Source organism: Uliginosibacterium sangjuense (assembly GCF_059132465.1).
In genome coordinates this window covers 3455991-3566612 of sequence record NZ_CP101132.1, presented here as the reverse complement: position 1 = coordinate 3566612, position 110622 = coordinate 3455991, and the positions used below count along the sequence as shown (strand labels likewise).

Annotated in this window: 115 protein-coding genes, 1 pseudogene and 1 riboswitch (2 of these 117 running past the window's edge); of the genes and pseudogenes, 51 read left to right on the top strand and 65 right to left on the bottom strand. The window is 66.0% G+C overall.

Annotated features, from left to right (window positions below):
• Positions 1-842: the 3' portion of an HlyD family secretion protein gene (locus NMB43_RS16375; protein WP_494349231.1), read on the top strand. The gene continues 196 nt to the left of window position 1, outside the view; 842 of the gene's 1038 nt are visible here — the last part of the coding sequence; its start codon lies off the left edge, out of view; it ends in the stop codon at positions 840-842.
• Positions 843-1006: 164 nt separating this feature from the next.
• Here the strand turns inward: NMB43_RS16375 and NMB43_RS16370 are convergent, their stop codons facing one another.
• Positions 1007-1444: an RrF2 family transcriptional regulator gene (locus tag NMB43_RS16370; RefSeq protein ID WP_494349230.1), complete on the bottom strand. Its 438-nt coding sequence runs from the start codon at positions 1442-1444 to the stop codon at positions 1007-1009.
• A 74-nt stretch (positions 1445-1518) separates the two neighbouring features.
• Here NMB43_RS16370 and NMB43_RS16365 point away from each other — a divergent pair, with 74 nt between their 5' ends.
• The 5 genes from NMB43_RS16365 (at position 1519) to NMB43_RS16345 (ending at position 5308) form a co-directional block, all read left to right on the top strand.
• Positions 1519-1839, top strand: a complete 321-nt coding sequence (locus NMB43_RS16365; RefSeq protein ID WP_494349229.1) for a metal-sulfur cluster assembly factor — start codon at positions 1519-1521, stop codon at positions 1837-1839.
• Positions 1840-1846: 7 nt separating this feature from the next.
• Positions 1847-2947 (top strand): DUF8744 domain-containing protein, encoded by a 1101-nt coding sequence (locus NMB43_RS16360; RefSeq protein ID WP_494349228.1) that lies wholly within the window; start codon positions 1847-1849, stop codon positions 2945-2947.
• Complete coding sequence (locus NMB43_RS16355) at positions 2931-3731, top strand: ferredoxin--NADP reductase (protein WP_494349227.1); 801 nt, start codon at positions 2931-2933, stop codon at positions 3729-3731. Before NMB43_RS16360 ends, NMB43_RS16355 begins: the two co-directional genes overlap by 17 nt.
• 7 nt (positions 3732-3738) lie before the next feature.
• On the top strand, positions 3739-4116 hold the full coding sequence (locus NMB43_RS16350; RefSeq protein WP_494349226.1) for a hemerythrin domain-containing protein: 378 nt from the start codon (positions 3739-3741) through the stop codon (positions 4114-4116).
• Positions 4117-4267: 151 nt separating this feature from the next.
• Positions 4268-5308, top strand: a complete 1041-nt coding sequence (locus NMB43_RS16345) for an IS110 family RNA-guided transposase (protein ID WP_494348248.1) — start codon at positions 4268-4270, stop codon at positions 5306-5308.
• Between the two features lie 498 nt (positions 5309-5806).
• On the opposite strand, the gene curA is transcribed toward NMB43_RS16345, so the two are convergent.
• Positions 5807-6853 (bottom strand): NADPH-dependent curcumin/dihydrocurcumin reductase, encoded by a 1047-nt coding sequence (gene curA, locus NMB43_RS16340; protein WP_494349225.1) that lies wholly within the window; start codon positions 6851-6853, stop codon positions 5807-5809.
• A complete protein-coding gene (locus tag NMB43_RS16335; RefSeq protein ID WP_494349224.1) occupies positions 6840-8102 on the bottom strand; it encodes an MFS transporter in 1263 nt (420 codons plus the stop codon). The genes curA and NMB43_RS16335 overlap by 14 nt, the downstream gene beginning before the upstream one ends.
• Before the next feature lie 79 nt (positions 8103-8181).
• Here NMB43_RS16335 and NMB43_RS16330 point away from each other — a divergent pair, with 79 nt between their 5' ends.
• Both NMB43_RS16330 and NMB43_RS16325 read left to right on the top strand, forming a co-directional pair.
• On the top strand, positions 8182-9171 hold the full coding sequence (locus NMB43_RS16330) for an AraC family transcriptional regulator (protein WP_494349223.1): 990 nt from the start codon (positions 8182-8184) through the stop codon (positions 9169-9171).
• A 427-nt stretch (positions 9172-9598) separates the two neighbouring features.
• On the top strand, positions 9599-11683 hold the full coding sequence (locus NMB43_RS16325) for a [FeFe] hydrogenase, group A (protein ID WP_494349222.1): 2085 nt from the start codon (positions 9599-9601) through the stop codon (positions 11681-11683).
• A 224-nt stretch (positions 11684-11907) separates the two neighbouring features.
• Here the strand turns inward: NMB43_RS16325 and NMB43_RS16320 are convergent, their stop codons facing one another.
• A complete protein-coding gene (locus NMB43_RS16320) occupies positions 11908-14181 on the bottom strand; it encodes a nitric-oxide reductase large subunit (RefSeq protein WP_494349221.1) in 2274 nt (757 codons plus the stop codon).
• Positions 14182-14347: 166 nt separating this feature from the next.
• On the opposite strand from NMB43_RS16320, the gene NMB43_RS16315 reads away from it, so the two are divergent.
• Both NMB43_RS16315 and NMB43_RS16310 read left to right on the top strand, forming a co-directional pair.
• The gene (locus tag NMB43_RS16315; protein WP_494349220.1) at positions 14348-15070 is read left to right on the top strand and encodes a DNA alkylation repair protein; all 723 of its coding nucleotides are present in this window, start codon (positions 14348-14350) and stop codon (positions 15068-15070) included.
• A gap of 304 nt (positions 15071-15374) precedes the next feature.
• The gene (locus NMB43_RS16310; RefSeq protein ID WP_494349219.1) at positions 15375-16142 is read left to right on the top strand and encodes a class II glutamine amidotransferase; all 768 of its coding nucleotides are present in this window, start codon (positions 15375-15377) and stop codon (positions 16140-16142) included.
• Between the two features lie 100 nt (positions 16143-16242).
• Here the strand turns inward: NMB43_RS16310 and NMB43_RS16305 are convergent, their stop codons facing one another.
• From NMB43_RS16305 to NMB43_RS16285, 5 genes are read right to left on the bottom strand one after another with little or no spacing between them, the layout of a single operon-like run.
• The gene (locus tag NMB43_RS16305) at positions 16243-17391 is read right to left on the bottom strand and encodes a methionine aminotransferase (protein WP_494349218.1); all 1149 of its coding nucleotides are present in this window, start codon (positions 17389-17391) and stop codon (positions 16243-16245) included.
• Between the two features lie 48 nt (positions 17392-17439).
• Positions 17440-18243: a sulfite exporter TauE/SafE family protein gene (locus NMB43_RS16300; RefSeq protein WP_494349217.1), complete on the bottom strand. Its 804-nt coding sequence runs from the start codon at positions 18241-18243 to the stop codon at positions 17440-17442.
• The gene (locus NMB43_RS16295; protein ID WP_494349216.1) at positions 18237-18890 is read right to left on the bottom strand and encodes an SAM-dependent methyltransferase; all 654 of its coding nucleotides are present in this window, start codon (positions 18888-18890) and stop codon (positions 18237-18239) included. Before NMB43_RS16295 ends, NMB43_RS16300 begins: the two co-directional genes overlap by 7 nt.
• A 19-nt stretch (positions 18891-18909) precedes the next feature.
• On the bottom strand, positions 18910-19740 hold the full coding sequence (locus NMB43_RS16290) for a hypothetical protein (RefSeq protein WP_494349215.1): 831 nt from the start codon (positions 19738-19740) through the stop codon (positions 18910-18912).
• Between the two features lie 20 nt (positions 19741-19760).
• On the bottom strand, positions 19761-20114 hold the full coding sequence (locus NMB43_RS16285) for an ArsR/SmtB family transcription factor (RefSeq protein WP_494349214.1): 354 nt from the start codon (positions 20112-20114) through the stop codon (positions 19761-19763).
• Positions 20115-20260: 146 nt separating this feature from the next.
• Here NMB43_RS16285 and NMB43_RS16280 point away from each other — a divergent pair, with 146 nt between their 5' ends.
• The 5 genes from NMB43_RS16280 (at position 20261) to NMB43_RS16260 (ending at position 27509) form a co-directional block, all read left to right on the top strand.
• Positions 20261-21265, top strand: a complete 1005-nt coding sequence (locus NMB43_RS16280; RefSeq protein ID WP_494349213.1) for an efflux RND transporter periplasmic adaptor subunit — start codon at positions 20261-20263, stop codon at positions 21263-21265.
• A gap of 10 nt (positions 21266-21275) precedes the next feature.
• The gene (locus NMB43_RS16275) at positions 21276-24521 is read left to right on the top strand and encodes an efflux RND transporter permease subunit (RefSeq protein WP_494349212.1); all 3246 of its coding nucleotides are present in this window, start codon (positions 21276-21278) and stop codon (positions 24519-24521) included.
• A gap of 13 nt (positions 24522-24534) precedes the next feature.
• Entirely contained in the window at positions 24535-24744 is a 210-nt protein-coding gene (locus NMB43_RS16270; protein ID WP_494349211.1) for a YgaP family membrane protein, read from the top strand.
• Between the two features lie 13 nt (positions 24745-24757).
• Positions 24758-26128, top strand: coding sequence for a TolC family outer membrane protein (locus NMB43_RS16265; protein ID WP_494349210.1), 1371 nt, complete (start codon positions 24758-24760; stop codon positions 26126-26128).
• A gap of 109 nt (positions 26129-26237) precedes the next feature.
• Entirely contained in the window at positions 26238-27509 is a 1272-nt protein-coding gene (locus NMB43_RS16260; RefSeq protein ID WP_494349209.1) for an NAD(P)/FAD-dependent oxidoreductase, read from the top strand.
• Between the two features lie 30 nt (positions 27510-27539).
• Here the strand turns inward: NMB43_RS16260 and dksA are convergent, their stop codons facing one another.
• Positions 27540-27899 carry an RNA polymerase-binding protein DksA gene (gene dksA, locus NMB43_RS16255; RefSeq protein ID WP_494352160.1) on the bottom strand — a complete coding sequence of 120 codons (360 nt, stop codon included), beginning with the start codon at positions 27897-27899 and terminating at the stop codon, positions 27540-27542.
• A gap of 366 nt (positions 27900-28265) precedes the next feature.
• Between dksA and NMB43_RS16250 the strand changes: the two genes are divergently transcribed.
• On the top strand, positions 28266-28409 hold the full coding sequence (locus NMB43_RS16250; protein ID WP_494349208.1) for a DUF3149 domain-containing protein: 144 nt from the start codon (positions 28266-28268) through the stop codon (positions 28407-28409).
• Positions 28410-28462: 53 nt separating this feature from the next.
• Here the strand turns inward: NMB43_RS16250 and NMB43_RS16245 are convergent, their stop codons facing one another.
• The 4 genes from NMB43_RS16245 to trxC all read right to left on the bottom strand — a co-directional run bounded on the left by NMB43_RS16245 (position 28463) and on the right by trxC (position 32751).
• Positions 28463-29665, bottom strand: coding sequence for a 4Fe-4S binding protein (locus tag NMB43_RS16245; RefSeq protein ID WP_494349207.1), 1203 nt, complete (start codon positions 29663-29665; stop codon positions 28463-28465).
• A gap of 84 nt (positions 29666-29749) precedes the next feature.
• Entirely contained in the window at positions 29750-30337 is a 588-nt protein-coding gene (locus NMB43_RS16240; RefSeq protein WP_494349206.1) for an EF-hand domain-containing protein, read from the bottom strand.
• Between the two features lie 282 nt (positions 30338-30619).
• On the bottom strand, positions 30620-32287 hold the full coding sequence (locus NMB43_RS16235) for an FAD-dependent oxidoreductase (protein WP_494349205.1): 1668 nt from the start codon (positions 32285-32287) through the stop codon (positions 30620-30622).
• 38 nt (positions 32288-32325) lie between these two features.
• The gene (trxC, locus tag NMB43_RS16230) at positions 32326-32751 is read right to left on the bottom strand and encodes a thioredoxin TrxC (protein ID WP_494349204.1); all 426 of its coding nucleotides are present in this window, start codon (positions 32749-32751) and stop codon (positions 32326-32328) included.
• Between the two features lie 540 nt (positions 32752-33291).
• On the opposite strand from trxC, the gene NMB43_RS16225 reads away from it, so the two are divergent.
• Complete coding sequence (locus NMB43_RS16225; protein WP_494349203.1) at positions 33292-34218, top strand: DedA family protein/thiosulfate sulfurtransferase GlpE; 927 nt, start codon at positions 33292-33294, stop codon at positions 34216-34218.
• Between the two features lie 16 nt (positions 34219-34234).
• On the opposite strand, the gene asd is transcribed toward NMB43_RS16225, so the two are convergent.
• Complete coding sequence (gene asd, locus NMB43_RS16220) at positions 34235-35086, bottom strand: archaetidylserine decarboxylase (protein WP_494349202.1); 852 nt, start codon at positions 35084-35086, stop codon at positions 34235-34237.
• A gap of 210 nt (positions 35087-35296) precedes the next feature.
• Positions 35297-35590, bottom strand: a complete 294-nt coding sequence (locus tag NMB43_RS16215; protein WP_494349201.1) for an addiction module antidote protein — start codon at positions 35588-35590, stop codon at positions 35297-35299.
• Between the two features lie 47 nt (positions 35591-35637).
• On the opposite strand from NMB43_RS16215, the gene NMB43_RS16210 reads away from it, so the two are divergent.
• Positions 35638-35766, top strand: coding sequence for a hypothetical protein (locus NMB43_RS16210; protein ID WP_494349200.1), 129 nt, complete (start codon positions 35638-35640; stop codon positions 35764-35766).
• A 54-nt stretch (positions 35767-35820) separates the two neighbouring features.
• On the opposite strand, the gene NMB43_RS16205 is transcribed toward NMB43_RS16210, so the two are convergent.
• Positions 35821-37092, bottom strand: a complete 1272-nt coding sequence (locus NMB43_RS16205) for a Glu/Leu/Phe/Val family dehydrogenase (protein ID WP_494349199.1) — start codon at positions 37090-37092, stop codon at positions 35821-35823.
• Between the two features lie 321 nt (positions 37093-37413).
• The gene (locus tag NMB43_RS16200; RefSeq protein ID WP_494349198.1) at positions 37414-40383 is read right to left on the bottom strand and encodes an L-glutamate gamma-semialdehyde dehydrogenase; all 2970 of its coding nucleotides are present in this window, start codon (positions 40381-40383) and stop codon (positions 37414-37416) included.
• Between the two features lie 357 nt (positions 40384-40740).
• Here NMB43_RS16200 and NMB43_RS16195 point away from each other — a divergent pair, with 357 nt between their 5' ends.
• The 8 genes from NMB43_RS16195 (at position 40741) to NMB43_RS16160 (ending at position 51242) form a co-directional block, all read left to right on the top strand.
• A complete protein-coding gene (locus NMB43_RS16195) occupies positions 40741-43062 on the top strand; it encodes a TonB-dependent hemoglobin/transferrin/lactoferrin family receptor (protein ID WP_494349197.1) in 2322 nt (773 codons plus the stop codon).
• A gap of 145 nt (positions 43063-43207) precedes the next feature.
• Entirely contained in the window at positions 43208-47224 is a 4017-nt protein-coding gene (cobN, locus tag NMB43_RS16190) for a cobaltochelatase subunit CobN (protein WP_494349196.1), read from the top strand.
• Positions 47225-47540: 316 nt separating this feature from the next.
• Entirely contained in the window at positions 47541-48038 is a 498-nt protein-coding gene (locus NMB43_RS16185) for a MotA/TolQ/ExbB proton channel family protein (RefSeq protein WP_494349195.1), read from the top strand.
• Positions 48035-48442: a DUF2149 domain-containing protein gene (locus NMB43_RS16180; protein ID WP_494349194.1), complete on the top strand. Its 408-nt coding sequence runs from the start codon at positions 48035-48037 to the stop codon at positions 48440-48442. The genes NMB43_RS16185 and NMB43_RS16180 overlap by 4 nt, the downstream gene beginning before the upstream one ends.
• 2 nt (positions 48443-48444) lie before the next feature.
• Positions 48445-48732, top strand: coding sequence for a hypothetical protein (locus tag NMB43_RS16175; protein ID WP_494349193.1), 288 nt, complete (start codon positions 48445-48447; stop codon positions 48730-48732).
• Between the two features lie 41 nt (positions 48733-48773).
• Entirely contained in the window at positions 48774-48971 is a 198-nt protein-coding gene (hemP, locus tag NMB43_RS16170) for a hemin uptake protein HemP (RefSeq protein ID WP_494349192.1), read from the top strand.
• A gap of 131 nt (positions 48972-49102) precedes the next feature.
• Positions 49103-49714: a 30S ribosomal protein S4 gene (gene rpsD / locus NMB43_RS16165; protein WP_494349191.1), complete on the top strand. Its 612-nt coding sequence runs from the start codon at positions 49103-49105 to the stop codon at positions 49712-49714.
• A gap of 274 nt (positions 49715-49988) precedes the next feature.
• Complete coding sequence (locus NMB43_RS16160; protein WP_494349190.1) at positions 49989-51242, top strand: DUF2325 domain-containing protein; 1254 nt, start codon at positions 49989-49991, stop codon at positions 51240-51242.
• 56 nt (positions 51243-51298) lie between these two features.
• Here the strand turns inward: NMB43_RS16160 and NMB43_RS16155 are convergent, their stop codons facing one another.
• The 4 genes from NMB43_RS16155 to NMB43_RS16140 form a co-directional block, all read right to left on the bottom strand.
• Complete coding sequence (locus tag NMB43_RS16155) at positions 51299-51733, bottom strand: hypothetical protein (protein WP_494349189.1); 435 nt, start codon at positions 51731-51733, stop codon at positions 51299-51301.
• A 148-nt stretch (positions 51734-51881) separates the two neighbouring features.
• Positions 51882-52679, bottom strand: coding sequence for an HNH endonuclease signature motif containing protein (locus tag NMB43_RS16150; RefSeq protein WP_494349188.1), 798 nt, complete (start codon positions 52677-52679; stop codon positions 51882-51884).
• Positions 52680-52785: 106 nt separating this feature from the next.
• Positions 52786-53553, bottom strand: a complete 768-nt coding sequence (locus NMB43_RS16145) for a hypothetical protein (RefSeq protein WP_494349187.1) — start codon at positions 53551-53553, stop codon at positions 52786-52788.
• Between the two features lie 322 nt (positions 53554-53875).
• Positions 53876-54163, bottom strand: a complete 288-nt coding sequence (locus NMB43_RS16140) for a LysR substrate-binding domain-containing protein (RefSeq protein ID WP_494349186.1) — start codon at positions 54161-54163, stop codon at positions 53876-53878.
• Between the two features lie 74 nt (positions 54164-54237).
• On the opposite strand from NMB43_RS16140, the gene NMB43_RS16135 reads away from it, so the two are divergent.
• From NMB43_RS16135 to NMB43_RS16115, 5 genes are all read left to right on the top strand, one after another.
• On the top strand, positions 54238-54480 hold the full coding sequence (locus NMB43_RS16135; protein WP_494349185.1) for a hypothetical protein: 243 nt from the start codon (positions 54238-54240) through the stop codon (positions 54478-54480).
• A 38-nt stretch (positions 54481-54518) separates the two neighbouring features.
• On the top strand, positions 54519-54965 hold the full coding sequence (locus NMB43_RS16130; protein ID WP_494349184.1) for a YbaN family protein: 447 nt from the start codon (positions 54519-54521) through the stop codon (positions 54963-54965).
• Between the two features lie 218 nt (positions 54966-55183).
• Positions 55184-55870: a PA4824 family protein gene (locus tag NMB43_RS16125; RefSeq protein WP_494349183.1), complete on the top strand. Its 687-nt coding sequence runs from the start codon at positions 55184-55186 to the stop codon at positions 55868-55870.
• 285 nt (positions 55871-56155) lie between these two features.
• Positions 56156-56253, top strand: a riboswitch (ZMP/ZTP riboswitch).
• Between the two features lie 51 nt (positions 56254-56304).
• Positions 56305-56673, top strand: a complete 369-nt coding sequence (locus NMB43_RS16120; RefSeq protein ID WP_494349182.1) for a dihydroneopterin aldolase — start codon at positions 56305-56307, stop codon at positions 56671-56673.
• A gap of 48 nt (positions 56674-56721) precedes the next feature.
• Positions 56722-57612 carry a DMT family transporter gene (locus NMB43_RS16115; RefSeq protein WP_494349181.1) on the top strand — a complete coding sequence of 297 codons (891 nt, stop codon included), beginning with the start codon at positions 56722-56724 and terminating at the stop codon, positions 57610-57612.
• Between the two features lie 5 nt (positions 57613-57617).
• Here NMB43_RS16115 and NMB43_RS16110 read toward each other — a convergent pair whose 3' ends face one another.
• The 4 genes from NMB43_RS16110 to hemW form a co-directional block, all read right to left on the bottom strand.
• Positions 57618-57806 carry a DUF3079 domain-containing protein gene (locus NMB43_RS16110; protein WP_494349180.1) on the bottom strand — a complete coding sequence of 63 codons (189 nt, stop codon included), beginning with the start codon at positions 57804-57806 and terminating at the stop codon, positions 57618-57620.
• A gap of 65 nt (positions 57807-57871) precedes the next feature.
• A complete protein-coding gene (pgeF, locus tag NMB43_RS16105; protein ID WP_494349179.1) occupies positions 57872-58612 on the bottom strand; it encodes a peptidoglycan editing factor PgeF in 741 nt (246 codons plus the stop codon).
• Positions 58613-58630: 18 nt separating this feature from the next.
• The gene (locus tag NMB43_RS16100) at positions 58631-59149 is read right to left on the bottom strand and encodes a GNAT family N-acetyltransferase (RefSeq protein ID WP_494349178.1); all 519 of its coding nucleotides are present in this window, start codon (positions 59147-59149) and stop codon (positions 58631-58633) included.
• Between the two features lie 7 nt (positions 59150-59156).
• Positions 59157-60389: a radical SAM family heme chaperone HemW gene (gene hemW, locus NMB43_RS16095; RefSeq protein WP_494349177.1), complete on the bottom strand. Its 1233-nt coding sequence runs from the start codon at positions 60387-60389 to the stop codon at positions 59157-59159.
• A 126-nt stretch (positions 60390-60515) separates the two neighbouring features.
• On the opposite strand from hemW, the gene NMB43_RS16090 reads away from it, so the two are divergent.
• Positions 60516-62510 (top strand): DUF4914 family protein, encoded by a 1995-nt coding sequence (locus NMB43_RS16090; protein ID WP_494349176.1) that lies wholly within the window; start codon positions 60516-60518, stop codon positions 62508-62510.
• Between the two features lie 248 nt (positions 62511-62758).
• Here NMB43_RS16090 and NMB43_RS16085 read toward each other — a convergent pair whose 3' ends face one another.
• Positions 62759-63049 (bottom strand): hypothetical protein, encoded by a 291-nt coding sequence (locus NMB43_RS16085; protein ID WP_494349175.1) that lies wholly within the window; start codon positions 63047-63049, stop codon positions 62759-62761.
• 178 nt (positions 63050-63227) lie between these two features.
• Here NMB43_RS16085 and NMB43_RS16080 point away from each other — a divergent pair, with 178 nt between their 5' ends.
• Positions 63228-64937, top strand: coding sequence for a diphosphate--fructose-6-phosphate 1-phosphotransferase (locus NMB43_RS16080; RefSeq protein ID WP_494349174.1), 1710 nt, complete (start codon positions 63228-63230; stop codon positions 64935-64937).
• Positions 64938-64968: 31 nt separating this feature from the next.
• Here NMB43_RS16080 and NMB43_RS16075 read toward each other — a convergent pair whose 3' ends face one another.
• Complete coding sequence (locus NMB43_RS16075) at positions 64969-65145, bottom strand: hypothetical protein (protein ID WP_494349173.1); 177 nt, start codon at positions 65143-65145, stop codon at positions 64969-64971.
• Positions 65146-65166: 21 nt separating this feature from the next.
• Positions 65167-65376 (bottom strand): hypothetical protein, encoded by a 210-nt coding sequence (locus NMB43_RS16070; protein ID WP_494349172.1) that lies wholly within the window; start codon positions 65374-65376, stop codon positions 65167-65169.
• Between the two features lie 67 nt (positions 65377-65443).
• Between NMB43_RS16070 and NMB43_RS16065 the strand changes: the two genes are divergently transcribed.
• The 4 genes from NMB43_RS16065 to NMB43_RS16050 all read left to right on the top strand — a co-directional run bounded on the left by NMB43_RS16065 (position 65444) and on the right by NMB43_RS16050 (position 68813).
• Positions 65444-66355: a recombination-associated protein RdgC gene (locus tag NMB43_RS16065; RefSeq protein WP_494349171.1), complete on the top strand. Its 912-nt coding sequence runs from the start codon at positions 65444-65446 to the stop codon at positions 66353-66355.
• Complete coding sequence (locus NMB43_RS16060; RefSeq protein ID WP_494349170.1) at positions 66355-66852, top strand: nucleoside 2-deoxyribosyltransferase; 498 nt, start codon at positions 66355-66357, stop codon at positions 66850-66852. Before NMB43_RS16065 ends, NMB43_RS16060 begins: the two co-directional genes overlap by 1 nt.
• Complete coding sequence (locus NMB43_RS16055; RefSeq protein WP_494349169.1) at positions 66849-67421, top strand: hypoxanthine-guanine phosphoribosyltransferase; 573 nt, start codon at positions 66849-66851, stop codon at positions 67419-67421. Before NMB43_RS16060 ends, NMB43_RS16055 begins: the two co-directional genes overlap by 4 nt.
• Before the next feature lie 351 nt (positions 67422-67772).
• Positions 67773-68813, top strand: coding sequence for an IS110 family RNA-guided transposase (locus tag NMB43_RS16050; protein ID WP_494349168.1), 1041 nt, complete (start codon positions 67773-67775; stop codon positions 68811-68813).
• A 388-nt stretch (positions 68814-69201) separates the two neighbouring features.
• Here NMB43_RS16050 and NMB43_RS16045 read toward each other — a convergent pair whose 3' ends face one another.
• Positions 69202-69399 carry a hypothetical protein gene (locus tag NMB43_RS16045; protein WP_494349167.1) on the bottom strand — a complete coding sequence of 66 codons (198 nt, stop codon included), beginning with the start codon at positions 69397-69399 and terminating at the stop codon, positions 69202-69204.
• 90 nt (positions 69400-69489) lie between these two features.
• Between NMB43_RS16045 and NMB43_RS16040 the strand changes: the two genes are divergently transcribed.
• Positions 69490-69942 carry a hypothetical protein gene (locus NMB43_RS16040; RefSeq protein WP_494349166.1) on the top strand — a complete coding sequence of 151 codons (453 nt, stop codon included), beginning with the start codon at positions 69490-69492 and terminating at the stop codon, positions 69940-69942.
• 13 nt (positions 69943-69955) lie between these two features.
• Here the strand turns inward: NMB43_RS16040 and corA are convergent, their stop codons facing one another.
• Positions 69956-70921, bottom strand: a complete 966-nt coding sequence (gene corA / locus NMB43_RS16035) for a magnesium/cobalt transporter CorA (RefSeq protein WP_494349165.1) — start codon at positions 70919-70921, stop codon at positions 69956-69958.
• Between the two features lie 381 nt (positions 70922-71302).
• Between corA and thrH the strand changes: the two genes are divergently transcribed.
• From thrH to NMB43_RS16015, 4 genes are read left to right on the top strand one after another with little or no spacing between them, the layout of a single operon-like run.
• Positions 71303-71917, top strand: coding sequence for a bifunctional phosphoserine phosphatase/homoserine phosphotransferase ThrH (gene thrH, locus NMB43_RS16030; RefSeq protein WP_494349164.1), 615 nt, complete (start codon positions 71303-71305; stop codon positions 71915-71917).
• Between the two features lie 14 nt (positions 71918-71931).
• Positions 71932-72300, top strand: a complete 369-nt coding sequence (locus NMB43_RS16025; RefSeq protein WP_494349163.1) for a 5-carboxymethyl-2-hydroxymuconate Delta-isomerase — start codon at positions 71932-71934, stop codon at positions 72298-72300.
• 3 nt (positions 72301-72303) lie between these two features.
• Complete coding sequence (gene purU, locus NMB43_RS16020) at positions 72304-73164, top strand: formyltetrahydrofolate deformylase (protein ID WP_494349162.1); 861 nt, start codon at positions 72304-72306, stop codon at positions 73162-73164.
• Between the two features lie 57 nt (positions 73165-73221).
• Positions 73222-73809 carry a YqhA family protein gene (locus NMB43_RS16015; RefSeq protein ID WP_494349161.1) on the top strand — a complete coding sequence of 196 codons (588 nt, stop codon included), beginning with the start codon at positions 73222-73224 and terminating at the stop codon, positions 73807-73809.
• 400 nt (positions 73810-74209) lie between these two features.
• Here NMB43_RS16015 and NMB43_RS16010 read toward each other — a convergent pair whose 3' ends face one another.
• Positions 74210-75343 (bottom strand): PilT/PilU family type 4a pilus ATPase, encoded by a 1134-nt coding sequence (locus tag NMB43_RS16010; protein WP_494349160.1) that lies wholly within the window; start codon positions 75341-75343, stop codon positions 74210-74212.
• A gap of 103 nt (positions 75344-75446) precedes the next feature.
• Positions 75447-76493 carry a type IV pilus twitching motility protein PilT gene (locus tag NMB43_RS16005; protein ID WP_494349159.1) on the bottom strand — a complete coding sequence of 349 codons (1047 nt, stop codon included), beginning with the start codon at positions 76491-76493 and terminating at the stop codon, positions 75447-75449.
• A gap of 128 nt (positions 76494-76621) precedes the next feature.
• Between NMB43_RS16005 and NMB43_RS16000 the strand changes: the two genes are divergently transcribed.
• The 4 genes and pseudogenes from NMB43_RS16000 to NMB43_RS15985 all read left to right on the top strand — a co-directional run.
• Entirely contained in the window at positions 76622-77314 is a 693-nt protein-coding gene (locus tag NMB43_RS16000) for a YggS family pyridoxal phosphate-dependent enzyme (RefSeq protein WP_494349158.1), read from the top strand.
• A 91-nt stretch (positions 77315-77405) separates the two neighbouring features.
• On the top strand, positions 77406-78218 hold the full coding sequence (gene proC, locus NMB43_RS15995; RefSeq protein ID WP_494352159.1) for a pyrroline-5-carboxylate reductase: 813 nt from the start codon (positions 77406-77408) through the stop codon (positions 78216-78218).
• 38 nt (positions 78219-78256) lie between these two features.
• The gene (locus NMB43_RS15990; RefSeq protein ID WP_494349157.1) at positions 78257-78832 is read left to right on the top strand and encodes a YggT family protein; all 576 of its coding nucleotides are present in this window, start codon (positions 78257-78259) and stop codon (positions 78830-78832) included.
• Positions 78829-78984 (top strand): annotated as a pseudogene (locus NMB43_RS15985) (DUF167 domain-containing protein); the annotation flags it as partial. The gene NMB43_RS15990 and the pseudogene NMB43_RS15985, both read left to right, overlap by 4 nt.
• An 85-nt stretch (positions 78985-79069) precedes the next feature.
• Here the strand turns inward: NMB43_RS15985 and NMB43_RS15980 are convergent.
• From NMB43_RS15980 to NMB43_RS15830, 31 genes are all read right to left on the bottom strand, one after another.
• Positions 79070-79852 (bottom strand): DNA adenine methylase, encoded by a 783-nt coding sequence (locus NMB43_RS15980; protein ID WP_494349156.1) that lies wholly within the window; start codon positions 79850-79852, stop codon positions 79070-79072.
• A gap of 173 nt (positions 79853-80025) precedes the next feature.
• On the bottom strand, positions 80026-80598 hold the full coding sequence (locus NMB43_RS15975; RefSeq protein ID WP_494349155.1) for a hypothetical protein: 573 nt from the start codon (positions 80596-80598) through the stop codon (positions 80026-80028).
• 2 nt (positions 80599-80600) lie between these two features.
• Entirely contained in the window at positions 80601-81056 is a 456-nt protein-coding gene (locus tag NMB43_RS15970; protein WP_494349154.1) for a hypothetical protein, read from the bottom strand.
• Positions 81053-81589 (bottom strand): hypothetical protein, encoded by a 537-nt coding sequence (locus NMB43_RS15965; protein ID WP_494349153.1) that lies wholly within the window; start codon positions 81587-81589, stop codon positions 81053-81055. The genes NMB43_RS15970 and NMB43_RS15965 overlap by 4 nt, the downstream gene beginning before the upstream one ends.
• Before the next feature lie 349 nt (positions 81590-81938).
• Positions 81939-83468, bottom strand: coding sequence for a hypothetical protein (locus NMB43_RS15960; protein ID WP_494349152.1), 1530 nt, complete (start codon positions 83466-83468; stop codon positions 81939-81941).
• Positions 83465-87532 (bottom strand): phage tail length tape measure family protein, encoded by a 4068-nt coding sequence (locus tag NMB43_RS15955; protein WP_494349151.1) that lies wholly within the window; start codon positions 87530-87532, stop codon positions 83465-83467. Before NMB43_RS15955 ends, NMB43_RS15960 begins: the two co-directional genes overlap by 4 nt.
• An 11-nt stretch (positions 87533-87543) precedes the next feature.
• Positions 87544-87873 carry a DUF1799 domain-containing protein gene (locus tag NMB43_RS15950; RefSeq protein ID WP_494349150.1) on the bottom strand — a complete coding sequence of 110 codons (330 nt, stop codon included), beginning with the start codon at positions 87871-87873 and terminating at the stop codon, positions 87544-87546.
• A gap of 23 nt (positions 87874-87896) precedes the next feature.
• Entirely contained in the window at positions 87897-88283 is a 387-nt protein-coding gene (locus NMB43_RS15945; RefSeq protein WP_494349149.1) for a hypothetical protein, read from the bottom strand.
• An 86-nt stretch (positions 88284-88369) separates the two neighbouring features.
• Positions 88370-89515 (bottom strand): hypothetical protein, encoded by a 1146-nt coding sequence (locus NMB43_RS15940; protein WP_494349148.1) that lies wholly within the window; start codon positions 89513-89515, stop codon positions 88370-88372.
• Between the two features lie 35 nt (positions 89516-89550).
• Complete coding sequence (locus tag NMB43_RS15935; protein ID WP_494349147.1) at positions 89551-89718, bottom strand: hypothetical protein; 168 nt, start codon at positions 89716-89718, stop codon at positions 89551-89553.
• Between the two features lie 129 nt (positions 89719-89847).
• Complete coding sequence (locus tag NMB43_RS15930; protein ID WP_494349146.1) at positions 89848-90321, bottom strand: hypothetical protein; 474 nt, start codon at positions 90319-90321, stop codon at positions 89848-89850.
• On the bottom strand, positions 90318-90842 hold the full coding sequence (locus NMB43_RS15925; RefSeq protein WP_494349145.1) for a hypothetical protein: 525 nt from the start codon (positions 90840-90842) through the stop codon (positions 90318-90320). Before NMB43_RS15925 ends, NMB43_RS15930 begins: the two co-directional genes overlap by 4 nt.
• The gene (locus NMB43_RS15920) at positions 90839-92284 is read right to left on the bottom strand and encodes a hypothetical protein (protein WP_494349144.1); all 1446 of its coding nucleotides are present in this window, start codon (positions 92282-92284) and stop codon (positions 90839-90841) included. Before NMB43_RS15920 ends, NMB43_RS15925 begins: the two co-directional genes overlap by 4 nt.
• On the bottom strand, positions 92284-93393 hold the full coding sequence (locus NMB43_RS15915) for a hypothetical protein (protein ID WP_494349143.1): 1110 nt from the start codon (positions 93391-93393) through the stop codon (positions 92284-92286). Before NMB43_RS15915 ends, NMB43_RS15920 begins: the two co-directional genes overlap by 1 nt.
• Positions 93393-94739: a hypothetical protein gene (locus tag NMB43_RS15910; protein WP_494349142.1), complete on the bottom strand. Its 1347-nt coding sequence runs from the start codon at positions 94737-94739 to the stop codon at positions 93393-93395. The genes NMB43_RS15915 and NMB43_RS15910 overlap by 1 nt, the downstream gene beginning before the upstream one ends.
• 13 nt (positions 94740-94752) lie before the next feature.
• Complete coding sequence (locus tag NMB43_RS15905) at positions 94753-95250, bottom strand: phage tail fiber protein (RefSeq protein ID WP_494349141.1); 498 nt, start codon at positions 95248-95250, stop codon at positions 94753-94755.
• Positions 95251-95347: 97 nt separating this feature from the next.
• Positions 95348-97663, bottom strand: coding sequence for a phage major capsid protein (locus tag NMB43_RS15900; protein ID WP_494349140.1), 2316 nt, complete (start codon positions 97661-97663; stop codon positions 95348-95350).
• A gap of 11 nt (positions 97664-97674) precedes the next feature.
• A complete protein-coding gene (locus NMB43_RS15895; protein WP_494349139.1) occupies positions 97675-97914 on the bottom strand; it encodes a hypothetical protein in 240 nt (79 codons plus the stop codon).
• A 134-nt stretch (positions 97915-98048) separates the two neighbouring features.
• Positions 98049-98912 (bottom strand): putative phage head morphogenesis protein, encoded by an 864-nt coding sequence (locus NMB43_RS15890; protein ID WP_494349138.1) that lies wholly within the window; start codon positions 98910-98912, stop codon positions 98049-98051.
• Positions 98913-98914: 2 nt separating this feature from the next.
• The gene (locus tag NMB43_RS15885) at positions 98915-100468 is read right to left on the bottom strand and encodes a hypothetical protein (RefSeq protein WP_494349137.1); all 1554 of its coding nucleotides are present in this window, start codon (positions 100466-100468) and stop codon (positions 98915-98917) included.
• Positions 100469-100628: 160 nt separating this feature from the next.
• The gene (locus NMB43_RS15880) at positions 100629-102275 is read right to left on the bottom strand and encodes a hypothetical protein (protein WP_494349136.1); all 1647 of its coding nucleotides are present in this window, start codon (positions 102273-102275) and stop codon (positions 100629-100631) included.
• An 82-nt stretch (positions 102276-102357) separates the two neighbouring features.
• A complete protein-coding gene (locus tag NMB43_RS15875; RefSeq protein ID WP_494349135.1) occupies positions 102358-102909 on the bottom strand; it encodes a DUF3486 family protein in 552 nt (183 codons plus the stop codon).
• Positions 102910-103079: 170 nt separating this feature from the next.
• Positions 103080-103379 carry a VpaChn25_0724 family phage protein gene (locus NMB43_RS15870; RefSeq protein ID WP_494349134.1) on the bottom strand — a complete coding sequence of 100 codons (300 nt, stop codon included), beginning with the start codon at positions 103377-103379 and terminating at the stop codon, positions 103080-103082.
• Positions 103376-103708, bottom strand: a complete 333-nt coding sequence (locus tag NMB43_RS15865) for a DUF2730 family protein (RefSeq protein WP_494349133.1) — start codon at positions 103706-103708, stop codon at positions 103376-103378. Before NMB43_RS15865 ends, NMB43_RS15870 begins: the two co-directional genes overlap by 4 nt.
• A complete protein-coding gene (locus tag NMB43_RS15860) occupies positions 103701-103886 on the bottom strand; it encodes a TraR/DksA C4-type zinc finger protein (protein ID WP_494349132.1) in 186 nt (61 codons plus the stop codon). Before NMB43_RS15860 ends, NMB43_RS15865 begins: the two co-directional genes overlap by 8 nt.
• Positions 103883-104197 carry a hypothetical protein gene (locus NMB43_RS15855; RefSeq protein ID WP_494349131.1) on the bottom strand — a complete coding sequence of 105 codons (315 nt, stop codon included), beginning with the start codon at positions 104195-104197 and terminating at the stop codon, positions 103883-103885. Before NMB43_RS15855 ends, NMB43_RS15860 begins: the two co-directional genes overlap by 4 nt.
• An 8-nt stretch (positions 104198-104205) precedes the next feature.
• Entirely contained in the window at positions 104206-104736 is a 531-nt protein-coding gene (locus tag NMB43_RS15850; RefSeq protein WP_494349130.1) for a hypothetical protein, read from the bottom strand.
• Positions 104736-105248, bottom strand: a complete 513-nt coding sequence (locus NMB43_RS15845; protein WP_494349129.1) for an N-acetylmuramoyl-L-alanine amidase — start codon at positions 105246-105248, stop codon at positions 104736-104738. Before NMB43_RS15845 ends, NMB43_RS15850 begins: the two co-directional genes overlap by 1 nt.
• A gap of 116 nt (positions 105249-105364) precedes the next feature.
• Positions 105365-105847 carry a carboxypeptidase-like regulatory domain-containing protein gene (locus NMB43_RS15840; RefSeq protein WP_494349128.1) on the bottom strand — a complete coding sequence of 161 codons (483 nt, stop codon included), beginning with the start codon at positions 105845-105847 and terminating at the stop codon, positions 105365-105367.
• A gap of 10 nt (positions 105848-105857) precedes the next feature.
• The gene (locus NMB43_RS15835; protein ID WP_494349127.1) at positions 105858-106076 is read right to left on the bottom strand and encodes a hypothetical protein; all 219 of its coding nucleotides are present in this window, start codon (positions 106074-106076) and stop codon (positions 105858-105860) included.
• Between the two features lie 330 nt (positions 106077-106406).
• Positions 106407-106688 carry a hypothetical protein gene (locus tag NMB43_RS15830; RefSeq protein WP_494349126.1) on the bottom strand — a complete coding sequence of 94 codons (282 nt, stop codon included), beginning with the start codon at positions 106686-106688 and terminating at the stop codon, positions 106407-106409.
• Positions 106689-106888: 200 nt separating this feature from the next.
• Here NMB43_RS15830 and NMB43_RS15825 point away from each other — a divergent pair, with 200 nt between their 5' ends.
• Entirely contained in the window at positions 106889-107173 is a 285-nt protein-coding gene (locus NMB43_RS15825; RefSeq protein ID WP_494349125.1) for a helix-turn-helix domain-containing protein, read from the top strand.
• Positions 107174-107222: 49 nt separating this feature from the next.
• Here NMB43_RS15825 and NMB43_RS15820 read toward each other — a convergent pair whose 3' ends face one another.
• Positions 107223-107435, bottom strand: coding sequence for a hypothetical protein (locus NMB43_RS15820; protein WP_494349124.1), 213 nt, complete (start codon positions 107433-107435; stop codon positions 107223-107225).
• A gap of 90 nt (positions 107436-107525) precedes the next feature.
• Between NMB43_RS15820 and NMB43_RS15815 the strand changes: the two genes are divergently transcribed.
• The 4 genes in view from NMB43_RS15815 to NMB43_RS15800 are tightly spaced (at most 26 nt apart) and all read left to right on the top strand, a layout consistent with a single transcriptional unit that may run on beyond the window.
• Entirely contained in the window at positions 107526-108014 is a 489-nt protein-coding gene (locus tag NMB43_RS15815) for a MerR family transcriptional regulator (RefSeq protein ID WP_494349123.1), read from the top strand.
• Positions 108011-108307, top strand: a complete 297-nt coding sequence (locus NMB43_RS15810) for a helix-turn-helix domain-containing protein (protein WP_494349122.1) — start codon at positions 108011-108013, stop codon at positions 108305-108307. The genes NMB43_RS15815 and NMB43_RS15810 overlap by 4 nt, the downstream gene beginning before the upstream one ends.
• Before the next feature lie 26 nt (positions 108308-108333).
• Positions 108334-109221 carry a hypothetical protein gene (locus tag NMB43_RS15805; RefSeq protein ID WP_494349121.1) on the top strand — a complete coding sequence of 296 codons (888 nt, stop codon included), beginning with the start codon at positions 108334-108336 and terminating at the stop codon, positions 109219-109221.
• A 1-nt stretch (position 109222) separates the two neighbouring features.
• Positions 109223-110622 carry the 5' portion of a hypothetical protein gene (locus NMB43_RS15800; protein WP_494349120.1) on the top strand. 367 nt of this gene lie beyond the right edge of the window, so 1400 of the gene's 1767 nt are visible here — the first part of the coding sequence; it begins with the start codon at positions 109223-109225; its stop codon lies off the right edge, out of view.

Sequence of the window (110622 nt, the reverse complement as noted above, 5' to 3'; positions counted from 1 at the left end):
TGGTCTTCGAGGAGGTGGCGATCCATGCGCCGCAGGCCGGCGTGGTGGCCGGCCTCAAGGTGGGCAATGGCAGCCAGGTCGCGCAGGGCGCGGCCTTGCTGCAGTTGGAAGACGAAGCCTTGCGGGCGGAGTACCAGGCTTTGCGCGCCGCCCTGGGCGTGGCGCCACCGCCGGCCCCCACCCAGCCGGAGCAGATGCTGGCGGCGGACCGTCAGGAGCTGGTCGCGTTGCGCCAACGTCAGGTCGCCTTGCGCGAGCGCAGCGCGACCCTGCGTGAGCTGGCGGCGCGCGGCGCGGCCACGCGCGGTGAAGTCCTCGCGGTGGAGGGCGAGGAGCTGGCGGTGAATGCGAGCATCCAGGCGGTGCAGGCGCGCAATCTGCGCAACGCGGCGGTGCTACCGCTGGCGACCGGCCCCAGCGCCGAGCAGCGCGCCCGCCTGGCCACGCTGGAAGCACGCCTGCGCGGGCTGGACCTGCGTGCGCCGGTCGACGGCACGGTCGACAACCTCGTGGTGCGCAATGGTCAGCGCGTCGCGGAAGCCGAGCCGATGATGGTGCTGCGCCATGGCAAGCCGCAGGTCGTGGTGTTCATGCAGGGGCGCGACCTGCGCCTGACCCACAGCGGCGAGACGGTGCGCATCGTGCTGCCCAATCGCGTGACCGTGAGCGGCCGCCTGCTGGGGCCGGCGCCCTCCACGCGCCGCCTGCCGGAAGAGCTGGCCGGCTCGCTCGACCCGCGCAACCCGCGCCTGCAGGTGCTGATCGAGCCCGCGGCCCTGCCGCCGGAGGCCCTGATCCATCGCCTGCCGGTGACGATCCGCAGCTTCCGCTTCGCGGGTTAGCGCAAGCCTCGGCGAATCCCCCGGGTTCCAGTTGTGATGGCGCAGTACGGAGGATGGGGGTGGCTTCGTAGACCCCGTCATTCCCGCGAAAGCGGGAATCCACCAGCGTTCGACAAGTCACTGGATTCCCGCTTTCGCGGGAATGACGATGATGGGAAGGCCGCTTAGGCCCGCACCACCTGCAACATGCGCATCAAGGGCTGTGGCCGGGCCACCAGGTCGGCCAGGGTGTACTGGTCCAGCGTGGTGTAGAGCGCCGCGAAGGCTTCGCTCAGCACACCGGCCAGCTTGCAGTTGGGCGTGATGCGGCAGGTGTCGTGGTCGCTGAAGCACTCCACGATGGGGCCCTCGCCCTCGGCTTCGCGTACCACGCGACCGATCCTGATCTCATCCGCCGGCAGCGCCAGGCGGATGCCACCGCCCTTGCCGCGCAGCGATTCCACCACGCCGCTCTTGGCCAGGTGATGCACCACCTTCATCAGGTGACTCTCGGAGATACCGTAGGCCTCGGCGATGCCCTGGATGGTGGACAGGCGATCCGGGTTCAGCGCCAGGTACATCAGTACGCGCAGGGTGTAGTCGGTGAAGCCGGTCAGTTTCATAAGATGTATTTCTGCTGTTGCTTTTGAAAGGAAGCCGCACTACATTAAAGATACATTTTAAATGTAGCTTAAAAATGAGTCTGCATACCAGTGAAGTTTTCCCCGCGCTGCTCGACGCCCTGCGCCGGGTGTATGACCCCGAGGTGGGCGTCAACATCGTCGACCTCGGCCTGATCTACCGCCTGGAGCAGGTCGGGCAGAGCATCCAGGTCGATATGACGATGACCTCGCCGGCCTGCCCGATGGGCGAGAGCATCGCCTGCGAGGTGGAAGAAACTTTGCTCGCACGCGTGCCCGAGGATTGCAGCGTCGAGTTGCAGGTAGTGTGGGAGCCGCCCTGGACGCCCGCCTGCATGAGCGACAAGGCGCGCGCCAACCTGGGTTGGGAAGGCTGAGCCGGAGATGAGTCCGCGCCTGCGCATCCTGCTCGTGCTGCCTGCGGTGATGGCCTTGCTGGCGGGCGTGTTGTCCGGCCTGGGGCGGCTGGGCTGGGCGGTGCCCGTGCATTTCCTCGGCTTGATCGGCGTGCATGGCGCGCTGATGGTGGGTGGCTTCTTCGGCAGCCTGATCGGCCTGGAGCGCGCGGTCGCGCTGGGGCGTGGCTGGCCCTATCTGGCACCGCTGTGCTCCGGGTTGGGCGCGCTGGCCCTGATCTTCTGGCCGGCCTCTTCGCTGGGCGCGCTGGGCTTGAGTCTGGCCGCGCTCACGATGTGCCTGGCCTGCCTCGACGTGTGGTGGCGTCAGCCGGCGGCGCATCACCTGACGCTCGCGGCCGGCGCGCTGGCCTGGCTGCTGGGCAATCTGGCCTGGCTCGGCGGCGCGAGCCTGCTTGCCGTGGTGCCGCTGTGGGCGGCCTTCCTGATCCTCACCATCGCCGGCGAGCGCCTGGAGCTGTCGCGCTTCGTTCCCACGCCGGCGCATGCGCGCCGCCTGTTCGCCGGCATTGTCGCCTTGCTCCTGCTGGCCGCGTGTGCGGCGCTGTGGTGGGAGCGGGCGCTGCATGCTTACGCCCTGGCCTTGCTGTTGCTGACCGGCTGGCTGTTGCGCTACGACATCGCGCGCCGCACCGTGCGCAGCCAGGGGCTCACCCGCTACATGGCCGTGTGCCTGCTGTCCGGCTACCTGTGGCTGGGGCTGGCCGCCGTGCTGGGTCTGGTCGGCGGGCTGGCGGGTGGCAGCGTGCTGCGTGACGCGGCGCTGCATGCGCTGTTGCTGGGCTTTGTCTTCGCGATGGTGTTCGGCCATGCACCGGTCATTGTGCCGGCGCTCACGCGCCTACGCATGCGCTGGCATGCCGGCTTCTACCTGCCGCTCGCGCTGCTGCACGGCGGCCTGCTGCTGCGCGTGGCGAGCCTGTGGCCCGGCGACTTCGCGTGGCGCCAGTGGGGCGCGCTGGCCAATGCGCTGGTGATCCTGGTGTTCGTACTGATGTTGCTGGAGAGCCTGTATGCCGGTCGGCGCGGCCGGCTGGGCGGGGAGGGTGGGCATGGTCATGCAATCTGAGCCGACGCAACGGCGCTTCACCGTCGAACGCATCGAACACCTGCACTGCTGGTCGCCCAGTCTGTGGTCGCTGCGCATCACGCGACCCGCAGGCTTCCACTTCCAGCCGGGTCATTACGCGCGCCTCGGGCTGCCGGTGCCGGACGCAGCGAACACGGGAGCGAGTGCGGCGGGTGCCACCATCTGGCGTCCGTACTCCGTGGTGTCGGCGGCCGACGACGATGGGCTCGAATTCCTGATCACGCTGATTCCGGGCGGCGCCTTCACCAGCCAGCTTGCCACGCTGGGGCAGGGGGCGCCGATTGCGCTGGAGTCCGCCGTACTGGGCTTCTTCCTGGCCGGACAACTGAGCCCCGGCGAAGACCTGTGGATGCTCGCCACCGGCGCCGGGCTGGGCCCCTATGTGTCGCTGCTGCGCACCCCGGGGGCCTTGCAGCGCTTTCCGCGCCAGGTGCTGGTGCATGGCGTGCGCCACGCGGCCGAACTGGCCTATGCCGATGAGTTGCGCGGCCTGGCCGCCGCGTCCGAGGGGCGCCTGCACTACCTGCCGGTGGTGACGCGCGAGGCGGGCGCCACGCCCTTGCAGGGGCGCATCCCCGTGCTGCTGGACGCGGGCAGCCTGCAGGCCGAGGCCGGGCTGGCGCTGGACGCCGCGCACAGCCGCGTGATGGTCTGCGGCAATCCCGACTTCACCGCCGACATGCGCAAGCTGCTGACCGCGCGCGGCTTCCAACCCTGCCGCCGTGGCCTGGCCGGCAGCATGCTGTTCGAGAACTATTGGTGAGCCAGCGATGAAACGCAGCGGGGACCTGATCCCCTTGTCGCGTGAGCACCACGGCGCGCTGTCCCTGGCCCGCCGCATCCTGGCCCAGGCCGGGGAGGCCGCGGCCTTGCAGGCGCTGCGCACGCAGGTGATGCAGGACATGCCCGAGCTCCTGGCCCATTTCCGCGTGGAAGAAGACCGTCTGCTGCCCGCCATGGCCCAGCACCATCCCGCGTTGGTGCAGCGCCTGGACGAGGAACACCGCAGCCTGCGCGACTACCTGCAACGCATCGAAGCCGGCGCCTGGCACCGCTTGCCGGCTTTTGCCCGCCTGCTGCAACAGCACGTGCGCTTCGAAGAACGCGAGTTCTTTCCGGCGTTCGAGGCGCTGGCTGTGGAGGCTTAGGGTGGGCCGGGCCGAGGGCAGCCAAGCAAATGGCATGAGGCGCCGGCCGAAAGGAAATTTGTAGGGTAATGACATGGACGCCCCCTACCTGCGACGGCATCGAAGTGCCAAAGTGGAGTTGTCGAGAAACCACTGAGCAGAAGGGGACGTCATGGAAGAGCTTAAGGTAGTTGGGCTGGATGTGGCAAAGAGCGTGTTTCAGGCTCACGGCATCAACAGCCATGGTCGCAAGGTGTGCAGTAAGAAGCTGAGGCGCGGGGAAGTCGTTGCGTACTTTGCTCAACTCCCACCGGTGCTTGTTGGCATGGAGGCGTGCGGCGGTGCGCATCATTGGGCCAGAACGCTCTCAAGCCTGGGTCACCAGATCAAACTCATGGCGCCCCAACATGTGAAGCCCTTCGTTCAGGGCAACAAGACCGATGCACGTGATGCTGCGGCGATAGCAGAGGCGACAACGCGGCAATCGGTGCCCGCGGTGGCCGTTCGCGGCGTGGAAGGCCAGCAGATGCAGGCGCTCCATCGCGTGCGCGATTTGTGGATGAAGCAACGCGTGGCACTGGGCAATCAGGTTCGTGGTTTGCTCAGCGAGTTTGGCGAGGTCATCCCCTTGGGTTTTAAGCGACTCAAGCAGGATGTGTCCCAGTGGCAAGCTCGCGCAGGTGTAGAGCTGGTGACACTCAAAGAGCTGATTGCGCAATTGATGCATGCATTGAATGAGCTCGAAGAGCGCATCCGTGCGCTGGAGCTGCGAATCCGTCAGCAGCACAAAGGCAATGCCGCGAGTCGCTTGATCGAGAGCATTCCTGGCGTCGGGCTGTTGAGTGCAACAGCCGTGGTGGCCAGCTTTGGCCGGTGCGACAGTTTTGAGAATGGGCGTAAGTTCGCGAGCTGCCTGGGGCTGACGCCGCGTGAGCACAGCAGTGGTGGCAAGCAAGTGTTATTGGGGATCACCAAGCGGGGCAATGGCTATGTGCGCAAGCTGCTGATTCACGGCGCTCGTGCGGTGCTGCGGCATCTGATGCAGAGCGAGGCGCATGCAGAAGATTGGGTCGTGAAGCTTGCCAAGCGACGTGGGCACAACATTGCTGCAGTCGCGCTTGCGGCCAAGAACGCACGACGAATCTGGGCGATGCTCAGAACAGGAGAAATGTTCCGGGCCGACTACGCGCAAGCCAACTGCGCTTGCGCGTAGTCGGCCCGGTCGAGCACAACGTAGTACCGATCAACGCAACACGGAGGCAGCTCACTCGATTGCCTGGGCAATCTTGAAATGATGGCACCCACAGGTCAGACCGGGGTCATGACAACTCGTCCGAGCCCATGTGCCCTGAGCACGATAGGGTGATTGAGCTGTGACCCGCGAATATCATCATGCGTCAGCAGTCATGCAAGGGCTGCGTCAAAGACCGAATGTATGGCTGCAATCGACTCCGTGAGTCGTCATCATCGAAAAGATTGGTCGTGCAAACGGGGGGCGTCCATGTATGGGTTCGGAGCGCAGCGACAACCCACCGCCAATGCTCGGGCAAGGCTCGCGGTGGGTTGCTTCGCGAACCCACCCTACTTTCACTACTGTTACCCACCTTACGCGTTGCCGGGGCGGCCGGGCGGTGTGTCGTTCTTCAATTGATGCAAGCAGACTGATCGCGTCCCTGCTGTCTTCTCGTGCGACGAATGCCGCTTCATGGCCTCACGCAGCGGCAATGCGCACCACCGTCTTGCCGAAGTTGCGCCCTTCGAGCAGACCGATGAAGGCAGCGGGAGCGTTCTCCAGCCCCTCGACAATATCCTCGCGCAGTTTCACCTGACCGCTGGCAAGCCACGCACCCATGTCGCGGCGGAAGTCATCGAAGCGATCAGCGTAGTGATCGAGGATGATGAAGCCCTGCATGCGGATGCGCTTCTGCAGCAGAGCCGCCGTCAGCTGTGGGAGGCGGTCGCGGGCCTTGCTTTCGTGCTGATCGTTGTAATGCGCGATGAATCCGCACAACGGTATGCGCGCGCCGATGTTGAGCAAGGGCAGCACGGCGTCGAACACTGCGCCGCCGACATTCTCGAAATAGACATCGATTCCGCGCGGGCAGGCGGCCGCGAGCTGCTCGGCCAGTTGCGGATCGTGCCGATCCAGGCAGGCATCGAAGCCCAGTTCCGTGACGGCGTAGCGGCACTTGTCGGCACCGCCGGCAATGCCCACCACGCGCGCGCCTCTGAGCCTGGCGATCTGCCCGACCACGGCGCCGACTGCGCCCGTCGCAGCGGCCACAACCACGGTTTCGCCCGCCTTGGGCTGGCCGATGTCGAGCAGGCCGACCCAGGCGGTAAAGGCCGGCATGCCCAGGCCGCCCAGCGCCAGCGAGGGCCGGGCGCGCAGGGCCGCCGCATCGTCCAGTGGCATCAGGTCCTGCCCATCCGACAGCGCGTAGTCCTGCCAGCCTGCGTTGGCCAGCACCTGCTCGCCGACCTGCCAGCGCGGATGCCGCGAGGCGATGATGCGGCTGACCGTGCCGCCGACCATGGGCTCGCCCAGTCGCACCGATGGCGCATAGAGCGGGCCGACTTCCTCCATCAGGTTGCGCATGTAGGGATCGAGCGACAGGTACAGCGTGCGCAGCAGCACCTGCCCTTCAGCAGGCTCCGGCACGGCGCATTCTTCGAGGCGGAAATCCTGCGCGGTCGGCAGACCCCGCGGGCGCGCCGCAAGCACGATGCGCCGATTGATGGACTCAGAGGGCGCCATGGGTCGTCTCCCGTTCGCTTGAATTTGTTTCGTCCTGGCGTGCGCGTGGCCCGCGAAGCAGCACCAGCAGCGTGCCCAGGCTCAGCGTGACGGCGCAGAAGAGGGGCGCACCGAGCGGCCCTATCCAGTCGACGAGGAGCCCGCCAAAAATCGCCCCGCTGGCGATGGCAACCTGGAAGGCCGCGACCAGCAATCCACCGGCACCCTCGGCATGGTCGGGTGCGGCGCGCACGATCCAGGTCTGGAAGCCGACCGGGAAGGCTCCGAAAGCGAAGCCCCACAGCGTCACCGCGATGGCCGTGACGGTGGCCGAACTGCCCGCCAGGCACAGGGTGACGGCAATCGCGGCAATCAGCACACTACCGAAGACGATGGCATGACGCTCACTGCGCTCGGCGATGAAACCACCAACAAAGTTGCCGAAGAATCCGCCAATGCCGTAGCCGAGCAGGATCGCCGAGATGGCGCTGACCGGCAGCTGCGTGATCTGCTCCATCAGGGGGCGGATGTAGGTGAAGCCCGCGAAGTGGCCGGACACCACCAGCAGCACCGCCAGCAGTGCGATGCGCACATCGCCGCGGCCGAGCAATTCGACGAGCACGCGCAGGTTGGGATTGTCTTTCGGCGGCAGCGCCGGGATGCTCAGCCACTGCGCAGCCAGCGTGATGAGGCTGACCGCCCCGGCCGCAACGAAGGCACTGCGCCAGCCCCACAGATCGCCCATCCAGGCGCCGATGGGCGCCGCAGACACGGTGGCAATCGACACCCCGGTGAGGATGATGGACATCGCCCGGGCGAACCGCGAAGCGGGCACGAGGCGCAGAGCCAGCGCCGCCGCCATCGACCAGAAGCCACCCAGCGCGACACCCAGCAGCACGCGTGCCACGAGCAGGATAGTCAGGCTGCTGGCTGTCGCGGCGAGCGCATTCGAGGCGACCAACAGGGTGCTCAGTGCCAGCACGACGCGCTTGCGGTCGAACTTGCGTGTCAGCAGCGGGATGCTGGGCGCGGCAATGGCGCCGACCACAGCTGTGGCGGTGACTGCCTGACCCGCTGCGCCGTCGGAAACGCCGAGGTCGGCCGACATGGCGGTGAGCAGGCTGGCGGGCAGGAACTCGGCCGTGACCAGTCCGAATACGCCCAAAGTCAATGAGACGACGCCGGCCCAGTTGGCGTGTTGGGTATCCGGGGTGGCTTCCTCAGCGAGGGGTGAGGCAGGTGGGCATTGCAGGCAGGAAGCTTCGTTCATGTCGGGGCAGTGGGTTTGTTGTTCTGGAGTGCGCAGCTTAGGGCTAAGATGTCGGCGTTTCCATGTCGAAAAATCCGCAATGCTTGATCAAAACTCCGGAGTTCTGCCCATCGAATCCCGTGACACCCTGACCCAGGTCCTGCTGGGTTTGCGCCTGGACGGGGTCGAATATGGTCGCTGCCTGTTGCGTCGGCCCTGGGCCATTGCCTTCCCGACACAGCGCGCGGCGCGTTTTCATTTCGTTGCGCACGGCGCCTGCTGGCTGCGCACGCAGTCAGCAGACTGGCTGCACCTGGCGCCGGGGGACGCGGTACTCGTACCGCGTGGCAGCTTCCACGTGCTGGCGAGCGAGCCTGAGGTACCCGCTGTGGAGGTCGATTCGCTGGCGCGCACGCTGGTGTCGGAGAACATCTATGTGATGCGCGGTGGTGAGCAGACGGAGGCCGCAGAGGAGCACGCCGCGGCGCCCGACCTGATGTTCTGCGGCTCCATGCGCTTCAACCTCGACCCCCTGCATCCCCTGCTGGCGATGATGCCGGACGTGATGCGTGCGGGCGATCTGGCGCAGCGCGACCCAACGGTACCGGCCCTGCTCGAAGCGATGGAGCGCGAAGTGGCGCTGGATCGCATCGGCGCCTGCGGCATCATGGCGCGCCTCGCCGATGTGCTGGCTGCCAGCATCATCCGCGCCTGGGTGGAGTGTGGCTGCAGCGATTCCAGCGGCTGGGTGGCGGCGGTGCGCTGTCCGCAGATCGGCCGGGTGTTGGCCGCGATCCACGCACAGCCCGAGCGCAACTGGTCGGTGGTGGAGCTGGCAGAAGTCATGGGCGCCTCGCGCTCCAGCTTCGCCGAAAAATTCACAGACGCGGTCGGCGAGTCACCGGCCCGCTATGTCGCACGCGTCAAGATGTTCCAGGCGCGGCATTGGATTGCGCGCGAGGGCATGCGCATCGCGGTGGCCGCCAATCGACTGGGCTACGACTCCGAAGCCTCCTTCAGCCGCGCCTTCAAACGCATCATCGGCCACCCGCCGAGCGAAGCGCGATCCGCCGCCGGCGATTTTGCCTAGGGCTCTTCGACATGCGCGGCAAAGCCGCTGACGCCTGATGCGACTTCCGGGCGCAGCGTCACCTCGTATGGCGGGGGCGTCGAGGCATGCCCGACGTGTAGGGTGTGGTGCCAACCGCACCGGATGTTTCCCCGGTACGTGACCGCGTGCGTTGTTCCGGGTGGCGGAGTTGGCACTCAGCCCTTGCCTGAACGTCCGCTTTTCTGTTCTCTGACCGGCCGCACCGGGTCGGGAACCGACTTTCGCCGCACACTTCACTAGTGTCTGCTACGGCCAATTGGGCGTTGGTTGATGCTCGGTTTTCGCTGCGCGCCGAACCCATCCTGACCGTGATCTTGCGCTCGCCATCCAGTGCAGCGAAGCCGCCCTCCGCGAACCATACTTCCACTACGACATGCCCCACTGTTCCGTGAAGGAGGGGCGCAGCATGGTCAGGCTGACGGTCAATGGAAGGTCCGTGGCAGTGCGCGACGGCGCGAGTTTGCTGGATGCGGCCGGGGCGGCGGGCGTGCATGTGCCCACGCTGTGTTACTCCCCGCGCCTGCCATCCCACTCGGTGTGCCGCATGTGTCTCGTGGAGGTGCAGGGGCGGGATGAGCCGCAGGCTGCGTGTTCCACGCGGGCGGAAGAGGGCGACGTGGTGGAGACGGACTCTCCGGCGCTGCGGCAGGCGCGCCAGATGAATGGCGAGTGGCTGCTGGCGCGTCACCCGAACGACTGCATCCGCTGCGAGGTGAATGGGGCCTGCCGCCTGCAGAACCTGGTCGGCGACAATCAATGGGAGGCGCGCTGGCCCTATGTGCCGAGAGGGTCGGAGGCGCATCCGGAGCATGCGCTGACGGATCACACCTCGCCGAGCATCTGGCGCGATCTGGCGAAATGCATCGAGTGCGGCCTGTGCGCGGAGGCCTGCGGCGAGGCGGGGCAGCAGCAATACGTGATCGGCTTTGCCGAGCGCGGCTGGGGTCGCCTGCCGGTGACGGTGTTCGATCAGCATCTGGCGGACACGCGCTGCATTTCCTGCGGTCAGTGCACGGTGGTGTGCCCGGTCGGTGCGCTGATCGAGACGCCGCACTGGCACGAGGTCCTGCATGTCCTCGACGCCCATCGCCATGTCTCTGTGGTGCAAGTTGCGCCGGCGACGCGCGTGGCCATCAGCGAAGAGTTCGGCATGAAGCCGGGCACGGTGAGCACCGGCAGGCTGATCAACGCCTTGCGCCAGCTTGGCTTCGACTACGTGTTCGACACCAACTTTGCGGCCGATCTCACGATCATGGAGGAGGGGGCCGAGTTCCTGGCGCGTCTGGCGCGGCGCGAAGCGCTGCCGTTGTTCACGTCCTGCTGTCCGGGCTGGGTGAACTGGGTCGAGCTCAATCGACCTGATCTGCTGCCGCATCTGAGCACGACGAAATCGCCGCAGCAGATGCACGGTGCGCTGACCAAGCGTGGCCGTTTTGCGCGTGCGCTCGGGCCTGCGTTCGCTGAGGGCCGGGCTGAGCCTTATGTCGTGAGCATCATGCCCTGCACCGCCAAGAAGGATGAGGCCATGCGGCCTGGCGTGGCGGGCGATGTCGACCGCGTGCTCACGACGCGGGAGTTGGCCAGGATGATCCGGGCGCGTGGCATTGCCTTCGATGCGCTGCCGGAAGCGGCGCAGTTCGACGATCCACTGGGTGAGAGTACCGGGGCCGCGCAGATCTTCGGCGCCTCGGGTGGGGTCATGGAGGCCATCGTGCGCACGGCCTCCCATCTGCTCGGCACGGAATGCGCGACTGCGCTGGAGTGGCATCAACTGCGCGGTGTAGCCGAGGGCATCAAGACGGCTGCGATTCCGGGCATCGGCACGGTAGCCATCTGCAATGGCATTGCCGCGGCGCAGCGCCTGCTGGAGACGGAATCGTGGCGCGAGGAGTTCGTCGCCATCGAGGTGATGGCCTGCGTCGGCGGTTGCCTGGGGGGCGGTGGCGAACCAAAGTCGCTGGACCCGCAGGTGCTGCAGAAGCGCATGCAGGCCATCTACGCGATCGACGCGCAGGCGCCACGCCGCCGCTCGCACGAGAATCAGAGCGTGCGCCAGCTCTACGCCACCGAGCTGGGTGAGCCGAACTCCCCGGCGGCGCACGGCCTGCTCCACACGAGCTATGCGGCACGCAACTCCAGGCGATTGCTGCTGATGCGCTTTCTCGATGCAGTGGACCGGCGCGACGGCGCGGGCGCAGCCAGCCTGTTCCACCCCGATGCCATCTGGATGACGGCCTCGCCTTTCGGCGACATCGTGGGGGCGGCGAACATCGCGGCCTTCATCGGCACCCGCCTGCCGCCACGCGAGTTTGGCCCGGCCTACCGACGGCACCGCATGGCGTCCGCCGCGGAGGACGACGACCTCACAGTGCTCACGCCGACCGGAGAGCGTTGCCGCTTCGACGTGGCGCTCGACACAATCCGCGAGGGCGGGCGCAGCAGGACGGTGATCCGCAAGCTTGTGCGCGAAGTATTGGTGGATTTGGCTTGAGGTGGAGATGTGACGCGTCGGTGGACATTCCAACCCCTCCCGACCTCCCCTTGTCAGGGGAGGCGCAACCCACGCCGGGCCGATGCGGCAGCACTCCCCTGAGAAGGGGATGCGGGAAGTCGGCGCGCCTGGCCAGACCCGTTTCGCTACGCTGCACTTCATCTGTTACGGCCAAAGAAAAGCCCGCGTCCTGCGACGCGGGCTTTTGTTCTGCAAGGTGAAGCTCAGGCCTTGGCGCGGGCCACCTCGGGCGCGCGCGTGGCGCTGCGGCGCAGGCCAAGCAGCTTCCAGGCGAAGGCGCCCAGGCACAGCACGCCGACGGCGAACACGATGTCGCCCGGCACGCGCAGCCACACCAGGGTACGCATCACGGAGGACTGCACGATGTCGGTCGAGCGGGCATACCACAGGCCTTCGCTGACGCTGGCCCAGGCCTGGTAGATGCCGGCCGGCAGCAAGGACATGAAGACCATCATGGCCAGGCCGATGTTGAGCGACCAGAACATGCGGGCGAGCCACTTGTCCTGCCAGTATTCGCGCGGCATCAGGCCACGCAGGCAGAACAGCATGAGGCCGATGCCCAGCATGCCGTACACGCCGAACAGCGCGGCATGGCCGTGGGCGGGTGTCATGTTGAGGCCCTGCACGTAGTACAGCGAGATCGGTGGGTTGATCGCGAAGCCCAGCAGGCCGGCGCCGACGGTGTTCCAGAAGCCCACGGCGACGAAGCACAGGATGATCCAGCGATAGCTCTCCACCCACGGCGCGGCCTGGCTGCGCTGGTAGTTGCGATAGGCCTCGAAGCCGATCAGGGCCAGCGGCACCACCTCCAGCGCCGAGAACACGGCGCCGACGGCGATCACCGAGGTCGGCGTGCCGGTGAAGTACAGGTGGTGCAGGGTGCCGAGGATGCCGCCGAACAGGAACACGATGGTCTCCATGACGATCGCGGCGTTGGCCGAGGCGGTGCGGATTAGGCCCAGGCGGGTGAAGATCAGCGCGATCACGGCGGTGGCGAAGACCTCGAAGAAGCCTTCCACCCACAGGTGGACCAGCCACCAGCGCCAGTACTCGATCATCGAGTAGTGACTGTGCTGGCCCCACATCAGCGAGCTGGCGTAGAAGCCGCCGATGCAGGTGGCCGACAGGAACACCATGGCGATCAGTCCGCGTGATTCGGAGGGGCGCTGCAAGGCCGGCCACAGCGCGCGCGCCATCAGACCCAGCCAGATCAGCAGGCCGGCGAACAGGCCGTACTGCCAGATGCGGCCCATGCTGGTGTATTCCAGCCCCTGGTTGCCGAGCCAGAAGGCGAAGTCGGTGCCCAGGCGTTGCTGGGTGCCGATCCAGCCGCAGGCAATCGAGCCGACCACGATCAAGAGCAGCGCATAGAACAGCACGTTGACGCCCAGCGCCTGGAACTTCGGCTCATGACCCGACAGCGCAGGCGAGATGTAGAGGCCGGTGGCAAGCCAGGCGGTGGCGATCCACAGCACGCCCAGTTGGGTGTGGATGGTGCGGCTCACCGTGAAGGGCAGCACCTCGGCCAGAGGAATGCCGAAGAAGCTTTGGCCTTCCACCGCGTAGTGCGCCGACACCACGCCCATCACCACCTGCAGCAGGATCAGCCCGATCACCACGTAGAAATACTTGGTGGTGGCGCGCATCGAGGCGGTGGGCTTGAGTTCGAACAGCGGGTCCTTGGCCGGCGGGGTGGGGTCGGCTTCCTCCTTGGCGGCAGAGTGCCAGGCGATCATGAAGGCGATGCCGGCGATCAGCAGGATCACGCTGACTACGGACCACACGCCGTTGCCGGTGGTCGGCAGGTTGTCGATCAGCGGCTCATGCGGCCAGTTGCTGGTGTATGACAAGTGCGTCTCGCCCGGGCGGTTGGTCGCGGACGACCAGGCCGACCAGAAGAAGAAGGCCGGCAGCGCTTGCAGGTCGGCCGGGTTCTTCAGCGTGTGCCTGACCATCGCGTACTGCTCGCGCAGCGCGTCCAGCGAGGGCTCGCTGCCGAACAGGCCGGTGTAGTAGCGCGCCAGTTCGCGCACCACGGCGGCGCGCTCCACGCTCAGCGTGATGTTGCCGGTCGCCGGGTCATAGCTGTTGCGGCGCAGCTCATCCTTGACGAGCTGGCCGACCAGGGCCTGCTGGCCGCTGTCCAGGTGCGTGAAGGCCTGGCCGTACTGCTTCTGCGCCAGTGCCTCGCGCAGCGCCACCGCCTCGCGGTGCAGCCAGTCGGCCGACCAGTCCGGCGCGACGTAGCTGCCATGGCCCCACACCGAGCCGAGCTGCTGGCCGCCGGCCGACAGCCAGGCCTGTTGGCCGTGCATGACCTGGCCGCCACCGAAGACCGTGCTGCCATCGGCCGCGACCACCTGTTGCGGGATCGGCGGTGCGGCGAGGTAGATCTCGCGGCCCATCCAGCCGAGTACGCCGAAGGACAGCAGGAACACTGCCGCCAACCAGCGCCAGAGTTTGCGTGACGAATTCATGTGAGCTTTCTCCCCGATGAGTGATGGCATCGCGCCATAAGATTCACTCTAAGAGAATCTTTTAAAAGATTCAACGCCGATGAATCTTTTTTCCTGAGCCGGATCAAGTTCTGCAAGGTGTAGGCTGTGGCAGCCGCTTCCAGTCCGCATCCATCGCGCCTTCGCCATGTCTCGTGTCCCGCCGTCTCCCGCCTTGCCCGATCGCTTCTGCGCCGAGGTCGTGGCGGCCTTGCAGCCCCTGGCCGATGCGACGCGCGCAGCCGGCATGCGCGCTTACATGCGCGGGCGCTTCGACTTCCTGGGCATCCCGACGCCGGCACGGCGGGCGGCGAGCCTGTCCTTGATCCGTGCGTGCCAGGCGTGGCCGGCGGCGCATCTGCTGGAAGCGGCGCGCCTGTTGTGGCGCGAGACGCCGCGCGAGTGCCAGTACGTGGCGGTCGATCTGTTGGCGCGCCATCACGCGAGCCTGGACATGGCGGCGCTGCCCGCCTTGCTGGCGCGGGTGCAGGACAAATCCTGGTGGGACAGCGTGGATGGCCTGGCCGGTGTGGTGGGGGATGTCGTGCGGGCGGCGCGCCAGCGCGATCCGGATGCGCAGCGCGACATGGATCGTGCGCTGACGCACGAGAACCTGTGGGTGCGGCGCATCGCGATGCTGCATCAGCTTGGCTGGCGCGAGGACACGGATCGCGCACGCCTGTTCGCCTACGCCGAGGCGCTGGCGGCGGAGTCCGACTTCTTCATTCGCAAGGCCATCGGCTGGGCGCTGCGCGATTTCGCGCGACACGATCCGGCGGCCGTCCGCACCTTTCTCGATCAGGCCGGGAGCGCCTTGTCGCCGCTCTCCCGGCGCGAGGCGGCGAAGCATTTATTTGCCCGTCAGGCTTGACGGAAAGCCCCTCTGCCGTTCCTGCTCCTAGCCTGCTCAATCCTTGTGCAGAGGGGGTGTTCCCTGTCGCGTCATGCACTTGCGTGCTTGTCTCCAGACTTGTCCACAGGCCTGCTCACACTTTGCGTGGATAAGTTCGAGCGGCGATGCAGAAGCGACCGGTGGCGTCAACGTCCACAGGGCATGAACCGTTGATTGCGCAGGAGCATATCCAGCCGACCATAAGCTGCATATCGGAAAACGGTATAAGCGGACGCGGCGCTCCTGTCGATAATCTTTCTGTCGTGCTGCTTGAGTCGCGCCCATGTGTCAGTTGCTCGGTCTGAATGCCCGCAAGCCCGTCCGGCTTGATTTCTCCCTCGCCGGGTTCCTGCGCCGTGGCGGCGAGACCGATGAACATGCCGATGGCTGGGGCGCCGCCTTCTTCGGTGACAACGGCTGCCGCCTGCTGATCGACGAGGAAGCTTCCGCGCGCTCGCTGCTGGCGCGCCTGGTTCAGCGCAACCCCACGCCGGCACGCAATGCCATCGTGCACATCCGCAAGGCCACCCAGGGCGCGGTGCAGGTCAACAACTGCCACCCCTTCCTGCGCTGGCTATGGGGCCGCGAATGGGCCTTCGCCCACAACGGCAACCTGGAGCGCGCGGGCCTGCCGACGCCGCGCCGCTATCGCCCGCTGGGTGAAACGGATTCCGAACTGGCCTTCTGCATCATCCTCGACGCGATGCGCGAGCGCTTTGGCGAGACCGAGCCGGCGCGCCTCGACTTCATGCTGGCGCTGGACGAGATCGGCGAGGAACTGGGGCGCCACGGCAGCTTCAACTTCATGCTGTCGGATGGGCACATGTTGTTCGCCCGCTGCGCGACGCAATTGCACTACGTGCAGCGTGCCTTCCCCTTCGGCCGTGCCCGCCTGCTCGACTGCGCGCACGAGATCGAGTTCGCCGCCCACAACCACGACGACGACCGCATGGTCCTGGTCGCAACCCGCCCGCTCACCGACGAGGCCTGGCAGGCCATCCCGCAAGGCCGCCTGATGGCTTTCGCCGACGGAGAGCCGGTGCCTGCCTGAGCCCGCCCAGGGTAGGGTGGGCCTCGGTGGGCCCACGCGTTGGATGTTGGTCTAGGCGCCGCGTGGGCACTGTGTGCCCACCCTACAAATCGCGACAGCCTTATCCGCGGCAACGCTGCAGCCGCTCGGCCGCTGCGAGCAAGGTTTCCTCTTTCTTGGCGAAGCAGAAGCGCACGATGCGCTGGGCAGGCGCGCGCTCGTAGAACGGGCTCAGCGGGATCGCGGCGACGCCGATCTCGGTGGTGAGCCAGCGGGCGAAGGCCAGATCGTCCAGGTCGTCGCGCAGCGCGCTGTAGTCGGCCAACTGGAAGTAGGTGCCCTGGCTGGGCAGCAGGCAGAAACCCGCGCTGCGCAGGCCCTCGGCCAGCAGTTCGCGCTTGCGCTGGAAGAAACCGGGCAGGCCCTGCCAGTGCGCGGGTTCGGTAAGGATCGTGGCGAGCGCGTGCTGGGCCGGGTGGTTGACCGCGAAGACCAGGAACTGGTGCAGTTTGCGGAACTCCTGCGTGAGCTCCGGCGGCGCCACGCAGTAGCCGATCTTCCAGCCGGTGGCGTGGAAGGTCTTGCCGAAAGAGTAGACCGCGAAGCTGCGCGCGCGCAGCGCCGGGTGACTCAGTACCGACAGATGCGGCTGGCCGTCGAAGACCAGATGCTCGTAGACCTCGTCGGCCAGCACCAGCAGCTCGTAGCGCGCGACCAGGCGCGCCAGCGCGTCGAGGTCGGCCTGCGTGAGCGTGGTGGTCGCCGGGTTGTTCGGGTTGTTGAGGATGATCAGGCGGGTGCGCGGCGTGATCGCGGCCTCGACCTCGGCCCAGTCGATGGCGAAGTCGGGCGCGGCCAGCGCGATGCGCACCGGTTTCGCGCCCTGCGCCAGCACCGAAGGGGCATAGCTGTCGTAGGAGGGGTCGAGCAGGATGGCTTCGTCGCCCGCGTGCAGCACCGCGCCGATGGCGGTGAACAGCGCCTGCGTGGCGCCGGCAGTGACGGTGATCTCGCGCTCGGCATCGAAGTCCAGCCTGTGCTGCAGGCGCAGCTTGGCCGCGATGGCCTGGCGCAGTGCGGGCAGGCCGGCCATCGGCGCGTACTGGTTGTGGCCGGCGCGGGTGGCGGCGTCCAGCGCGTCGAGCAGGGCCGGTTCGCAGGGGTAGTCGGGGAAGCCTTGCGACAGGTTGATCGCGCCGTGCTCGTGGGCGAGCGCGCTCATCACGGTGAAGATCGTGGTGCCGACGGTGGGCAGCTTGGAATGGATCATGGTGGATACGCCGGGCGGGCCGCGGTGGGGCGCGGCGAGGCGGCCAGCTTAGCGCAGGGAATGCGCGCCCAGCCAGCCGGCCACCCCCAGCAGGAGCAGGGCGAACGCGCGTTGCACCTGGCGCGCAGACATCGTGCGGGCCAGGCGGCGTCCCACCAGCATGCCCAGCACTGCGCCGCCCGCGAACACAGCCGTCAGCGCGAGGGGCGGGGCCATGCCGTGCAGCAGCATGCCAGCCACGCCACCCAGGCTGATCAGCGTGATGATGCCCAGTGCCGTCGCCACGGCGGCGTGGATGCCCAACTGGGTGAAGCGCCGCAGCATCGGCACGATGACGAAACCGCCGCCCACGCCCAGTAGGCCGGCCATGAAACCGGCCAGTGCACCGATGGTGGCGAGCAGGCTGGCGGTGCGCGCGGACCAGATGAAGCGCCCGCTGTCCGGGTGAATCGGGCCGAGGGTGCGCAGGCCGCCCAGCGGCTCGCTGTCCAGCGTCGTGCCGGGTCGTGCGAGCAGACTGCGGCAGGCGCTGAGCAACATGACCAGCGAGAAGCCCCGCATCAGCCAGGTCTGCGGCAGCGCCTGGGCGAGCTGGATGCCCAGGGTGCTGAAGGGCAGGCTGGCCAGGGCCATGAGCAGCGCCGCGCGATAGCGCACCAGACCGGCGCGCAGCCCTTCCGCACTGCCTACGCCACCCGCCAGCACCATCGAGAAGAGTGCCACCGGTGCCGCCTGCTGCATCGGTAGGCCCAGCAACAGCACCAGCGCAGGCACCGCCAGTACCCCGCCGCCGGCCCCGGTGACGCCCATGGCGACACCAATGACGAGGCCGAGCGGCAGGGCGATCAGCATGCAGGCTTGCGTGCCACGCAGTCGATCAGGGCCGACATGCCGCGGTGCCCACTGCCTTCGTCGATTTCGCTGTGGTGTTCGCGCAGGGTCAGTACATACATGTCGTCGCCCAGCAGCTCGTGCAGGAGTTCGAGGGTGTAGAGCTGTTCCGGCACGCGTGGGCCGCCGGTGCCGTAACCTAGTTGCGCCCGGGCGTAGCCCTGCACCAGCAGCAGCCCGCCGGGTTTCAGCGCGGCCAGCATGGCGGCGAACACGCGGGCACGCTCTGCTGGGGTCAGGAATTGGATGAAGATCGCGGCCACCACGTCGTACTGCGCGACTGGCCAGACCCAATGCAGCAGATCGGCCTGTTCGAAGCTGATGTCGACATCGTGTTCGGTGGCCAATTGGCGCGCCTTGGCCAGCGCATTGCTGGAGGCTTCGACCGAGGTGACCTGCAGGCCCTGGCGCGCCAGCCACACGCCATTGCGGCCCTCGCCATCGGCGACGGCCAAGGCGTGCTGACCTGGCCGTAGCAGGTGCGCCTGGTTGGCGAGGAAAGCATTCGGCGCGGTGCCAAAGATGTAGTCCGGCTGTGCGAAACGCGCATCCCAGTGGGCAATTCGCGGGTCTTCCGGTCCTGCGGTCAGGCTTGTCTTCTCCATCATTTTTCTCTCTAGGTGGGTGTTATGGTTTGCAACTGTTGTCCTGCGAGCCGTCGGGGCAGCCGGACAGGCTGCTGTTGATCGCCGAGTCGACAAACTCGAAGCTCAGGCGGGGGCGATGCAGATCGCGGACGGGCCGCAGGTTGCGCGTGGGCTGACCGTTCAGGGCCAGCTCAACGCGGTAGGACTGGGGCATGCTGCGGTGCCAGTTCGGCAGGACGTTCTGCAGGTATTGGTATTCCGAATCCTTGGTACGCACGATCCCCAGCGTTTCCAGCAGGGTCAGCTTGGGCCAGTGTTCGCCGCTGGGGCGGCCGTAGCTCACGATGCCCAGGAAACGGTCGACATCCTCGTAGTATGGGTCCGCCGGATCGACCGCCTTGCCGTTCGAATACACCGCGTCCATGAAGTAGGTGATGCGGCGGTTCACCGCGTCCGCCCGGCCCCACTGGTACAGCACCTCGTTGAGCGCGGTCGACAGGCAGGCCTCCAGGTGACCGCCTGCTACATAGAGATGGCGGACGTGGCTCAGATTGACGCTGAGCTCGCCGCCGGCCGAGAAGAAGCGGTAGTCCGGGTCGCAATCGGCTGCGAAGTAGTACTGGTCTCCGGAGTCGTCCTGCAGGTAGGCGACGGGAATCCGCTCCTGCTTGGCATAGCGCACCGCCTCATCGACACCGGGCTTGGTGGCGTAGCGGGCGTCGTAGGTCGCGCTGGCATGCACCACGAGCAGCAGCCGGTCGTCCTTCGTCGACAGCGCTGCAGGGTCCGAGAAGCGAGGTGACGCACAGAGGGCGTGCACCTGAGCGCTGCAGCAGGCCGCCAGTGCGGCGACAACAAGGAAGCGACGCATACCGATCCGGGAAGAAGTGTTTAGCGTTTGCGCGCGGGCGTGGCGGGCGAGAACTTGGCCGCCAGCGCCGCCTGCGCCGACAGGCGTTGACCCACCTGGCCGCAGACGAGTTCGCACAGTTCGAAGATGGCCGGATTGGCGATGCGATACACGCTCGCATTGCCGCGCACCTCCTTCTCCACGAAGCCATGGTTGGCCAGCAGGGACAGATGCTTGGAGACGTTGGCGGTGGTGCAACCGAGCAGTTCGGCCAGTTCGCCGACGTTGTACTCCTGCTCGCGCAGGGCGTTGAGCGCTTTCAGCCGGGTCGGCTCGGCCAAGACCTGGAAGTACTGCGCGACGTGCTCGATGGCTTGGTCGTCTAAGTGTTTCATCTGGGAACAGCCTGGGGTTGGTACGGGAGTGAGCATAGCGGATTTTTGGCTTGACTATATAACTCTGTAGTTACATAATAGATCAAGAAAGCCGTTTCGCCACATGTTGTCCGGACGGCCCGGATTCTTCTTTCCAGGAGCGTTTCATGGCCCTTTCGCGTCTGTTGTTTGTCCTGCTGCTGCTCGGCACTTCGGCCCGGGCAGACTTGCTCGCCACGGTGCCGGTGCGCGTGGCAGGCGGTGGCGCGCCCTACGAGGCGGAAGGGGTGGTGGAGGCGGTGCGGCAGAGCGTGATTTCGCCGCAGGTGGCGGGCCGCATCGTGGACTTGCGCGTGCAGGCCGGCGACCGGGTCAAGGCCGGCCAAGTCCTGGCGCGCATCGACGCGCAAGCGGCGCAGCAACAGGCCGTAGCCAGCCAGGCCCAGGTGGAGGCGGCGCGCGCGCAGTTGCAGGTGGCGAAGACGGAGTACGAACGCCAGCAGCTACTGTTCAAGAAGCAGTACATCAGCCAGGCTGCACTGGAGCAGGCCGAGGCGCAGTTCAAGGCCACCGAGGCCAGCGTGCGCGGCACCCTGGCGCAGGCCGGCGCCGCCAGCACGCAGACCGGCTTCTTCACGCTGACCGCGCCGTATGCGGGCGTGGTGGCGAACGTGCAGGTGGAGCAGGGCGACATGGCCATGCCCGGTAAGCCGCTGCTCACCGTGTATGACCCCACCGCCCTGCGCGTGGCAGCCAGCCTGCCGCAAAGCCGCGTGGCCGATTTGCCGGCGCAGGTCGAGGTGCGTGTGCGCGTCGCCGGGGCGGAGATCGCGACGCGCGCGGTGAGCGTGTTGCCGGAGGCCGATCCGGTCAGTCACTCCCAGGTGGTGCGCGTGGGCTTGCCCGCCGACGTGCGCGGGCTGGTGCCCGGCATGTTTGCGCGAGTGAACTTTCCGCTGCGTGGCGAGGCCGGTGGCGCGGTGCTGATCCCCGCCACTGCGGTGCTCCGGCGCTCCGAGCTGACCGCCGTGTACGTGCCGGACGCGCAGGGCAAGCCACGCTTGCGCCAGGTGCGCCTGGGCCGTGCGCAGGGAGAGGAAGTCGAGGTGCTTGCCGGCCTGATGGCGGGCGAACGCGTGCTGCGCGATCCGGGCGCCGTAGCGCTGCAGTGAGGCGCGCGTCATGAGTCACTCGTCCGTACCGATGGGAATTTCCGGCCGCATCGCAGCCTTCTTCCAGCATGCGCAGATCACGCCTTTGCTGGCGCTGCTCGCGGTGCTGCTGGGCCTGTTCGCGGTGCTGGTCACGCCGCGTGAGGAAGAGCCGCAGATCAACGTGACCATGGCCAATGTACTGATCCCCTTCCCGGGGGCGTCGGTGGCGGACGTGGAGCAGATGGTGGCGGGGCCGGCCGAACAGGTGCTGGCGCAGATCGCTGGCATCGAGCATGTCATGTCGCTGTCGCGTCCAGGGCTGGCGGTGATCACCGTGCAGTTCAAGGTCGGGGTGCCGCGTACCGAGGCGCTGGTGCGTCTGTATGACACGGTGCATTCCAATGCCGACTGGCTGCCACCGAATCTGGGCGTGCTGACCCCGATCATCAAGCCCAAGGGCATCGACGATGTGCCCATCGTGGCACTGACTCTGTCGGCGCAGCGGCCGGACGCCGGCGCCTATGAGCTGGAGCGCATCGCGCATGCGATGGAGGCGGAACTCAAGCGCGTGCCGGGCACGCGCGAGGTGGTGACCATGGGGGGGCCCGGGCGCGGCGTGCTGATCGAGCTGGATGCCGCCCGCATGCGCAGCAGCGGCGTCACGGTGGACGATATGCGGCGTGCGCTCCAGTCGGCCAACCTGGGGCTGCCGATGGGCGACCTGGTGAGCGGCAACCGTGCGGTGCGCCTGGAGTCTGGCCCCTTCCTGGAAGACGCACGCGCCGTCGAGGAGTTGGTGGTCGGCGTGCGTGGTCGCACGCCGGTCCTGCTGAAGGAGGTCGCGCGGGTCAGCGATGGCCCGCTGCCGCCCGAGCGTTATGTGTGGCATGGCGTGGTGTCGCATGCCGATGGCAAGGCCACGGCGGCGGAGTATCCCGCGGTCACGCTGGCGATCACCAAGAAGCCGGGCGAGAACGCGGTCGAGGTCGCGGATGCGGTGCTCGAACGTGTCGCACAGTTGCGCAACACGCTGCTGCCGGATGAGGTTGGCGTCACGGTCACCCGCAACTACGGTGAGACCGCCAACGACAAGGCGATGAAGCTGATCCAGAAGCTGCTGTTCGCCACCGCTTCAGTGGTGGCCCTGGTCTTCTTCGCCCTCGGCCGGCGCGAGGCGGCCATCGTTGGCGTGGCAGTGGTGCTGACCCTGCTGGCGACGCTGTTCGCGTCCTGGGCCTGGGGTTTCACGCTCAATCGCGTGTCGCTGTTCGCGCTGATCTTCTCCATCGGCATCCTGGTCGATGACGCCATCGTGGTGGTCGAGAACATCCACCGCCACAAGCAGCTTCATCCGGAGAAGACGCTGGCCGAGCTGATCCCCGGTGCGGTGGATGAGGTCGGTGGCCCCACCATCCTGGCGACGCTGACGGTCATCGCCGCACTGCTGCCCATGGCCTTCGTGTCCGGCCTGATGGGGCCATACATGAGCCCGATCCCGATCAACGCCAGCATGGGCATGCTGATCTCGCTGGCGATTGCCTTCGTGGTGACGCCCTGGCTGGCTCGCCTGTGGCTGTCGCACGCCGCGCATGGCGCGCACGAGTCGGCCCTGACCGCACGCCTGCAGCGCGGCGCCGAGCGACTCTTCCGCCCCTTCCTGGATGTGCAGCGGGGGGCGCGCAACCGCGTGAAGCTGTGGCTGGGTGTGGGCCTGCTGATCCTGGTGTCGATCGCCCTGCCGGTGGCCAAGCTGGTGGTGTTGAAGATGCTGCCCTTCGACAACAAGTCCGAGTTCCAGGTCGTCGTCGATATGCCGGCAGATACGCCGCTGGAGCAGACGGCGGCGGTGCTGCGCGAGATGGGCGGCTATCTCGCGAGCGTGCCCGAGGTGGTGAACTACCAGGCCTACGCTGGCCTGTCGGCACCGATCAACTTCAACGGCCTGGTGCGCCAGTACTACCTGCGCAGCGGACGCGAGCTGGGCGACATTCAGGTCAACCTCGTCGACAAGCATCTGCGCAGCGAGCAGAGCCATGCCATCGCCATGCGCGTGCGCCCAGCGTTGCAGGAGATCGCGCAGCGCCATGGCGCGCGCGTCAAGGTGGTCGAGGTGCCCCCGGGGCCGCCGGTGCTGTCACCCATTGTGGCCGAGGTCTACGGCCCGGACCAGGCCGGGCGCGAGCAGGTGGCCCGCGCGATCCGGCAGGTCTTCGACGGAGCCCCAGGCATCGTGGACGTGGACGACAGCAGCGTCTCGCATGCCGCGCAGCAGACCCTGGAGGTGGACCGTCGCAAGGCCGCCTTGCTGGGCGTGCCGCAGCAGGCCATCGTGACGACGCTGCATGCAGCCATGGCGGGTGAGAATGTGAGCTGGCTGCATGACGCGAGCAAGTACCCGGCCGCCACCCGCTTGCGTCTTCCCGTGGCCGCGCAAGGCAACCTCGATGAGGTGCTCGCCCTCAGCGTGCGGGCCGCCAACGGTACGCTGGTGCCCCTGCGCGAGCTGGTGTCCGTGCGCGACGGCGTGATTGAGCAGCCGCGTCATCACAAGGACCTGCTGCCGGTCAGCTACGTCGTCGGCGACATGGCGGCGGTCGGCGGGCAAGGGCTCGACAGCCCACTCTACGGCATGTTCGGCATGCGCGGCGAGATCGGCAAGCTGGTGATGCCGGATGGCGGGCGCGTGGAGGAGTATTTCATCCGCCAACCGCAAGACCCGTACCGTGGCTACGCGATCAAATGGGACGGCGAGTGGCAGATCACCTACGAAACCTTCCGTGACATGGGCGCCGCCTATGCCGTAGGGCTGGTGCTGATCTATCTGCTGGTGGTGGCGCAGTTTGCCTCCTACCTGACTCCCCTGATCATCATGGCGCCGATCCCGCTGACGATCATCGGTGTGATGCCCGGGCATGCGCTGCTGGGGGCGCAATTCACCGCCACCAGCATGATCGGCATGATCGCGCTGGCCGGCATCATCGTGCGCAACTCCATCCTGCTGGTCGACTTCATCAACCTGCAGGTGGCGGCTGGCGTGCCCTTCCGCGACGCCGTGGTGCACTCCGCCGTGACCCGCGCGCAGCCCATCGTGCTGACCGGGCTGGCGGCCATGATCGGCGCCTTCTTCATCCTCGACGACCCGATCTTCAATGGGCTCGCCATCTCGCTGATCTTCGGCATCCTGGTCTCCACCTTGCTGACCCTGGTGGTGATCCCTCTGCTGTACTACGCGGCCTACCGCCGCAAGCTCGAATCCGCGAGCCCATCTCATTGACGGAGGAATCCCCATGTCATCCTGGCAAATCGTCCGCATCGTCGCCGGCAGCTTCATCCTCATCTCACTTGCGCTAGGCGTGCAGGGTAGCCCGATCTTCCACAGCGCGAACTGGCTGTGGTTCACCGCTTTCGTGGGCGCCAATCTGTTGCAGAGCGGCTTCACCCGTTGGTGCCTGATGGAGCAGATTCTGCGCAAACTGGGCGTCCAGCCCGGTTGCTGACGAGGAGGACATCGTGCGTCGGAGCGTGCTTTCCCTGATCCTGATGGGGCTTGTGCCATGGGCGCAGGCAGCCACTGACCTGATGGGCGCTGTGCAGGCCGCGCTGGAGCATGATCCTGGCTATCAGGCCGCTCTTGCGGGCAGTACCGCCGGGACGGCCAGGGCGGCGCAGGCGGGCGCGCTGTGGATGCCCAATATTGCGCTGACAGCGGGTGCGGGTTACGCCGACATGCAAAGCGATACGCGGGGCGCCAGTTTTTCGGCGCCGGCGCTGGGCAGCATGAACAACGCGCAGTTCACGACGGATATCGGACAGGCCACCGACACGCGCTGGGGCGTGCAGTTGCGTCAGCCGCTCTACAGTGCGGAGCGCAGAGCCTCGGGCCGGCAACTCGAACAGCAGGCCGTCATGGCAGGCGAGCAGCGCCGGTTGGGCGAGCAGTCCCTGCGCCTGCGTGTGGCCGAATCCTATTTCGCGGTGCTGACGGCCGAAGACGCCTTGCGCACCGCGGAGGCTCAACACAAGGCTGCACGTGAACTGCTCGACATCGCGCAGGAGTTGTTCCGTCTCGGTAAAAGCCCGTCGACCGACATGCACGAGGCGCAAGCCGCCTTCGATGCGGTCGAGGCGCAGCTCATCGCCCTGCGTAGCCAGCTCACCTTGGCGCAGGCCCATTTCACCGACATCACCGGGCTGCCCGCCAACGACCTGCGGCGTATCCGCCGCGATGTCCAACTGGCGGCCTTGCCCCCGGGCGAGTTGCGAAGTCGTATCGAGCAGGGGGTGGCACAGAGCCCCCGGGTCAGGATCAGTGAGTCCGGGCAAGACGTGGCGCGTGCCGAGCTGGACAAGCTCAAGTCCTTCGATGCCTTGTCCTTGGATCTGGTCGCGCGTTACGACGACGCACATACCGACGGTAGCAACCGCCATGGTGATGCGGCCTACTCGCAGCGCGGCGCCTGGGTCGGTGTGCAACTGTCGGTGCCCTTGTTCACCGGCGGCATGCGCGACGCGCGACGTGATGAAGCGGCTGGCCTGGCTGAACAGGCGCGCTGGCAGGCCCAGGAAGTGCGCCTGGCGACCGCGCAGCAGATCCGTGCGGCCTGGCTCAATCTGTCGAGTGGCGTGGCACAGGTCCAGGCGCTCGAGGCCGGGCTGCGCTCGGCTCGCCTCAAGCTGGACGCCACGCGTACTGGCAGGGAGTTGGGGGCCCGCACCATGGCCGATGAGCTCAACGCCCAACACGCATTCTTTGCCGCCGAGGCTGGTCTGGCGCGTGCGCGCTATCAGGTGTTGCTGGCCTCCTTATCGCTGGCGGCTGCTGGCGGTGAGTTGGATGACGCGCGGCTGGCGCAGGTTAACGCGCTGCTGCAGACCGACTGAAGCGGCCCATCAGAGACCGCGCAAGGGCGCACCCACGGTCCGGGTGGCTGCCGATGGAGGAGTGGGTTTTCGCTAGACGGACCGCACACATACTCAACGGAGGAGCAGGATGGCACACATCGTCATCGTTGGCGCGGGGGTCGGCGGAATGCCGGCTGCATATGAATTGCGAGCGAAGCTGGGAGCGGAACATCGGATCACGGTGGTCAGTGCCGTGGACTATTTCCAGTTTGTCCCGTCCAACCCCTGGGTGGCCGTGGGTTGGCGTAAGCGAGAGGATGTGGTGCTGAAGGTTCAGCCCTACCTGGAAAAGAAGGGCATCGGTTTCATCGCCCAGCGCGTGGAGGGCATCGACGCACCGGACAACACGCTGAGGCTGGCGGACGGTGCGCGACTGCAGTACGACTACCTGGTGATCACCACCGGGCCGCAACTGGCCTTCGAGGAAGTGCCCGGCGCGGGGCCGCAGGGCTTCACGCACTCCATCTGCTCGGTCGACCATGCTGAACAGACCTGGCTGGACTATCAGGCGTTTCTCGATAACCCGGGCCCTGTCGTGATCGGTGCCATGCCGGGGGCAAGCTGCTTTGGCCCGGCCTATGAGTTCGCCTTCATCGTTGACGCCGATCTGCGCAAGCGCAAGATCCGCCACAAGGTCCCCATGACCTTCGTGACCAGCGAGCCCTACATCGGGCACCTCGGACTGGGCGGCGTGGGTGATTCCAAGTCCATGCTGGAGAGCGAGTTCCGCAACCATGACATCAAGTGGGTGACGAATGCGCGGACCACACGTGTGGAGAACGGGAAGCTGTTCGCCACCGAGCTGGATATCCTGGGCAAGGAGATGCGAGAGCACGAGATTCCATTCCGCTTCTCGATGATGCTCCCGTCATTCCGTGGCGTCGGCCCGGTGGCCGCGGTCGAAGGGCTGTGCAATCCGCGCGGCTTTGTGCTGATCGATGAGCATCAGCGCAGCAAGGCCTACCGCAACATATTCTCGGCCGGTGTATGCGTGGCGATTCCGCCGGTCGAGGTGACCCCGGTGCCGACCGGGGCGCCCAAGACTGGCTACATGATCGAGACCATGGTGACTGCCATCGTGGAGAACATCGCGGCCGAGCTGGAAGGACGCGTGGGCGAGGCCAAGGGCACCTGGAACGCGATCTGCCTGGCCGACATGGGGGATTCGGGCGCGGCTTTCGTCGCCTTGCCGCAGATTCCGCCGCGCAACGTCAACTGGTTCCGCAAGGGCAAGTGGGTGCACCTGGCGAAAATCGCCTTCGAGAAGTACTTCCTGCACAAGATGCGCTCGGGCTCGTCCGAGCCGGTATATGAGAAGTACGTGCTCAAGGCGCTGGGCATCTTCCGCCTGCAGGACTGAGGCGGCCTTGCTGCCAGATGCGGGCGGCCCTCAACCGCCTTGCATCTTGCGTCGCTGCTCGTGGCGCTCCTGCGCCTCTACGCAGTAGGTGGCGGTCGGCCTGGCCAGCAGGCGGGCGATGCCGATCGGCTCGCCGGTGTCCTTGCACCAGCCGTATTCGCCCTCGTCGATGCGCGCAATGGCCTCGTCGATCTTGTGCAGCATCTTGCGTTCGCGGTCACGCACGCGCAGCTCGATCGTATGGTCTTCCTCCTGCGAGGCGCGGTCGTTGGGGTCGGCGGTGGCGGTGTCGTTCTGCAGTTCGTCGGTGGTGTTCTTCGCGGCAGCGAGCAACACGTCGCGCTCGTTGACGAGGCGGGCGCGGAAGAAGGCCAACTGACGCGGCGACATGTAGTCGTCGTCAGGGGCGGCAAGCAATTCTGCTTCCGTGAGGGGCGCATTGGCGCCGTTTTCTTGCTTTTTCACGGTCTTGTCTCCTGGCTGCACCGCGGCGCCGGAATGCGCCGCGTGTGCGGTGTGGCTGTCACGATACGCTGCTTGGGGCGGCTCGTGCTATTCCGCCGTCACCGGGCGGGCATTTTGCGCGCGTAGTGTTGCTTGGGTGTTGCTGTCCTCGCCCGTTCTGGCTGGGGGAAACCCTTGCCGGACAGAGCCGTCTGAGCAGCATCAAGAAGTCTTCACCCCGGGCTGGCAAGAATGCTTGCTGCATCCGCTGAAGGATGCTTGGCTCGCCGCCACTATTCCGGGAGAAACCTCATGCCGCTCGAAATGCTGTTCGGTACCGATATTGGCCTGTTGAGTCTGTTCACGATCTTGTTCGTGATCGGGATGGGCGGCTTCATCTGGCACTTCGTGCGCAAGAACATGCGCGAGGAAGAACAGCGGATGAGCCACCACTAAGCTCACCGGGCCCGCCGTGCCAAGCAGAAGCCCGCCGGTTGGCGGGCTTTTTTTCAGTGCGCGGGAGCTTTCAGTCGCGCGACCGCATCCCTGACGGTCTGGGTGTCGAAGCTTTCCTCGGTGGCACCGATCAGGGCGCGGATTTCCTTGCACTTGGTGCCGGGGGGTACGCGTGCCGGGTCTAGCTTCAGTTCGGCGTACAAGGCATCGAGCGGTAGCCCGAAGGTGTCTGCCACTTCGCGTAGCGTCATGAAGCCCTTGATGCCGGCGGGGTCCAGCACGCCGCCCTGGCTCACAGCCTCGGTCAGCGTGGCCGGCATGGTCTGCCAGTAGCCGGTGAGCTTGGCCGTGCCGATCACGCCGAAGAACAGCGCCAGGCCGAGCAGGCCCACGGTCAGCGGGCTGGCCTGCGCGCGCGCCACGCTGTTGTGCAGGAAGGTCTTGCCTTCATGCTCGGTGCCACGTTTGCCGGAGGGGCAGGTGGTGGTGCAGGAGAGGCAGGCGATGCACTCGGCGGAGTGGATCACTTCCTGACGCATCAGCGGGATGTTCACCGGACATTTCTGTTCGCACAGCGTGCAGTTGATGCAGGCACTGGTGTCGCGTCGGATGCGAAACGCGCCGAGTTTTGTGGTCAGCCCCAAGAAGGCGCCCAGCGGGCACAGGTACTTGCAGAACACGCGGTCATAGAACACCGAGCCGAGCAGGCTCAGCACGAGGATCGCGAAGCCGACCGCAAACTCGGCCCACACCTCGCTAAGCCCGGCTGGCAGGTGCGCATAGGCCGCCCAAGGGTCGTAGGGGCGGACCACCAGGGTCGCGGTTTTCCAGGTCAGGTACAGGCTGCCGAACAGCACGACGTACTTCAGATAGCGCAGTGGCTTGTCGATGGCCGGGGGTACGTTGAAGCTGCGTTTGCGGAACAGGCGCTGACCCAGCTTGCGTGCCAGTTCCTGCAGCGTGCCGAGGGCACAGATCCAGCCACAGAAATAGCGCCCGACCACCAGGGCCAGCACGATGACGCCCACCAGCAGCACGAGGTCGGAGTAGTACAGGCGTTGCAGGAAGCCCCCATCGGCAGCGAAGCGGTACAGGGCTTCCAGCCCACCGAAGGGGCAGAAGGCGTCGATCGGCGCTTCGCCCTTGGGGCCGCCGCCCAGCACCTGGTGGCGGATGGCGGCGGTGCTGACGAAGGCCAGGAAGCCCAGTTGTACCAGCAGGCGCAGTTGCGGCACGCGGGATGTGTTCTTGCTCATGGCCTGTCTCCTTGGCCTGTGCTTCCAGATAAGTAGAAAGCCGCGCGCCTCTCTATGGGTGGGAGAGGCGCGCGCAGCGCATGGTCAGAGCTTCAGGGCCGGACAATGGGCCTGCAGTTCCTGCGCGGACAGCTTGCCGTCATGGTCACCGTCGAGGCCATCGAAACCTTGTTGCAGGCGCGGCCCCATATGGAGTGCTTCGTCGCGACTGACGAAGCCGTCGTGATCGGCATCAGCCTGGGTGCAGCCCATACCAGCTCCCATTCCGGCGCCCATTCCCGCTCCCATCCCACGGCCGCCTGTCATCTGCATTCGACCACGTCCCATGCCGGGGCCCATGCCAGGGCCGGACTGGGTTGGCCGCATGGCGCCCTGGGCGGTGGCGCGCATGGCCTGCAGTTCTTCCGCCGAGATCTTGTCGTCCTGGTTGAGGTCCAGGGCATTGAAGCGCAGGGCCATTTGCGGCAGGGACTTCTCGGCCTCGCTGCGCGACAGGAAGCCATCCTTGTCGGTATCGGCGAGTTGGAAGTTCTGCACGATGCGTCCTTGCGGCTGGGCCATGCCGCCTTGCATGCGGCCATAGCCCGGGCCGCCCTGGGCGAGGGTCAGGCTGGTGACGAGGCTGGCGGCGAGCGCGGTGCCGGCCAGGATGGCGAGTGTGCGGGTTTTCATGATGTCCTCCGTTCGCGTCGGCGGACGAGGTGTCCGTGGCGCATTGCCTGCGGAAGGCCACGGCATCGTCGATGCGGGTGGCGCCTGTCGCTCTGTCGGAGGAGGCCGGCGGGTCGTGCCGTCGGCTCTTTCTGTCTGCGGCCTCCGGCGGGGCTGTCCGGAGGTGTGTGGTTCCAGTATTGGTCAGATCGGGTGAGAAGCTGTGTCTACCTCACGAGGATGTGTATGCCTTTGTAAATGGGCCGCCCAGCGGAGCTGCGGTCGGAGTGGGCGTATGGGGGATCAGGCGGTGGGCATCCTGGCCGGTGTGCGCGGGTCGAGGTTGGCCTTGATGCCGCCGGAGAAGCTCTGCACATCGAAGCCGTGCTGCACCAGTACGCGGGCTGCGAAGTAGCTCATCTTGCCGTAGGCGCAGACCGTCACCACCGGCCGTGTCGGGTCGAGCTTGTCGAGGTTGGCGCGCAGCGTCGGGAAGGGAATGTTGATGACCTTGCCCGGAGCGGGGTAAGCCTCGGCCAGCGGTTTCGGGCGCACATCCACGATCTGCACCTGAGGATCGTCGGGCAGGCGGGTGAGGTGGCGTACCAGCCCGTCGCGACGGTTGCAGGCGGCGAAGCCGGCGAGGTTGATGGCGTCCTTGGCGGCGCCGAAGGGCGGGGCGTAAGCCAGTTCCAGGTGGCACAGGTCGTCGATCGTCATGCCACCCAGGATGGCAGTGGCCAGCACGTCCAACCGCTTGTCTATGCCTTCGTAACCGGTGGCCTGGGCGCCCAGCAGGCGGCCCGTGTCCGGTTCCCACAGGATCTTCAGGGTCAGCGGCTTGGCGCCGGGGTAGTAACCGGCATGGTGCTGGTCATTGACGGTGACGGTCTCAAAGGGTTTGCCGGCAGCCTGCAGACGTTTCTCGCTCCAGCCGGTGATGCCGGCTGCAACCGCGAAGCCGCGCACGATGGCGGTGCCCAATGAGCCGGGGTAGGGGCGGGCGTGCTCGCCCAGGATCATGTGGTCTGCGGCCACGCGGCCCTGGCGATTGGCTGGCCCGCCCATGGGCACGTTGACCGGGCTGGGGATCACGCGATCCTGCGTCAGCACGGCGTCGCCCGCGGCGTAGATGTCGGGGTCGGATGTGCGCATGTGGGCATCGACCACGATATGCCCGCGCGGGCCCAGCGCCAGGCCGGCCATGGCGGCGATCCGGGTGTCCGGGCGCACGCCGATGGACAGGATCACCAGGTCGGCATCCAGGGTTCGGCCGGACTTCAGGTGGCAGCGCAGCGTCTCGCCGAGCGACTCGAAGCGCTCCACCGCATCGCCCAGCGTGATGCCGATGTCGTGCTGGCGCAGCTCGGATTCCAGCAGCGCGGTCATCGGCGCGTCGAGCTGCGGGAAGATCTGTGGCTGCAGCTCCACCAGCTCGACCTTGAGGCCCTTGTGGCGCAGTTGCTCGCTCATCTCGATACCGATGAACCCGGCGCCGATCACGACCGCGCGCTGCCCCTCGGCAGTGGCGGCGACGATGGCGTCCATATCCTGCAGGTTGCGCAGGGTCAGAATGCGATTGTCATCCATGCCGGGCAGTGGCGGGCGTAGCGGCGAGGCCCCCGGCGCCAGCATCAGCTTGTCGTAGCTGAGCCACTCATGGTGGCCGTCCGCCAGGTAACGCACTTCCACCCGCTTGTTGGCGCGGTCGATCTGCAGGGCTTCGCAGCCGGTGCGCACATCCAGGTTCAGCAGGCCCTTGAGGCTGGCGGGCGTCTGCACCGCCAGCACGCTGCGATCACTGATCTCGCCGCCCACGAAGTAGGGCAGGCCGCAGTTGGCGAAGGAGACGTCGGGGCCGCGTTCGATCATCACGATCTCGGCCTGCTCGTCGAGGCGGCGTGCGCGGGCGGCGCAGGAGGCACCGGCGGCGACGCCACCGATGACGAGGATCTTTCGCGGATTGCTCATCAGGAACTCCGGGCTGAACTGAGGGGATGCGGTGGGATTCAGGCTTGAAGGCTGCGCACCCAGCGCACGATCTCGGCGGCCGGGCGCGCGCCCATCTCGCGGGCGATCTCCCTGCCCTGGCGGAAGATGGCCAGCGTGGGGATGCTGCGGATACCGAAGCGCGCGGCGATCAGCGGGTAAGCCTCGGTATCGAGCTTGGCCAGGATGGCCTGCCCGCGCAGTTGCTGTGCGGCGTCGGCGAACATCGGTGCCATTGCGCGGCAGGGGCCGCACCAGGGCGCCCAGAAGTCGACGACGATCGGCAGCTCGCTGCGCTCGGTCAGGACATCGAAGTTGTCGGCCGTCAGAGTCAGTGGTTCGGTGGAGAGCAGCGCCTGTTTGCAGGCGCCGCAGACGGGGCCCTCCGTAAGGCGCTCGTCCGGTACGCGGTTGAGGGTCAGGCAGTGCGGGCAGGGGATGTTCATGGCGTCCAGGGATGTTTTGAGGCTATTTAATTATATAGTTATGTAGAGAATTAATTTCAAGCCTCGGTCTGGCGACTCATCCGTCACCGGGATAGGGCTGATCAAACCGCGTGATCGTCCCGGGGGCTGCGTCCGAGCGCGCAGCGAGCCGCAAGGCAGGCACTGGGGGCCTCCACATGGGTATGCCTGCGCTGCGCAATCTCCTGGAGCGTGTCGCCGGATGAACTCGACGATGAAGCCCTGCACCGGGCCCTGGCGCAGTACCGCGGATCGCGCAAGGCGCTGGCCGAGCAGCCGGGTTCCGCGAGCGCACCCTGTTCCGCCGTTTGCCGGCCTTGCGCGGCGACTGAGCGGCCCCATCTGCGACGGAAGGGGACGCCGCGGTGCACACGCCCGTCCGCAAGGATGCTGGCGTGGCCCCATTCCTGTCGTACTCCTTGTATTGTCCGCCTCGGTGCGCCCAGGACCCTGTCGCCTTGCGCCGCGCCTTTCTTCGGCAGCGTTCAGGCTGAAGCGACATCCTGCCCATGAGACATCCGCATGCAACAGCTCATCGACCTCTTTGACCAGCATGGCCCCCTGCTCGTCTTCCTCAACGTGCTGGTGGAGCAGTTGGGCGTGCCGGTGCCGGCGGTGCCGACCATGGTGGTGGCCGGCGCGCTGGCGGCGGATGGGCGGCTCAATGGCTGGAGTGTGCTGATCCTGGCGGTGCTGGCTTCGGGCATCGCCAATTTCCTGTGGTTCATGGCCGGGCGGCGTTTCGGTACGCGTGTGCTGGGCCTGATGTGTCGCATCTCCTTGTCGCCGGATGCCTGCGTGCGCCGCACCGAGAACGTGTTCGCGCGCTGGGGCCTGGTGTCACTGTTGGTCGCCCGCTTCGTGCCTGGCCTGTCGGCCGTAGCTTCGCCGCTGGCCGGCTCGATGGGCTTGCCGGCCTACCGCTTCGTGCTGTTCGATTCACTCGGTACCAGTCTGTGGGCCGGCACGGCCATCGGCGGCGGCGTGCTGTTCGCGCGCCAGGTGGAGGCGGTGCTGCGGGCGCTGGCCGAGATCGGCGGCGTGGCGGTGGTGGTGTTGCTGGCCTTGCTGGCACTCTACGTGGCCTGGCGCTGGGTCGAACGGCAGCGCCTGCTGAGCTTCTCGCGTGCGCACCGCATCGGGGTGGAGGAGTTGCAGGCGCTGGTCGATAGCGGTCAGGCTCCGGTCATCGTGGATGTGCGCTCGACGGTGGCGCGCGAAGGTGATCCGCGGCGCATCCCCGGCGCGCTGGAGGCCGAGCTGGAGCAGGTGGAGAGCCTGTTGGCGCATCTGCCGCCGGAGCGCGAGATCGTCTTCTACTGCAACTGCCCCAACGAGGCCTCGGCGGCGCTGGCCACGCGCCGCATCAAGCGCCATGGTTTCAAGCGGGTGCGCGCGCTGAGCGGCGGGCTGGATGCGTGGTACCGGCGCGTCGGCGCCGGCTCCTGAACGAAGCTGGCCGGGTTCAGCCCGCAGGGCGCGAGGCCATGGCCTCACCCATGCGGATCGCGCCGCCGGGCTGCCAGGCCGGGTTGAAGGCCAGGGCCTGTTTCGGCAGCAGCAATACCACGGTGGAACCGAGCAGGAAGCGGCCCATTTCCTCGCCCTTGGCGAGCCGGATGTCCTGCCCTTCGTAATGCCATTCGCGTAGCGTGCCGGGGCGCGGCGGGTTCACCACGCCATGCCATGTCGTCGCCATGCTGCCGACGATGGTGGCGCCGACCAGGGCCATCGCAAGCGGGCCGAACTCGGTGTCGAACACGCACACCACGCGCTCGTTGCGCGCGAACAGGCCTGGCACGCCGCGTGCGGTGGTCGGGTTCACCGAGAACAGCGCGCCCGGCACATGGATCATGCGCAGCAGGCGTCCGGCGCAGGGCATGTGGATGCGGTGGTAGTCGCGCGGGCTCAGGTACAGCGTGGCGAAGTAACCGTCGCGGAACTGCGCGGCCAGCTTCTCGTCGCCGCCCACCATCGCGGTCGTGGAGTACTTGTGGCCCTTGGCCTGGAAGATCTGGTCCGCTTCGATCGGGCCGAACTGGCTGATCGCACCATCCACCGGGCACAGCAGGTCGGCCTCGGCGAAGGGGCGCGCGCCGGGCTTCAGCGCGCGCGTGAAGAACTCATTGAACGTGGGGTAGGCCGCGATGTCCGGCTGCGCCGCTTCGTTCATGTCCACCCCGTAGCGCCCCACGAACCAGCGGATCACCGAGGTGGTCAGCGCGCCGCCCTGGGCCGACGCAGCCTTGCCGGCGAGCGTGGTCAGCAGTTGTTTGGGCAGCAGGTACTGGGGCAGGACTTTGAGGCGGTCGGACACGGGGCTTCCTTGGGGGTGAGGCGAGGGAGGCATTGTAACGGTGCAGGGGCCCCGACATTTCCCTGCCGGCAAGAGGGGCTTCAAAGTCACTGGGTCCCTGCCTTCGCAGGGACGACGCTGGCGAGGGGCCGCGCCCGGCTTTCGTCATTCCTGCGAAGGCAGGAATCCAGTGTCTTTGGAGTGAGCGGGAACGGATGTCGGGCGCAGGGCTCAGAGCTGCGCTGGCGTGGCCGCCAACTTCACCCCCAGCGCATGCAACAACTTGAGCACCGTGTCATAGCGCGGCTTGGCGCCAGGGGTGAGTGCCTTGTAGAGACTCTCGCGGCCGAGCCCTGCGTCCTTGGCAAGCTGGGTCATGCCGCGCGCACGCGCAACGTCGCGGATGGCGCTTAGGAACACGTCCGGGTTGGGGTCTTCAAGCGCCACGCTCAGGTATTCGGCAATGCTCTCGTCGTCGCTGAGATAGTCGGCGGCATCGAAAGCCGCGTAATTCTGTTTGGCCATGGCATTACTCCTCGTCCAGGGCGCGCGCCATTTCGATGGCGCGCTTGATGTCGACCTTCGCCGACGGGTTCGCAGTCTCCGAAGTTGCCGTGCTCAGCAGAGCGGATGCGGTGGAGGATGCGGGCCAGGGCAATCTTGTCGCGCAAGGACTTCAACCAGGTGTCGAACGCATCTGAACGCAGGAAGGTGTTCATTCCTGCAATGTATCCAATCGGATACGCTACGACAAGTCAGGGATACAGCCCCCGCTCCTCCCGCGCATTGAGCACGCGCGTGCAGGCCACGACGTAGGCTGCGGTGCGCAGCGGGATGTCGTGCTCTTCATGGGTGCGCCAGATGTTGTCGAGCGCGCCAAGCATGATGCGGTCCAGGCGTTCGTTGATTTCGTCCTCGCTCCAGAAGAAGCTGGAGAAGTCCTGCACCCATTCGAAGTAGGAGACGGTCACGCCGCCCGCGTTGGCGATGACGTCGGGTACGACGGTGATGCCGCGTTCGTTGAGCAGTTCGTCGGCGGCCGGCGTGGTCGGGCCGTTGGCGGCTTCGATGACGATGCGGGTGTCGAGGCGTTCGGCGCGTGCGCGCGTGATCTGCCCTTCCAGCGCGGCCGGGATCAGGATCTCGCAGGGCTGCAGCCAGAATTCCTCGTCGCTCATTGCCTCGGCCTCGGTGAAGCCGGCGATGGCGCCGTGCGTGTGCGCATGTTCTTCCAGCCTGGGGATGTCGATGCCATGTGCATTGAAGAGCGTGCCGCTGTGATCCTGCACCGCGAGCACCTTGGCACCGGCCTCGTGGAACATGCGCGCGGCCACCGAGCCGACATTGCCGAAGCCCTGCACCAGCACGCGGGCGCCGGCCAGGGGCAGACGCAGGCGGGTGGCGACCTCGCGTCCCACTACGAACACGCCGCGCCCGGTGGCGTTGACGCGGCCCAGCGAGCCGCCGAGGGGGATGGGCTTGCCGGTGACCACGCCGGTCGCGGTGGCGCCGGTGTTCATGGAGTAGGTGTCCATCATCCAGGCCATGATCTGGCCGTTGGTGTTGACGTCGGGCGCCGGGATGTCCTTTTCCGGGCCGATGATCAGCCCGATCTCGCTGGTGTAGCGGCGGGTCACGCGCTCCAGCTCCTTGGTCGACAGGAGTTTCGGGTCGATCCGGATGCCGCCCTTGGCGCCGCCGTAGGGCAGGTTGACCGCGGCGTTCTTGATCGTCATCCACCCGGCCAGCGCCATCACTTCTTCCAGCGTGACGCCCGGGTGGAAGCGCACGCCGCCCTTGCCCGGGCCGCGCGACAGGTTGTGCTGCACGCGGTAGCCCTCGAAGTGGGCGACCATGCCGTTGTCCAGCTCGATCGGGATGTCCACGATCAGGCAGCGCTTGGGGTGGCGCAGGGTCTCGGCCCAGCGCGACAGGCGGCCGAGGTAGGGCACCACGTCGTCGATTTGCGACAGGAAGGTGCCCCAGGGGCTGTCGGCTTGCGGTGTGACGTAGGACAGGGCTTGCATGATGTGTGTCTCCTGTGTGGGCCAGTTCTCTTCTGACTGTGGCGGGCGGGGCGTGGTTCAGGCGAGGGGTGGGGCAGTGCTTGCCAGGGCGTCACGATCCGTTTCGTTATGAAAACCCCTCCCCAGCCCTCCCCTTGTCAGGGGAGGGAGGTCGCCAGGGCCCGATGGCAGTGCTCCTCCCCTGACAAGGGGGCGAAGTGGGGAATTCGGAGTGCATTGCACTCCGCCCATGCAGCCGCGAGCCCATGCAGGGGCGAGAGTGGAGGTCGGGAGGGGTTTGTGTGTTGCCTTCGCATGACAACAGCGCTTGTGAATAGGCATTCACGCCTCCTCCCCACCCAGCAGGCTCGCGTTGCCACCCGCGGCGGCGGTGTTGATGCTCAGCGTCTGCTCGCTGCAGAAGCGCGCCAGGTAGTGCGGGCCGCCGGCCTTGGGGCCGGTGCCGGAGAGGCCCTCGCCGCCGAAGGGCTGCACGCCGACCACCGCGCCGATCATGTTGCGATTGACATACACGTTGCCGACACGCGCAGCCGCCGCGATGGCTTCGGCGCGACCTTCGATGCGCGTCTGCACGCCCAGCGTGAGGCCGTAGCCGAGGCGGTTGATCTGCGCCACCAGGGCCAGCGGGTCGCCGCGCCAGCGGACGAGGTGCAGCACCGGGCCGAACACCTCCTCGCGCATGACATCCGGCGCGGCGATCTCGAACAGGTGCGGCGCGACGAGGTCCGGGTGATCCGAGCGCATGCGCGGCGAGAGCGGGATTTCCTGGGCCTCGCCCTTGAGCCGCACGATGTGGGCGCGGATCGCACGCGCGGCATCGGCGTCGATCAGGGGCGGCACGTCGCTGGCGAAATCCCAGGGCTCACCTGCCTGCAGCTCGGCTACCGCGCCCTGCAGCAGGGTGATGAAGGGGGCGGCGATCTCTTCCTGCAGGCACAGCAGGCGCAGCGCGGAGCAGCGTTGCCCGGCAGAGCGGAAGGCGCTGGCGATGACCGCGTCGACCACCTGCTCGGGCAGGGCGGTGGAGTCCACGATCATCGCGTTGAGGCCACCGGTCTCGGCGATCAGGGGCACCAGCGGGCCATCCTTTTCGGCCAGCGCGCGCTGGATGTGGCGAGCGACGGCAGTGGAGCCGGTGAAGGCCACGCCGGCCACCTGCGGCTGCGCGACCAGCGCGGCGCCGACCGTCTCGCCCGCGCCGCAGACGAGTTGCAGCACCTCGGCGGGAATGCCGGCGGCATGGAGCAGGGCGACCGCCTGGGCCGCGATGGCCGGCGTCTGCTCGGCCGGCTTGGCGATCACCGCGTTGCCGCTGACCAGGGCGGCGGCGACCTGGCCGATGAAGATGGCGAGCGGGAAGTTCCACGGGCTGATGCACACCCATACGCCGCGCCCGCGCAGTTGCAGCAGGTTGCGTTCGCCGGTGGGGCCGGGCAGGCGTTGCGGGGCGAGCGTGGTCTCCGCCTGTTGCGCGTAATAGCGCAGGAAGTCGATCGCCTCGCGTACCTCGGCCAGCGCGTCGGGCCAGGTCTTGCGGCCCTCGGCGACGAGCTGGGCGCAGAATTCCGGCAGGCGCTCGGCCAGCGCATCGGCGGCCAGCCGCAGGCAGCCGGCGCGCCGCGTCACCGGCCAGGCCGCCCAGGCGGGCCAGGCCTGCGCAGCCGCCTGCATGATCTCGGGGACGATTTCCTGCGGCGTGTCGGCCGGGGCAGGTAGGGCTCGCCGGTGGGACCAGGCCTGTTGCAGGCGCAGTCGCTCGTCGGCGACCGCGAGGTCCAGCCCGGGGGCATTGAGGCGCAGTTCGCCGTAGCGGAGGGGCGGCAGCACGAAGCCGCTGCGTCGCGCCACGCGCAGCGGTGAGACCAGCAAGGCCTCGGGTTTGATCGCCGGATCGGCGATCTGGTGCACAAAGGAAGAGTTGGCCCCGTTCTCCAGCAGGCGACGCACGAGGTAGGCCAGCAGATCGCGGAAACGCCCCACTGGCGCGTAGATGCGGATCGGCACCGGGCTGTCGGCCAGCACTTCGCGGACCAGGGCTTCGCCCATGCCGTGCAGGCGTTGCAGCTCGCAGGCGAGGCCGGCGCGGCGGGCCATCTGCAGTGCGGCGGCCAGGCTGGCCGCGTTGTGACTGGCAAACTGCGGGTAGATCACGTCGCCTGCGTCCAGCATGGCGGCGGCGCAGGCCAGCCAGGACAGGTCGGTGTGCGACTTGTGGGTGAACACCGGGTAGTGGGGCAGCCCCAGCTCCTGCGCGCGCTTCACCTCGGCATCCCAGTAGGCGCCCTTGACCAGGCGGCACATGAAGCGCAGCTGATGGCGGCGGCCGATGGCGGCCACTTCGTCAACGAGGTCCAGCGCGCGCGTCTGGTAGGCCTGCAAGGCAAGCCCCAGGCCTTGCCAGTGCGGAAAGCTGGCGGCGACGCGGCGCGCCAGGGCTTCGAACAGGTCCAGCGACAGCTCCAGGCGCTCGACCTCTTCGGCGTCCAGCGTGAGGTTGAGGTTGGCGCGGGCGGCGGCCTCGACCAGTTCCCAGGCGCGCGGCAGCAGCTCGGCGGTGACGCGCGTGGCCTGGGCCCATTCGTAGCGTGGGTGCAGGGCGGACAGCTTGATCGAGATGCCGTCCCGCGTGCGTGGCGCGTGCGGGCTGGCATCGGCGGGCAGGCTGGCGGCGATGCGCGCGATGGCGTCGTGATAGGCGGCCAGGTAGCGCAGCGCATCCTCCTCGCTGCGTGCGGCTTCGCCCAGCATGTCGAAGGAATACAAAGTGGCCGGGTGCTGACGGCGCGCGGACTGCGCGCGGTCCAGCGCGTGGGTCATGTCTTCGGCCAGCACGAACTGCTGGCCCAGCAACTGCAGCGCGCGCAACGTGGCCGCCACCACCGCCTGGGCGCCAAGCCGGCTCAGCAGGCCGGCGCCCTCGCGTTCTTCCTGCAGGATGCGCCGCGACACGTCCAGCGCGGTGCCGGAGAGGCGGGTGAGCAGGGAGTCACCCGCCTGGGCGAAGTCCGCCCGGCCGAGCTGGTCGGCCGTCAGCGCGATGGCAGTCTCGCTGTCGGGCACGCGCAGCAAGGCTTCCGCCAGCCGCATCAGGGCCAGACCCTCGGCGCTGCTGATCGGGTACTCGTGCAGCAGGCGCTCCAGCGCCCAGTAGGCGGGCGGATGGGCGCGCACCCGCTCGATCCAGGGGCGCCCCACCGATACCACGGCGGGCCAGTCAAGGCGGGTGATCACTCGGTCCAGGCAACGGCTGGCGATCTCGGTCTCGTCACGGTAAGGGCTGGGCAGGCGCATGCGGGACTCCGGACACACTAGATTCATCTTGGATCAGATGCCGGGCGGGGGCCAGGTCATGAGCAATGCAGGACTGAGTAACGAGGACTGAGTGCTGAGTGCATATTTCCGCCGGCCGAGCCGGCGCATGCTGATCCTCAGTCCTTCTTTTTGTTGCAAACGAGAACAATTCTCAGTTAGTATTCGCTCACGCCATCGAGTCAGGTCCTCCATGGCGTGCGGTGCGTGTGTGGGGGAATCGGCCGGGGGGCAGCGTTCCTTCACCGCCAGGGCGTGGGGCTCGGGCAGCACGCACCGCCTGTCTCTCAATCCCGCGAGCCAGCCGCGCGCCAGCCAGCGAACCATTCAGGAAGTTGCATGAATACTCGTTGCATGGCCGCGCCGGGCGCGCGCGCTCTTCGTTCTCGTCATTCCCTCAAGCCTTGCGCGTGGCTCGTCGCCGCGCTGTTTGCCGGTGCTGCGCAAGCGCAGCAGGCGCAGGAACCACAACTGATCGCGCAGGTCCGGTCGGGCGTGCCGCAGGTGCTGCCGGCCACGGTGGTGTCAGCCTCGCGCCAGGAGCAGTCGGCCGACGAGGTGCCGGCCACGGTGACCGCCATCGACGACAAAGCCATCGCGCACAAGCTGCCGGCGGATGAGTCGGCGCTGTTCGCCGACGAGCCGGACATGGCGGTGCTGCGCGACCGCCGCCGTTACGGTTCCGTGTCGATCAACATCCGTGGCATCGAAGATAACCGTGTGCTGCAGCAGGTCGACGGCGTGCGCCTGCCGGATTTCTACAGCCGTGGCGGCCCGTCCAACATCTCCACTGCGACGCGCGACGCGCCCGAATTCAGCTTCCTCAAGCGTGTCGAGGTGCTGCGCGGCCCGGCCTCCAGCCTCTATGGCTCGGATGCCATCGGTGGCGTGGTGTCCTACCTCACGGTCGATCCGCAGGACATCCTGCAAGGCCGCCAGCTCGGTGGCGACATCGGCACGGCCTGGAACGGCGTGGACAACGGCTGGCTCAACACGGCTTCGTTCGCGGCTGGCGGTGAGACGGTGCAGGGCCTCATCAAGTACGCCACGCGCAGCTCCAGCGAGATGAAGAACATGGGGACGGACGGCAGCACCTCGCTGTCGCGCACCGAACCCAATCCGCAGGACAACGACAGCCGCGCCTGGCTGGCCAAGCTGGTGATCACGCCGGCCGCCGGGCACCGCGTGCGCCTGACCGCCGAGCACCGCGACACCGACAGCCAGGTCGACGTGCTGCGCCTGTCCAGTTCGCTGCCGCGCGTGACGACTTCCAGCGGCACCGAGGAAACCGAGCGCGACCGCTACAGCATCGACTACGAGTGGAAGTCGACCGGCGCCTTCCTCGACCGCCTGTACACGCAGCTCTATCGCCAGGAGTCCAGCAACCTCACCGATACGCTGCAACGCCGCTCGCGCACCACCAGCACCTGTTCGGCCAGCACGGCCGGCACTTTCGACTGCAATGTGCAACTGGGCTTCAATTTCGAGCAGAAGAGCACCGGCTACACCTTGCAGGGCGAGAAGACGCTGGATGCCGGCTCGCACGCCCACAAGCTGATGGCGGGCCTGGACTATGTGAAGACCGAGAGCGCCGAGTCGCGCACCGCCACCCGCACCACGCTGCAGACCGGCGTGGTGTCGAACAACATCGCCGGCGAGCAGTTCCCGCTGCATGACTTCCCCAACGGCAGCACCACGCTGATGGGTCTGTTCCTGCAGGACGACATCCAGTTCGCCGATGGTGCGGTGGTCGTGACGCCGGGCCTGCGCTTCGACCGTTACAAGCTCTCGCCAGAATCGGACCCGCTGTTCGACTCCGCCGCCACGCGCCCGGCCAGCAGCAAGAGCGAGTCACAGCTCTCGCCCAAGCTGTCGGCGCTGTGGCAATACGCCAAGACGCAGTCGGTCTATGCGCAATGGGTCAATGGCTTCCGCGCGCCGAACTACGAAGAGGTGAACGGCAGCTTCCGCAACACCGCGCAGAGCTACGGCAGCAGCCCGAACCCCGACCTCAAGGCCGAGACCAGCACCGGCTGGGAGCTGGGCTGGCGCTACCGCGACGAGCGCCTGTCCGGCAGCGTCGCGGTGTATGACAACCGCTACGAGGACTTCATCGAGCAGGTGCGCCTGAACTGCCCGAGCGATCCGTCCTGCCTGTCCGGTCTGGCCTCCACCTACCAGTACCGCAACCTCAACAAGGTGCGCATCTACGGTAGCGAGTTGCGCGGCGCCTGGCAGTTCGCGCATCACTGGACGCTCGATGGCGCGCTGGCCTGGGCGCGTGGCGAAAACGAGGAAACCAGCCAGCCGCTCAACAGCGTCAACCCGCTGACCGGCAGCTTGGGTGTCACCTGGACCGTGGATGCCAAGCGGGACAAGGGTGCCGCGCTGCGTATGCGTGCCGCCAAGGGCGTCGAGCGCGTCGATGAAACCACCCAGACCTACTTCAAGCCGGGCGGCTACGCGGTGTTCGACACCCAGTTGTGGTGGCAGATCGTGCCTGGCCTGCAAGCCAGCTTCGCCATCAACAACCTGCTCGACCGCAAGTACTGGTTGTGGGCCGACGTGCGCCAGGCCGGCGTGACCGCCACCGAAGCCGGCACCGACTTCTACACCCAGGCCGGTCGTACGTATTCGGCTTCGTTGAAGTACAGCTTCTGAGCGTTTTGCGCGAAGTGATTGTGTAGCCAATAACCCCTCCCAGCCTCCCCTTGTCAGGGGAGGAGCACGCCCAGGGGGCTTGCGATCGCCCTCCCCTGACAAGGGGAGGGAAGGGGAGGGGTTCAGCAAAGTAGAAGGAATACGTTTGAAGCCCATCCCCTGGCGTCGCGTGCGGCGCCATGTCTTCCTGTTGCTGTGGTGCCTGCTGGTGCCCATCGCCTTCTGCGCGCAGCCGCGTGCGCAGGTGCCGACCCAGCCGCGCGTGGCCTGGCTGGCTGCCGCACCCGCACCGGGCGGCAAGTACGAGCTGCTGCGCGAGCAGGCGCAGCGCGCCGGCTTCCAGTTGGACGCGCGCTACATCGAGTCCTTGGACGAGGCCGCGCTGGCGCGTTTTGCGCGCGAGGCCGATCTGCTGGTCGTCGAGACCCCGCGTCCCGGCCTGCTCGAATTCATGCTCGGCAAGCTCGGTGCGAACTGGAGCGAGCGCAAGACGCCGCGCCTGCTGATCGATGGTGAGCGCGTCGAGGCGCAGGGCATCGAGCGTGCGCTGGCCACCCGCCTGCACGCCTATGCCACCCAGGGCGGCCGGCAGAACCTGCAAGCCCTGGCGCGCAGCCTGGCGGCGCAGCAGTTCCGCCTGCGTGATGACAAGGACATCCCCGCGCCGCAGACCCTGCCGGTCGCGGCCTACTACCACCCGCGCCTGGCGCAGACCGTGACGACTCGGCCGGACGAGGCGCTGGCGGTCTCCGGCAAGCCGGGCCAGCCGGTGGTGGCCATCGCCATCCACCAGACCTATGTGTCGGCCGTGGATGGCGGCTTCGTCGACAGCCTGATCGCCGAGGTCGAGGCACGCGGCGCGCGCGCGCTGGCCTTCTACACGCCGATGATGAGCGAGGACCCGTTCCTGCGCATGCTCGCACCGGGCGGAAAGCCGGGTGAAAAACCCTTGGCGGACGTGCTGGTGAACAGCCAGATCATGTACGACGCGGCGGGTCGCAAGGCCGAGTTCGAGCGCCTGGGTATCCCGGTGCTGCAGGCCATCCCGTACCGCCGCGGCAACACGGCAGACTGGCAGGCCGACTCGCAGGGCATGCGCCTGATCGACGTGCCCTTCTATCTCGTGCAGAGCGAGATCGCCGGCAGCATGGACCCGATGATCGCCTCGGCGGTGGAGAAGGGCACGGGTCGCGTCGAACCGATCCCGGCGCAACTGCGCAGCATCGCCAGCAAGGCGATCAATCTCGCCAGCCTGCGCCACAAACCGAACGCGGAAAAGCGCGTGGTGGTGATGTTCTACAACTACCCGCCGGGCGAGAAGAACCTCTCCGCCTCGTTCATGAACCTGCCCAAGAGCCTGGCCAACACCCTCGCTGCCATGCAGGCCGCCGGCTACCGCACCGAGGCGCGCGACGCCGACTTCCTGACCCAGGAGCTGGGCCGCCTGCTCGCCCCCTTCTACCGCGACGGCCAGCTTCCGCTGTTGCTGGACGCGGGTCTGGCCGCCTGGATGCCACTGGCCGATTACCAGCGCTGGTTCGACAGCTTGCCGGCGAGCCTGCGCGAGCAGGTGACGGCGCGCTGGGGCACGCCGGACAAAAGCGCGATGGCCTACACCCGCAACGGCCCGCGCGGTGTCGAACGCGGTTTCGTCATTCCGCGCCTGCAACTCGGCAACGTCACCCTGATGCCGGTGCCGCCGCGCGGCGAACGCAAGGACAGCCAGGAGGCCGCGATCTACCACTCGACCAGCGAGTCGACCAATCACTTCTACCTCGCCGCCTACCTGTGGGCGCGCAGCGAGCGCGACGCGCTGGTGCACTACGGCACCCACGGTTCGCAGGAATGGACGCCCGGCAAGGAACGCGGCCTGTCGGTGGACGACCAGCCCTTCGTGGTGCTGGGCGATATCCCGGTGGTCTATCCCTACATCGTCGACGACGTGGGCGAGGCGATCCAGGCCAAGCGCCGCGGGCGCGCCACCATCGTCAGCCACCAGACGCCCAGCTTCCGCCCGGCCGGCCTGCACACCGAGCTGAACGCCATGCACGACCTGCTGCACCAGTACCTGCAGCAGGACGAAGGTGGCGTGAAGGACGTGCTGCGCCGCGACCTGCTCAAGAAGGGCGCCGCGCTGCACCTGTTCGAGGACATGGGCATCAGCCGCGCGCAGGCCGAGGCCAACTTCGCCGACTGGCTCAACAAACTGCACGACCACCTGCACGCGCTGGCCGCGCAACTGCAGCCTTATGGCCTGCACAGCTTCGGTGAGAGCAAGGGCGATGAGCTGCGCCTCTACACCGTGATGACCATGCTGGGCATGGATTTTTATAAGCGCATCGATCCGCAGGAGCCCGAGGAGCTGTTCTCGCACGACTACAAACAGCTCGCCGACAGCAAGCCCTTCGTCTTCCTGCGCCGCTTCCTCATAGCCGGCGAGTCGCCCGAGGCGATCAAGGATGCCGCGCTGCGGGCCGATGTGCTGCGCGCCAAGACGCTGTGGACCAGCCTCGATGCCAGCCCGGAAATCACCGGCCTGCTGGCTGGCCTCAATGGCGAGTTCCTGCCCACCAACACCGGCGGCGATCCGGTGCGCAACCCCGAGTCGCTGCCGACCGGGCGCAACCTGTACGGCTTCGACCCCTCCAAGATTCCGACCAGGCAGGCCTGGGAAGCGGGCTTCGCCGCCACCGAGGCGATGATCGCAGACTACCGCCAGCGTCACGGCAAGGCGCCGAAGAAGCTGGCCTACTCGCTGTGGAGCGTGGAGACCATGCGCCACGCCGGCGTGCTGGAAGCGCAGGCGATGGCGGCGCTGGGGGTGCGGCCCAAGTGGGACCAGGGCGGGCGCCTCAATGGCATCGAACTGATCCCGGCCAGCGAACTGAAGCGCCCCCGTGTCGACGTGGTGCTGTCGGCCACCGGCCTGTACCGCGACCACTTCCCGAATGTCATGAAGTGGCTGGCCGAGGCGGTCAAGCTGGCCGCCGCGCAGCAGGAGCCGGACAACGCGGTACGCGAGAGCTCGCAAGCGATCCGTCGCGCGCTGGCCGGGCGTGGCCTGCCGGAAGCGAAGCTCGCCGCGTGGGCCGACACGCGCATCTTCACCAATGCCTCCGGTGGCTACGGTACCGGCCTCAACGAGGCCACGCTGGCCTCCGACAGTTTCGCCTCCAAGGGCAAGGAGGCCGACGCCAAGCTCGCCAACCTGTACCTGTCGCGCATGCAGTACGCCTACGGGCCGGACGAGCGCGACTGGGGGCAGAAGCTCGACGGCGTGAACCTCTACGCCGAGAACCTCAAGGGCGTGGAGGCGGCCATGCTGGCGCGCAGCTCCAACCTCTACGGCATGCTCACCACCGACGACCCCTTCCAGTACCTGGGCGGGCTCGGCCAGGCGGTGCGCCATCTCACCGGCAAGGCGCCGGAGCTGCTGATCTCCAATCTGCGCGATCCGCGCGCGACGCGCACCGAGACGGCCGCCGGCTTCCTCGCCAGCGAGCTGCGCACGCGCAACTTCCACCCCGGCTGGATCGAGGGCATGAAGGCCGAGGGCTACTCCGGCGCGCTGAACATGCTCGACTCCATCAACAACTTCTGGGGCTGGACGGCGACCGCGCCCGAGATCGTGCGCGACGACCAGTGGCAGGAGTTCGCCGAGGTCTACGTGCGCGACAAGTACAAGCTGGGCATGGACAAGTGGTTCGAGCAGAACGCGCCGCAAGCCCAGGCGCAGATGATCGAACGCATGCTGGAAGCCGCGCGCAAGGACTACTGGCAGACCGACGAGTCCACCCTCAAGCAACTTGCCCAGCGCTACCGCGAGCTGTCGCGCCGCTACGACATCCGCAGCGACAACGCCGCCTTCCGCGACTACATGGAGCAGCACGCCGCGCCCGCCGTCAGCGGCTTCGGTATACAGGCCGCCGCACCGGTGGGCGCCGCCCAGGCCGCCCCCGCGCCGGCCCCGGCCGAGTCGCAGGAGGCCCAGCCGCCTGCCGCACCGCCCGTCGTGCAAGGCATCAAGCTGGAGAAGGTCGAACCGCCCAGCCTGCCGCCGCCCTCGCTGGCCTGGCTGCTGGCCGCCTGCCTGATGCTCATGGCATTCGGTGGCGGGGCGTTGCGGGCGGTGCTCGGCGTACCGGGCGGGAGGCCGGCATGAGCCCGAGGAATTCGATGGTCATTCAAAGACACTGGATTCCTGCCCCCGATCAGGTCGAGGGCAGGCTCTGCGCAGGAATGACGGAGCTCGTCGCGCAGGCCATCACCCATTCGCCGTCGTCCCTGCGTAGGCAGGGACCCAGCGTCTTTGGTTTTCGCCACGCACGGCCCGCACGCTCAGTAGGGTGGGCACGGCGTGCCCACGCGTCTGCGCTGCTCGACGGTCTCGCGTGGGCTCACCGAGCCCACCCTACGCATCGAATGACGACGCTCCTCCCGTTTTCCCGTTTCACCACTTCATCAAGCAAGGTCTCCGTATGACACCCAGCCCGATCGAAACCATGATGTACGACATCGGCCAGCTCTTCCTGCTGCCGGTGCTGGTCCTCATCGCCATCCTGTTCCTGTATGCCTTCTGGGCGCTCGGACATTTCCTCACGCAAGCCCTGCAGCGCGTGCGCAACCAGCCGGAGAGCGGGCGTGGCTACGCGCTGATCGCGCATGCCCGCCAGCACAAGCTGAGCGATCCGGACGCGCTGGACGTGGCGGCCCACAAGCTGCTGGAGAAGGAGCGCATCGCTACGCGCGTGGCGCCGATGCTGGGCCTGGTCGCCACCATGATCCCGATGGGCCCTGCCTTGCGCTCGCTGTCCGACGGCAACCTCGGCAACGTCGGCATGAGCCTGACCATCGCCTTCTCGGCGGTGATCCTCGCGCTGATCGCCGCCTCCATCACCTTCCTCGTCGTCGGCGTGCGCCGTCGCTGGCTGGCCGAGGAAATGGTGTGGCTGGGCGGCCGGGAGTGGCGTGTATGAACGCCATCGACACGGCCACCGAAGAGGCGCTGACCAGTGCACTGCGCGAGCCGCGCCGCCGCGCCAGCAGCTTCCTGCACGAGGAGGAGGGCGACGACCCGATCCTGTCGGTGGTGAACCTCATCGACGTGTTCCTCGTGATCATCGCCGCGCTGCTGATCAGCGTGGCGCAGAGCCCGGCCAACCCCTTCTCGGCCGAGAACGTCACCGTCATCAAGAACCCCGGCCAGCCCGACATGGAAATCACCATGAAGGAAGGCCAGAAGATCACCCGCTACCAGGCCAAGGGCAGCATCGGTAGCGGCGATGGCACCAAGGCGGGCGTGGCCTACCGCCTGAAGGACGGCTCGATGGTCTACGTGCCAGAGAGCGAAACGACACCCGAAACGAAAACAGGAGAGTAAGCATGGACATCGATCCCGAAATCGCCGAATCCCGCCCCGCCGTGCTGCTGGCGTCCGCGCTGCACCTGCTCACCTGCTCGGCCGCGCACGGCGTGTCGCGCGCCAAGTGCGAGTCGCTGGTGCAACACCTGTCGGCGCTGGCCGACAAGCCCGACACCGATCCGCTGTTGGCCCGTGCCTGTGACGAGCTGGCCGACGTGTGGCACCGCCTGGCGCAGGAGCTGCAGCAACAGGCGCAGGCGCGTGCCCAGGCGGCGCAGCCGGTACCGGCCGGTGCGACCTTGCACTGAGTCGTTTTCACCCACCTCTGTTACCTGAAGGAGTGTCCGCCATGATGATGAGTATCGACACAGTCCAGCAGCAGCTCCAGCAAGTGCACGCAGGCAGCGCGATCAACGAGGCCGTGCAGCGGCCGCGCATCAGCTCGCACAGTCTCATGAAGGGCAACAAGCTCTTGCTGATCGACCACGAGGGCATGCAGTACACCCTGCGCGTCACCCGCGCCGGCAAGCTGATCCTCACCAAGTAACTGTCTGAAGACCGATCTGCACCGTGCAGGATGGGGGGCGGGTCGGTCGTGCATACCCATCCTGCATGGCGTCATCAGGCGGCTGAGCGCCCGTCGCACGCCATCCACATTCACCCGCAAGGAGTACAAGCATGTCCCGTTATACCGGTCCCCGTCTCAAGGTCATGCGCGCGCTGGGCGTCGATCTGCCCGGCCTGTCGCGCAAGACCATCGCCGACCGTCCCAACCCGCCCGGCCAGCACGGCGCCCGCCAGCAGCGCAAGTCCGGCTTCGGCCTGCAACTGCAGGAGAAGCAGAAGCTGCGCTTCAACTACGGCCTGTCGGAGCGCCAGATGCGCCGCCTCGTCATCGACTCGCGGCGCGGTCGCGGCTCCGCCGGCGAGAAGCTGGCCGAGCTGCTGGAGCGTCGTCTCGACAACGTGGTGTTCCGTGCCGGTTTTGCAGGCTCCATCCCGGCCGCGCGCCAGCTCGTCAATCACGGTCACTTCCTGGTCAATGGCCGCGCCGTCAACATCCCCTCGTTCCGCGTGCGCGTGGGCGACGTGGTGAGCCTGCGCGAGAAGAGCCGCAACCTGCTGGTCATCAAGGGCAGCCTGGCCGACGTTGCGCTGACCCGCCCCGAGTGGCTGCATTTCGACGAAGCGAATTTCGCCGCCACCGTGAGCCACCTGCCTGCGCTCAGCGATATCCCCTTCCCGCTGGAGATGCAGTTGGTGGTCGAGTACTACGCGCAGCGTCTGTGATGTGTGGTGCGGCGCGCACCCGAACTCGTCGTCCCTGCGAAGGCAGGGACCCAGCGACTTTGTTTTCCGCTGCTGTGGCTGGATAGCCAGAAAGACGCTGGATTCCTGCCCCCGATCAGGTCGAGGGCGGGCCCTGCGCAGGAATGACGGTTTGCCGGCCCGCGCATCACGCGCCGTCGCCCCCGCGAGCGCAGGGGCCCAGCGGCTTGGGGTCGATCCGTCCCGGTCTTGTTGAGCTTCACTTTGCCAATACGTCCACGCCAAGGAGTCCGCCATGAAATCCCATCTGTTCGATCGTGCCGCACCCGGCCAGTTCGTGGATATCCGGGTCATGGGCCGCCTGCCGGTACCGGCGGACATGGGGGGCAGCCCGGCCGAGGCGGCGCAGCCGCGTCGTCACAAGCTGTGGGAGCTGGGCAAGCACCTGCACTGCCCGATCATCGGCACCTGCTTCACCACCGCGACGCTGCGCCGCCTGTTCGCACGCAGCGAGTACGAATGCCCCGAGGTGGATGAAGACACCGGCTACACCCTGCACACCCTGGTGGTGAGCCTGGCGCAGGCGCGCAACGGCTTGTCCGAATCGCTGCAGAAGGAGCTGGAGCGGCAGTACGGCCAGGAGGCCCGCGCCTGGCTGCAGATCAAGGAGCGCAAACTGCTGATGCAGCGCTGGCGCGAGGCCATACGCGACGGCAAGGTCGAGGCTGCGCTGTGGGCGGTGGCCACCCATCCGCTGGCCGATGCCTTCGTGCAGGACGAAATCTCCAAGGACGTGCACATGCTCTCGCACCAGGTCGGCGCCTCGCAGCGCGCCGACCTCGCGCGTCTGGCCCAGGCCGAGGAACTGGCACGTCAGCAGGCCCGGCAGATGACAGAGCTAGGGGCGACGCTCGACGCACGCGGCGAAGAATGTGAGCGCCTGCGCCAGGAACTGGCCGAAGCGCGTCAGGCCCTGGCCGTGCAGCGCGAGCGTGAGCAGCGCCTGCAGGCCGCCTTGCAGGCGCTGGAGACGGGCGAAACCCTGCGTGCCCTGCAGGCCGATAACGCACGCCTGCAGGAAGAGCTGGCGCATAGCCAGACCCGCCGGCGAAGCTTGCAGCTTCAGTTGCGTGAAGCCCGTAGTGCTCCGGGGCCGCAGGCCGTGCCGGCGCCGCCCGCCGTGGAGGCCATCGCGCAACCGACCCAGCCCTGCCCGGTCGACGCTGCACCCCCCGACCTGGCCGGCAAGTGCGTGCTGTGCGTGGGCGGCCTCACGCGCAACTGCGAGCAATACCGCCAAGCCGTGGAGTCGCTCAACGGCCGCTTCGCCCATCATGATGGCGGCATCGAAGACAACGCCCACCGCCTGCCACCCTTGCTGGCCTCGGCCGACGTGGTGGTGTGCCATGCCAGTCACGTGAAGCACAGCGCCTACTACGTGGTGAAAAACTACTGCAAGAAGATCGGCAAGCCCTGCCTGCTGATCGAGGGCAGCAGTACCGGCGCGCTGCTCAATGCGCTGCGGCGGCCAGGGTTGTCAGTTGTGTAGGGTGGGCACGGTGTGCCCACGCAGCAACGATTGAATACCATAGACACAACTTGGCTTCAGCCGACGCTAATTACGACGCCGGAATAGCTACAATTGGGCGCGATATCGTGAGTGGTCTTGCCCCACGTATTTGGGTCTTGGTTGCTCTGGAAGTGCAACTCCAGGCGGAATGGTCTGTCATTGCATGCAGTATTCAGGATTGGTGTGTAGTTTCCGTCTCGGTAGCAAGTATCGGCGTCCTTGAAGCAATTTCGAGTAACCGCTGGCATCGCAAATGGATTCCCAAATTGCCCATTTGCGGCGGTCATCCGGCCTTTCCTCAGGGTGAAATTGGGTGCCAATAGTGACAGGTTGATAAGATAGCCGGCGTCAGTTACTGAAACACTCCCTTGAACTGGTGTGAAGTCTCCGAGTACTTCGGGAAAATGCTCATCCCGGCTGGGGTCGAAGGCTTCGATTGGCACAGAAGGCTGAGTTGTTATTGTCTTCACAGTTGCTCTCCTTGGATTTTGGGGTCTTGGCGGCGTCCCCCGGTGGCCGTTTGCAATCTGCGGGCTTGCAAAGCCCAACATCTGAATTGAGCGGACTGCACGGCTTTTCGCGCAGGTCCGCTCGAGTGATGGGTTGGGCGGCAGTGGTTCATTGCGTTGCTTGGCTCCACTCGCTACGCCACGCTTTCAGGCTAAAGTCCTCCCGTTCCCAGAGCAATGAGGAAACAACTTCATCAACGGCCTTTTGTACGTCGCTAAGTACCGCTGCTGAGGCAACGGGGCCAACAATGGTTCCACCGGTACCAACGCCGTCAGACTCGGCTAGCGCACGGTGCCAAGCAAAGCGAGTAGCAACGTACTGGCTGAAATACTCGGGAGCTGGCGACTCACCAAAGTGGTTTTCCGGAAACCATGATGCTAAATGCCCCAGCATTTGCACCACGAGGTCGATTAGCTCATAGGTGCCTTCCACCATCTCGACTGTAATGCCGGTGTCCCAGCGTGGCCGGGCAGTGGAGTAGCCACTGGCGAGGACACTAGGAAGGCTCTTTACATATGTAACGAGAGCTTCATCCGCCGGGATCATGAGGGCTTCCGCCTCGGGCTCAGTCGACGGAACGACTACGGCAGAGCCAGCCATCCTAAGCGCGGCAAGTTCATCGGCTCTGTCTCGGCGAACGACTACTCGCGTATGCCAATCATCTCGGTATTGCGTTACAAGACGGGCGTCGAGTTTTCGACCAAAGCCACCTTTGATCTGTGTGTCGTCGTGACAGAGCAAACATAGAACCGAGAGATTCGCCTTGGCGTTGTTAGCCGGATTTTCGTCGATGTGGTGAATTTGAACCGCGCGACCAGGATCTCGACAGACGCAACAGGTATGGTCTGACGTGAACAGCAGTTCAGCCGAGACTTCAGGTGGTATCGGAACGCGATCCTTAGCCATGCGTATCATGTCGCCCAACGTGGAAGTAAGCGGACGCCGGAGCGCGAAGCACGGAGGGAACCACAAGCGCAGCGTGTGGCGGTCCGCTTGACTGCAGGGTTATGTTTCACTCTGTGGCCGGAGGTAAAACAATCATTGTTGTGAACATTACGTTCCCGCATGGGGAGCGAACTACGACATCTCCATTCAACTTTGCTTTACCGTCAATTACGTTTCTCATCAGCAATTCTGTTTTATCGGGGTTCGACTTGTAGATTGTGCGAACTGTTTTTTCGTAAAGCGTCGCATACAAGGTAGCCATTAAATCAAGATGTTCGGCAATAGCCTCTTGGAGATTAACGGTTTCTTGCTTTTGCGTTCTGTTGTTGTAATAGCTGCATGCCATGCCACCAAGAGTAAATCGAACAGGCACAAAACTTTCCGTTACGTCTTCGTGCTTGTTTTCGTAGTCAACGGCGTGGGCGCCAATTTTGTGGCGAATTGTTCGGATCAAGAGACTGTTGATCTTCTCTTGGGCTGACTTTGGGCTGTCAGTATTTGAGATCTTGAACAAATTTATTACGGCTTGCTGTTGAAGATAGGTGGCATTTAGCGCGCCATAAAGCCTTATGTATTTTTCTCCCATGTCTCCGTATTTTGTTGGGCCATCAATTCCGAATCTCAGGAAATTTTCTATTCCTAGGAGGGAGTCTTCGATAACATCCATTGAGGCGCAAAGGACGCCCCAGTCATCTGCACTGTTTAGCTTTAGCGATCTTTTTATATATTCATCGAATGTCTCTCGCTCTGAGTCGGCTTTCCCCGCCTTTTCAATGATCAGTTCACGATACTTTTCATTAAAGAAACTAACTGCATCAATCTTGGCGCTAGGCATCATGTTCTCCGTGAGACATAACTTGTAGTAGACGGACCCATGGGGCCGTCTACGGGTGATAGTACGGACAGAGAAGGTGAGCCGTAAGTCATTGATTACTTAAATCATAGAAGGCGACTGCCCGTATAAGCATCTTGATAGTACGGACAGAAGGGCATTGAGTAGAGGCGGGACCTGTCGCTCCCAGGCGGCACGCCGACAGTCCGCTGACGGTCGATTGCTGCCGTCTGATCGCTTCGATCCCCGTCATCGCAGCAGCGCCGCGATGATGTCCGATCAGAAGGGAGGACCAAGTTCACCGAACTGCGCAGCCGGCGCTGACTCAACCCCGTCTTTTCCGCGGACGGCCTGCCTGAGCCGGGGCATCCCCAGAATGGCGGGCGAGTTCGATGAAGGCCTGCAGATACGCCGTCTCTCCATCCCCTTCGCGCATGCCCAGGAAGATCTGCTTGGCCAGCCCCTGGCGACCCAGGCGCAGCGGGACCAGGTGCATGCGTTGTGCATACTCTTCGACCAGCCAGCGTGGCAGGGCTGCCACGCCGCGACCGCTGGCGACCATCTGCAGCATGATGTCGGTGGTCTCGATGGTCTTGTGCTGGCGCGGCAGCACGCCGGCTGGCGTCAGGAATACCGCGTACGGCGTAATAAAAAGTAGGGCGCACTGAGCGCAGCGAACTGCGCCGTATGCGGTGGATTGAGCAAAGCCATCCGGCGCAATTCCGCTTCGCTCCGTTGTTCCCTTCGGCGCCCTACGAATGCCCGATTCCGGTGTGTCCGCGACGAGGCGGCGCTGCGTGTGGGGCTGCCCTTGCTTCGCACATCCCGGCCGGGCGACTGCGGGTCAATCCCGACTGTGGTTTGAATACGCGCTACTGGAACGAGGTGATCCCGGCACTGTGCAACATGGTGGCGGCCGCGCTGCGATAGCGTGCCGTGCTCACGCAAGTCGCACTATGATCCTGGGCGTGACGCAAGAAACCCCTTCTTCTCCCGAAGCCCCGAGCCTGCCTGTCGCCGCGCACGGTCTCTGGCAGTTGCGGCCGGTGCGTGCGCTGCTGTGGTTGCTGGGGGCGGTGTCGCTGACGCTCGGGGTGGCCGGCATCTTCCTGCCCCTGCTGCCCACCACCCCCTTCGTGCTGCTCACCGCCGCGTGCTGGATGCGCGCCTCGCCACGCCTGCACCGCTGGCTGCGCGAGCACCCGCGCTTCGGTCCCATGGTGCAGGGCTGGGAGCACAACCATGCTTTGCCGCTGCGCCTCAAGCTGCTGGCCCTGGTGATGATGAACACCTCGATCCTGGCGAGCGTGCTGCTGATGCCGCCGCGTCCCTGGCTGCAGGGTGTGCTGATCCTGATCGCGGTGGCGGTGTCGATCTACCTGATCCGTCTGCCTACCTTGCCGCGCCAGTCATAGCGGCCCACGCGCGCGCTGTCGTTTTTCTCCTACAGAGTGAGACTCCCCGGTGCTCGATGCATCCTGTGCTTGATGGCTATCAAGCGTGCATCCAGGCCCTCCGGCGACCGTTCTGCCCGCGTTGCCCGCCACCTTCGGGGAGCTCTCCATGGCAGGGCGGTGGGCATTTCGTCTATGTTCAAGACGCAGTCATGAGTCTGCGGATCAGGGAAGGAAACATGAAGAAACTGATGTGTGTGGCCTGTCTGTCGGCCGCATCGATGATGGCCCATGCGGGGCGTCCATTCACGACGGATGATGCCGGCGTGCTGGATGCGGGGGCGTGTGAGCTGGAGAGCTACTACCACCGCGATACGACACCGGACTTGCCTGCGGTGAGCGGCTGGTGGGTGCAGCCGGGTTGCGGTTACGGGCTGCGCAGCCAGATGTCGCTGGGTTTCGGCCGTGACAGCAGCGAGGGCGAGCACATCGACTCCTACGCTTTGCTGGGCAAGACCTGGCTCAAGGAACTCGGCGACGACAGCGTCGGCATCGCCATTGGCTACAGCGCCGGCTGGGCCAAGCTGCCGGAGGAGAGCCGGCGTTTTGACACGACCAGCCTCAGCGGCATCGTATCGGTGCCGGCGGGGCCGGTGATGCTGCACGCCAACCTGGGTTGGGCGCGCTCACGTATCGACGAGACCAATGCCACAACCTGGGGCCTGCTGGCCGAGTGGGAAGGACTGCTGGGGCCGGTGGATGCCGGTATCGAAGCTTTTGGTGACGACCACCAGGCGCCCTGGATCCAGCTTGGCCTGCGCTGGCCGGTGATCAAGGACCGCATGAATATTGATGCCTCCTGGGGCAAGCAGACCGGCGACACCCAGGGCAAGGTGTGGACGTTGGGCCTGAAGTTCATGTTCTGAGAGGCTGTTCGCGATCTTACTGCGAGGCCACGCATTGGTTACCGAGGCGGCTCTCATGCGCTGCTCTTCCACGGTCGGCTTTGCACAGCCGACCGGCTGCGGTGGCGCGGAGCAGGCTCCGCGAAACCCCGCCTCGCCCTCATTTATCAACATAAACTCCGGTTCCTGTGCTGCTCCGGGTTTGCCAAATGAGCCCGCTGACGGCCTCTCGCTACAGATCGTGAACAGCCTCTGAAAGCAATCGTGACGTGCACTGGTGGCGCGCTCGCGCCGCCGGTAGACTGCGCGGGCCTGCATGACTGACGCGATGGGGAGCCAAACCCCGGGGAAGTGCGGGTCGGCACCGTCAGGTGTCCGCCACGCCGCGCGTCTGGGCGATCTTGTTCCGGCCTGCATGTTGATGCGGCCGAATCCGTAGCGAAAGGGTCGCCACCTTGGAATTCATCAACCGCCGCATCCGCATCCGCAAGTTCAGCCTGCCGGTCTCCATTGGCTTCTACGAGGTCGAGAAGCAGCGCCCGCAGCGCGTACTGATCGACATCGATCTGCACCTGGCCCCTTTGTCCCACGAGATCCCGGACGACGTGCATGCCACGGTGAACTACGACCTCGTGCACAAGGCGATCCCGAAGCTGGTCGAAGGTCGCCATTTCAATCTGCAGGAAACCCTGTGCCACGAGATTCTGGCCCTGTGCGCGCGCCTGGACGGCGTGCAGGGTGCTCGCGTGTGGGTGCGCAAGCCGGACATCTATGCCGACTGTGAAAGCGCGGGCTATGAGGCCGAGGTCGGCATGGTCGGGTGAACCTCCGCGGGATGCTATCTTTGCAGGCCGATCCCGCATCCGCCTGTCATGAACCGTAACGAATCCCTGGGCTTGCTGTGCGCCATCCTCGGCGCGGTCGGCTTTGCCTTCAAGGCCATCTTCATCAAGGCGGCCTACCAGTACGGCGTCGACGCCGAAACCCTGCTGGCCCTGCGCATGGGGTATGCGCTGCCCTTCTTTGTCGTGATGGGCGTATTCGTGGCGAAGCAGGCGCCCATGCGCCTGAGCTGGCGCGACATCGGGCTGTTGGCTCTGCTGGGTTTCCTCGGTTATTACCTCGCGAGTTACCTGGACTTCCTCGGGCTCAAGTACATCTCGGCCGCGCTGGAGCGCATCATCCTGTTCGTCTACCCGACCCTGGTGCTGCTGATGTCGGCGGTTTTCCTGGGCAAGCCGCTGCGCTGGGCCATGCTGCCGCCACTGGTGCTGTGCTATGTCGGCGTGGCGCTGGCGGTCGGCCATGATGTGAGCATGAGTGGCGATGGTGTGATGCTGGGCAGCCTGCTGGTGTTCGCTAGCTCGCTCTCCTATGCCTGTTACCTGATGATCAGCGGCGAGACGGTGCAACGCCTGGGCAGCACGCGCGTCACCGCCTGGGCCACCGGTTTTGCCTGCCTTTACAGCCTGGCGCAGTTCGTGGCGGTCCGGCCTTTGGCTGCGCTGGCGCAGCCCTGGCAGGTGCATGCCCTGGGCATGGCGATGGCGGTGTTTTCGACGGTGCTGCCGATCTGGCTGGTGGCCGAGGGCATGCGCCGCATCGGCGCTGGCCGCACCTCGATGATCGGTTCGCTGGGGCCGGTGCTGACCATCCTGCTGGCCGCAGCCTTCCTGGGAGAGACGCTGGGTGCCTTGCAGGTACTCGGCACGGCGCTGGTGATGCTGGGCGTGAGCCGGGTCTCCAGGATGGGCAAGGGCTGAGCCGATCAGCCCGCGCCGCTGTCGTCCGCGGCGTCGCGGCTCCAGTCCTGCCAATCCTCACCGAACCACTCGACTGGATGCGGCGTGCGGTCCGAGCCGTTGCCACAGGCCAGCGCGGTGGCGGCGCAGTACTTGTCGCAACCCCAGCAGATGCGTTCGGGATTCTTCGGGTGGGTGGGAAACTTCTTGGCCATGCGTGGAATGCTGCGCGCCGGGGCCGGCGCGTTGCCTTGACCCCGGGTAATTTTCAGGACAGGGCTCAGTCGAGCCAGATCATGCTGGCCATGCGCCCGGTCTGCCCGTCGCGGCGGTAGGAGAAGAAGTCCTGCTCCTCGCGATAGGTGCAGCGATCGCCACCGTAGAAGGCGGTGACGCCCAGCTTGCCCAGGCGCAGGCGGGCCAGCGCGTAGAGGTCGGCCAACCATTTGCCGGGAGCCACACCCTGGCGGAAGGCATCGGCTGCGGCCGCGTCCTGTTGCGTGAACGCCTCGAACACCTCTTGCCCGACCTCGAAGTGGTCCGGACCGATGGCCGGGCCGAGCCACACCAGCAGTTCCGGGCCAGCCACGCCCATCGCCTTCACGGTGGCCTCCAGCACGCCATGGGCCAGGCCGCGCCAGCCGGCGTGGGCGGCGGCAACCACCGTGCCGGCGCGGTCGCAGAACAGCACGGGCAGACAGTCTGCGGTCATCACCGTGCACAGCTTGTAAGTGTGGCGCGCCACGGCTGCATCCGCTTCGGCGTAGGGGCAGGTGCAGGCAGCATTCACCACGGTCGTGCCGTGCACCTGGGTCAGCCATAGCGGTTCCATGGGTAATTGCTGGCCGAGGATGCGGCGGTTGTGCTCCACCGCATCGGGTGCATCGCCAACGTGTCCACCCAGGTTCAGCGAGGCAAAGGGCGCCTCACTGATGCCGCCATGGCGTGTCGTGGAGAGGGCCTTCACATTCTTCGGTGCAGGCCAGTCTGGCGTGATCAGTTGCAGTTGCGAGGAGGGCATGGAGGTTCGGTGACGGGATCAGAGCTTGGGGACGGGCGCCTGCATGCGTGTGCATTCCAGCGTCACCGTGCCGCAGCAGCGGTTGGCCTCCCCGGTCTCGGCAAAGCCGTGCTTGGCGAAGAACGGGCGCGAGATGCGGCTGGCATCGGTGGTGATGACCGGGGCGGCCATGGCGCCAGCCAGGAACAACATGTCCTGTAACAGCAAGCTGGCGACCCCCTGGCGGTTTGCACGTGGTGCGGTGAACAGCAGATCGAGATGCCCGGGCTCCTGGATGGCGGCGAATCCGCAGATGCCCTCGGCATCTTCGGCCACGCGCACCCAGGCGGCGGCGAGCCGGGCGGCAAAGGCCTCCGCGCCGCCGGCGCGGGCGATCCAGGCTTCACGCTCGGCCTCGCTGTAGGCGCTGGCCGCCGTGACACGGATGGCCGCGCAGTACAGTTCGAATAGCGTGGCGGCGTCCTGCGGACGGTAGTCGCGGGTGGCCGTGCCGGTGGGGTTCTCAGCCTCGTCGGCCAGGTGCGTGTCGTCGGTCATGCGTTTTTCAGGTTTCGGTCAGAAAGATTTCGAGCAGGTCGTTGAGGAAGCGGCGTCCCTGTTCGGTGGGTTTGAGCTGTGTGCCTTCGGTGCTGAGCAGGCCGCGTGCGCGGGCCAGGTTCACTCTTTCAGCAATCTGGTGCATCTCGATGCCCGTGGTCAGCGGAAGTTGCGACTGCGGTACGCCGTCCAGCAGGCGCAAGGCGTTCATCATGAACTCGAAAGGCAGTTCACGTCCGGGGATGAAGCGCGCCTCCTGCACGAACTCGCCACGCATCGCCGCTTCCAGATAAGCGTTTGGATGCTTGTGGCGCATCTCGCGGCGCACGCCTTCGTGGCTGGTGAGTTTGCCATGCGCGCCAGCGCCGATGCCCAGATAGTCGCCGAAGCTCCAGTAGTTCAGGTTGTGACGGCAGCGGTGGCCGGGCCGCGCAAAGGCCGAGGTCTCGTAGTGGCGGTAGCCGGCCGCCGCCAGTTTCGCCTCGATCATGTCCTGCATGTCGGCCGACAGGTCGTCGTCCGGCAGGCTGGGCGGGTTGCGGTGGAACAGCGTGTTCGGCTCCAGGGTCAGGTGGTAGCACGACAGGTGCGGCGGGGCGAAGGCGAGCGCGGCGTCCAGGTCGGCCTCGGCCTGCGCCAGCGTCTGGCCGGGCAGGGCGTACATGAGGTCGAGGTTCCAGGTGTCGAAGTGGCGTGCGGCCTGTTCGATGGCGGCGCGCGCCTCGCGGCTGTCGTGGATGCGCCCCAGCGCGGCGAGCATGGCGTCGTCGAAGCTCTGGATGCCCAGCGACACACGCGTAATGCCGGCGGAACGGAAGTCGGCGAATTTGCCGGCCTCCACCGTGCCGGGGTTGGCTTCCAGCGTGATCTCGGCTTGCGCGTCCAGCATCAGCAGGCTGCGCACGCCGGTCAGCAGGCGATCCAGCGCCGGTGCCGAGATGAGGCTGGGCGTGCCGCCACCGATGAACACGCTGATCACGCGCCGGCCCCAGACCTGCGGCAGCGCAGCCTGCAGGTCGGCCAGCAGCGCGTCAATGTAGGCGGCCTCCGGGATGCCTTCGTCGCGCACCCCATGCGAGTTGAAGTCGCAGTAGGGGCACTTCTTCACGCACCACGGGAAGTGGATGTACAGCGATAGGGCGGGAGGCTGGCTCAGGCTGGCCACTGTGTTGTCGGGCAGCGGACCCTTGGCGATCGTGGCAGCGGGGTGGATGGGGATGATGCGGGTGGGGGACGGCATGAAAAGGCTGTGCGGTACTTGCGATAACGTTTGACTATGAATTGTGCGGCTCGTTTAAGAAATCTCAAATGAGGCCTAGGCGTTGTCCCTAAACTGATCATTGAGCTGGCGCGTCCAGCCGCTGCGATGAAGCTACCTTTGACCGACCCTGAGGCACGTCCGACGATTATGGATCAGATCAAGAAAACCATCGATTTCAGCCAGGATTGGCCCAGCCTGGGCCTGCCCGCCCATGTCATCGAAGTCCTGAGTGCCGCGCCCTCGCTGAGTGTGGCCGAGCACCGCGAAGACCTGTTCAACTGGGCACTGGGGCGTGAAGCCGGCAGCACCGACTGGAGCATCGGCAACCGTGAGGACCACGGGGTCTACGAATCCGCCTTCGAGGTGCCGGGCAAGGGCCGCGTGGTCGAAGCCACGGTCACCAAGGCGCGCAATGGCCTGGCGATCAACTTCGTCGATGTGAAGATGCGCCGTCGCGATCCGGACGCGATGGTGATTGGCGACAGCCTGCCCACCGACAAGCCGACCTACCTGGAACGCTTCGGCGAGAAGTTCGACGGCATGCGCCAGAAGACCCTGGACTGGCTCAAGACGCAGGACCTGATCGTGGTGCCCTTCTATGCCGGGCCGGAAGAACTGCGCTACGGCGCGCTGCTGATCTGCCCCAAGAACGCGGGCTTCTTCGCCGGCGCGCTGGCCGATCTCCAGGGCATGATTCCGAACAGCCAGGTGCCGGCCGACTTCAAGCTGTCCGGTGGCGTGCTGTTCATCGCCCCGCCGTTCCGCCACACCCATTTCGAGGGCAAGCAGGTCGTCGTGCATGCGCGCTGCCAGACGCATCAGGAAATCTTCGCCTACAACCTGTACCCGGGCCCGTCCGCCAAGAAGGGCGTGTACTCGCTGCTGCTGGACATCGGTGAGCGCGAAGGCTGGACCACCAACCACTGTGCCGCGGTCGGCGTGGTGACGCCGTACGAGAACCAGCTCGTGATCATGCACGAGGGCGCCTCGGGTGGCGGCAAGAGCGAGATGACCGAGCACATCCATCGCATGGAAGACGGCCGCCTGCTGCTGGGCAAGAACGTGATCACCGGCGAGGAGCGCACGCTGACCTTGCCGGAGGCCTGCCACCTGGAGCCGATGGCCGACGACATGGCCTGTGCGCATCCGCACTACAACGAAGGCCAGACCAAGCTCAACATCAAGGACGCTGAAGCCGGCTGGTTCGTGCGCGTCGACCACATCAAGCAGTACGGCACCGACCCGCACCTCGAAAAGCTGTGCATGCACCCGGACCGCCCGCTGATCTTCCTGAACCACTACATCGTGCCCGGCGGCCAGTGCCTGATCTGGGAACACATTGAAGACGCGCCTGGCAAGCCCTGCCCGAACCCGCGCCTGATCATTCCGCGCGACATGGTGCATGACGTGCAGGAAGGCCCGGTGTCGGTCAACATCCGCAGCTTCGGCGTGCGCTGCCCGCCCACCCACAAGGACAGCCCGCAGTACGGCATCGTCGGCATGCTGCACATCCTGTCGCCGGCCCTGGCCTGGCTGTGGCGTCTGGTGGCGCCGCGCGGCCACGCCAACCCCAGCATCCAGGATTCCAAGGGCATGCAGTCCGAAGGCGTCGGCTCCTACTGGGCCTTCTGCACCGGCAAGCGCGTGGACCAGGCCAACCTGCTGCTGCGCCAGATCGTGCAGAACACCGACACCCGCCATGTGCTGATCCCGAACCAGTACATCGGGGCCTGGCACGTTGGCTTCATGGCCGAGTGGGTGGCGCGCGAGTACCTGGCGCGTCGTGGCAGCGCGCGCTTCCGCAAGGATCAACTGGTGGAAAGTCCGTGCCCGCTGCTGGGCTATGTGCCGCGCCAGGTGCGCGTCGAGGGCAGCCTGATTCCGCCGGTGTTCCTCCACGTGCAGAGCCAGCTCGAAGGCGGCCACGAGGTGTTCGACGAAGGCGCGCGCCAGTGGCGCGAGTTCTTCCACCGCGAGCTGAAGCCCTTCCTGACGCCGGAGCTGGATCCGCTGGGTCGCAAGATCATCGAGGCCTGCCTCAACGATGCGACGCAGGAGGACTACTGGAAGCTCATACCCCACCAGATCTTCAAGGACTGATCAGCATGGGGCGCTGAGCTACTGCGCGGCCCGATCTCGAAGCTATGATGCTCCGCGTACCTGACGTACGCTTGCGCTTCTCGCTTCGACCTCGAGCCGCTCGCTACGCTCATCGCCCCATGCTGCGCCCTGGAAAAAAAGCTTGGCTGGTGGTAGGAGCTGTCTGGCCCCACACTGAATCGCTCCGGGTCTTCTAGATACCTGCCTGCCCGTATTCTTTGGCGGTGCAGTGTAGTGATCCACGAGCCTCAACGGCTGATCGGCTGCGTGGAGAAGAGGTCCGGGGCGCGACGGTAGCCGTTCATCGTATAGGTGCTGCATTCCTCGGCGCTGATCGCGCCGGTGGCGATGCGTCGTTCAGCCTCCCGCTGGGCCAGGGCGAAGGCGTTCGAGTCCCCGAGATAGCGGGCGAAGCCGATTTCGCGGCACACCGCGGGGGCTGGCATGGACTGCAGGCTCTCCGCGCTCACTGCCTGCGTGCTGCAGCCAGACAGAGCGGTAACGGCGCTCAGCAGGGCAATCAGGCATTTCTCGATCATCGCCAACCTCCCCAGGCCCTAGTCCGAAACATGGTGCATCGAAGTATGGGGCGGGATCGTGCCGGCCGCTTGGCCGGCTTCCCCTTCGTCCTGAGCAAGTGTCACGAACTCCTGCGATAATGCGCGCCACTTGGCCCCCGTCTCCGGGGGCTTTTCATATCCAGAGAGTCGTCGATCCATGAGTTCCTTGTCCGATCAGTTGCTGCAGATGGAACAGCACGCTTCGCTGTTCGAGAATGCCCTGCGTGAGTTGCCCTTGCCCGTTGTGGCTGCGTTCGGCGATGCCGAGCAGCCGCAGCCGGTGGCCTTCGTGGCCGGCGAGCAGCGCGTGGTGACGCGCGACGCCGCGCAGGTCGCCAGCCTGTTCCCGCATACCGGCGGTGAGGCGGCCTCGCGCGTGCTGGTGGGCGCCGCGACGCGCGCCGAGGCAGTGCGCGGCAAGCGTGTCGCGGTGCTGTTCTCGGGTGGCCCGGCGCCGGGCGGGCACAACGTGCTGGTCGGCCTCAAGAAGGTGCTGGGCGAGCACAACACCCTGCTGGGCGTGCGTGGTGGACCCAAAGGCTTGCTCAACGGCAAGCTGTTCGAGATCAGTGACGCGGATGCCAAGCGCATCCGCAACACCGGCGGTTTCGATTTCCTGGGCACCGACCGCACCAAGATCAAGAGCGCCGAGCAGTTCGCCAAGGTGCGCGAGGTCTGCGTGGCTCACGCGCTGGATGCGATCGTCATCATTGGCGGCGACGACTCCAACACCAATGCCGCCGTGCTGGCCGAGCAGCTCTATGCAGGCGTGCATGCCGACGGGCGTGGCGTGCAGGTGATCGGTGTGCCGAAGACCATCGACGGCGACCTGCAACTGGGTGAGCTGCTGCCGATCTCCTTCGGCTTCGACACCGCGACCAAGATCTACGCCGAGCTGGCCGGCAACATCTGCCAGGACGCGCGCTCATCCATCAAGTACTGGCACTTCATCAAGCTGATGGGCCGTGCGGCTTCGCACGTGACGCTGGAGGTCGCCCTGCAGGTGCGTCCGGCCATCGCGCTGATCTCGGAAGAAGTGGCGGCGAAGAAGATGTCGTTGGGCGAGATCGTCGACGGTATCGCGCAGACCGTGATCGCCCGTGCGAAGAATGGCGTCAACCATGGCGTGGTGCTGGTGCCCGAGGGGCTGATCGAGTTCGTGCCGGAGATGCACGACCTGCTGGGCGAGCTCAACGACGTGGTGGCCGCGCAGGGCGGCGCACTCAAGCTGCTCAGCGCCGAGCAGAAGCGTGCCAGCGTGGCCGAGAAGCTCACGCGCGATCACGCCACGCTGTTCTGGTCGCTGCCCGACTATATCCAGGACATGCTGCTGGCCGACCGCGACTCCCACGGCAACCTGCAGGTCTCTCTGATTCCCACCGAGCAGTTGCTGATCGACATGACCAAGCGTCGCGTCAAGGAGCTGGCGCCCGAGGTGCCCTTCGCCACCCAGCACCACTTCTTCGGTTACGAAGGCCGCTGCGGTGCGCCGACCCTGTTCGACGCGGCCTACACCTACAACCTGGGCCTCACCGCCGGCTCGCTGATCCTGGATGGCCGCACCGGCTGCATGGCGAGCGTGGCCCAGCTCGACCAGGGCGGGCAGCCCTTGGGCATTCCGCTTGCCGGCCTGCTGACCATCGAGCGCCGTCATGGCAAGGACGAACTGGTGATCGAAAAGGCGCTGGTGGATATCGATGCGCCCGCGATGCAGTTCTTCGCGTCACGCCGCGCTGCCTGCGCAGCCGAGGATCGTTTTGCGTCCTCCGGCCCGCGCCAGTTGTGGGGGCCGGTGTCGCAGCAGGTGCCGGTGAGCGTGGCGCTGAACCGGGGTTACACCTCGCTGGCCTTCAAGATCGGCAAGTAAACGCGGTAGGTAAGCGGGAAGGCGGTTTTGTTCAGTGCGCGGCAGGCACGTACTGAACAAAACCGCCTTCTCGCTTGAGGGCCTTGCGGAAGGCCGCACGGGCGTTGCCGCGTTCCTGCTTGTGGCTCTTGCCGTGGGCGCCACTCTTCTTCGAAAGCAACATGGCGCGATGCACCAGGTTGCGCGGTTTGCTGCTCGGGATCTTCATCTTTCCTGCTCCTTGGTTTAACTACTGGGCGGCCTTGTCGGCCTCCTTCAGGCGATCTGCCGCCGCCGCGTTGGCGGCATCCAGATCGCGCTTGATCTTGTCGGCCTGCTGCTGCGCCTGCTGTGCCTGATCGGCCTGCAGTTTGGCGGCGGTGGCAGCCGTCGTGGCGGTTTCCACGCCGCAGCCAGACAAGCTGAATGTGATGCAGATCAGCAAAGCGCGTGCGTTCATTGTTTCACCCCTGCGTCAAGACTCGCGGCCGGCAGCCGGGCACCGTATGATGCTGCCTTTTTGAGCCATGTGGTTCCGTAATCTCCAACTCTATCGCCTGCCGCCGCACTGGGAAATGACCGCGGATCGGCTGGCCGAGCAGCTCTCCCGGCTCACATTCCAACCCTGTGGCAGCCAGGACCTGCAGAGCATGGGCTGGGCGCCCATCCTGCCCGACGGCGGTCTGGTGCACAACGTGGGCGGCCAGTGGATGGTCGCCCTGGGCGTGGAGCAGCGCCTGCTGCCCTCGTCGGTGGTCAAACAGGAAGTGACCGAGCGCGCCGAAGCCGTCGAGCTGCAGCAGGGCTACCGCCCGGGCCGCAAGCAGCTCTCCGAACTCAAGGACGCGGTGATGCAGGAACTGCTGCCGCGCGCCTTCACCCGGCGCCGCCGCACTTTCGCCTGGATCGATCCGGTGGGCGGCTGGCTGGCGGTGGATGCCTCCAGCCGCAAGGGCGCCGAGAATGTGCTGGACGCCCTGCACAAAGCGCTCGACGATCTGCCGCTGAAGCTCCTGAACCTGCGCATGAGCCCAGGTGCCGCGATGACCAACTGGATTCTCGAAGGCGAGGCGCCTGGCGCTTTCACCATCGACCTCGACTGCGAGCTGTGCTCGGTGGCCGAGGAGAGCTCCAAGGTGCGCTACGTCAGCCATTCGTTGGAAGGCAAGGACGTGCGCGACCATATCGCGGCCGGCAAGCAGGTGACCAAGCTGGGCCTGACCTTCGATGACCGCATCAGTCTCGTGCTGACCGACAAACTTGAGGTCAAGCGCCTGCAGTTCCTGGATGTGCTCAAGGAGGCTGCGTCGGGTCAGGTGGCCGATGCGACCAGCCAGGAAGAGCTGTTCGACGCGGACTTCGCGATCATGGCCGGCGAATTGCAGCGCATGATTCCGGCGCTGGTCGAGGCCATGGGCGGCGAAGAGGCGACGATCTGATGAAGGTCTATGTGGCCGGGCCGGACGTCTTTCGCCCCGACGCGCTGCAGTGGGCCGAGCAAGTGCGCGAAGCCTGCCGGCAACGCGGACTGACCGCCCTGGTGCCGCTGGATGGTGACGAGACCACGGCGGCCGGCATCTACGCCAGCAACGTCGCGATGATCCAGGCGGCCGACGTGGTGGTGGCAAACCTGAACCCTTTCCGTGGCGCGGAGCCGGATTCCGGCACCTGCTTCGAGCTGGGGTTTGCGGCGGCGCTGGGCAAGCCGGTGGTGGCCTATTTTGAACAAGACGGGGTATTGGCTGAGCGCTTGCAGGCGTTCGGCTTGCCACTGCGACGCGACGGACAAGGCTGGTGCGATGCCGACGGTCTGCGTGTCGAGGATTTCGGCCTGCCGCTGAACCTGATGCTGGCGGTGCCGGCGCGGCGGGTGGTGGGCGGACTGGAGGCGGCGCTGGATGCAGTGCGCGCCTCGATCAAGGGAGCAGGACAATGAGTGAGACCGACAAGGTGGCCATGCTGGCCGAAGTGCGCCAGGCGATGGCCGAGGCCGATTGCATCGTGAGCCCGGCCGGCATCGACGCCGCGCTGGACAAGATGGCCGAGCAGATCACGGCACGCCTCAAGGATGCCAATCCGATGGTCTACGTGATCATGAACGGGGGGTTGTTCCTGGGCGGGCAACTGCTGCCGCGCCTGAACTTCCCGCTGGAGATCTCCTACCTGCACGCCACCCGTTACGGCCACGCGCTCAACGGCACGCTGCTCGACTGGCGCGTGCGCCCGACGCAGGATCTGCGCGGCCGCAGCGTACTGGTGCTGGATGACATCCTGGACGAGGGCTACACCCTGATCGCCGTGATGGAACACCTGCGCAAGGAAGGCGCGGCCGAAGTGTTCAACGCCGTGCTGGTCGACAAGCTGCACGACCGCAAGGCCGTCAAGGGCATGAAGCCGGACTTCTGCGGGGTCGAGGCGCCGGACCGCTACCTCTTCGGTTGCGGCATGGATTTCAAGGGCTATTGGAGAAATGCCCCGGGCATTTACGCATTAAAAGGGCATTGATCTTGCTGCGGCAAATTCCGGATGTCGCTGATGAAGGGGATTTTCCCCTCTCCTGAGAACAGGAGAGGGTGGCCCGCAGGGCCGGGAGAGGTGGATGCGAACCTCCGCAAGGGGGAATGTGTGAGCGCCCTCTCCCCTAGCCCCCGCTTCGCGCCCCACGACCGGCCCTGCATGGCCGGCCGGCTGCGCAGGCGGATGGCATGCCATCCGAAACCCCTGCTCGCCCCGTCCCCAGGAGAAGGGAACTTCGGCCTCAGTGTGTAGGGTAATGACATGGACGCCCCCTACCTGCGACGGCATCGAAGTGCCAAAGTGGAGTTGTCGAGAAACCACTGAGCAGAAGGGGACGTCATGGAAGAGCTTAAGGTAGTTGGGCTGGATGTGGCAAAGAGCGTGTTTCAGGCTCACGGCATCAACAGCCATGGTCGCAAGGTGTGCAGTAAGAAGCTAAGGCGCGGGGAAGTCGTTGCGTACTTTGCTCAACTCCCACCGGTGCTTGTTGGCATGGAGGCGTGCGGCGGTGCGCATCATTGGGCCAGAACGCTCTCAAGCCTGGGTCACCAGATCAAACTCATGGCGCCCCAACATGTGAAGCCCTTCGTTCAGGGCAACAAGACCGATGCACGTGATGCTGCGGCGATTGCAGAGGCGACAACGCGGCAATCGGTGCCCGCGGTGGCCGTTCGCGGCGTGGAAGGCCAGCAGATGCAGGCGCTCCATCGCGTGCGCGATTTGTGGATGAAGCAACGCGTGGCACTGGGCAATCAGGTTCGTGGTTTGCTCAGCGAGTTTGGCGAGGTCATCCCCTTGGGTTTTAAGCGACTCAAGCAGGATGTGTCCCAGTGGCAAGCTCGCGCAGGTGTAGAGCTGGTGACACTCAAAGAGCTGATAGCGCAATTGATGCATGCATTGAATGAGCTCGAAGAGCGCATCCGTGCGCTGGAGCTGCGAATCCGTCAGCAGCACAAAGGCAATGCCGCGAGTCGCTTGATCGAGAGCATTCCTGGCGTCGGGCTGTTGAGTGCAACAGCCGTGGTAGCCAGCTTTGGCCGGTGCGACAGTTTTGAGAATGGGCGTAAGTTCGCGAGCTGCCTGGAGCTGACGCCGCGTGAGCACAGCAGTGGTGGCAAGCAAGTGTTATTGGGGATCACCAAGCGGGGCAATGGCTATGTGCGCAAGCTGCTGATTCACGGCGCTCGTGCGGTGCTGCGGCATCTGATGCAGAGCGAGGCGCATGCAGAAGATTGGGTCGTGAAGCTTGCCAAGCGACGTGGGCACAACATTGCTGCAGTCGCGCTTGCGGCCAAGAACGCACGACGAATCTGGGCGATGCTCAGAACAGGAGAAATGTTCCGGGCCGACTACGCGCAAGCCAACTGCGCTTGCGCGTAGTCGGCCCGGTCGAGCACAACGTAGTACCGATCAACGCAACACGGAGGCAGCTCACTCGATTGCCTGGGCAATCTTGAAATGATGGCACCCACAGGTCAGACCGGGGTCATGACAACTCGTCCGAGCCCATGTGCCCTGAGCACGATAGGGTGATTGAGCTGTGACCCGCGAATATCATCATGCGTCAGCAGTCATGCAAGGGCTGCGTCAAAGACCGAATGTATGGCTGCAATCGACTCCGTGAGTCGTCATCATCGAAAAGATTGGTCGTGCAAACGGGGGGCGTCCATGTATGGGTTCGCGAAGCAACCCACCATCCAGCGGCCATTCACTACGGTGGGTTGTCGCTGCGCTCCGAACCCACCCTACGGTTCTGCGCGCCGAAGCGTCACTCCTCCCGCTCCAACTGCCTCACCTGCCAGGCCTCCAGCTCGCGCTCATAGACCTTGCGCTGCCAGTTGTAGATCGTCCATACGCAGGCGTCGCCGCAATCGTTGCCGCAGCAGGCGAAGGCGTCGGGCTCGACGGGCGGGTTGGGGCGCGGATCGTCCGCGTGCTTGTCATCGGTCTGTTGCATGACTGTCATGATTGCGTGCCCGCAAGGGTGATTCAAGTCTGATGTTTTTGGCGTTTGGCGCACAATGCGCACTTTCACCATTCTTTACACGGAAAGTCCATGCGTCCCGTTCTCGCCCTGATCGTCAGCCTGTTCACCGGCCTCATCAGTCATCCTGCTGCCGCCCAGCAGCTCAAGCCCCTGCAGGAAGCCGACATCGTGCCCGGCTGCGGTTGCCGCTTCGTGGTCGAGGGCAACAAGATGCCCACGCTGCACTGGTCCTGGGTGGGCGCGAAGCAGGCGGCGGTGCGCGATGGGGGCAAGGTCTTCTGGCTGGATCTGCAGAACGAGAAATACATGCCCGAGAAGCGTCAGCCGCCCAAGTACGGCGACCGCATGGTGCTCTTCCTGGCCGACATGAACTGGCGCGTGCAGGTCGTGGCGACGGTGGAGCAGAGCTGCGCGCCCAAGGTGAAGTCCTGTTCCGGTGCGCTCTACAAGGCCAAGCTGATCGTCCAGAACGGCGCTGGCAAACGCGAAGAGCTGCCGGCCATGGGGCACTGCGGCTGCTGATTCTTCCTGAGGTTCAGCGCAGCCAGCCCTTGCGGTGGAAGTACCAGAAGGGCAGGGCGACCGAAATGGCCATCAGGCCGAGCGAGAAGGGGTAGCCCAGCTTCCACTCCAGCTCCGGCATGAAGCGGAAGTTCATGCCGTAGAGACTGGCGATCAGCGTCGGCGGCAGCATGGCGACCGAGGCCACCGAGAAGATCTTGATGATCTTGTTCTGGTTGATGTTGATGAAGCCGACCGTGGCGTCCATCAGGAAGTTCAGCTTGTCGAACACGAAACCGGTGTGACCGTCCAGCGAGTCGATGTCGCGCAGGATCTGGCGTCCATCTTCATGCTGATCGTTTGACAGCAGGCGGTTGCGCATCAGGAAGGAGACGGCGCGGCGCGTGTCCATCAGGTTGCGCCGGATGTGGCCGTTCAAGTCCTCTTCCTTGGCGATGCTGGCCAGCACATGGGCGGCCACCACGTCGGTGAGCTGTCCTTCGCCCAGCACGTTGGCGCGCAACTCGTCGAGGCGCTTGTAGATGCCTTCCAGCACGTCGGCCGAGTACTCCACGTCGGCGGCGTAGAGCTCCAGCAGCACGTCCTTGTAGTCTTCCACCACCCCGGGCTGGCGCCGCGCGCGCAGGCGCAGCAGGCGGAACTGCGGGATGTCTTCGGGGTGCACGCTGAAGACGATGGAGTCGCGGATGACGAAGGCGACGCGCACGTTCTCGCCGCCGTGGTCGGTCTCACGGAAGAAGTCGGAGCGGATGTGCAGCTCGCCGTTGTCTTCCTCGAAAAAGCGGGCCGAAGCCTCGATGTCGCCGACCTCTTCCTCTTCCGGCAGGTCTACGCCATACACTTCCTGCGCCCAGGCGCGCTCTTCTGGCGTGGAGTCGGCGAAATCGATCCACACCGGGCGGCAGTTGCGCAGATCGTCGAGCGAGTCGACGTGAATCTGGCGCAGGCGGCTGTTGACCAGTTCGAACGCGTTGATCATCTACTGTCCTCCGGACCGCGCAAGGGTCCGCTGGCTGGCTGCGGGGCGGGCAGGGGCGAGGCCGGATGTCGGGGGCGACCGTCAGGGCTTCCCGGTCCGGCGGAAGCGGGCGGCGCGGCGTGCGCGTCAGCTTGCCGAAGCGGGGGCCGTCAGGGACGACGGACATCGACTCTCGCTGGGGCAAGTACCCACGCAGGCACTCCGGTTGTTGGGATGCCGCGCAGGATAGCCATCTCGCTTGCCGCGGTAAAGCGTTGATGGTGCGTTGCGGCGAGAAATCTGGCGCAGACGGTCGTGTCGTGTCCGGAATCGGCATGGCTGGGCGTGTACAATCGCGCCTGCTCGAAAAACAGCCTGCCGTCGCAGGAAAAGGGTCTGATCGTGAATATCGTTTGTCTGGACATGGAAGGCGTGCTGGTTCCCGAAATCTGGATTGCGTTCTCCGAGCGCACCGGCATCCCGGAGCTGCGCCGTACCACGCGCGACGAGCCCGACTACGACAAGCTCATGAAGTACCGCCTGGACATCCTGCGCCAGCACAAGCTGGGCTTGCCGGACATCCAGGCGGTGATTGCGCAGATGGGGCCGATGGAGGGCTGTGTCGATTTTCTCGACGCCCTGCGCCGCGATTATCAAGTGGTGATCCTGTCCGACACCTTCTATGAGTTCGCCAAGCCCTTGATGGTGCAGATGAAGCAGCCCACGCTGTTCTGCCATCGCCTGGTGGCGGACGAGACCGGCATGCTGGTCGACTACCAACTGCGCATGCCGGATCAGAAGCGTGAAGCGGTCAAGGCGTTCAAGGCGCTCAACTTCAAGGTCATCGCGGCGGGTGATTCCTACAACGACACCGCGATGCTGGGTGAGGCGCATGCCGGCATCCTGATGCATCCGCCGGAGAACGTGGTGCGCGAGTTCCCGCAGTACCCGGTGGTGCGTGATTACGCCGCCCTGCGCGCCGAGATCGACCGGGCCGCCGCGCGCATCGCCGACTGATCAACTGCGCAGCCATGCCGCACCTGGTGATCGAATACAGCGCCAATCTTGCTGCCGGCTTGTCGCCTGCGCGCCTGCTCGCGGCGGCCAATGCGGCGCTGGTCGCCAGCGGAGAGTTCGAACACCCGGATCACATCAAGAGCCGTGCGCTTAGCTGCCCCGACTTTCGTGTGGGTGAAGCAGAATCCGGCGAGGCCTTCGTGCACGCCCGCCTGCACCTCTTGTCGGGGCGCAGCGTCGAGACCAAGCGCGCGCTCTGCGCCGCGCTGACCGATGCCATCGCGGCGGCGCTTGTCGTGCCGCCCGGCCTGCGTGTGCAGGTGACCGCCGAGGCGATCGACATGGCGCGCGAGTCCTACTCCAAAGTCATCCTCGGTTCCTGATTCATGCATACCCAGCGTTTCTATACCCTGACTGCCTCCTGTCCCGACCGCAGCGGCATCGTCGCGCGCGTCTCCGGCTTCCTGGCCGAGCATGGCGGCTGGATCTTCGAGTCCAACATGCACACCGATCACGAGGCACAGCGCTACTTCCTGCGTATCGAGATCCGCGCCGATTCGCTGCCCTTCATGCTGGCCGAGTTTCGTGAGCGCTTCCGCCCGATCGCGACAGAACTGCAGATGGACTGGAAGATCACCGACAGCGCAGTCAAGAAGCGCGTGGTGCTGATGGTCAGCAAGCAGGAACACTGCCTGTACGATCTGATCGGCCGCTGGCAGAGCAAGGAGCTGGACATCGAGATCCCCTGCGTGATCTCCAATCACGATACCTTCCGCGGTCTGGTCGAATGGCATGGGATTCCTTTCCACCACGTGCCGGTCACCGCCGACAACAAGCCCGCGGCATATGCCGAGGTGCGGCGCATCTTCGAAGAGGTGCGTGGCGACGTGATGGTGCTGGCGCGCTACATGCAGATCATTCCGCCCGACATGTGCCGTGACTACCCGGGGCAGATCATCAACATCCACCACAGCTTCCTGCCCAGCTTCGTCGGCGCCAAGCCCTACCACCAGGCCTATCAGCGCGGCGTGAAGCTGATTGGTGCGACCTGCCACTACGTGACCGAAGAGCTAGACCAGGGGCCGATCATCGAGCAGGACGTGATCCGCATCGACCACTCCGACTCGGTCGAGGATATGGTCCGCTACGGCAAGGACATCGAGAAGGCCGTGCTGGCACGTGGTTTGCGTTATCACCTGGAAGACCGCGTGCTGGTCCACGGCAACAAGACCGTCGTGTTCCGCTGACAGAATTCACCTGCAGGCGCCCCCGCCTGCAGCGACAGACCCGAGAGAGCAACAGCCATGAACAACAAGCCCCTGCGCCCCCTGCCCAACCTGATCTTCATGAGCCGCTGGCTGCAGTTGCCGCTGTACGTCGGCCTCATCCTGGCCCAGGCCGTGTACGTCTATCACTTCTGGGTCGAGCTGGTGGACCTGATCGGCGCCGCCTTCGGCAACGCCGAATCGCTGGCTCATATTTCCTCAGCGGTGGGGCACGGCGGTGGTGCCAAGCTGACCGAAACCATCATCATGCTGGTGGTACTGGGCCTGATTGATGTGGTGATGATCTCCAACCTGCTGATCATGGTGATCGTCGGCGGCTACGAGACCTTCGTCTCACGCATGCATCTGGAGGGGCATCCTGATCAGCCGGAATGGCTGTCGCATGTGAATGCCTCGGTGCTGAAGGTCAAGCTGGCCACCGCGATCATTGGCATCTCTTCGATCCACCTGCTGAAGACCTTCATCAATGCCGAGGCCTACAGCGAAAAGACCCTGATCGCGCAGACGGCGATCCACGTCGCCTTCCTGTTTTCCGCCATGGCCATTGCGGCCTGCGACCGTCTGATGGCGCCGCCGTGCAAGTGCGCCGAGGAAGAGGGCCACTAGGCCGACTTGCAGGCTATTCGGCGTCAAAGCTCAATCCGGGGCGGCCGCCGCCACAATTGGGGCAGCGACGCTGAAATATGTCGCTGCCGTTCGCTCCATACTCCGTCTTACATCGTTCGCACTGCAGTACATAAATTCGCTGCAAATGGTCGTTGCCGGGCAACGAAGTGCTCCGGATGACTATTTGTCCATGTTTGTTGCAATACCCCGGAGCGGTTGTGTAGCCGTGCTTGCTGTTTGTGTTATTTGGCATGCTATTTCTCCGGAAACTCGCTTGCGATGAAGTCATGCAGCGATCGTAGCGAGCGGGTCAAGGTCAAGATGAGGAGCGGAAACGTACAAGCGTACGTTGAGCACCGGAGTCTTGAGATTGGCCCGCGCAGTAGATCGATGCGTGGCTTCAAACGATGTCGAGGTTCTGCACGCCAGACAGCAGGTCCTTGTCGGAAAGCTTGCTGTTGAGCTTGATCTGCAGGCGAAGGTCGTTGACCGAGTCGGCGTTGCGCAGCGCATCTTCGTAGGCGATCAGGCCGTTCTCGTGCAGGTCGAACAGGGCCTGGTCGAAGGTCTGCATGCCCAGCTCGCGCGAGCGTTTCATGACTTCCTTGATCTCGCTGACTTCGCCGCGGAAGATCAGGTCCGAGATCAGCGGCGAGTTGATCATGATCTCCACTGCCGGCACCCGGCCCTTGCGGTCCTTGATGGGCAGCAGGCGCTGCGAAATCATCGCACGCAGGTTCAGTGACAGGTCCATCAGCAACTGCGGGCGGCGCTCTTCGGGGAAGAAGTTGATGATCCGGTCGATCGCCTGGTTGGTGCTGTTGGCGTGCAGCGTGGCCAGGCACATGTGGCCGGTTTCGGCGAAGGCGATGGCGTGGTCCATGGTCTCCCGGTCGCGGATTTCACCCATCAGGATCACGTCCGGCGCCTGCCGCAGGGTGTTCTTGAGACCGGCCTCCCAGCTATCGGTATCCAGGCCCACTTCGCGCTGCGTCACGATGCAGTTCTTGTGCGCATGCACGAACTCGATCGGGTCTTCCAGCGTGATGATGTGGCCGTGGCTGTGCTCGTTGCGGTAGTCGACGAGGGCCGCCAGCGAGGTGGTCTTGCCGGTGCCGGTGCCGCCCACGAAGATGACCAGGCCGCGCTTGGACATGCCGATGTCCTTGAGGATGTTGGGCAGGCCCAACTCCTCCACGGTCGGAATCTTCTGCGCGATGGTCCGGCAGACGAGGCCGATGCGCCCTTGCTGGACGAAGGCATTCACCCGGAAGCGGCCGATCCCGGCCGGCGAGATCGCGAAGTTGCATTCCTTGGTGGCTTCGAAGTCGGCCGCCTGGCGGTCGTTCATGACCGCGCGCGCCAACTCTGATGTGTGCTGCGGGCTCAGGACTTGGTTGGACTGCGGCGTGACCTTGCCGTCCACCTTGATCGCGGGCGGGAAGCCGGCGGTGATGAAGAGGTCGGAGCCCTTCTTGCTCACCATCAGCTTGAGCAAGTCGTGCATGAACTTGATTGCCTGATCGCGTTCCATGATGGGTCCGTCCGGGAAAGTGAGCGATGCGCACCATCATAGCGCGCGGGGTGGGCGGGGAGCCATGGCCGCCCCGCCGGGCGGCCATGATGGGGTGCCGGGCTCAGTTGCCCGGGAACAGGTCCTTGTTGACGGCGCGCGGGCGGGCTTCGGCCGGCGAGATTATGTTGCGCCGGACGAGGTCCTGCAGGCACTGGTCCAGCGTCTGCATGCCGTACTGCTGGCCGGTCTGGATCGAGGAGTACATCTGGGCCACCTTGTTCTCGCGGATCAGGTTACGGATGGCCGGGGTGCCGATCATGATCTCGTGTGCCGCGACCCGGCCCTGGCCATCCTTGGTCTTGAGCAGGGTCTGCGAGATCACCGCGCGCAGCGATTCGGACAGCATGGCACGGATCATTTCCTTTTCTTCGGCCGGGAACACGTCGACGATACGGTCGACGGTCTTGGCGGCCGACGAGGTGTGCAGGGTGCCGAACACCAGGTGGCCTGTTTCGGCGGCGGTCATGGCGAGGCGGATGGTCTCCAAGTCGCGCAATTCACCGACCAGGATGATGTCCGGGTCCTCGCGCAGCGCGGAACGCAGCGCGTTGGAGAAGGACAGGGTGTCGCGTGACACCTCGCGCTGGTTGATCAGGCAGCGCTTGGCCTCATGCACGAATTCGATCGGGTCCTCGATGGTGAGGATGTGGCCGTACTCGTTCTCGTTGAGGTAGTCGATCATCGCCGCCAGCGTGGTCGATTTGCCCGAGCCGGTGGGGCCCGTCACCAGCACGATGCCGCGCGGCTGGTTGGAAATGTCCTTGAACACCTTGGGGCAGTTCAGGTCGTCCAGCGACAGCACCTTGGACGGAATGGTCCGGAACACCGCGCCGGCGCCACGGTTCTGCAGGAAGGCGTTGACCCGGAAGCGCGCCAGGTTGGGCACGGCGAAGGAGAAGTCGCATTCCAGGAACTCTTCGTACTGCTTGCGCTGGCTGTCGTTCATGATGTCGTACACCATCGCATGCACCTCCTTGTGCTCCAGCGGAGGCAGGTTGATGCGGCGTACGTCGCCATTGACGCGGATCATCGGTGGCAGGCCGGCCGAGAGGTGAAGGTCGGAGGCCTTGTTCTTGACGGAGAAGGCAAGCAGCTCGGTGATATCCATGGATTCGGCTCGTTCGGTGGGTGGGCCCCCGGGCCGGGCGCGGTGGGGGCGACTGCTATACTTTCGGCGGCTTGCGCGGGAAGTTGAGGCACGGTCTTCCCGGCGCGCATGGCGCTTCAATGGATTATATGACGGTCATCGCAGACAACCTGAACGCAGTTCGTACCCGCATCGCAGCCGCCGAGCGGGAAAGCGGGCGAAAGCAGGGTGCGGTGGGCTTGCTGGCGGTGTCGAAGACCTGGCCGGCCGAAGCGGTGCGCGAAGCACACGCGGCGGGACAGCGGGCTTTTGGCGAGAACTACGTGCAGGAGGGCGCGGCCAAGGTCTTGGCGCTGGCCGACCTGGCGCTCGAATGGCATTTCATCGGCCCCCTGCAGAGCAACAAGACACGGCCGGTGGCGCAGCATTTCGCCTGGGTGCATTCGGTCGATCGGCTGAAGATCGCGCAGCGCCTGGCTGAGCAGCGAGACGTGCACCTGCCGCCCTTGAATGTCTGCCTGCAGGTCAACGTCAGTGGCGAGGCCAGCAAGTCTGGCGTGGCGCCGGAAGCCTTGCCCTCCCTGGCCGAGGGGGTGCTGGGGCTGCCGCGCCTGAAGCTGCGCGGACTGATGTGCATTCCCGAACCGAGCGAGGATGTCGCCGTGCTGCGTGCGCGCTTCGGACTGCTGCGCGATCTGCGCGATCAACTGGCGGCGCGCTTCGGCGTCGAACTGGATACCTTGTCGATGGGCATGTCGCAGGATCTGGAGGTGGCCATCGCGGAGGGCGCGAGCCTGGTGCGCGTGGGCACGGCGATTTTCGGCGGGCGTACCGTCGCATGAATGCAAGCTGCACGCGGCACGGCGGCGGTAGAGTCTGTTCAACCCTGATGCGTGGGCACACCCGCCCACCCTACATACTCCTCACTGAATGATGAAGATCACTTTCCTTGGCGGCGGCAACATGGCGTCCGCACTGATCGGCGGCCTGCTCAAGCAGGGTTTCGTGGCTGCGGATATCCAGGTCGTCGAGTTGCTGGAGGCCGGCCGTGAGCGCCTGGCGAACGAGTTCGGCGTGCGTGCGGTGGCCGTGCTGGATGAGCAGGCCATCGCCTGCGACCTGCTGGTGCTGGCGGTCAAGCCGCAGCAGATGCGGGAGGCGCTGGCGCCGATCGCGGGCACGCTGCGCCAGCAGATCGTGCTGAGCATTGCGGCCGGGCTGCGCCTGCAGGACTTGTCCCGCTGGTTGGGCGACTATCCTCGCCTGGTGCGCGCCATGCCCAATACGCCGGCCCTGATCGGACGGGGGGTGACTGGCTTATATGCCGACCCCAGTGTGGACGAGGCAGGGCGTGCGGCGGTCGAACGCGTAGCTCAGGCCGTCGGCAGTGCGGTGTGGGTCGAGCGCGAGGCCCTGATCGACGCGGTGACCGCGGTGTCGGGTAGCGGCCCGGCCTATGTGTTCCACTTCATCGAGGCGCTGGAGGCGGCCGGCATTGCGCAGGGGCTGGCGCCTGCGACAGCGCGCGCGCTGGCCCTGGCGACCTTCTCCGGCGCGGCCGAGCTGGCCGCGTCGTCGAGCGAGCCGCCCAGCGTTCTGCGCGAGCGCGTCACTTCCAAGGGCGGCACCACGGCGGCGGCCCTGGCCGTGATGGGGGAGGCCGGCCTGCCGGCGATCATCGACCGTGCGGTGGCTGCGGCCGCGGCGCGCGGCGCTGAACTGGGCGACATTCTCGGACAGGGCTGAGGCCCTGCCCGCAAGCGACAAGGAAAGGAACAGAGCAGATGCTGGGTGATTTGTTTGCGATGCTGATCGAGACCATCGGCGGCTTTTTCGTGATGCTGTTGATCGTGCGCGCGGTCATGCGCTGGATGCGCATCTCCTTCATCACCCAGGTCGGCCAGTTCGTGCTGAGCCTGACCAACTGGCTGGTGGTGCCGGCGCAGAAACTGGTGCCTTCGGTGGGACGCCTGGATCTGGCCTGCCTGCTGCCGGCCTGGTTGCTGGAGGCGCTGATCGTGCTGTTGTCGGCCTGGGCCAGGAGCGGCTTGCTGAGCGCATCCGGTGGCGTGGCGATGGCAGTGCTGACCATCGCGGTGTTCGAACTGGTCAAGACGGCGATCTACCTCTTGATCGGCGTGGTGCTGATTTCGGTGATCCTGTCCTGGGTGAATCCCTACTCGCCCTTGGCGCCCACGCTGAACATGCTGGCGCGCCCTTTCCTGCAGCCGATCCAGCGCATCGTGCCGCCGATTTCCGGGATCGACCTGTCGCCGCTGGTGCTGCTGCTGCTCCTGCAGGTATTGCTGTTCCTGCTGGCTTCGCTGAGCAACATGTTCATGCCCCTGTTGTTCCGGTGAGCTGGCTGCGCCGCGCGGCGGACGGCAGCGTCACGCTGAGCCTGCATGTACAGCCGGGCGCCAAGCGCACCGAATTCGCTGGCCTGCACGGCGAGGCCTTGAAGATCAGGCTGGCCGCGCCACCGGTTGATGGCAAGGCCAACGCGGCACTGCAGAGTGAAGCGCGCCGCGAAAATTTCGCGGGATAACGCACGATAAATGCCCGCCGCCAAGTTTGCGGCGGGTGCAATGAAATTGCTAAAACAACCCGCCTTCGCCTGGCTTGAAGTTGCAGAAGACAAGTTCGCGGCTCGCCTCTGGTGAGCCGTTTTTGTTTGACACGCTGTACTTGATCTCCAGCTCCAGAGTCTCGAAGCCGCCGAACAGGTCACGGATTTTTGGATGGTCGTTGATAGACAGCATGAGCTTGCCCTTCATCGAGCCCATCAGCTGCGCCAGACGCTCGTACTCGTGCCAGCCGAAGTCGACGCCGTAGCCCTCAGTTTCCCAATAAGGCGGGTCGGCGTAGAAGAACGTGTGCGCTCGGTCGTACCTGGCCAGGCATTCGTGCCAAGGCAGGTGCTCGATGTAGGTGCCGGACATCCTTATATAGGCAGCGCTCAACGATTCCTCGACGCGCATCAGGCTTGGCGCTGGCGCCGTTGTGGCCGTGCCGAAGGTTTGGCCATCGACGCGGCCACCGAAAGCATGGTGCTGCAAGTAGTAGAAGCGCGCCGCGCGCTGGATGTCGGTCAGGGTTTCGGGGCGCTTGAGCTTCTCCCAGTCGAACACCTGCCGGCCGCTGAGCATCCACTTGAACTGCTGGACGAACTCTTCGAGGTGGTTCTGCACCACGCGGTACAGATTGACCAGCTCACCATTGACGTCGTTCAGCACCTCGGCCTTGGCCGGCATCGGTCGCAGGAAGTAGAGCGCGGCACCGCCCGCGAACAGCTCCACGTAGCACTCATGCGGCGGGAACAAGGGGATCAGCTTGTCGGCCAGGCGGCGCTTGCCGCCCAGCCAAGGGATGATGGGCATCGGGGACTGCATAGCGGACTCCAAACAAAGTCGGCTACACTCCCCACGCCTCTGCAGAGGTGGGGAGGCCTTGCCGCTGCTCGCAGTGCCCCTGCGGGTGGAGGGTCTCGGTTGGTGCGCCAACACCAGCCCGGTCGCCTCCTCTTCTGGCCTTTGTGTCGGTGCCGACACAGCTACAACGGGTACACGTCCTTCCCGATCAGCAACAGGCTGGACTGCGGATACCGTGCCGCGTTGGTCTCGACCCAGGCAGTTGCCGGGTAGGCGTGCGTGAGGGGGAGGTAGATCTCGTTCAACGAGTCCCAGTGCTGTACGAGCGAGCCGCCTACGAAGTTGGCCTCTACCAGCTTGAATGCGCCGTCTGGGGTCCAGACTTCCAGTTGCTTGAAGATGTAGGGGTAGCTGGTCAGCACGCCGTCAAAAAGCAGGTCGACCGAAACGTCGCCGGCCGTGGTGCGGGTCACGCGCAGGTCGAGCGCGAGAAAGCCATTCAACTGCGCGTTGAACGACACCGCATCGACGTTGATCTGGAAACCGCTACCGCCGTAGTCCGTGCGCGACGCGGACCCAGCCACCACAGCGTACAGGCGCCCACTGCGCTCCAGGCACTGGCTCAACTGGATAGGCCCTGACGGCACCTGGGCGAGCGTGCGCACGCGCGCGGCGGTCAGCGCCAGGTCGCCGCTCTGGCTCAGGTCTGCCTGCACCTGGCGCAGGCCGATGGGCTTGGAGGCTGGCAAGGTCATGGTCAGTAGCTCGTCGTTGCGATCACATCATTGACCCGCAGCACGCCGTTCTCGTCGAGGCTCGCCACGATGGCCTGGTCGCTGACGCGCCTGAAGTATAAACGTCCGCCACTCGGCACCCACATCGTCACATGGCTACCCACCGCAGTCTGGTGCGAGGTCAGCGCACTGGCTGCCGACGTCGCCGTCGCCGCATGCGTGCCTGCGGTCGAAGCGCTGCCTGCGGCCGCCGAGGCGCTGCCAGCGGCGGAGATGGCGCTGGAAGAGGCCGAGTTGGCATAGCTGAACACGTCCAGCGCGCGGTTCTTGACCCAGGTGGCGATGGCCACGATCTGGGCCAGGGCGGGCACGAAGCGGGTGCGGTGGCCGCCGGCGGCGAGGCCGGTGGTGGCGTTGGTGTCGTCGGTGACGGTCGTGCCGTTGCCGCCGACGGCGGGGTCGAAGGTTACGCCGCTCATGGGATCAGCTCCTTGAAGGTGAAGGCCACGCTGTGGCGGATGAGGCTGGGTTGCTCGATGGGGTTGAGGGCCTCCATGCGCGCCAGAAAGGCACGCCGGGCCATGTTGGTGGCGTCGGCGGGGTCGGGCACGACATAGACCTCCTTGTCGATGCCCTGCCGCCACTGCAGGTCGAAAACGCGCTGGTAGGCTTCCACGTCGGTCAGCCAGTCCAGCCCGCAGCTCAGGGTGCGGCGCGGCTCGCGGCGGTCGAAGAACTCGCCGCCGCTCATGCTGGTATCGACGCGGGTGGCGGTTTCCAGCCCGCGCTGCGCGCCCCAGCTCACGTTGTTCTCGGGTTGCCAGGCGTCGCCGATGAAGAGGCGGGAAACTTGGATGTAGCCGTCGGTGTTGGTGGGGTCGTTCAGCGCAATCTGCCAATACCGGGCGCGAACCGGCGACGAGAACACCATCAGCAGGTCGTGCGGCAGATACTCCAAGGACTCATCGCTCGGCAGACCGCTCCAGAATTCGTCGTCTTCCCACTCCAGCATCGAACTGTCGAGGGGGCTGCCCCACACTTTGGTCCAGCCGGAGCTGAAGGCGACCGTGCCGTCCCATATGCCGGGGGTATTGCCTGCTGCGAAAACAAACTCCGCATACGGCCCTAGGTTGTGGCGGCAGAGGGCAACCACGCGAGTAAGGCGGTCACGCCCCAAATCAACGTTAACCAGTGGGTACTGAGTCTTGTCGGAGGTTCCAGTGATTGCGCTCCTGGCAGGCTGCGCAAGCGGTCGAGTGAGAAGGTTGGATGCGGGCAGCGACGATGACCAATACATCCAGCCAGCCAGCGTCGCCGCCCCATCGCAGTAATTCGGATACCCGATCAAGAGATTCGACATCTCAGCCCCACAAAGAGAGTTCCACCCGGCCCGCACGCAGGTCGGCGGCGATGCGGGTGACGCGGAATAGCTTGCCGGCGGCGAGCCCGAAGCGCGGGTAGGTGAAGCGCACCAGGGCGCCGAGGTCGAGCGCCTGGGCCACGGAGGCGTCCAGCGCCACGGTGACTGAGTAGGTCACGCGGGGCACCTTGTAGAGCGTGAGCAGGCGGGCGGCTTCAGCGTCGGCGCCGGTCTGGCCCAGCATGTAGCTCTCGACCGTCATCTCGGTGGCCAGCGGCCAGCGGGTCTTGACCGAGGCGTCTTCAGCCGATGTCTCGACCCACGCTTGAGACTGCGCGGTACGGTCCGCCGCCGTCACGCTGCCGGCGAACTCGCCAGCGGCCAGCGGGCGCCAGCGGCGGAAGTAGCGCAGCACCACGCGCCACACCGGCACCCCGTCACCCTGCTGACGCGAGGGGCGCCGCTCCAGCCGCAGCACCTGATGGGCGGCGATCTCCAGCACCGGCGAGCCGGCAGGCGCCTCGATCCGGCCCATGCGCAGCCGCCCCAGCGCGTCGAAGCCCCACCAGGCGCCAATGCTGTCGGCCACCGCATCCAGCTCATCACTCGCCGCCCGGCCCTCGCTGCAGAAGATGCCCACCGGCTCGGCGTTGAGCGCATGCAGCGCCGACACATCGGCGCTCATGATCGACCCGCCCGACATGCCCGCGTCCAGGGCGATGGCCTGCATCACTTGCGCGGCAGAGGTGTGGGTACTTGCTGCATTCACCTGCAGCACGCCTGCCGGGCTGGACCCGAGCCGAAACATGCCGCCAGCGTGCCAGCAGCGGCACTCGCCGGCAGCGGGCGCGGTTGCCAGCATGTCCGCCTGGCTGGCGTAGGCGGCACCAATCGTGATGGGCACGCAGGCGTCATTGACCGCCGAGATCGTCACCGGCGCGTCGCTGATCTGGTAGATGAGCTTGCTCGTGTTGACGCAGACCGGCGCCATGCGGCGGCAGTCGCCATACACGCGCGGCTTCACCTGCCCCTTGATATCCGTTGCCGTGCCCTCCACCCCATCCGGCAGCGCATTCGTGCCCGCGTAGCGGTTGGGCGTGGGCGGCACGTCCAGCACGGCGCTGGCGTCGCGGAAGCGGAACACCAGCTTGGCCTCGTCGCCCACCGGCTGCTCGACCGAGCCGGTCAGCACCGGGATGAAGGCTGCCGGGTAGGCCGCGCCGGGGGCGCCCACGCGCACGCGGATGGGGCGGCCAGCGAAGCCCCAGTCGAGCAGGTAATCAAGCGTGCCATCGGCATTGACAAGCTCCAGCTCGTTGATGCGCAGGCTGGCGCGGGCGCCCTGGGCGCCGTCGCCAAAGGCCTCGCGCACCGCCCATGCCGGGCTCTTGATGCGCGCTATGAAGGCCGTGTGTGCGGGTGTGTCGGTGCCCTCGGTTACTAGCATCTGCGAGCTGAAATAGAGCGTCTTCACCACGTTGGCCGTGGTGTCGTAGCCCTCGATCTCGACGGCATAGGTCAAGCCGCTCATGCCGCCAGCCTCCGTTCGACGCGCTCCAGCACCTCGCGCACGGCTTCGAGCTGGCTGGTGGTGGCGCGCGCACCGGCCGCATCGAGGTCGCGCAACTGGGCCAGCAGGTCGGCCAGCGTCACGGCGGTGTCGTTGAGCTTCAGCACCTCGGCCACCATGTCTTCCAGCGCGTCAGCCTGGCGCTGGGCGGCATCCGCCTGGCGCTGGGCCGTATCGGCGGCGGCATTCACCGCAGCCTGCACGGCGGCGAGGTCGGCCTGGTAGCCGGCGCCGCTGGCGTTGTAGCCGCGGCTGGCCTCCAGGTAGGCACTGCCCGCGCCCTGCAGGCCCTGCAGCGCGGCAGCCTCACCCAGTGCAGCGCGGCGGGCCATGTCCTGGAAGGTGCTGCGCGTGGCGGCGTAGCGCGCCTCGGGGCTGTCGGCGGCGGCCAGGCTCAACTGCCCGCTGTAATTGCGCAAACCCGTTGCGTAGCCCGCAAACTCGTCTCGCTTGGCCAGCGCCTGCTGGCGCTCGGCGTTGTACAGGCTGCGGATGCCGCCCACGAGCTGCTCGCGGGCGCTCTGGTAGGCGCCCTCGGCCTGCTCCTGCAGGCTGGCCAGCGCGTCTTGCACCTCGCCGAAGGTCGGCGCCATCTGCATCAGCGTGGTGAAGAGGTCGCGCCCAGCCTCGGTGTTCAGGTTCTGCGCCTCCACCAGGCGCTTGTACGCCTCGCGCGTCGCCGGCACGGCATAGCCCGCCTCGGCGAAGGCTTGGTTCAACTGCTTCTGGGCGGCGGCCAGGCGCTCCTGGTCGCTCCAGATCGCGCCCTGGTACTGGCTGGCCGCGTTGGCCAGGCCATCCACCCCGCCAAAGCGGGCGGCCAGGTCGTTGGCCGACTGCAGGCCGTTGAGGCCCAGCGCGGTGAAGCTGACGTTCAGATTGGAGGCGACCTGGTCGACCTGCTGCATCTGCCCGGCCAGGCGCCCGAAGGCATCGGTCAGGCGCTCGCCCTGCTGCGCCATTGCGGTGATGGCGCCTTCGTCGATGCCGTTGCGGGCGAGCAGGCTGCGGGTCAGGTTGTCCTGCACGTTCCTGGCCCAGGCCTCGATTTCTGCGTTGATCTGCTCCTGCCCCTTGCCTTCGGTCGAGATGCGGATGCTGCCCCACACCCCGTCGAGCATGCCGGACACCGACAGCCCGACCTGCTGGGCGAGCTGCACCACCTGGCCCTCGATCGCGTCGAACGCGCTGTTCAGCCCGGTCTGGAAGCCGGCGTCCAGGTTGCTGTGCTGTTCCCACTTCTTGGTGCTGGTGAAGAGGCCGCCCTTGCGGGTCAGCTCGGTGTAGTTGCGGCCGCCCACCCAGCCGCCGCTGTAGTCCAGGTCAACGCCCTGGCCGCTCTGCGTGGTCGGGCCGGAGCCGAAGATGTAATTGATCAGCGGTGCGCCGGTCAGGATGTTGGCCATCCGGTCCGACAGGCCGATGCCCGACAGCAGCTTGGTGTTCCACTGCACGGCCGGGTCCAACCAGGTCTGCTTGCCATTGGCCTGGTAGCCCTTGCTGTAGAGGCTGTTGGCGGCCAGCATGCCGGCCGCGATCCAGCCGACCACGGGGATCGAGGAAAGGGCGCTAGATGCGGCTGCCGTGCCGCCCGCCCCCGCCGACGCCCCGGCGGCCACGGTGCCCGCCCCGCCAGCGCCGGCCGCCATACCGCCGCCCATTGCGCTACCAATCGCCCCGGCTACAGAAGAAGCCGCACCCGCTGCACCCGCACCAGCCCCGGCCGCCGAGCCGCCCATACCAAGCCACCCCCCCACCGTGCTGCCGATGGAGCCGAGCGACCCAAGCCAGTTCCCAGAGCCGCCCATCACCCCTTGAATGGCCCCTGTCGCCCAGTTCACGATGGGCTCGATGGCGATCTTCAGCGTCTTGGTCTTGAGGTAGTTTTCCAGTGTGTCGACAAAGTTCTCACCCCAATCCTTGCCGTTCTCGAAGCCGCGCATCAGCGCGTCTTCCAGCACGCGGGAGATCTCCTTGGCCTGGCGTTCGGTCTGGCGCTTGGCTTCTTCGGCGGCCTGCACGCCGGCCTTGCGCGTGACCGCCTCGGCACGCGCCTGGCCGAGGCGTTCCATCGCGGCAATCTGCTGGCGGATGGCCGACAGCTCTTCCTCGCTCGCGCCCGCCTTCATGCGCATCGCCAGGTGCTGCTGTAGCGTGGCAGCCGCATCCTGCCCACGCTGGCGCATCAGGTCGGCCAAGGCGCTGCTGGTGAGGCCAATCTCCTGCGCCTCCTGCTCGGCTCGGGTGGCCTGCTCGGTGAGGCGGTCGGCCTCTTTCTGCGCGCTGCGCGCCCGCTCGGCGGCCAGCTCGTCAAGCTCATCCTGCTCCTGCTGGATCAGCGCCAGTCGCTTGGCCTGCGCGGCCTCGAACTCGGCGGTGTAGCCGCGCTCGGCCGAGGTGTCGCCGCGCTGGCGGGCGAGCTGCGCCTCGCGCTGGTAGATCTGCTCGCTGGCCTGCAGGCTTTCGCGCTGCCGCTGGAAGCGCTGCTCGATCTCCTGCTGTTCGGTGATGGCCCCGGCCTTGCGCAGGCTGGCCAGGTGCGCCAAGTGCGCGGCGAGCTTGTCGGCCTCCTGCTTCTGCAGGGCCTCCTGCTCGGCAATGGCGGTCTGGTAGCGCTCGGTGGCGGCACGCTTGGCGGCTTCGTCGTTGCCTTTGTCGCGGTACTTTTCGCGCACGGCGGCTTCTGCAGCGGCCTGCGGCACCTCAGGCGTGATGCCTGCGGCTGACAAGCGCTGATAGTTCAGGCGCAGTTCGGCCAGTTCCTTTTCGGCCGCCTTCTGCTTGTCGTAGCCGGCGAGGCGGGCATCCAGCCACTTCTTGGCGGCGTCGGCCTCCTGCTCGATCTGCGCGCGGCGCGACTTCTCGGCCGCTTCGTCAGCCTTCTTACGGGCAGCCTCGCGCAGCACCTCGACGGCGCGCTCCTGCTGCAGATACGCCTCGTATGCCTTGTCCGCCCCGGCACGGGCACGGCTCCAGGGCAGCGTACCCGAGGCCGAGCGGTCGGCGCTGGCCAGCTCGCGCTGCAACTCCTTCAGCTTGGCCTCGGCGTCCTTGAGGCGCTCTTCGTCGGTGAGCGGGCGGCCAATGCCGGCCAGCTTGTCCCAGGCGCTGCCCAGCACGTTGGTGAAGTCGCGCCAGCGGGTCGCCAGGGTTTCGACCTGCTGGCCGTTCTCGCGCAAGTGGTCGGTGTAGGCCTGCAGCACCAGGCCGGCAGCCTGTTGCGTCTCGCCCGTGCGCTCCAGCTCGCGCACGTAGTCGAGCTGCGCGGCGGTCATGAAGTGCATGGTGCGGTTGTGTTCTTCCGCCCACTTGGCTACGCCCTGGCCCATCTTGGCGAAGTCGGCCGCGATCTCTGCGGTCTCCTGCCCCGAGAGGCGCGCGGTCTCGGCGACCGCCTGACCCATCTGCTGGATCACGCCCGCCGTCACCGTGCCGGATGCGGCCAGCGCCTGCAGTGATTCACGCGCGGTGCCAATGCCGGCGCGGCTGCGTTCCGCCACAGCCTGCGCCATCGCCTCGTACTTGCCCGCCGTGAGGCCGGCGTAGTTGCCGGTCATGACCAGGGACGTGTTGAGCTGCTCGATATCGCGGTAGCCGCTGAGCGCCGCAGCGCCCAAGGTGACCACCCCCGCAGCGACCGCGCCCACGCCGAGGGCCACTGGCGAGATGTTCGCCGCGACCTTGCTGAACAGGTTGCCGAACCCGCCGAACACGTCGCGCACCTGCCCACCCTGTTGCATCAGGATGGTGAAGAACGACCCACCTGACGCCCATGAGGCAGCGATATCACTGGCGGTGTAATTGAGGTTCAGCAGCTCCTGGCGGGTGAAGGCCGTAGAGCGGCGAAGGCCTTCCATGCCGGCAGCGGCGGGCGCTGTCGCGCGCGGCAGATTGCCGACACTGGCTGCGGCGTCGGACACCGTTTTCTGCATCGACGCGGCACCTTGGCCCACCTCGGTGAAGGCAGCCTTGGCGCCGCTACCGTCGCCGGTGATCTTGATGCCGTAGGTGATGTCGTTGGCCATGTCGGTTCCGGTTACTTCTGCTCGCTGCGCTCTGCCCAGGCGGCCAGGGCGACCGATTCAGCCAGGCGCAGGTCTTGCCACACTGCGTCGTCCTCCAGTTGCAGCCGGCGCAACACGATCTCGATGCGCTCCAGCGGAATGCCCGTCCGCACGCTGCCGCCCAGCCCCACGCTCACCCACTGCCACTGCGTCGCCAGCGCCTCGAATGCGCGCCACACCGGCTCGTTCTCGGGGTGCAGCGTCAGCTCGGGCAGCGTGTCGTCGAGATCCGGCGGCACGCCCGGCAGGCCTTGCCGCGCCCAATCCTTGATCGCCTCGGCGCGGTCATGGGCAGAGCCCAAGGCCCACGCGCGGGCGCAGGCGATCAGTTTCCCTTCGGGGCCTCCTGGTACATCGAGTCCCAGAACTTGCGCACCACGGCGGTCGGCAAGGCCGGGAACACCTCCACCACCTTCACGAAACCATCGGGCAGCTGCCCCGGCTCCAGCTCAGCGTGAGACTGGTACGGGATGGCGTTGCCCTGCGCATCCGTGAAGTCTTCCTGCACCCAGCCGGCCAGCAGGCGGACTGCATAGATGCGGTCCGGCACCGGGTTGGCCTTCTGCTCGGCAGAGAGCGCATCCAGCTCGCTCTGCTTGAGGCGCTTGAACACCACACGCACCTTGGCGGTGGCGGTGCTGCCGTCTTCGGCGGCGTAGGCGAACGAAACCGGCGCGGTGAACACGGGCGAGACTTTGAGCGACAGGGACATGGCAATCCTTCCAGGGGCTGACGCCCCCCGGCCGACATGGCCGGGGCAGGCGGGGTGAGGTTGAACGGGTAAACGAAAGGGCCAGCTCAGAGCAGGTTGATGAACAGCTCGTCGTTGCCGGCGCTGGTGGGGATGAAGCTCGCGCCCCAGGGCACCATCGCGATGCCGTCGCTGTCCTGGTAGCCCTGCGGCGGGATCAGTTGCAGGCGGCTGCTGTGCAGCATGGCGATGTTGCCGGCGGCGGTGCCGTGCTGCAGGGCCAGGGTGCCGGCCTGCGCCAGGCGGGCGGGTTCCCAGAAGTCCTTGGTTGCGGTCAGCACCGCTTCGATGGTGCAGTTGCCGCTCATCTGGCGGTTGGTGATCTGCACCGACTCGTGGCCGACGAGGCCGCGATAGACCACCTGGTTGCCGACATCGACCGACAGCTCCTGCAGCACTGCCGCAAAGCCATGCAGACGGAAGGCCGGGGTGTTCTGCGTCGTCACCGGCAGCGGCGTGGCCTGGTTGGCGTAGATCGGCGCGATGGCGGCCGCGTCGGCGATGGTGTTGTAGAGGCCGGTGAAGTTGAAGCTCAGGATCGGCCGACCACCCGCCGCCAGGCGCGCAGTGAAGGTGCCGCGCGCGCCGGTGACGAGGTGGCGCACGCCGTCCAGATTGACCGCCAGGGCGATGGATTCCAGACCATCGGTGATGGGGCGATACCCTACCTGCGCGGGGATGCTGTAGGCCGTGCCGCCGGTGGGCGGCGCGGTCCAGTTCTCGGCGACGGTGGCAACCTTGGTGGTGCCGTTGTAGGCGGTGATCAGGCGGCGCTCGGCGCCTACCTCGATCACCATGCCGCGGTAGAACTCATCCACGGCCGAGCTGCCGGCCGCCAGCGTAATGGTGTTGGTGGTACCCGCGACGGCATTGCTTGCCACGGCCGCAGCCAGCACCGTCTCCTGGAATGCACATGCACGCATCAGGCGGCCGTAGCGGGGCGCGGTGCCGGCGGTGCCGCTGCCGGCGAGTTCCACATCGAAGCTCATGCCTGCATTCACACGCACGGCGAGCTGTTCGCTGTTGCCGAAGTACGGCCGCACCAGGTCGCGCGATTCGGTCTGCGCTTCCATCGGGCGGAGCTGGAAGTTGCTGAGCAGGATGGCATCGTTGCCCGCCATCGCGGGCGCCACGCCATAGGTGGCTTCGATCACAGCCAGCGCGAGGGCGCGGCGCATGCGGAGTGCGGGCATTTCTGTTCCTTTCCGGGAGTGTGGTGCGGGCGCGATCAGGCGGCGCGAGAGCGCGTGCCGTCTTCGTTCAGGACGTAGCTGCCGCCCTGGTCCAGCGGCTCAGACGCAGCAGCCTCGGTGCGCGGACCCTCGGTTGTGGAGGGCTCGACCGGGGGTACATCTGCGCTCACGGTGTCGTTCGGGGCGGGGGTACGCGGCTTCATGTTCGGCTCCTGTGCATGTGTGGCACGACAGGGCCGATGTTGCCGCGCGCGCGCGAGGGCGCCGAGGCAAAGGGCTTGGGAAATTGAGCGTGCCGGCGAGTCGGCCGGCACACACCCCCTGGCGGGGGCTTAGCGCGCGAGTTCGGTGTAGAGCGACAGCTCGGCCGAATGGCACAGCACCCCGGCAAACATGACCGGCGTGTAGCGCACCAGCTGCAGGCCCACTTCGTCGCTGGCGGGGTCCAGCGTCGTATCCACCGCACCGCCGAGCGATTCATCGGCGCGGAAGGCAGCGCGCGCGGCCTCGATCAGGCCATCGAACGTCACTTCGCTGGCGGTGGCATCGTTGAGCGCCATGAAGCCCATCACCTTCCAGCGCGGGGCGATGATGTGACGGCCACGCGCCGGGCTCGTCTCGCGCGTGGCCACGCGCTGCACGTACCAGCCGCGCAGCTCGGGCGTGCCGCCAATCGTGGCGACGTAGAGCGCCCGCAGGCCGGCTTCGTCGGCGGCATAGCGCTCCCAACCATGCACTTGGCCGATGTTCGGCACCGTCTGCAGGGTGGCGAGGATGGCGTTGCGGATGCTATCCATCGGGTTCATGGCGTGGCTCCTGTGGATTTGGAAAGGCCTTGCAGCAGGCGCAACAGGCGCGCATGCAGGGCCGCGCTGATCTGCGCGCGATTGGCCGCGAATGCACGGTGGAACATGCCGACCCCGAGCGTGCCGCGCCGCGCAATCGTGCGGGCGATGGCCCAGCCCACATGCTCGGCCTCGTCGGGCGTGACGCCCAGCTTCTTGATCGCCCAGTCGATGAGGGGCTGCACGGGAGGCATGTGGGGCTTGGTACCAAGCTCGACCGCATACGCATAGCCCAGGCTTGACCCGGTCACCGCCGAGACCCCCAGGGCACCGAGCGGAGTCACGCTACCGATGATGGATGCGCGCAGCGTGCCGTGTGCCGTCGGGGTGAGCTGCTGGACTTCACCCTGCAGGTGCTGCGTCACCTCGGTCGCCCAGGCGAGCAGCTCCTGCTGCAGGGCGTCTGGCACGCGCTCGGCCAGTTGCGCCAGCGCGGCGAGCTGGCTGCTGTCGATGCTCAGGTCGATCAGTGGCGCACTCATCGCACCGTGCGGCGACGCCCGTGGTAGAGGCGGCTGCGGCCGCGCGAGTCGGTGTCTTCCACCTCGACGACGGCCGATGCCGGCGCAACACGCGGCTTGTCGCCCGCCGCCCCGGTCACGCCATCCACCCCGAGCAGCGCGGAATAACGTGCCCGCCAGGCCTTGGCACGGGCGGCCCATTCGCGGCTCGGCAGCGTCTGGTCTGCGCTGTCTGCCTTGATCGTCGGCGCGGTGTTGTTGCTGTTGTAGGCGGCCAACTGTTCCGCCAGCAGCGCGGCGGCCCACAGCGCGACCGCCTCGGTGTCGGCGGCCGGGATCGTCGCCTCGGTGTGGCGCGTGATGTAGCGCACGCGCACTGTGGCCCCGACCTGCAAGCCGGGCACGCGGGTCACGGCGCCCAAGGGGGTGTCGATGGTGGCCCAGTCGTCGGCGTCCAGCTCGGGCGGCGGCACCTCGTCGAGCGGGTACAGGATGGCGAGTACGACCGAGGCGTCATCCCATCCATCCAGTGCCGGCAGTTCGCCCCCGGCACCCAGCGCCACGTCCGCCAGGCGCTGGCGCGGGCGGTCTTTGCTGTACTGTGCGACGGCCATGTCGATGGCGCGCTGACGCTGCTGTGCGCTGATGCCGTCGACGTGCGTCGGCACGAAATCACTGGTCACGATTGCCACGCTGAATCCTCCGTTGGCGCCGGCCAGGCTGGCGCTGCCGCCGCCGTCGCCCCCGCCCTGGGCCTGCACATTGATCTGTGTGTCGAGTGCAGCCTGGCCGCCGCCGCTGCCGCCACCGCCCGCACTGAAGCCGGGCTGAGTCTGCAGCGCAGCCTGGCCGCCACTGTTGCCGCCGCCTTGTGCTGCGAGCTGCGCAGGCGTGCTGCCCAGCGCCGCCGTGCCGCCGCCATTGCCGCCGCCCTGGGCGGCGAGCGCAATCTGGGTCTGCAGCGCAGTCAGGCCTCCGCCGTCACCGCCCCCCTGTGCCGCAAGCTGCGCAGGCGTGCCGCCCAACGTTGCCGCGCCGCCACCACTGCCCCCACCGTCTGCATCGAGCGCGATCTGCGTCTGCAAAGACGCATTCCCACCCGCATCGCCGCCCCCGGCCGCAGCCAACTGTGCGGCGCTGCTGCCGAGCGTGGCCGAGCCAGCCACGGTGCCGTACAGCGCGTTGTTGGCGTAGCCGCGATATGTGAACGCATAGGTGCCTGGGGCGACTGCGGAGCCCAGCAGGCTGCCGTCATCGAGCGGTGTGAGCGTGAGCCCGGCCGCCACGCTGTCCAGCTCGAAGCGCATCTCCACATCGGCATCGGCCGGCAGCGAAACATCGTTGTACAGCGGCGACGGGTAGTCGCCCGCCACCGGCAGATCGCTCGCGGGGATGCCCAGCCCCGGCCACACCGAGCAGCAAAGGGCATTGTCAAAGAGGCCGATGTCGTCGCACAGCAGCATCAGGTGGCCACCACAGCGAAGCCATGACCGGGCGTGCCCGTCATCAGCGAGCCGCCGACGATGGGGTACAGCAGATAGCGGCGACCCGGCACATAGCTGGCATGGAAGAACTGGTACGCCGCAACCTGCCCGGCGCCGTTTGTGGTGGTCACGCAACTGGCGAGCTTGTCACCCGTCGTGGCGTCGATCACAAGGAACTCGACGCCCACATTCGCCCAGGCCCCGGCCATCTTGTTCCAGATGGTGCGGCAGAGCGCGGGCAGCGTGAGCGTGGCGCCAGACTGCAGCGCGGCCGAGCCACCACCCGAGCCGCCGCCGGCTGCAGCGAGCTGCGCCGCGCCACCGGCCAGGGCGGCTGAGCCGCCGGAGGAGCCGCCGCCGGCGGCAGCGAGCTGCGCGGCGGTACTGGCCCAGGGGGCGCCAACGCTCTGCCCAAGTTCCGCCTCGATTGACAGGATGTCGGCGTCGTTGAGTCCGATCGGCACATCCCACCATGCAAATGCGTCAAAGGCCGCATCAGTGCTGCCCAACTCAACGCGGTTCGGATAGAAGTCGGACGGCGGCGCGTAGGACTGCGTTGCCACCACTTCACCGTTCACACGCAGGATGCAATCAGTGCCACGACGCACCGCCGTCAGGCACAAAATACCGCTGCCCGCAAGCGTACTCTGCGCGATATCAACCCCGCTGCTGCCACTGTTGTTTCGCCAGTTGATCCACGCCTTCCCGAGCGCATAGCCCAGGCTGGACACCAGCGAATAGTTTCCGGCCGATGAGTTGTAGACCTTAAAAAAGCGCGGGTAATTCGCTGTGTCGCTGCTGCGCAAAAGCAACCCTCTCGCGTGGTCGCTTGAGTACGTTACGCCGGTGTCCGTCCAGTACAGATAGTCGCCGACTTGAAACTCTAAATACTGCGCACCGCTTGCATGCTGCCGTAGCACAGGCTTTGCGCTGTCAGCGCGCAGGTAGTATCCGCCGCCGCTATGCACGGTGACCTCATCACCAACCGCGCCGACAGGCACCGATCCCGCAAGATCGCTCTTGGCCGTAGCCAGTGACGGAACCCCAAGCCTGCCGCCAGCCGCGCTGATGATCGATGACGCGCTCATTATTCCAACCTCATGATTCTGATGTCTTCATCAGCCGCAGCGACGGCGATCACGGCCTTAATGGCTGGCACATACTTCAGGCTGTAGATGCCACCACCAATATCCGCATCCTCATACCAGTTACCTGCAGGCACCCCAACCACAGTCATCGTCAGTGCAACGGGGTCGAGAATGAACTGCCGATAGCGGTATGACGACGACGTTGTCGCGCGATACCGCCCCATCACTAGATACTTGCCCTGCTGAGGCAGCGGACACATCACGCATGTGTCGGAGTCGCCATCCCACAAAGCGGACTCTGCGTTGCCGCTGATGGTCTGGTAACTGTCCGCAGAGAGGCTGCCGGCGAGATCCAGCGTCCAGAGCCACGGGCCGTTGCCGAGGCTGTCGCGCGGCGCGAAACCGATGACTTTGTTGTCGTGGACGGTGAAAGCGGAGCGATGGCCGACTGACCCGAGCGGCGCACGAGGCAGCACGTCAAAGCTCTCTGAGCCGGGCGCAAACGAATACGCGGTGTCTTTCGATCCGCCAACACCGTACTGATCGCGGAATGGGTCGTAAAAGCCCACGACGCCATTGCCCATGTGGTAAGGGCCGTCGTTGTATGCGCTGACGTTCAGCCCGAACGGGATCTTCGCGGTCCACTGGTTCGTGTTGAGGTCGAGCCACCAAAGTCGCTCCCGCACCATCACCAAGCGGTTTCGCGCCGGGTCGATGAAGAGCCCGAAATACGTGTGGCGCGCGGTCGGCACCTGACCCACCGCTTTCGGGTAGTTGTAGAACTCGTCCTTGAATACGACGTTCTGGTTCTGCCCTGCGGGCGTGGCCAGGTAGTCGTTTGCGTCTGGCCAGTCTGAAAACGTCACTGCGTGAGCGAGGCTGTACCTCGGGTCCGCACCGACCAGGTTTGTGGGCTGGAACTGCACCGCCCAGCTCATCTTGTCGAGGTCCAGGCGGGGGACGCTGTTATTTGAGGAGTCTCGATGCCCACCGCCAAAGAAATAGGCGCGCGGCTGCGTCGGATGCACAGCGCAGCCAGACCAGGCTTTGAATACGCCGTTCCACCCTGAGTCGCCGACGTCGATAAACGTTGGATCAACCGCTTTGACGACAGCATCGAGTGCGTCCGGACGGGTGCCGGCCACGCGCACCCAGCGATTCAGCGGCACCTGCGCCCAGCTCGCCGCCGTGACGACACCATCCCCGCCGCGACCGGGCGTCCAGATGTCGGTGGCGTTGTCGTAACCACCCGGCGTGCTGTCGGTGTAGTTCCACGGCCCCAGCACGCGGCCGGCAGCGAATGCCAGGCGCGTGCTGGTGTAGTGGTCGGCGACGGGCGAGACCATGAAGGCGTGCCTGCTACTGGTCGGCCCAGAGCTGCAGCGACCCGGCAGGAAAGACCGGAGCCGGGTCGCCGCTATTGATCGTCTTGCTGGCCGAGAGCGCGATGCACCACAGCAGATTCCCGCTGGTACTGGCGTCCATGATGATGACGTGCGTCACCGTCTGCGGCCCGCTGGTGGCCGCCCCGCCCACCGTGATCGCGTTGGTGTTGCTGATGGTGCCGCTGGTGTTCGGCGCCCCCCAGTTGCTGGTGTTGGATGCAACCGCAGTTCGCGCATAACCCGTGTAGCTTGCCTCGGTGCCGGTGCTGCTGTCGCTGCAGGCCGAGGTGGAGAGGCCCACGTACAGCGAACTCGGCGCGGTGTAGGCCGTGCCACGCGCCACATGGTTGATGAGCGCGGTTTCGAGGTAGTTGCTGAGATCGCCGGCAGTGGCGACGGGCGCGCACATCGCGGCCAGGGCGATGAGTGCGGCGGCAGCGATGCAGCGGATGAACATGGTGGCTTTCTTCACGTCGGTTCCTTTCACAGACTGAAAAACACTTGCAAAAAAGGCCCCGGACTCTGCGGGAGTGCGGGGCCAGAGGAGACACCCTCACGGGGTCAGTGGATCAGGGCACGACGGCCTTGGTGGTCGCCTTGAAGCCATCGACCAGCACGTTGCCACCGTAGATGTGGCGGATCTTGTAGGTCAGCTGGTCGTTGCTGAACATCGATCCCATCGTCGGGCTGTCCTGCACGAACAGCTCGGGCTGCTCCTGGCCGTCGAGGAAGTCGATCTCCAACACCGGGAGCTTCGCCGGGTCGGCGGTGGTCACCCAGTCGTTGGTGTCCGTCCAGTACGGCACGACGATCACCATCGGGTTCACCGCCTGGATGAAGGTCTTGTCCAGGTTCTGGCCGCGCACGAAGAGGTTGTAGGCGGTTTCCTGCAGCTCAATCGGCACCAGGATGCGCATCGGCGTCAGGCCCAGGCGCTTGGCACTGCCCGCGCGCGTTTGCTTGGCCATCGCCAGGCGGTGCGCGGAGAAGCTGGTGGCATCGAGCGCAGCGGTGAGCAGGTTGCCGTGGCTCGCGTGGTACAGCGCCACGGTGTCGTAGATGGTCGGGTTGGTGCGGAAGAAGTCCAGCACGAACTCGTACAGCGTGTTCGCGGCCGACAGCGCCAGCTCAACCGGGATGCGGCGCAGCGCATTCACGTCGTCGTTCTTGATCGCTTCCAGCGACACGGTTTCGATGCCGCCACGCTTGGTCACGGCAAAACTGGCCGCCTCATCACCCGGCGTAGTCAGCGCTGTGTAGGGGCCGCCCTGAGCCACTGCGGGCAGGTTGCCGTAGCCACCAATGCGCATGCGCTGCTGCAGCCGGAAGTCGTTGGCCTGACCGACCGTCGCAACGTTGCGCCATTGCTGCAGATCGGTTTCACCTTCATAGACCGCCTGCATGCGGCGAGTGATGGAATCACCCAGTGCATTGGCAAAGGTGGACGTGATCACCGCCTCGCGGAAGTTCGCGCCAACCGACTCGCGCAACTTCGACACATCGCAGTCGCGCAGCTGGCCAGTCACACGCTTGTCGCCGGTCATCTCGATGTAGCACTCCTTGAACGAGCGCACTTCGCGGTGATTCTTGTGCTGCGGGTTGAAGAAGGCGTCGAGCATGTCGGCGATCTTCACGCTGCGGTCTTCGACCTCGACGGTGTCGAAGGCAATGACCGGCTTACCGGCCTCGGTGAATTGCGCGAGGTAGGCGCGTTCGTCTTCGATGGCCTTCTCAACATCGGCCTTGCCGAAGGGCTCGGTGGCCTCGGCGAAGCGGGCGATGAGCTTGTCTTTTGCCGGCAGCGGCAACTTCGCCTGGGCAATGACGGCCTGCGCCGTGATGCGGGCCTCGACCAGGCGCACTTGCTTGAGCGTCTCATCGCCCTTGTGGTCCGCCGCAACGGGCTTATGACCGTGGGTCACGGCTTCGCGGTAGGCAGTCTGGATATCATCATCGGTGGCATTGGCGCCATCGAAGTCCGGCTTGTAGGCCTTGATGGCCTCGATCATGCTTTGGCGGAGCGCCATGTCTTTCTCCTTGCTTGCAGTGCCGTGATCCACGGCTTCGATGAGACGGATCAGCCCGCCGCCCGCGCCGGGCTCAACGATCAGATCCACCGAATTGACCTTGGTGATGGACTTCGCCACGCGCACCTTGCGGTTGCCGCGCTGCTCGGTCTTGGCGGTGCCGTCGGCGTCGATGGAGAAGCCCATGAGCTTGTCGAGCTTGCGGGCCTTGGCCTCGCGCAGCTTGGTGGCGACCGAACCGGAGGGCTCGATCAGCACCATCTCGGCGCGCAGTTCGCCCGTGTCCGGGGTCGCGCCCTCCACGAAGTGCGGTTTGGTGAGCCCGCCTTCGAGGTTGCGCACGTCCTTGCCTTCGCCCTTGATGTGCTGGGCGTCGGACTTCACGAACACGCGCGCGCCCTCGAACAGCGGGGCCGCCTCGCGCAGCACGGCGTCGGGATAAAAGACGTTGTTCAGGCTCAGGCCCGACTTGATGACGCGGATCAGCCAGCGGCCGGAATCGGCTTCGCCAACCGCCTCGATCAGCACCACGTCGTCGCCAGCGGCAGCGACGGACTCGCGCACCGAGATGTGCGAGCCGACGACTTCGGACGGTTCGCCGATCAGCACCTGGTTGTCGGCCCCCACGGTGTAGGGGTAGGCGTAGGAACGGCCGCGCTGGCCGAGCGACCCCACGCCAGCGACCACGACGCGATTCGGGTAGATCGCCTCGAAGCCGACGTCGTACATGGATTGCAGGCCCAGTTTGACGGCCAGCGCCGCGCGCACCAGCTCGCTCACCGCCCGGAACTCGGTGGCGTTTGCCTCGCGCAGTTGGGCCTCGGTGAGGCCCGCTTCCGGGATGGGTTTCAGGGCCACGATGCGGCGCCTTACTCGGTGGCGGCGGCTTCAGCCGCCTTGGGCGTTGCGTTGCCGGGCTTGTAGGCCTTGCAGCCCTTGGCGTCGTCGCTGCGCAGCTTCACGCCATCGACGGTGACCACGACGACCACGCCGTCGCGGTCTGCAAAGGCGAGCACGTGAGCCGGACTGATGCCGACTGCCTTGGCGGCGGCTTCCTTGGTGAGCGCGGCCTTGTCAGCCTGCACGGGCGGGTTCTTGGGATCGGACATGATGCCTCCTGGCGTGATCGAGTCGGATGCGTTGATTGGTTCAGTTCCCTGGGGAACGCAAACGCATCATCCGCGCGCGCGCAACGGCAGCCGAGGCAAAGGGCTTGGGAAATTGAGCGTGAGGCAAAAACCGCTCAGCGGCGGCTCAGAGAGGCCAGGGGCGTGCCGCCGTCGCGCGTGTCGGGCAGCGGAGAGACCATGCTCTTGAAGCGCGGCACCACCGGCACAGCGACGCAGCCGCAGTGGATGCGCTCGCCAATGGGGGCCGAGGGGTCGTGCGGGTGCATCATCAGCAACGTGCCGCCGTTGAGCTTGAAGGGCTTGTCGACCGGCACCGTCTGCCCGTGGATGACGGCGTGATTCACGCGCGGATGCCGCTTGCCCGACTTGACCCAGCGTTTGGCCAGCCCCGGCACCCGCTCTGCCGCCTGCGCCATGCGCCGCTGGTTGGCGGTGCTGTAGGCGGCGGCCAGGTTGTCGATGACGATGCCGGTGGCACGGCGGCGCGTGGCCTCGCCGAGTTGGGCCTGGGTGGCCTTGATGGCGTCGAACGGGGATTGCGCCCCGATGATGACCAAGCCCACCTGGGTGTTGATGGCGTCCGCCGCCACGGTGGTGATGCCCTTGACCTTCATGGTGATGAAGGCGGTCATGGCGCGAAGCTGGGCGTCGTCGATCACCGGCAGCACCGCCTGCACGTTGGCGGCGGCCAGCACGCGATCCACCAGCGCGCTGCCACCCGACCACGCATCGCCCAGCCCACGCGCGGCCACCTGGGCGGCCTGGTCGCCGAAGCGCGCCAGCGCGGCGGTGATCTGCTGCTGCAACTGCGGCAGATACCAGCTCTGGTAGTCGGTGGGCTGACCGGCGAGGATGCGGGTGATCTCATCCGACGCCAGCTGCAGGATGGCGCGGATCTCGGCGTCGGTGTCGTTGATCAGCCGCGTGCGGTCGGCCAACGCCTCGCGCGCGGTCTGGCTGGGCGTCTTGCGGGCCATGCTCAGGCCGTGGCCGCCGTCTGGCGTGCCGCCCTGGCTGCGGCAAGCTGCGCCGGGTCGTTCGGGTCACCATCACCCAGGTCGCCCGGGTCGCCAGAAGGCGGGAACACGTCGCCCTCTTTGCGCTGCATGTCAGCGCTTTGCGCAGCCTGCAATTCCTTGGCGGCATCGATCTCGACGCCCAGGCGTTCGGCAATGCTGGCGATCAGCTTGATGGCGGTGTCGTCGGTCATCTTGCCGTTCTGCACCGCCATCACCGAGGCCGTGACCACCTGCGAGAGGGCGGCGGCGTACTTGGTGGTGTCGCGCACGGTCAGCTCGGGGAACACGGCTTCGCACTTGAGGCGCGGGTCATCATGCGCGATCTGTCCGACCTTGCGCGCACTGTAGTGCTGGCGCAGCACGTAGGTGCCCACCTTCACCAGCATGGCCTGGATGAACGCCTGCCGCATGCTGAAGATCTTGAACGTCGGCTCGCCCATGCTCTCGCCTGTGCTGCGGTTCACGTCGCCGCCGCCCCCGAACCAATGCGTGGGGATCGTACATCCACCCAGCACATGCTCGCGGAACAGACGCGCGCCCTCGGCGGTGTCGCTCGCGTTGAGCGTGGGGCTCTTGGCCTCCAGCTCTTCACTCTCGTTGTGGATGTAGGTGGAACTTGAGGCGGGCTGCTTCCACTTCTTCTTCTTCGCGTCGATCTCTTCCTGCGTGGCACCCGTTACCTTCAAGTCCCAAATGAATGCGCGGCGGAAGTCGTAGCCCTCCAGCTCGCCGTACATCCATTGCTCGTAGGCATCAGCCCAGTCGGCCACGGTGCGCAGGTCGCTGCGGCCGCGCCGCGTCTGGCTCAGCCGGTTGATCTGGAAGAGGAAGCACTCGCCGTCGGCGAAGCCCTCGCGCGCAGCCTGTGTGCGCTGGGTGAACAGCTCGGCTTCGTCGCCGTTGTAGATGACGCGCAGCTTGAGGTACTGGGCTTTCTTGTCACGCACCGTCACCACGCCGATGGGGATATCGGGGTTGTCCGGGTCCATGACCACCTTGTCGATCAGGCCAGGGTCCAGGTAGCCCAAGCGGACCTTACCGCTCATGTCGTTGGTAAAAACAGGCCAGCACTGCTCGCCGTACAGGCTCAGCTCGCGGCACTTGTCAGGCAGGCGCAGGTCCATCTGGTTGATCGGGTCGGACCAGAAGGCGTCCAGCACCTTCTGGCGCTCGCGCTGCAGCGCGACCGCAGCCTCTTTGGCGCCTTCGTCCGCCCCCTCGTCGCCGCCCTCGTCTTCGAGGTGCAGCGGCGCGTAGAGCTTGACGCCCTCGGCGAGGATGAAGGCGTTCATCAGTTCGACGCAGCGGTTGGCCAGCAGGTTGCTGTCCCACAGCCACAGGGCCGTCTCGCGCATGCGCGCCTGGCTCAACGGCGAGAGGTCGCGCGCCGAGTCGCCGCTCAGTTTGCGCCAGCCCTCGTCGTCTTCGATGTCGGTGGCGGCGCCCGCTGCTTCGATCAGGCGGGTGGGCTCCTCGTTGTCACCGAGAAACACCTGCCGAACCGCCTCCACCATCCGAGAAAACCGCCCCATCGTGCGCGCCATCATCGTCACCCCGTTGTCGATGCCCCGCGACCGGGGGCAAAACGCTTTGCAAAGCCATCAAACCGGCGCGCAGCAGCCAACACCGCAGCGCACCCCGAAAATCGCTCCTGCGCGGTTTACGCGCGTCGACCTATCGATGCCGCCCCATCCGCCCCGCGAGCCCCACGAATCCACTGGGCCGCTTTGCCGCCATGCCACCCAGCCGACCGGCCTGGCGCTGCGCGCGGTAGGCGTCGTGGTCTTGCTCGGTGCTGGCGCTGGCGGCGGGTGGAACCTCCTCACGCGTGGCGGCGTAGGCCAGCATCAGCGCCACCGCCGAGTCACCGTGGCGCTTGCCACCGTCTGCGCCCTCGGTGCGCGTGTCGGGGATCAAGGGGATGCCCTTGTCGACCACCACCATGCGCAGGTCGTCGAGTACGAAGCGGTCCTTGGGCAGCTCGATGCCGCCGTCTTCAAAGGCCGCCTTGAGCGGCGCGGTGTTATCGCGGTACCAGGGGCGCGAGAGCATCACCTGCTCGATGCGGCTGGCGCCGTACTTCTGCATGGCCTTCTCGGCGATGTACTGGCCGTTGCCGCGTGCGTCGAACTTGCCGTGGCGGAAGTTGGGCAGGCGGTCGAGGATGTACTGCACCACCTCCCACTGCTGGTCGAAGGGGCAGTTGCGCAGCTCGACCAGGAACGGCACGCGCCGCCGCAGGTTGCTCAGCAGCTGTGCAGGAACCAGAACCGTCAGGTCGCCGGTGCGGCCAAAGTCTTCGCCGAAGTAGCTGGGGGCCGTGGGGTCCAGCGTCAGCAGCAGCGGCAGCAGGTTCGCCTCGCACCACTCGCGCATCTCGGCCGTGCGCAGGTGCGCGGCCCAGTGCACGAAGTCTTCCGACGGCGGCGCCCAGCGCAGCACCGGCAGCTCGGCCTTCATGCGCGCCTCGATGAGCGCACGGGTCAGCCAGGCGCCGGAGCCGTTCTTGGGGATGCAATCCAGTTCCTCGGCGGCGTTGCTGCCGTACTGCGCATAGATGCCCTTGACCCAGATGGCCTTGTCTTCGGGCGTCGGCTTCACGTCACGACGCAGGCACACACGCTCGTACAGGCCATCGTCCAGCGCGTTCTGGAAGGTGATGGTGTGCAGGCTGTAGGGGAACTTGCCGGCGCGGACGTCCTGCACCAGCTCGTTGAACGGGTTGGCGTCGCCGTCGTGGGTGCTGATCACATGCACCTGACCGCCCCAGATCAGCAGCGCCATCGCCGCCTTCAGCAGCTCGGCCAGGTTGGTGTGGAACGCGGCTTCGTCGATGATGACGCGGCCTTGCTTGCCGCGCAGGTTGCGCGGGCTGCTCGACAGCGCGGTGATGCGGTGACCGGACGCGCAGCGGATGGTGAAGGTGAGGATGCTCTTTTTTTCTTCGCCGTCGATGAAGACTTCTTCACCTTCTTCGATCTCGCCGGCTGCCATGCCGTAGAAGCGGAGCCAGTCGCCGCAGTCGCGGATGAACTCCTCGGCCATGTCTTTCGTGTAGCCGATGTACCACACGTCCATGCCGCTGGTCTGCGCCGCCAACAGCGCGGAGTCGCCGGCTTCGCCCCAGGAGAGGCCGATACGGCGGCTCTTCTCGCACACCTTGACGGGGTTGGTGTCGGCTGCCCAGCGCTGCTGATAGCCGAGGAAGGCGGCAGGCGCACGCTGATCGCGTGGTTCCAGCTCGGCGGCGTCATGCATCACGGCGCCACCCCGCCAGGCAAGCACACCCAGATCGTCACGCAGGGCACGACATTGATGCACCAGCGACGATGGTGGCGAGAATAGTGGGCGCCAAGCCAGAGCGCGCCGGGTTGGAGCTTCACACCCCATACGAGCCGCGCCATCACTTACCCCCAATGCCCAGAATCTGCGCACGGATTTCATCCGCCGCCGTATCCGATAGCCCAGCGCTCTTGATTTTCTTCACGACCTCTTCGGCGGTCGCCTTGGCCTTCGCACGCACCTCGCGCAGCTTCAGCTCGATGGCAAGGTGGGCGCCGCTGGCCTTGCCCAGGTGATCCAGCGCCTTGGCGAGCAGCATCACCTCCATCGCTTCTGGCGGCTCTTCGCGCTCGTCCAGGCTGCCGATGGTGTTGAAGCAGACCATGCGCAGCATCTCAGGCAGCAGGCGTGCCACATCGCCGTTGGGCTCGGCCTCCAGCTTCGCCAGCCAGACCTTCGACACTTCCTGCGCCTCGCGGTAGGCCTGCATCTGTGCCTCGGCGCGCTTGGTGTAGCGCCCGAGGGCCGAGCGGCTGACGGGCTCGGCGCCGTTGTTCAGCTCCGCGAGCTTGGCGAGGATGTCGTCCAGCGTGTGGCGGCCCTCGCGGATGAGCGTGTCGAGCGCCTCGCGCAGCGGTTTGGGCAGTTCCTGGATGCTTGATTTGCGTGGCATGTCACGCCCCCCTGCGAATGATGGAGGCCAATACAGCGACAACGGCAACGCCGCCCAGTGCGCAGGCGATCAGCCCCGGAAGGGTGCAGGCTCCAGTGATGTCCTTGACTAGACCGCAGGCCCCGAAAACCGCGAGGGCAAGAAATAGAAACGCCGCGAGGGTCTCCATGTCACGCCCCCGGCAGTGGCCGCTTGACGCCCGTGCAGTGCGCGCGGCCTTGTGCGACATCCAGCCCGCGCTGGGTGAGCGTGACGATGCACACGCCGGCCACGCCTTCGGTGGAGACGAGCGCCTGCTCTTCAAGCCAGTCGATGTCGGCATGCAGGCGGTCCTGGCTCACGTCGTGGCCGAAGCCGCTGCATGCGGTCTGCAACAGGTACAGGTTGGCGCGGTAGCCGCTGCTCTCGGCCAGCAGGCGCAGCAGCACGAGGCGGCGGTCTTCGGTCTGCAATTGCTGAAAGCTGTTCATTTGCCACCTCGCAGCATGTGTTCCTGGATGAGCTGCAGGGTGTGATTCGCCGCCTTGAAGGCGCCGGTCAGTTCGTGCAGCTCTTCGGTGAGCGCGGTCACGCGACCGTGCAGTTCCTTGATGTCATCCTTGTCAGGTCCTGCCTCGGCATCACTCTCCAGCGCGGTGAGGCGATTGCCGTGCGCGTTGAGCTGGACCTTGATCCCCTCGATCTGCGCCTCGTCGGCCTTGCGCTGCTCGATGCGGCGCAACATGAACCACATCCACAGGTTCGCCAGCAGCGAAACGGCAGGCCAGGCCACGCTGGCCACGTCTTTGTACTCAGTCACAGTCCCGGCCTCCCCGGTGTGGTTGTTGGTGTTCTCGGGCCAGACCGTTGCCCTTGCACTCGTCGCAATACTTCACGTGCGGCTGCTCGCGGCGGCGCGCATCGGGGATGCGGTTGCCACAGCCCAGGCACCATTTCTCGCTGGTGGCCTGCCAGTCGTGCGCGTGGTCGGCACTCATGCCGGCACCTTGCCCAGCACGCGCGCGAGGTCGATGGCCCACAGCACATGCGTGTCGCTCTGTCCCTCGATGCGGCCACCCGGCACCATGTGGCCGACCGGGCGCCAGGCTTTGACGGTGCGCACACCGGCCTGCCACAGGGCCTCACCCAGTTCGCGCAGGTCGCGCCGGCTCAGGCGGCCGGTGGCGGCCTCGATCACGGCCACGTCGCGGAATTCGTGATTGACCACCACGGTGGCGCGGTAGGGCTCGGGAAACGCGGAGCCAGGCGCCCAGAAGCGCGCGATGCTGGTGAGGGGTTCGAGGGTCATGCAGGGGGTCATCGCGCACCTCCGGTGCCGGCCAGCAACTGGTCTTTTTCGCGGCTGCCGCGCGAGCTGCCGAACTCGAACTGGTGCGCATCGCGCAGGCACACACCGAAGATGCTGGCGATGGTGCCGAGGATGCCCACCACCTCACCCGGTATTTCCTTGCGGTAGAAGATCAGCACAACCAGGCAAGCGACCAGGCCGATGGCATCTGCCAACACCATCAGGTCGGCCCGCCGATTGCGGAAGCCGGCCTGCGCGAGGGCGATGTCACGCGCCCGTGCGTTCTGCCGGTCGGCCAGATAGGCTTGCTCCAGCTCGGCATCCACCTCCAGCGTGCGGCGGCGGAACTCGGCCTGCGCCGCCGCGTCGGCCTTGATGAGTTCGAGGGCCTCTTCGGGCGTCTTGGCGCCGCTGACCTGCTGGGCGATGCTGACGATCTTCTCAGCGGCCTGTGCGCTGTCGTCACTGGCCCCGAAGAAGCGCATGATCTGCGGCGCGAACTGCGCCAGGCCTGCAATGACGGGCAGCAGCGGCGGCATCACTTCGCTCCTTTGTGTAGTGCGCCGGGCAGCAAGCCGCCCGCCAGCCACTTGGCGACATCGAAGCCGGGGCAGGCCTTTGCCACGCCGGGCAGCTCACGGTGGCCGCATACCCCACGCGGGCGCGGCGACTTGAAATCGGGTGTCTGCAAGGGAATGCGCAGCTCGCCGCACAGCCAGCGCACCTGGTCAGCCAGGGCGGCCCATTGCTCGGGCGAAAAAGCGTCGGTACCCACCACGCACAGGCCGAGCGATCGCTCGTTGTAGCCCTGGGCATGCGCGCCCACCTCGGCCACGCTGCGGCCGTTGACGCGGGCGCCATTGGTGTAGATGAGCCAGTGATAGCCAACGGCGGACAGGCGCGGATTGAGCGCGCGCATGGCAGCCGGGCGGCGCGAGAAGCCGCGTGCGCGGTGCCACTGATCCACGTCTTCAACCGTCGTCCAGCGGCCATTTGGCGTGGCCGTGCAGTGGATGACGATCAGATCGATGGGGCGGCTTGGCGTGTCCATTCGCGCAGTCTCCGCGCGCGCGCGAAGCCTGCCGAGGCAAAGCCCTTGGGAAAATCAGCGCGTCAGAAACAACAACGCCCGCACTTGGCGGGCGCTGTAGGCACAACCAAAACCACTCACCAGCTCAGGATGAGTTCGCGCTTTTCACCTTCAGCCAGAGTGATCCACGAATAAACGTTGCCGCCCTGCGTAGAAACACCGTTATCCCAGGTGACGTGCGTCAAAACTAGATATCTGCCTGACGGCACGTTACTGAAGGCAAAGCGACCGCTTGCATCCGCAGTCGTGGTTTTCGTGTACTGATCAAGCCTTGGATCAAGCGGCGTCGTTCTTTTCCCTCGCTGCACGTGGAGCGAAAACCAGCTCCGGGTATAGCTCGTGTCAGGAAAAAGCGCGACCATGTTTCCTGCCGCAAGCTTCACATCGCCGCCCCGCGTCTTTAGGAACGCCTGCCCAGACACGGCAGCTGACCCGCCTTTTGGAAGCGATTGAAACTCTGACTCTGGAAACTCCGGCAACTTGTAGGGCTTGGTGCCAGCACACGCCACAACGAAAAAACAGGCCAACCAAAGCACAAAATAGCTTTTGACTGTCTTCATAGTCCCATCCCTACGAAACAAAGCGCGCCGATGCACGCACATGATTCATCCGGTTGCGGAACATGCGCAACAGCGAGCCGAGGCGACTGCTGTCCATCTGCACATGCCGCTGCGGCCCATCCAGCATTTCCGTGACCGCCCCCAAGGCCGATGCTGCATCTTCCAGCTCGGCCCACTCCTGCTCCGGGATGAAATAGCCCGGTTCTTGTACTTGCCCCACTTGTCCCACGATACGACTCCCACAACGTTTGATCCTGGCCGCCAGGATTGGCGGCCGGGTGCTGATAACCGGCGTAGGTCGGCGGGCATATTCCCCCCTCGCGGGAGTCTTTTATTAGCCGCACACCCGGCCATGATCGGCAGATCACGGTCGTGTGGAACCCGGCAGAGGTAAGCCTCCGCCTCGCTCCCGCCTACGCTTTTCGACACGCTGGTGTTATCAGCACCAGGGATCAAACGTACTGCATGCCCCCAGCATTGCCGGGGACACGAAAACCTACATTGCGAACAAAGTCACGCTAATCCATTCCCCCAGCAAATCTTTGCCCATCTGGGCAGGTTAACGCTGTTTCAAGGCAGACACCATCTGCTCGACGGCCCGCTTGCCTTTCTCATCCAAGCACCGGAACGCGCTGATCAAGCTCACCTCCCGCTCCGAGGGCTCCAGATAGCTCGCTTGCGGCTGACGCATACCCAGAGCCCTGGTGCGCCGCCCCGTGATTACGTAGCCCACATCTACGCCCAAGGCATCGGCCTTAATCCAGTAGTCGGTACCTGGATTGCCTTCTTCCTTCTCGTAATTGATCTGCGAGTTTCTCGACACACCACACAGCTCAGCCATTGTGGGCTGAGACATGGAGTGCCGCAGCCGCTCTTCGCGTAGGCGCTCACCAAAAGACAAAACGATCCCCTGCACAAATTTCTTGGCAGTACAGAAATTTGTGCTAAAGTTGCCTTAACTCGTTGCCTCAAACGGTTAAGGCAACGGTGTTTAAAAGTTGCCCTCTCGTTGCTGTCGTAGCCGACACAAGGAACCTAACGATGTCCCCCGAACAAATTCTTGGCCTTATCAAAAAGAAGGGCGCGACCCTGGAGGACATTGCCGCCGGCGCAAAGTGCTCCAAGCCTCACGTTAGCCGTGTGATCTCCGGTGAAACAAAGTCCCGCCGCATCGCCACCATCATTTCCCTGTTCCTCGGCCAACCAGTCGACAGGCTGTGGCCCGGCAAGTACCCCGCCACCTACAAGCGCAACCGCGACGGTGTTCAGCGCGAGCTGCAAGCCGCCGCGCTGATGGCCGAGCGCGAGCTGGGGAGGGCTGCGTAATGCGCGATGCATTCGGATTTCTCCTCTCAGGCAACGTGTGGGGTGAGCCCTACGCCCAGGCAGCGGCTGCGCGCGCCAGCTCGTTCGCCAATCCCTCAAGCAGCTGCCCGGCCTGCGGCATTTCGCTGGATATCGTCGCCGCTCGCTCCTGCCACGCGCCGGCCACTGACGGCCCCGAAACCGACCCGGCACGGTGAAGCATGGCTACTAACACCAGCATCGCGTTTGCGGTCGCATCCACCTTCGCCTGCAGTTCGTCCATGTCTGCCACCCCTGTGTGTGTATGGGCTGAATTCTACGCACCGCAATTTGTTTTCGCTGCATGCAATGCCGCGATTTGTTTGGAGGGTGTATGCCGCGCCTGAATCCAAACCGCGCCAGGTATTGGAAGAACCTGCAGCCGACCGACTTGCGCAGCGCGCTGGAGGGTTGCAAGGACTACGCGCTGGAGGCGGCCAACCTGTCGGTCGACCGCATCGCCGAGCGCATGGGCGTCGATAAATGGACGCTCTACAAGTGGATCGCCGAGGGTCGCATGCCGGCCAACATGATCCGCCCGTATGAGCTGGCCTGCGGCATCAAGCTGGTGACGCGCTACATCGCGGCCAGCGCCGACCTGCTGACCATCGACATCCCCAGCGGCCGCACAGCGACGGCCGAAGACCTGACGGCATTCGCCTGGAGCATGCACACCGCCCAGGGCGCACTGATGGCGTTCTACAGCGGCCGTGAGACGGCAGAGAACACGCTCGATGCCATCGCCACCGCAATGCAAGACCTGGCGTTCCACCGCGTGAATGTGACCAAGCACGCCCAACCCGAACTGGAGTTCCCGCAATGAAAGAAGACAACCGCGCCGTGCGTCGCGTGTGCCGCCTGATGCGTGTGCTGAATGGCCATGCGTTGGATGGCTTGACGCTGCGTGAGATCAGCCAGGCGCTCAAGGAGAACGACAGCACCGTGCTGCGCTGCCTGGAGACGCTGGCAGAGGAACAGATGGTGGTGAAGCTCGATAGCGGCCGCTGGGCGCTGAGCCTGCTGATGGTGCAGATCGCCACCGCCACCGCCGCCGAGATCGGCCGTAAATCCGCGCGCCTGCAGGAGTACCAGCAGCGCGTGCTTTCCGCCGCCTGAGCGGCCACTACTACCGGAGATTGAACATGCCACGTGCAAAACAGACACCGACCGAACCCGCTCAAGCACCCGTGCTGGATGCAGGCAAGGTCGTGGCCCTGCAACGCGATGCCTCAGCCCATGAGATGGCGGTGCGCGATGCCATCGGCGACATGGCGCCGTACAACCAGGAGGCGGCCGTCGCCCGCCTGCGCGGCCTCATGGCGGCCGGCGCGCAGGTGATGCTGGAGATGGGCCGCACGCTGATCCAGATGCGCGAGAACGAGCCCGAGAACAGTTTTTCCGACTTGCTGATTCGCGTGGGGCTGGAGCCCCGCGTGGCATACCGCTCGATGCAGGCGGCGCGCAAGTTCCTGCTGACGATGCCGGAAGGCAAGGAAGACGCCTTCGCCAACATCGGGCGCGGCAAGCTCTACGAGCTGCTGGTGCTGGACGAAGACCAGACCGCCGAGCTGGCGAACGGCGGCAGCGTGCTGGGCCTGACGCTGGACGATGTCGACACCATGTCGACCAGCGAGCTACGCCGGGCACTGCGCGAGGCACGCGCCGAATCGAAGGCGGCCGAAGACTCGCAGCAGCGCATCGTCGCGGCGAAGAATGAGGCGCTGGACCGCGCAAACGAACAGCTCGACAAGCTGACGCACGGTGGCAAGGACGTTGAGCGCCGCCTCGCCGTGGAGCGCGAGCAGCACGCGGTCAAGACCTTCCAGGAGGCCGCGCTGGAAATGCTGGGCGCGATCCAGAAGTTCGATCTGGCTGTCGCCGACTGCCTGGTGGAGCGCACCGAGGCACGCACCACGCTGGCAGAGCAGACGGTCACCTGGTTGTTCCAGCGCGTGGCGCAGATCGCCAACGAGCGTGGCATGCCGGTGAACTTCCAAGCCATCGTCGATCCGCTGAGCCTGGAGGCCTGACATGCAAGCCGGCGCGCTGCCCGAACTCGAACTGATGCGCTCGCTTGCCGCGCGGCTGGCTGTTGCCCGCCACGGCGAAAAGGCCACCATCATGGCCGAGGCCGAAGTGCGCCTGTGCATGAACAAGGCCACCATCTACGCGCGGCTGAAAGAGCTGGGCCTGTATGACGCGGGCCGCAAGCCGCGCGCCGACAAAGGCCGGCTGTCTGTGCCTGAGGATGTGGCGCTGAAGGCGGCCGGGCTGGTGCACCTGGGCACGCGCGCCAATGGCAAGCGCACCCACAGCATGCGCGCCGCCCGCGAGCTGCTGGAAGCCAATGGCATCGGCGTGGCAGACGAGGAGACCGGCGAGGTGAGCATGGTGTCCGCCACCACGCTGGCCCGCGCGATGCGCGCCTACAACTGCCACCCCGAGCAGCTCGAAGCCGGCCATCCGGCACTCAGCATGCGCAGCCTGCACCCGAACCATGTGTGGCAGATCGACATGAGCGTCGCCACGCTGTTCTACGCGCCCGATGGCGGCGTGCGCGGCATCCAGCACCTGGACGATGCCGAGGTGTACAAGAACAAGCCCGATGCCGTCGCCCGCGTGCAGCGCGACCTCTGCACGCGCTGGATGATCACCAGCCACGCCAGTGGCGCCTACTTCGTGCGCTACATGGCAGGCCATGAAGACGCGATGAGCTTCATCGAGTTTTTCCTGGAGGCCATCCAGGCGCGGCCGAACGGTGAGCCGATGCACGGCGTGCCGATGATCCTGGTGATGGATGCAGGCGCTGCCGGCCGCGCTGCGGTGGCCCGCAATCTGCTGGACCGCCTCGGCGTGCGGGTGATCATCCATGCGCCGGGCAACCCGCGCGCCAAGGGGCAGGTGGAGGGCTCGCACAACGTGTGGGAAATGGTGTTTGAGAGCCGCCTCGCGCTGTGGAACCCGGCCAACCTGCAGGAGCTGAACGAGCGCGCCGACATGGTGCGCCGCGCGCACTGCAGCAAGGCCAAGCACAGCCGCCACGGGATGACGCGCTATGCCGCGTGGATGCGCATCAAGCAAGACCAGTTGCGCCTCGCGCCCCCCATCGAGCTGTGCCGCGAGCTGGTGACGACGGCGCCGGTGGAGCGCACGGTGAGCGACCAGTTGCTGATCAGCTATGCCGTCAGCGGCTATGGCTCGCAGACCTACGACCTGCGCCACATCCCCGGCGTGGCGATCCGCGAGAAGGTGCGCGTGGTGGTCAATCCGTACCGCGCGCCGGCCATCGACGTGCTGATGCTGGACACCGAGGGCAAGGAGCAGGCCTGGACGGTGGAGCCGGTGGCGCGCGACGACTTCGGCTTCATCGAGAGCGGCAACGTGTGGGGCGAAGAGATCAAGGCGCTGCCGGAATCGGCCGCCGAGCGCCA

Coding starts and splice junctions, on each gene's coding strand:
- NMB43_RS16210 (WP_494349200.1), top strand. CDS start 35,638: ATGTCGACCTTCGCCGACGGGTTCGCAGTCTCCGAAGTTGCCGTGCTC.
- NMB43_RS15910 (WP_494349142.1), bottom strand. CDS start 94,739: ATGGTCTCGCCCGTCGCCGACCACTACACCAGCACGCGCCTGGCATTC.
- NMB43_RS16325 (WP_494349222.1), top strand. CDS start 9,599: ATGGTCAGGCTGACGGTCAATGGAAGGTCCGTGGCAGTGCGCGACGGC.
- NMB43_RS16160 (WP_494349190.1), top strand. CDS start 49,989: ATGAAATCCCATCTGTTCGATCGTGCCGCACCCGGCCAGTTCGTGGAT.
- NMB43_RS15945 (WP_494349149.1), bottom strand. CDS start 88,283: ATGTCCCTGTCGCTCAAAGTCTCGCCCGTGTTCACCGCGCCGGTTTCG.
- NMB43_RS16295 (WP_494349216.1), bottom strand. CDS start 18,890: ATGATGGAGAAGACAAGCCTGACCGCAGGACCGGAAGACCCGCGAATT.
- NMB43_RS16245 (WP_494349207.1), bottom strand. CDS start 29,665: ATGAGCAAGAACACATCCCGCGTGCCGCAACTGCGCCTGCTGGTACAA.
- rpsD (WP_494349191.1), top strand. CDS start 49,103: ATGTCCCGTTATACCGGTCCCCGTCTCAAGGTCATGCGCGCGCTGGGC.
- NMB43_RS15930 (WP_494349146.1), bottom strand. CDS start 90,321: ATGAACCCGATGGATAGCATCCGCAACGCCATCCTCGCCACCCTGCAG.
- NMB43_RS15875 (WP_494349135.1), bottom strand. CDS start 102,909: ATGCCACGCAAATCAAGCATCCAGGAACTGCCCAAACCGCTGCGCGAG.
- NMB43_RS15810 (WP_494349122.1), top strand. CDS start 108,011: ATGAAAGAAGACAACCGCGCCGTGCGTCGCGTGTGCCGCCTGATGCGT.
- NMB43_RS16085 (WP_494349175.1), bottom strand. CDS start 63,049: ATGATCGAGAAATGCCTGATTGCCCTGCTGAGCGCCGTTACCGCTCTG.
- NMB43_RS15970 (WP_494349154.1), bottom strand. CDS start 81,056: ATGAGCGGCGTAACCTTCGACCCCGCCGTCGGCGGCAACGGCACGACC.
- NMB43_RS15935 (WP_494349147.1), bottom strand. CDS start 89,718: ATGAAGCCGCGTACCCCCGCCCCGAACGACACCGTGAGCGCAGATGTA.
- NMB43_RS16125 (WP_494349183.1), top strand. CDS start 55,184: ATGAAGAAACTGATGTGTGTGGCCTGTCTGTCGGCCGCATCGATGATG.
- NMB43_RS16145 (WP_494349187.1), bottom strand. CDS start 53,553: ATGCCTAGCGCCAAGATTGATGCAGTTAGTTTCTTTAATGAAAAGTAT.
- NMB43_RS16110 (WP_494349180.1), bottom strand. CDS start 57,806: ATGGCCAAGAAGTTTCCCACCCACCCGAAGAATCCCGAACGCATCTGC.
- NMB43_RS16135 (WP_494349185.1), top strand. CDS start 54,238: ATGCGGTGGATTGAGCAAAGCCATCCGGCGCAATTCCGCTTCGCTCCG.
- NMB43_RS15965 (WP_494349153.1), bottom strand. CDS start 81,589: ATGCTGGAGTGGGAAGACGACGAATTCTGGAGCGGTCTGCCGAGCGAT.
- NMB43_RS15925 (WP_494349145.1), bottom strand. CDS start 90,842: ATGAGTGCGCCACTGATCGACCTGAGCATCGACAGCAGCCAGCTCGCC.
- NMB43_RS16070 (WP_494349172.1), bottom strand. CDS start 65,376: ATGAACGCACGCGCTTTGCTGATCTGCATCACATTCAGCTTGTCTGGC.
- NMB43_RS15805 (WP_494349121.1), top strand. CDS start 108,334: ATGCCACGTGCAAAACAGACACCGACCGAACCCGCTCAAGCACCCGTG.
- NMB43_RS16090 (WP_494349176.1), top strand. CDS start 60,516: ATGAAGCTACCTTTGACCGACCCTGAGGCACGTCCGACGATTATGGAT.
- NMB43_RS16185 (WP_494349195.1), top strand. CDS start 47,541: ATGACACCCAGCCCGATCGAAACCATGATGTACGACATCGGCCAGCTC.
- NMB43_RS16075 (WP_494349173.1), bottom strand. CDS start 65,145: ATGAAGATCCCGAGCAGCAAACCGCGCAACCTGGTGCATCGCGCCATG.
- NMB43_RS15825 (WP_494349125.1), top strand. CDS start 106,889: ATGTCCCCCGAACAAATTCTTGGCCTTATCAAAAAGAAGGGCGCGACC.
- NMB43_RS16175 (WP_494349193.1), top strand. CDS start 48,445: ATGGACATCGATCCCGAAATCGCCGAATCCCGCCCCGCCGTGCTGCTG.
- purU (WP_494349162.1), top strand. CDS start 72,304: ATGCATACCCAGCGTTTCTATACCCTGACTGCCTCCTGTCCCGACCGC.
- NMB43_RS16100 (WP_494349178.1), bottom strand. CDS start 59,149: ATGACCGACGACACGCACCTGGCCGACGAGGCTGAGAACCCCACCGGC.
- NMB43_RS15840 (WP_494349128.1), bottom strand. CDS start 105,847: ATGAAGACAGTCAAAAGCTATTTTGTGCTTTGGTTGGCCTGTTTTTTC.
- NMB43_RS16335 (WP_494349224.1), bottom strand. CDS start 8,102: ATGAACGAAGCTTCCTGCCTGCAATGCCCACCTGCCTCACCCCTCGCT.
- NMB43_RS15975 (WP_494349155.1), bottom strand. CDS start 80,598: ATGACCTTGCCAGCCTCCAAGCCCATCGGCCTGCGCCAGGTGCAGGCA.
- NMB43_RS15870 (WP_494349134.1), bottom strand. CDS start 103,379: ATGAACAGCTTTCAGCAATTGCAGACCGAAGACCGCCGCCTCGTGCTG.
- NMB43_RS16005 (WP_494349159.1), bottom strand. CDS start 76,493: ATGGATATCACCGAGCTGCTTGCCTTCTCCGTCAAGAACAAGGCCTCC.
- NMB43_RS16345 (WP_494348248.1), top strand. CDS start 4,268: ATGGAAGAGCTTAAGGTAGTTGGGCTGGATGTGGCAAAGAGCGTGTTT.
- NMB43_RS16080 (WP_494349174.1), top strand. CDS start 63,228: ATGAGTTCCTTGTCCGATCAGTTGCTGCAGATGGAACAGCACGCTTCG.
- NMB43_RS16225 (WP_494349203.1), top strand. CDS start 33,292: ATGCAACAGCTCATCGACCTCTTTGACCAGCATGGCCCCCTGCTCGTC.
- NMB43_RS15860 (WP_494349132.1), bottom strand. CDS start 103,886: ATGAGTGCCGACCACGCGCACGACTGGCAGGCCACCAGCGAGAAATGG.
- NMB43_RS16285 (WP_494349214.1), bottom strand. CDS start 20,114: ATGAAACACTTAGACGACCAAGCCATCGAGCACGTCGCGCAGTACTTC.
- pgeF (WP_494349179.1), bottom strand. CDS start 58,612: ATGCCCTCCTCGCAACTGCAACTGATCACGCCAGACTGGCCTGCACCG.
- NMB43_RS16115 (WP_494349181.1), top strand. CDS start 56,722: ATGAACCGTAACGAATCCCTGGGCTTGCTGTGCGCCATCCTCGGCGCG.
- NMB43_RS15980 (WP_494349156.1), bottom strand. CDS start 79,852: ATGCCCATCATCCCTTGGCTGGGCGGCAAGCGCCGCCTGGCCGACAAG.
- NMB43_RS15885 (WP_494349137.1), bottom strand. CDS start 100,468: ATGGTGGAGGCGGTTCGGCAGGTGTTTCTCGGTGACAACGAGGAGCCC.
- NMB43_RS16010 (WP_494349160.1), bottom strand. CDS start 75,343: ATGGAACGCGATCAGGCAATCAAGTTCATGCACGACTTGCTCAAGCTG.
- NMB43_RS15845 (WP_494349129.1), bottom strand. CDS start 105,248: ATGGACACGCCAAGCCGCCCCATCGATCTGATCGTCATCCACTGCACG.
- NMB43_RS16365 (WP_494349229.1), top strand. CDS start 1,519: ATGAGTCTGCATACCAGTGAAGTTTTCCCCGCGCTGCTCGACGCCCTG.
- NMB43_RS16200 (WP_494349198.1), bottom strand. CDS start 40,383: ATGCGCCTGCCCAGCCCTTACCGTGACGAGACCGAGATCGCCAGCCGT.
- NMB43_RS15990 (WP_494349157.1), top strand. CDS start 78,257: ATGCTGGGTGATTTGTTTGCGATGCTGATCGAGACCATCGGCGGCTTT.
- NMB43_RS16015 (WP_494349161.1), top strand. CDS start 73,222: ATGAACAACAAGCCCCTGCGCCCCCTGCCCAACCTGATCTTCATGAGC.
- NMB43_RS15940 (WP_494349148.1), bottom strand. CDS start 89,515: ATGCCCGCACTCCGCATGCGCCGCGCCCTCGCGCTGGCTGTGATCGAA.
- NMB43_RS16300 (WP_494349217.1), bottom strand. CDS start 18,243: ATGCTGATCGCCCTGCCGCTCGGCCTCGTCATTGGTGTCGCCATGGGC.
- NMB43_RS16240 (WP_494349206.1), bottom strand. CDS start 30,337: ATGAAAACCCGCACACTCGCCATCCTGGCCGGCACCGCGCTCGCCGCC.
- NMB43_RS16360 (WP_494349228.1), top strand. CDS start 1,847: ATGAGTCCGCGCCTGCGCATCCTGCTCGTGCTGCCTGCGGTGATGGCC.
- NMB43_RS16215 (WP_494349201.1), bottom strand. CDS start 35,590: ATGGCCAAACAGAATTACGCGGCTTTCGATGCCGCCGACTATCTCAGC.
- NMB43_RS16310 (WP_494349219.1), top strand. CDS start 15,375: ATGTGTCAGTTGCTCGGTCTGAATGCCCGCAAGCCCGTCCGGCTTGAT.
- NMB43_RS16275 (WP_494349212.1), top strand. CDS start 21,276: ATGAGTCACTCGTCCGTACCGATGGGAATTTCCGGCCGCATCGCAGCC.
- NMB43_RS15915 (WP_494349143.1), bottom strand. CDS start 93,393: ATGAGCGCGTCATCGATCATCAGCGCGGCTGGCGGCAGGCTTGGGGTT.
- NMB43_RS15955 (WP_494349151.1), bottom strand. CDS start 87,532: ATGGCCAACGACATCACCTACGGCATCAAGATCACCGGCGACGGTAGC.
- NMB43_RS16055 (WP_494349169.1), top strand. CDS start 66,849: ATGAGTGAGACCGACAAGGTGGCCATGCTGGCCGAAGTGCGCCAGGCG.
- NMB43_RS15815 (WP_494349123.1), top strand. CDS start 107,526: ATGCCGCGCCTGAATCCAAACCGCGCCAGGTATTGGAAGAACCTGCAG.
- hemW (WP_494349177.1), bottom strand. CDS start 60,389: ATGCCGTCCCCCACCCGCATCATCCCCATCCACCCCGCTGCCACGATC.
- NMB43_RS16040 (WP_494349166.1), top strand. CDS start 69,490: ATGCGTCCCGTTCTCGCCCTGATCGTCAGCCTGTTCACCGGCCTCATC.
- NMB43_RS15895 (WP_494349139.1), bottom strand. CDS start 97,914: ATGTCCGATCCCAAGAACCCGCCCGTGCAGGCTGACAAGGCCGCGCTC.
- NMB43_RS16290 (WP_494349215.1), bottom strand. CDS start 19,740: ATGCGTCGCTTCCTTGTTGTCGCCGCACTGGCGGCCTGCTGCAGCGCT.
- curA (WP_494349225.1), bottom strand. CDS start 6,853: ATGGCGCCCTCTGAGTCCATCAATCGGCGCATCGTGCTTGCGGCGCGC.
- NMB43_RS15960 (WP_494349152.1), bottom strand. CDS start 83,468: ATGAGCGGCTTGACCTATGCCGTCGAGATCGAGGGCTACGACACCACG.
- NMB43_RS16370 (WP_494349230.1), bottom strand. CDS start 1,444: ATGAAACTGACCGGCTTCACCGACTACACCCTGCGCGTACTGATGTAC.
- NMB43_RS16150 (WP_494349188.1), bottom strand. CDS start 52,679: ATGGCTAAGGATCGCGTTCCGATACCACCTGAAGTCTCGGCTGAACTG.
- NMB43_RS15890 (WP_494349138.1), bottom strand. CDS start 98,912: ATGGCCCGCAAGACGCCCAGCCAGACCGCGCGCGAGGCGTTGGCCGAC.
- NMB43_RS15920 (WP_494349144.1), bottom strand. CDS start 92,284: ATGCTGCTGTGCGACGACATCGGCCTCTTTGACAATGCCCTTTGCTGC.
- NMB43_RS16065 (WP_494349171.1), top strand. CDS start 65,444: ATGTGGTTCCGTAATCTCCAACTCTATCGCCTGCCGCCGCACTGGGAA.
- NMB43_RS16355 (WP_494349227.1), top strand. CDS start 2,931: ATGGTCATGCAATCTGAGCCGACGCAACGGCGCTTCACCGTCGAACGC.
- NMB43_RS15820 (WP_494349124.1), bottom strand. CDS start 107,435: ATGGACGAACTGCAGGCGAAGGTGGATGCGACCGCAAACGCGATGCTG.
- NMB43_RS16350 (WP_494349226.1), top strand. CDS start 3,739: ATGAAACGCAGCGGGGACCTGATCCCCTTGTCGCGTGAGCACCACGGC.
- NMB43_RS15850 (WP_494349130.1), bottom strand. CDS start 104,736: ATGCCGCCGCTGCTGCCCGTCATTGCAGGCCTGGCGCAGTTCGCGCCG.
- NMB43_RS16050 (WP_494349168.1), top strand. CDS start 67,773: ATGGAAGAGCTTAAGGTAGTTGGGCTGGATGTGGCAAAGAGCGTGTTT.
- NMB43_RS16180 (WP_494349194.1), top strand. CDS start 48,035: ATGAACGCCATCGACACGGCCACCGAAGAGGCGCTGACCAGTGCACTG.
- hemP (WP_494349192.1), top strand. CDS start 48,774: ATGATGATGAGTATCGACACAGTCCAGCAGCAGCTCCAGCAAGTGCAC.
- NMB43_RS16195 (WP_494349197.1), top strand. CDS start 40,741: ATGAATACTCGTTGCATGGCCGCGCCGGGCGCGCGCGCTCTTCGTTCT.
- trxC (WP_494349204.1), bottom strand. CDS start 32,751: ATGAACATCCCCTGCCCGCACTGCCTGACCCTCAACCGCGTACCGGAC.
- NMB43_RS16270 (WP_494349211.1), top strand. CDS start 24,535: ATGTCATCCTGGCAAATCGTCCGCATCGTCGCCGGCAGCTTCATCCTC.
- NMB43_RS16315 (WP_494349220.1), top strand. CDS start 14,348: ATGTCTCGTGTCCCGCCGTCTCCCGCCTTGCCCGATCGCTTCTGCGCC.
- NMB43_RS15855 (WP_494349131.1), bottom strand. CDS start 104,197: ATGACCCTCGAACCCCTCACCAGCATCGCGCGCTTCTGGGCGCCTGGC.
- NMB43_RS16025 (WP_494349163.1), top strand. CDS start 71,932: ATGCCGCACCTGGTGATCGAATACAGCGCCAATCTTGCTGCCGGCTTG.
- NMB43_RS16330 (WP_494349223.1), top strand. CDS start 8,182: ATGCTTGATCAAAACTCCGGAGTTCTGCCCATCGAATCCCGTGACACC.
- NMB43_RS16320 (WP_494349221.1), bottom strand. CDS start 14,181: ATGAATTCGTCACGCAAACTCTGGCGCTGGTTGGCGGCAGTGTTCCTG.
- NMB43_RS16280 (WP_494349213.1), top strand. CDS start 20,261: ATGGCCCTTTCGCGTCTGTTGTTTGTCCTGCTGCTGCTCGGCACTTCG.
- NMB43_RS16250 (WP_494349208.1), top strand. CDS start 28,266: ATGCCGCTCGAAATGCTGTTCGGTACCGATATTGGCCTGTTGAGTCTG.
- NMB43_RS15830 (WP_494349126.1), bottom strand. CDS start 106,688: ATGGCTGAGCTGTGTGGTGTGTCGAGAAACTCGCAGATCAATTACGAG.
- NMB43_RS16060 (WP_494349170.1), top strand. CDS start 66,355: ATGAAGGTCTATGTGGCCGGGCCGGACGTCTTTCGCCCCGACGCGCTG.
- NMB43_RS16260 (WP_494349209.1), top strand. CDS start 26,238: ATGGCACACATCGTCATCGTTGGCGCGGGGGTCGGCGGAATGCCGGCT.
- corA (WP_494349165.1), bottom strand. CDS start 70,921: ATGATCAACGCGTTCGAACTGGTCAACAGCCGCCTGCGCCAGATTCAC.
- NMB43_RS16205 (WP_494349199.1), bottom strand. CDS start 37,092: ATGCAAGCCCTGTCCTACGTCACACCGCAAGCCGACAGCCCCTGGGGC.
- NMB43_RS16045 (WP_494349167.1), bottom strand. CDS start 69,399: ATGACAGTCATGCAACAGACCGATGACAAGCACGCGGACGATCCGCGC.
- NMB43_RS16305 (WP_494349218.1), bottom strand. CDS start 17,391: ATGATCCATTCCAAGCTGCCCACCGTCGGCACCACGATCTTCACCGTG.
- NMB43_RS16000 (WP_494349158.1), top strand. CDS start 76,622: ATGACGGTCATCGCAGACAACCTGAACGCAGTTCGTACCCGCATCGCA.
- NMB43_RS16235 (WP_494349205.1), bottom strand. CDS start 32,287: ATGAGCAATCCGCGAAAGATCCTCGTCATCGGTGGCGTCGCCGCCGGT.
- dksA (WP_494352160.1), bottom strand. CDS start 27,899: ATGTCGCCGCGTCAGTTGGCCTTCTTCCGCGCCCGCCTCGTCAACGAG.
- proC (WP_494352159.1), top strand. CDS start 77,406: ATGAAGATCACTTTCCTTGGCGGCGGCAACATGGCGTCCGCACTGATC.